65 protein-coding genes and 1 pseudogene are annotated in these 92,706 nt (G+C 43.5%); 23 read left to right on the top strand and 43 right to left on the bottom strand.

From position 1 onward, the window contains the following. Window positions 1-15 precede the first annotated feature (15 nt). Window positions 16-735 carry a hypothetical protein gene (locus HZC34_04810; GenBank protein MBI5701153.1) on the top strand — a complete coding sequence of 240 codons (720 nt, stop codon included), beginning with the start codon at window positions 16-18 and terminating at the stop codon, window positions 733-735. A gap of 221 nt (window positions 736-956) precedes the next feature. Further along, entirely contained in the window at window positions 957-1,358 is a 402-nt protein-coding gene (locus HZC34_04805; protein MBI5701152.1) for a four helix bundle protein, read from the top strand. 150 nt (window positions 1,359-1,508) lie between these two features. On the opposite strand, the gene HZC34_04800 is transcribed toward HZC34_04805, so the two are convergent. The 6 genes from HZC34_04800 to HZC34_04775 form a co-directional block, all read right to left on the bottom strand. Beyond that, the gene (locus HZC34_04800; protein ID MBI5701151.1) at window positions 1,509-2,618 is read right to left on the bottom strand and encodes a hypothetical protein; all 1,110 of its coding nucleotides are present in this window, start codon (window positions 2,616-2,618) and stop codon (window positions 1,509-1,511) included. Window positions 2,619-2,657: 39 nt separating this feature from the next. Next, a complete protein-coding gene (locus tag HZC34_04795; protein MBI5701150.1) occupies window positions 2,658-3,017 on the bottom strand; it encodes a DUF86 domain-containing protein in 360 nt (119 codons plus the stop codon). Further along, window positions 3,014-3,307, bottom strand: coding sequence for a nucleotidyltransferase family protein (locus tag HZC34_04790; protein ID MBI5701149.1), 294 nt, complete (start codon window positions 3,305-3,307; stop codon window positions 3,014-3,016). Before HZC34_04790 ends, HZC34_04795 begins: the two co-directional genes overlap by 4 nt. Before the next feature lie 240 nt (window positions 3,308-3,547). Beyond that, on the bottom strand, window positions 3,548-4,690 hold the full coding sequence (locus HZC34_04785) for an ATP-binding protein (GenBank protein MBI5701148.1): 1,143 nt from the start codon (window positions 4,688-4,690) through the stop codon (window positions 3,548-3,550). Between the two features lie 45 nt (window positions 4,691-4,735). Continuing rightward, the gene (locus HZC34_04780) at window positions 4,736-5,689 is read right to left on the bottom strand and encodes a PorV/PorQ family protein (protein MBI5701147.1); all 954 of its coding nucleotides are present in this window, start codon (window positions 5,687-5,689) and stop codon (window positions 4,736-4,738) included. Window positions 5,690-5,823: 134 nt separating this feature from the next. Further along, window positions 5,824-21,669 (bottom strand): hypothetical protein, encoded by a 15,846-nt coding sequence (locus HZC34_04775; protein MBI5701146.1) that lies wholly within the window; start codon window positions 21,667-21,669, stop codon window positions 5,824-5,826. Window positions 21,670-21,788: 119 nt separating this feature from the next. Here HZC34_04775 and HZC34_04770 point away from each other — a divergent pair, with 119 nt between their 5' ends. Beyond that, window positions 21,789-22,070, top strand: a complete 282-nt coding sequence (locus HZC34_04770) for a hypothetical protein (GenBank protein MBI5701145.1) — start codon at window positions 21,789-21,791, stop codon at window positions 22,068-22,070. Beyond that, the gene (locus HZC34_04765) at window positions 22,071-22,436 is read left to right on the top strand and encodes a hypothetical protein (protein ID MBI5701144.1); all 366 of its coding nucleotides are present in this window, start codon (window positions 22,071-22,073) and stop codon (window positions 22,434-22,436) included. Between the two features lie 76 nt (window positions 22,437-22,512). On the opposite strand, the gene HZC34_04760 is transcribed toward HZC34_04765, so the two are convergent. The 16 genes from HZC34_04760 to HZC34_04685 form a co-directional block, all read right to left on the bottom strand. Beyond that, window positions 22,513-24,453 carry a hypothetical protein gene (locus HZC34_04760; GenBank protein ID MBI5701143.1) on the bottom strand — a complete coding sequence of 647 codons (1,941 nt, stop codon included), beginning with the start codon at window positions 24,451-24,453 and terminating at the stop codon, window positions 22,513-22,515. Between the two features lie 34 nt (window positions 24,454-24,487). After that, entirely contained in the window at window positions 24,488-25,465 is a 978-nt protein-coding gene (locus HZC34_04755) for a hypothetical protein (protein ID MBI5701142.1), read from the bottom strand. A gap of 7 nt (window positions 25,466-25,472) precedes the next feature. Next, the gene (locus HZC34_04750; GenBank protein ID MBI5701141.1) at window positions 25,473-27,071 is read right to left on the bottom strand and encodes an immune inhibitor A; all 1,599 of its coding nucleotides are present in this window, start codon (window positions 27,069-27,071) and stop codon (window positions 25,473-25,475) included. 111 nt (window positions 27,072-27,182) lie between these two features. Next, the gene (locus tag HZC34_04745; GenBank protein ID MBI5701140.1) at window positions 27,183-27,488 is read right to left on the bottom strand and encodes a virulence protein; all 306 of its coding nucleotides are present in this window, start codon (window positions 27,486-27,488) and stop codon (window positions 27,183-27,185) included. Between the two features lie 28 nt (window positions 27,489-27,516). Continuing rightward, window positions 27,517-29,367 carry a hypothetical protein gene (locus tag HZC34_04740; protein ID MBI5701139.1) on the bottom strand — a complete coding sequence of 617 codons (1,851 nt, stop codon included), beginning with the start codon at window positions 29,365-29,367 and terminating at the stop codon, window positions 27,517-27,519. 75 nt (window positions 29,368-29,442) lie between these two features. Next, window positions 29,443-30,456: a DUF1016 domain-containing protein gene (locus HZC34_04735; GenBank protein MBI5701138.1), complete on the bottom strand. Its 1,014-nt coding sequence runs from the start codon at window positions 30,454-30,456 to the stop codon at window positions 29,443-29,445. A 222-nt stretch (window positions 30,457-30,678) separates the two neighbouring features. Then, a complete protein-coding gene (locus HZC34_04730; protein ID MBI5701137.1) occupies window positions 30,679-31,392 on the bottom strand; it encodes a hypothetical protein in 714 nt (237 codons plus the stop codon). Then, window positions 31,382-32,647, bottom strand: coding sequence for a carboxypeptidase regulatory-like domain-containing protein (locus HZC34_04725; GenBank protein ID MBI5701136.1), 1,266 nt, complete (start codon window positions 32,645-32,647; stop codon window positions 31,382-31,384). The genes HZC34_04730 and HZC34_04725 overlap by 11 nt, the downstream gene beginning before the upstream one ends. Continuing rightward, entirely contained in the window at window positions 32,647-33,555 is a 909-nt protein-coding gene (locus tag HZC34_04720) for a PorV/PorQ family protein (GenBank protein ID MBI5701135.1), read from the bottom strand. Before HZC34_04720 ends, HZC34_04725 begins: the two co-directional genes overlap by 1 nt. Next, entirely contained in the window at window positions 33,530-38,026 is a 4,497-nt protein-coding gene (locus HZC34_04715) for a hypothetical protein (protein ID MBI5701134.1), read from the bottom strand. The genes HZC34_04720 and HZC34_04715 overlap by 26 nt, the downstream gene beginning before the upstream one ends. 334 nt (window positions 38,027-38,360) lie before the next feature. Further along, complete coding sequence (locus HZC34_04710) at window positions 38,361-38,792, bottom strand: four helix bundle protein (protein MBI5701133.1); 432 nt, start codon at window positions 38,790-38,792, stop codon at window positions 38,361-38,363. 150 nt (window positions 38,793-38,942) lie between these two features. Continuing rightward, the gene (locus HZC34_04705; protein MBI5701132.1) at window positions 38,943-39,446 is read right to left on the bottom strand and encodes an ORF6N domain-containing protein; all 504 of its coding nucleotides are present in this window, start codon (window positions 39,444-39,446) and stop codon (window positions 38,943-38,945) included. A 131-nt stretch (window positions 39,447-39,577) separates the two neighbouring features. Further along, complete coding sequence (locus HZC34_04700; GenBank protein MBI5701131.1) at window positions 39,578-41,254, bottom strand: BamA/TamA family outer membrane protein; 1,677 nt, start codon at window positions 41,252-41,254, stop codon at window positions 39,578-39,580. A gap of 8 nt (window positions 41,255-41,262) precedes the next feature. Beyond that, window positions 41,263-45,897 (bottom strand): translocation/assembly module TamB domain-containing protein, encoded by a 4,635-nt coding sequence (locus HZC34_04695; protein ID MBI5701130.1) that lies wholly within the window; start codon window positions 45,895-45,897, stop codon window positions 41,263-41,265. A 136-nt stretch (window positions 45,898-46,033) separates the two neighbouring features. After that, the gene (xerC, locus tag HZC34_04690; GenBank protein MBI5701129.1) at window positions 46,034-46,924 is read right to left on the bottom strand and encodes a tyrosine recombinase XerC; all 891 of its coding nucleotides are present in this window, start codon (window positions 46,922-46,924) and stop codon (window positions 46,034-46,036) included. Continuing rightward, the gene (locus HZC34_04685; GenBank protein ID MBI5701128.1) at window positions 46,914-47,342 is read right to left on the bottom strand and encodes a DUF882 domain-containing protein; all 429 of its coding nucleotides are present in this window, start codon (window positions 47,340-47,342) and stop codon (window positions 46,914-46,916) included. The genes xerC and HZC34_04685 overlap by 11 nt, the downstream gene beginning before the upstream one ends. A 94-nt stretch (window positions 47,343-47,436) precedes the next feature. On the opposite strand from HZC34_04685, the gene HZC34_04680 reads away from it, so the two are divergent. Further along, entirely contained in the window at window positions 47,437-48,633 is a 1,197-nt protein-coding gene (locus tag HZC34_04680) for a methionine adenosyltransferase (GenBank protein ID MBI5701127.1), read from the top strand. On the opposite strand, the gene HZC34_04675 is transcribed toward HZC34_04680, so the two are convergent. Both HZC34_04675 and HZC34_04670 read right to left on the bottom strand, forming a co-directional pair. Beyond that, complete coding sequence (locus HZC34_04675; protein ID MBI5701126.1) at window positions 48,623-51,289, bottom strand: hypothetical protein; 2,667 nt, start codon at window positions 51,287-51,289, stop codon at window positions 48,623-48,625. The two genes, HZC34_04680 and HZC34_04675, sit on opposite strands and share 11 nt — an antisense overlap. 4 nt (window positions 51,290-51,293) lie before the next feature. Continuing rightward, window positions 51,294-53,624, bottom strand: a complete 2,331-nt coding sequence (locus tag HZC34_04670) for an AAA family ATPase (protein ID MBI5701125.1) — start codon at window positions 53,622-53,624, stop codon at window positions 51,294-51,296. Between the two features lie 64 nt (window positions 53,625-53,688). Between HZC34_04670 and HZC34_04665 the strand changes: the two genes are divergently transcribed. The 5 genes from HZC34_04665 (at window position 53,689) to HZC34_04645 (ending at window position 60,942) form a co-directional block, all read left to right on the top strand. Continuing rightward, window positions 53,689-54,906 carry an S-layer homology domain-containing protein gene (locus HZC34_04665; GenBank protein ID MBI5701124.1) on the top strand — a complete coding sequence of 406 codons (1,218 nt, stop codon included), beginning with the start codon at window positions 53,689-53,691 and terminating at the stop codon, window positions 54,904-54,906. Between the two features lie 224 nt (window positions 54,907-55,130). Next, window positions 55,131-56,693: an S-layer homology domain-containing protein gene (locus HZC34_04660; GenBank protein ID MBI5701123.1), complete on the top strand. Its 1,563-nt coding sequence runs from the start codon at window positions 55,131-55,133 to the stop codon at window positions 56,691-56,693. Further along, entirely contained in the window at window positions 56,693-57,232 is a 540-nt protein-coding gene (locus HZC34_04655; GenBank protein ID MBI5701122.1) for a hypothetical protein, read from the top strand. Before HZC34_04660 ends, HZC34_04655 begins: the two co-directional genes overlap by 1 nt. A gap of 3 nt (window positions 57,233-57,235) precedes the next feature. After that, window positions 57,236-59,425: a HAMP domain-containing protein gene (locus tag HZC34_04650; protein ID MBI5701121.1), complete on the top strand. Its 2,190-nt coding sequence runs from the start codon at window positions 57,236-57,238 to the stop codon at window positions 59,423-59,425. 176 nt (window positions 59,426-59,601) lie between these two features. Beyond that, window positions 59,602-60,942 carry an ATP-binding protein gene (locus HZC34_04645; GenBank protein ID MBI5701120.1) on the top strand — a complete coding sequence of 447 codons (1,341 nt, stop codon included), beginning with the start codon at window positions 59,602-59,604 and terminating at the stop codon, window positions 60,940-60,942. A 15-nt stretch (window positions 60,943-60,957) separates the two neighbouring features. On the opposite strand, the gene HZC34_04640 is transcribed toward HZC34_04645, so the two are convergent. Beyond that, on the bottom strand, window positions 60,958-61,152 hold the full coding sequence (locus tag HZC34_04640; GenBank protein ID MBI5701119.1) for a hypothetical protein: 195 nt from the start codon (window positions 61,150-61,152) through the stop codon (window positions 60,958-60,960). 65 nt (window positions 61,153-61,217) lie between these two features. Between HZC34_04640 and HZC34_04635 the strand changes: the two genes are divergently transcribed. Next, window positions 61,218-63,689, top strand: coding sequence for an ATP-dependent Clp protease ATP-binding subunit (locus HZC34_04635; GenBank protein MBI5701118.1), 2,472 nt, complete (start codon window positions 61,218-61,220; stop codon window positions 63,687-63,689). Then, window positions 63,686-65,032: a DNA repair protein RadA gene (gene radA / locus HZC34_04630; GenBank protein ID MBI5701117.1), complete on the top strand. Its 1,347-nt coding sequence runs from the start codon at window positions 63,686-63,688 to the stop codon at window positions 65,030-65,032. The genes HZC34_04635 and radA overlap by 4 nt, the downstream gene beginning before the upstream one ends. A 1-nt stretch (window position 65,033) precedes the next feature. Here the strand turns inward: radA and HZC34_04625 are convergent, their stop codons facing one another. Both HZC34_04625 and HZC34_04620 read right to left on the bottom strand, forming a co-directional pair. Next, window positions 65,034-68,840, bottom strand: coding sequence for a hypothetical protein (locus HZC34_04625; protein MBI5701116.1), 3,807 nt, complete (start codon window positions 68,838-68,840; stop codon window positions 65,034-65,036). 156 nt (window positions 68,841-68,996) lie between these two features. Further along, window positions 68,997-69,710, bottom strand: a complete 714-nt coding sequence (locus HZC34_04620) for a 1-acyl-sn-glycerol-3-phosphate acyltransferase (GenBank protein ID MBI5701115.1) — start codon at window positions 69,708-69,710, stop codon at window positions 68,997-68,999. Between the two features lie 419 nt (window positions 69,711-70,129). Between HZC34_04620 and HZC34_04615 the strand changes: the two genes are divergently transcribed. Next, a complete protein-coding gene (locus HZC34_04615; protein ID MBI5701114.1) occupies window positions 70,130-70,618 on the top strand; it encodes a hypothetical protein in 489 nt (162 codons plus the stop codon). A gap of 10 nt (window positions 70,619-70,628) precedes the next feature. Then, entirely contained in the window at window positions 70,629-70,958 is a 330-nt protein-coding gene (locus HZC34_04610) for a hypothetical protein (protein ID MBI5701113.1), read from the top strand. Here HZC34_04610 and HZC34_04605 read toward each other — a convergent pair. The 4 genes from HZC34_04605 to rnc form a co-directional block, all read right to left on the bottom strand. Further along, window positions 70,955-71,923, bottom strand: coding sequence for a type II/IV secretion system protein (locus HZC34_04605; protein ID MBI5701112.1), 969 nt, complete (start codon window positions 71,921-71,923; stop codon window positions 70,955-70,957). The two genes, HZC34_04610 and HZC34_04605, sit on opposite strands and share 4 nt — an antisense overlap. Before the next feature lie 55 nt (window positions 71,924-71,978). Further along, complete coding sequence (locus HZC34_04600) at window positions 71,979-72,764, bottom strand: carboxypeptidase regulatory-like domain-containing protein (protein ID MBI5701111.1); 786 nt, start codon at window positions 72,762-72,764, stop codon at window positions 71,979-71,981. A 79-nt stretch (window positions 72,765-72,843) separates the two neighbouring features. Next, window positions 72,844-74,127: a dihydroorotase gene (locus tag HZC34_04595; protein ID MBI5701110.1), complete on the bottom strand. Its 1,284-nt coding sequence runs from the start codon at window positions 74,125-74,127 to the stop codon at window positions 72,844-72,846. After that, window positions 74,118-74,810: a ribonuclease III gene (rnc, locus tag HZC34_04590; GenBank protein MBI5701109.1), complete on the bottom strand. Its 693-nt coding sequence runs from the start codon at window positions 74,808-74,810 to the stop codon at window positions 74,118-74,120. The genes HZC34_04595 and rnc overlap by 10 nt, the downstream gene beginning before the upstream one ends. 37 nt (window positions 74,811-74,847) lie before the next feature. Here rnc and HZC34_04585 point away from each other — a divergent pair, with 37 nt between their 5' ends. The 4 genes from HZC34_04585 (at window position 74,848) to HZC34_04570 (ending at window position 78,045) form a co-directional block, all read left to right on the top strand. Then, the gene (locus HZC34_04585) at window positions 74,848-75,771 is read left to right on the top strand and encodes a hypothetical protein (protein ID MBI5701108.1); all 924 of its coding nucleotides are present in this window, start codon (window positions 74,848-74,850) and stop codon (window positions 75,769-75,771) included. Between the two features lie 266 nt (window positions 75,772-76,037). Beyond that, window positions 76,038-76,442, top strand: coding sequence for a HEPN domain-containing protein (locus HZC34_04580; protein ID MBI5701107.1), 405 nt, complete (start codon window positions 76,038-76,040; stop codon window positions 76,440-76,442). Next, entirely contained in the window at window positions 76,409-76,759 is a 351-nt protein-coding gene (locus tag HZC34_04575; protein MBI5701106.1) for a nucleotidyltransferase domain-containing protein, read from the top strand. The genes HZC34_04580 and HZC34_04575 overlap by 34 nt, the downstream gene beginning before the upstream one ends. Window positions 76,760-76,788: 29 nt before the next feature. Beyond that, window positions 76,789-78,045 carry a 3-isopropylmalate dehydratase large subunit gene (locus HZC34_04570; GenBank protein ID MBI5701105.1) on the top strand — a complete coding sequence of 419 codons (1,257 nt, stop codon included), beginning with the start codon at window positions 76,789-76,791 and terminating at the stop codon, window positions 78,043-78,045. Between the two features lie 12 nt (window positions 78,046-78,057). Here HZC34_04570 and HZC34_04565 read toward each other — a convergent pair whose 3' ends face one another. Beyond that, window positions 78,058-78,966: a hypothetical protein gene (locus HZC34_04565; protein MBI5701104.1), complete on the bottom strand. Its 909-nt coding sequence runs from the start codon at window positions 78,964-78,966 to the stop codon at window positions 78,058-78,060. 489 nt (window positions 78,967-79,455) lie between these two features. Here HZC34_04565 and HZC34_04560 point away from each other — a divergent pair, with 489 nt between their 5' ends. The 5 genes from HZC34_04560 to miaA all read left to right on the top strand — a co-directional run bounded on the left by HZC34_04560 (window position 79,456) and on the right by miaA (window position 83,528). Further along, window positions 79,456-79,962 (top strand): 3-isopropylmalate dehydratase small subunit, encoded by a 507-nt coding sequence (locus HZC34_04560; protein MBI5701103.1) that lies wholly within the window; start codon window positions 79,456-79,458, stop codon window positions 79,960-79,962. Next, window positions 79,959-80,366, top strand: a complete 408-nt coding sequence (locus tag HZC34_04555) for an archease (GenBank protein MBI5701102.1) — start codon at window positions 79,959-79,961, stop codon at window positions 80,364-80,366. The genes HZC34_04560 and HZC34_04555 overlap by 4 nt, the downstream gene beginning before the upstream one ends. Before the next feature lie 34 nt (window positions 80,367-80,400). Further along, complete coding sequence (locus HZC34_04550; protein MBI5701101.1) at window positions 80,401-81,084, top strand: zinc metallopeptidase; 684 nt, start codon at window positions 80,401-80,403, stop codon at window positions 81,082-81,084. An 87-nt stretch (window positions 81,085-81,171) separates the two neighbouring features. After that, window positions 81,172-82,536, top strand: coding sequence for an ATP-binding protein (locus HZC34_04545; GenBank protein MBI5701100.1), 1,365 nt, complete (start codon window positions 81,172-81,174; stop codon window positions 82,534-82,536). Then, entirely contained in the window at window positions 82,536-83,528 is a 993-nt protein-coding gene (gene miaA, locus HZC34_04540; GenBank protein ID MBI5701099.1) for a tRNA (adenosine(37)-N6)-dimethylallyltransferase MiaA, read from the top strand. Before HZC34_04545 ends, miaA begins: the two co-directional genes overlap by 1 nt. 88 nt (window positions 83,529-83,616) lie before the next feature. On the opposite strand, the gene hisD is transcribed toward miaA, so the two are convergent. The 11 genes and pseudogenes from hisD to rpsF all read right to left on the bottom strand — a co-directional run bounded on the left by hisD (window position 83,617) and on the right by rpsF (window position 92,502). Then, window positions 83,617-84,882, bottom strand: a complete 1,266-nt coding sequence (gene hisD / locus HZC34_04535) for a histidinol dehydrogenase (protein MBI5701098.1) — start codon at window positions 84,880-84,882, stop codon at window positions 83,617-83,619. Next, window positions 84,875-85,945 carry an NDP-sugar synthase gene (locus HZC34_04530; GenBank protein ID MBI5701097.1) on the bottom strand — a complete coding sequence of 357 codons (1,071 nt, stop codon included), beginning with the start codon at window positions 85,943-85,945 and terminating at the stop codon, window positions 84,875-84,877. The genes hisD and HZC34_04530 overlap by 8 nt, the downstream gene beginning before the upstream one ends. Continuing rightward, a complete protein-coding gene (locus HZC34_04525; GenBank protein MBI5701096.1) occupies window positions 85,942-86,979 on the bottom strand; it encodes a bifunctional phosphoglucose/phosphomannose isomerase in 1,038 nt (345 codons plus the stop codon). The genes HZC34_04530 and HZC34_04525 overlap by 4 nt, the downstream gene beginning before the upstream one ends. Beyond that, the gene (locus HZC34_04520) at window positions 86,976-88,148 is read right to left on the bottom strand and encodes a S41 family peptidase (protein MBI5701095.1); all 1,173 of its coding nucleotides are present in this window, start codon (window positions 88,146-88,148) and stop codon (window positions 86,976-86,978) included. The genes HZC34_04525 and HZC34_04520 overlap by 4 nt, the downstream gene beginning before the upstream one ends. A gap of 13 nt (window positions 88,149-88,161) precedes the next feature. Continuing rightward, a complete protein-coding gene (locus HZC34_04515; GenBank protein ID MBI5701094.1) occupies window positions 88,162-89,316 on the bottom strand; it encodes a peptidoglycan DD-metalloendopeptidase family protein in 1,155 nt (384 codons plus the stop codon). Between the two features lie 30 nt (window positions 89,317-89,346). Next, window positions 89,347-90,615, bottom strand: a complete 1,269-nt coding sequence (locus HZC34_04510) for an excinuclease ABC subunit UvrC (GenBank protein ID MBI5701093.1) — start codon at window positions 90,613-90,615, stop codon at window positions 89,347-89,349. After that, window positions 90,602-91,027 carry a 50S ribosomal protein L9 gene (rplI, locus tag HZC34_04505; protein MBI5701092.1) on the bottom strand — a complete coding sequence of 142 codons (426 nt, stop codon included), beginning with the start codon at window positions 91,025-91,027 and terminating at the stop codon, window positions 90,602-90,604. Before rplI ends, HZC34_04510 begins: the two co-directional genes overlap by 14 nt. A gap of 10 nt (window positions 91,028-91,037) precedes the next feature. Next, window positions 91,038-91,307 (bottom strand): 30S ribosomal protein S18, encoded by a 270-nt coding sequence (locus HZC34_04500; protein ID MBI5701091.1) that lies wholly within the window; start codon window positions 91,305-91,307, stop codon window positions 91,038-91,040. A gap of 44 nt (window positions 91,308-91,351) precedes the next feature. Beyond that, window positions 91,352-91,717 carry a single-stranded DNA-binding protein gene (ssb, locus tag HZC34_04495; protein MBI5701090.1) on the bottom strand — a complete coding sequence of 122 codons (366 nt, stop codon included), beginning with the start codon at window positions 91,715-91,717 and terminating at the stop codon, window positions 91,352-91,354. Window positions 91,718-91,742: 25 nt separating this feature from the next. Beyond that, window positions 91,743-92,153 (bottom strand): single-stranded DNA-binding protein, encoded by a 411-nt coding sequence (gene ssb, locus HZC34_04490; protein ID MBI5701089.1) that lies wholly within the window; start codon window positions 92,151-92,153, stop codon window positions 91,743-91,745. Then, window positions 92,137-92,502 (bottom strand): annotated as a pseudogene (gene rpsF / locus HZC34_04485) (30S ribosomal protein S6). Before rpsF ends, ssb (HZC34_04490) begins: the two are co-directional and overlap by 17 nt. Between the last annotated feature and the right edge of the window lie 204 nt (window positions 92,503-92,706).

The raw sequence follows: 92,706 nt of genomic DNA, 5'->3' as shown, positions 1-92,706 counted from the left end.
TTACATGTTTCAACAATGGGAAAAGACGACAAAGGTTCCTTCGAAAGAAAAACAAACTTTTCCCATACTACTGGATGGGTCACTGAAGGAAGAGTTAAGGGCGGGGCAATAGAAGCTGATCCTTCCTGGAAAATAAGAAATCTTAATCCTTATGACGGTGTAAAGGAGCTCATATGCACAATTCGAAACGATAAAATCAGTGAATTCATTTCTAAATTAGAATATAAAATGGATACAACTGATGATTTTCATGTTTACAGGATAGCCGCTAAAGGTAACGATTTCAAAGTTTATATAGATGGGACTTTAAGGATAGATGGAACAGGTGTAATGCCTAAGATTCCATCCATAACAGAAAATTCTTTCAGGTGGAACGACATCGCTGGTACAGCAGACAGCGAATCGTCTTGGGATTATGTAAGATATTATGAAGGCGGCGACAAGCTCCCCAAAAAACCAAAAGGCGGTTATATTTCTCAAATGATCGATACAACCGGATCTAACAATGTTGGGACTGGCGCGACTATTAGCTGGAACGGTATTGGCGTCGCGACAGATCTTTATGCTTCCGCAAGTCCGATTAAGCCCGATGTCCCATGCGCGACAGGGCTTGCTAATAACGCGGGAGTTTCTATCCCAAATACCTGCTCCGGCCGCTATTTGTGGCTTGGAGCCAACTTGGGCAACTCCGACGCGACGCTCGCCGATATTACTGCTAATTATTGTTCTTATTAGCGGCTTTTACCCCCCCCCCCTCTATTTCTCCTTATGATCGCCTTTGGCATGCTTACCCGCCTTTGGCATGATAATTGCTGTATTCGGTTAGGGTAACGGTGACGATGCCCGTATCGTAAAACGGCAACGATAACGGTTATGGCCATAACCCAAAGCCATAACCGAAACGGGTAGCGTTACCCTCGCCGTAGCCATATATTTAATAAAAAGGAGTTTTTGCCATGGAATTGAAAAATAGGATCGTTAGTTTTAGAGATTTGGAGGTTTATCGAAATTCCTATTCAGCTATGTTGTCAGTCTTATGCGAAATCGCCTGCAAACTGCCTGGAGATGAGAGATATGATTTGAAAGATCAATTAAGCAGGGCTTGCAAGGCCATACCAAGATTGATCGCGGAGGGTTACGCGAAAAGACACCAAAATAGAGGTTTTCAAAAATATATTGACGATGCGATGGCAGAGTGCAATGAGATGGTAGTCAGCATCAGCCAAGCGAGGGATATTTATTCTTCGCATGTAAATATTGATTCTTGCGATAAATTAATAGATATTTACGACAAAACAGGAAGACAGCTCTATAAATTAGGAGTGGCTTGGAATAATTTCAAGAAACGACAACCGTAATCAAAGGCAAGTAACGACAACGATGCCCGTATCGTAAAACGGCAACGATAACGGTTATGGCCATAGCCGTACGGCAACGATAACGGTTATGGCCATAGCCGTAACCCCTCGCCGAAACGGGTAGCGTTACCCTAGCCGTTGCCCTTTTCTCTAATTGATGATCAAATAACTAAACGGTATCGCGGCCGAAGCGCCATTCCCATCCATTGTTGCCACCACAAAACTTGTCCCATTGGTTATAGTCGAAACGCGTATTCCGCCATTTGTGTTTAAGGCAGCTGTGGTTGCCCCATGCCCTACTGTCAACAAAATAACACTGCTTGTAGTTATAGCTGTGTTAGCAATGGATCCTGATGTAGCGTCACCCAATGCAATCGTCCCCGTCCCCGCACAAAATCCCGTCCCTGTCCTCGCTCTAATTTTCCCCACAATATCAAGCGCCACGCCGCTTGTGCTCTCCGCAGAAACTCCCGTCCCCGTATTGCTCTTCCCATAAACACCAGTTCCCGCTCCCGCATTCAAGCCCGTTACTATCGCGCTTGTGTTCGCCGTTGCTGATGCAGTAATGGTTCCTGTCGTCGAAATGTTTCCGGATATAGAATCGGCGGTCGATACCGTTATCGTTGTCGGTATCACGCTTGTTGCAAGTTTTCCTGTCGTCGCGTCAGTCGTTGGCACAATGCCGACACCGCTTACACCGGGTAAATATCCGCCGAGCTTCAAAGAATTCGCCGAAAGCGTTACCGATCCGGTGACCGGAATAACACTTGACGACAAAAGCCCTGTCGCGTCAGTCGTCGGCACTATGCCTGCGCCTGAAACTCCGACCCTATAATTACTAATGGTTTCAGCGGTAACCGCATTGCCGGACGTTATAGCGTACGCGCTTGACTGGACCTTAAGCCTCGGCGACAAAACTTCCGACCCAACCGTTACCTCAAGCCACCGGTCTGTCCCGTTAAAAACAGAGTTCGTCGCTTCGATCGACACATTATATATCCCGCTTGAGACCGAAACGCTCCTCGCCGCGCTGTCGCTGTTTAGTACCGTCCCCGTTCCGATAGCTGCCGCGCCATAGATCTTGAATGCCATGCTGTACGTCCCTGTCTGCAAATTGCCCGCGGCATCCTTCAAGACGCCCTGGTAGTTTATATACTGGGGAACGGCGGCCGCTGGGGCACAAATGACCAATGACCAAATCCCAATGACCAACAATGTATAAATTATATTTTTCGTATTACTTCTGATATTTTTTTTCATAAAAGGCCTCCTTTCTAAAATAGCGGACAGTTGCATAAACTATCCAGGATCAAATTGTTGATCCATTTTCTCTAATGCTTCTTTAACTGCAATTTTTACTTCGGGCAGGCGTTTTTTTATGGTTTCCCAAACAATGTCTAAATTAACGCCAAAATATTCATGTATCAGCTTATCGCGCATTCCTGCCATCTCTTTCCATGGGACATTGCCGTATTTTTCTCTAACTTCATCGGGGATATTCTTCGCAGCTTCTCCCATCACTTCAAAATTTCTTATCACGGAATCAATAGATTTGCTGTCGCGGAAAAACTCATCTAACGCAGCTCCATCCACATACTTTTCTATTTTAGAAATAGCATCAAGAATATCGTCAAGATATAATCTATGATCTCTTTTCATACAGGGATAGCTTCCTGCAGTATTCTATCTTTTATTCGAGGCTTCAATGCGTCCTTTGTGATTAAGTCGATCTTAATTCCGACAGCGCTGGACAAGAAATTTTCCAAGCGTATAAAGGCAAACAAGTCGATTGTTTCATAAAATTCAACAAGAATGTCAAGATCGCTTTGTTCTGTTTGTTCGCCTCTCGCAAACGACCCGAAAATTTCCATAGATTTAACTTTAAATTCTTCCGCCATAAATGGCTTGTGTTTATTTATCGCGAGTTCAATTTCTTTAAATTTTTTCATAAAAGGCCTCCTGGTTATCTGCGAGCATTATAGTCCTTCGACAAGCTCGGGACAAGCGGGTTGTTTTGGGAAAGCAACACCCGTGCGGCAGTTGTGGGTTTGGATTTTCTGGAAAAAAAACCAACAATCAAGCTTGAAAATATTAGCCCCATAATTGAAAAATCCCTGGCTAAAAATAATTGATCCAATCTCTTTTCATGCAGGAACATCAGGAAGCTCTCTCGGCCGCGGTTTGCGCATTTATCTTGAAGAGAGGATTTCCGGCAGGCCTTTTAAGGCATCTTCAATAGGAAGCAGCTCGATTGAGCCTTCTCTTATTTTGCGTTTGCCGCCATAAAGGAAATATGATTTAGCCATAGGATAATCTTGCGTAAAAGCTTTTAGCCCTTTCAGCATGGAGCCGGTTGGCTTGCCGGTTCTTTTGATCTCAAATGCCTTAATGCCCTTATTCCCGTATAGGACAAAATCAACCTCAAGATCAAGAGCCGTCCTCCAATAATAGATCTTATATCCTAGCCCCAAAGAATCGTTTAAAGCATTTAGCTCTTGGAATAATAATGTTTCTAAAGCTATGCCTTGGACATCTTCCGGCATATCCAGCGGCCCCATTGGGCGAAGAGTCCTGTATATACCGGTATCGAAAAAATAAAATTTTGGATGGGAGGCCATGCGTCTTTTGGCTTTTTTGGAAAAAACCGGCACTCGATGCGCGATCAACAGGTCTTCTAGAATATTAAAATAATTTTCGGCAACTTTGCGTTCAATCCCACTTTCGCGCGCGATATTTGAAATATTAAGCACGGAACCCTGCGAAAAACTAGCTATTTCAAGGAATCTTGAAAATGCCGAAAGATTCCGGGTCAATCCTTCCTGTTGTATTTCTTCTTCGAGATAAGTTTTAACATAGCTTTCAAGATATTTTTTGGGGTCGGATTCAATATATACCGATGGGAGTTGGCCGTATGCGAGGGAATGGGCCAGATCAAAATCCTTATCTAGCTCTCCTGCGGTCAGCTGATGCAAAAAATAGGTCAATGCGCGCCCTGCGAGCAGGTTTGGGACTTTTCTTTTTAATTTTCTCGCGCTTGAGCCGGTCAATATGAATTTGAATCCTGAACTTTCGATCAATCTATGGACTTCATTTAATAGTTCAGGTATCCTCTGGACTTCATCGATTATCACCCAATCTTTAAAATGAGCAGGGATCAAATTCTCGAGGCGTCCGGGATTTGCCAATAGGTCGTTAAACAGCTCCGCTTCCAGAAGGTCCAAATAGAGGGCTTTGGGGGAAAGGGATTTGACCCAGGTGGTCTTTCCTGTCCCTCTTGGGCCAAAAAGAAAGAAGCTTTTCTCTTTTGGAGGCTTTAGCAATCTGGAATACATAACTCCATTTTACATATAAATATGGAGTTGTCAAGTGAAATCTTATCACCATTTCCCGCTAAGCGAGATCCGGTGGACATTATTTCGCGAAACGGAACTTTGCTGGACATAAGCATAATCGAGCGAGGCTTTCCCGGATCTAAACCCCGCGCCTGCTGTAAGATTTGAATCAAGAAGTCCTGCTCTTAAGGCCAGATCGCCCTTTTTATACTCGTATCCGAAAGCGAATTCCGGCGAATAAGAACTTCTAAGCGTTTGGGCGACATCGATGGCCACCGTGGAACCTGCGGGTAAACCCCGCGGTTCCATAAATGAAATTCCAACCCTGGCTTTTGGAGGAACCTTTTCTGCTGTCCCTGTTTCCCATTTTTGTTCGTTTGCAAGTTCATCTACTTTTGCGCCAAATGACCATCCGCGCGCTTTAATCAAGAAAGCTGGCGAGAAACTGTATCCATAGGCTTGGCCGCCCGCGATGCCGAACATGTCCGATGTTAAGTATTTCGCGGTCATACCGAAAGATATATTTGGAGTAATAGGCAAACCGTATGCCAGAAGATATGCGTTGCTGAAATAACTGAAAACATTTGTTGTTATGACTTCGTTAAAAGCATCGGTTGTTGTGGTTTGAGTGATATTGCCCAGCGATACCTGGATCCAAGAGATGCCAAGAGTTCCTTTACCAAGTTTTGTCGCGTAGCTTATATAGTAATGGTCGGTATCGGTTGATAGTTTTGTCTGCATTGTTGTTATTTCCTGGCTTGTAATATTTGAAAGGCCTGCGGGATTCCAATATGGCGAATCCGCGTTATCGGCGATAGATGTAAAAGCACCGCCCATTCCCATAGGACGAGCGCCGACGCCGGCGTTGAGAACTGCGATGTCGACTCCAGCTTGAGAAGAAGCGAATGCGACTGAAGAAAATATTATTGCTGTGATAAATCCTAATATCGAATTCCGAATAAGCAACCTAAAACCCTCACCCAGTTTCTTTTCCCTCACCCGATTTTTCGAATTTTGAAATCTATATTCAATTAAACCCTCTCCCACTGGGAGAGGGGAAATAGCTTTAAGCTTCCAAAATTGAAAAATTTGGGTGAGGGCTTTCGGATTTCGGATTTTTGATTTAGTTTTTCTCATTTGAGCACCGCTATCTTTCCCTTGCCCATAACCGACTGCCCATTAAGGGTCGCAATCACATCAAACGGATAGATGCCGTTCATAACGATATCTCCGCGGCCGTTGCGGCCGTCCCACAAGACATCGTTATATTTATCCCAGATCGAAGAGCCTTCGGCATTTGTCGTTCCATCAAGTTCGCGCACAAGAGAACCTGTGATATCGTAGATCCTTATCTTTGCTTCATCGGCAGATTTTCCAAGTCGATAGCGTATCTTTGTTCTTTCTTTATTAGGGTTGAAGGGATTAGGATAATTTGCAACACCTGTCATTGAAAGTGGTGGATCGACTGTGAACGACCAGATATCAGATGATGCTTCAAGAGTAGTGCTTGGGTTGGAGGAGACTTTCCAGTACCAAGTTCCTTTTGACAAGCCTTCGTCGAATTCGTTTATAGAGTAAGCGATAGTAGGATCGGTAGCGTTTGAAGGCGTTGCTTCCGATTGAGTAATATTTTTTGAGAATGCCTTTGTCAACGGGCTAACAGGCAAACCGGCTAACGTCCCAACAGATAGTTTATAATTCGTTATTCCTCTGATACCTGTCCATTTGAATGTCGGGCGGATGGTTTTGACAGTAGAGCCGTCGGCGGGTTCGAGGAGGGTTGGTTTGGCGGTTGCTAGGGCAGAAACTTCTTTTGATGCAGTATTAACTGCATTAGTTTGTAATTTAGAAGTGGCGTTTGCACTTACAGGCGCAAAGTTTGAGGGGATTTTTTGGAAGTAGATTTCATAGTTGTCGCCCGGGACGGGATTCTTTCCATTTGCGGCAACATAATCTCTAAAATCTGTCCAAGCAACGTAGGTATTATTATTCGAATCAACAGTAATTGTTGGGTACATGATGCCGCCTCTATCCGAACACATATTAGTTGTTCCATTGATAGGGACAGCTGTTGACCAGCTTATCCCGCCATCTGCACTTCTTTGATAATATAGGTGGTATAAGTTGCTGCTATTAAGATAGATTTTATGCCAAGTGCTCCCATTCTTGGCAATTTGAGTTTGGGATTGATTTGGATTTGGATAATTATCAACTGAACTTGACTGTAAGGAATTCGTCCAAGTTTGACCCAAGTTATTGCTTTGGCTTAGATATTGATTATACCATCGATATTGATAAACTGCTGTTGCGCCAGCCCAACCATACCCCTGGGTGGAAGAGGTATGAGCATGCGAATGCAATCGATACCACCCTTGATTCAAAGATAAAGTACTTTGCCAAGTAATTTCGAGAGTACTTGTATCTACATTGGAATTTGCATAATATATATGCGAATCTTTATCCCCACCACCATCTCCTTGCGTTGATAATGTTACTTGTGATCCATTAAAATTAATATAAAACCATGCATCTTTATCTGCGTCCCCATTCCAGACATTGGCGGTGCTTTCCGAAATCGTCCTTGTTTCATCATTCCACCCCTCAATCCATTTTAAAGTAAGATTGGTGCCTTGATTCCAAACAAGATATGGGCTATTTGAATCCGCAGGATTATTTGTTATCCTTTGGTCATCTTGAATAGCCACAATACAACTTGCATCACTAGTTGAATTCCCTGCGCTATCGCTCGCCATAATTTTTAATTTATAATCCCCTTCATTAACATAATCGCCAGAATTATTTATTCCATTCCAATCCGCAGAATTATTCCCAGTAACTGTCAGATCTTCTACAGCTGTGCTGTCAGTTTTTAATATTTGCGCTGTAACCGTTAACCCGCCCGATGATGGCGCAGGGTCAGTTACTGAAAAACTAAGTGTTTTGCTCCCATCAACATAAGGATTAAATGGTTGGGGACTTGATGGAGGGGTGATTGATGGCTTAACCTTATCAATCTTGAATGAATATATTGCCGAAGAAGACATTAGTCCTACGCCATCGAATGCTTCAACTGAAAGAGTGTGCGCCCCTTCAGAAATCGTTGGTTTCCATGGAGAAGAAACATTGCCTTGAGAATTTCCATCAATATATCCCACATAATGATCAACTCCGCTTCCTGCATCTCCTGGATTTGACCAACTAATTGTCGGATTGTTTTGGTTGGTCCATGTTCCAGTTGGCGTTGATATCGAAAGCGATGGCGCATTTGGAGCTGTAGTATCAATTTTAAAAGTCATGGCATTGGAAGCCGAGCTTGTTAATCCCATCGCATCGACTGATTTAACATATACGGTATGCGTGCCATCAGTAATTGTCGGCTGCCATTTTGTTGCAACGGTCCCTTGATCGGCTCCATCAATATATCCTACATAATGATCCACTCCGCTTCCCGCATCTCCTGGATTACTCCATGTAATTACGGGCTTATTATTATTTATCCATGTCTCGGTTGAAACATTTGTCGAAATAGCTGGAGCATTCGGCGGGGTCGTATCAATTTTAAAATTAAAAGTCCCGGAATCGCCGCTCAATCCAACCGTGTCATAAACACGGAGTTTGATCGTATGTGTCCCATCTCCAATAGTTGGATGATATGGCGATGAAATATTTCCTTGGCTTATGCCATCAATAAATCCTTGGACATAACTAACCCCCGAAGCCGCATCAGACACAGAGAAAGCAATATATGGCGAATTGTGGCTGGACCAATTATCCGTAGGCGTATGGGACGGATCAACAGTAACCGAATTAAAATTTGGAGCAGTTGTATCAATATTAAAAACCGCTTCATCATATGCGCCCACGTTTCCTGTCTTATCAATCGCTTTTACCCTAATAATATGCATGCCGTCAGAAAGGACTCCAAGATGCCACGGGCTTGAAACCGCCTGCCATGCCCCTCCATCTAATTGTTGTTGATAAGAAATAACTCCGCTTCCCCCGCTATCGCCAGGATCGACCCATGATAAATAAGGAGTATTATGGGTGCTCCAAGCGTTTTTAGGAGTGTGCGAAGGATCTGCAATAATGCTTGGTTTATTGGGCGCAGTATTATCCACAACTACCGATCTCGTAAGATGATTATTAACCGCCTGATCATTCGCGTAATCTTTAACATCTACATCCAAATAATATGTCCCATCCGCGACAAACTGCCAGGCGTCATTCTTCCCATCCCAAACCGCCCACCCAAGAGATGAGGATTGGACGGTTGCGTCAGGCGTAACAATCCTAATAAGATTTGAAAGCCCGGCATCGCTGTAAACTTTTACGGAATATTTGCCGACAGCTTTCGTATTTGAAATAAACTCCTGCGCTTCGATCTTTTGAGGCTGGTCGGGCGCGACAGGATTTAGCGCATTATCTACAATAAAATATAATTTTGTAGTTTTTGTCGGGCTGTTGCCGTTCGGTGAAAAATAGTGCGGGTCTGGATTCCCCTCTGGCGTTGGCACTTTCGCTGTCGCAAAATCAAGCTGGTCCGGTCCCTTTAATGTCAAAACATTATTTTGCACCCAAACCGTTCCGCCCCATTTCTTTAATGTAAGATTGCCAGCCCTATCTTTTCCTTCGACAATAAAGGCATATTCGCCAACTGTGTCGACATATCCGTCATTGTTCAGGTCATAAAGATTCTTGTTTGAAGATATCTCCCCGTTCCACTGGACGCTTTGCAATCCCGCATCCTTCCAGACCCCGCTCACAAGCGTGTAAACATAATTACTCGAAGCAAAATCAGACGCTATGAAAGCCTTTTTCCCGTCAGGCACTTTATAGACCTTGACAGTAACATAGGACGGTTCGGATAACCCATATTTTAGAGTTGTAAATCTTGGGATGTCAGTTCCGTCTGGATTTGTATTTGTTGAAAATGGCGATGGGTTTGCGATCAGCGAGTAGGACGAATCAATATTTACCGTCGGATTTACAAGATCAATAATGAAGGTCTCGCTTGCCGATTGAGAATTGTAAGCGCCCTCATTGTTCGCATGATCAAAGCCATCGATCGACACGCTCGCCTGCCCGTTAACATCGCTGTTGCCAACCATGTATTGATGTGTGTATTCAAAAGAATTAGGGGCAAGGGTCAAGGGTCCAGAAGAATATGAGGCTGTGTTTCCATTTATTTTGACGCTTGGATTAAACTGAAGCTTTTCTGATGAATTAAAAGTTATTGTTGCGACTGAACCGGCTTTCGCATATTTTGAAAAATCGGGATTATTGACATCGCATTTGAGATTTGAAAACACCGGTGATTGAGTATCTACAATGAGATCTGTGTATTTCTGTAAATTGGAATTGCCCGCAAGATCTGTCGTTGAAACTTTTACTTCCGCAGTCCCGTCGTTCACTCCATTTGAGCTTGCAAACACAGTGTATTTTGCAGTGACCTGATCACCGACCTTCGACCAAAGGCCTCCGACCTCCGGAACAAATTGAGTAGAGGCACCATTCTGTGTCACTTCAACTGTCGGAGCAACCAGTAGAGGCTCTGAGACATTAAATGTTAGAGTCAGTTCGCCTGCTTTTGCAGGATTCTGCGAATATGAAAGATTTGAAATTTGAGGAATTACCCTATCGATAGTTGTCGATCCTGTGAATTGCGAAGCGTTTCCTGCCAAGTCGACGGCTTCGATGGTTACAAGGTTCAAGCCTTCTGATTCAACGGTTCCCACAATATAAGAATACGAATAATCTGTCCTGATATCAGAATATTTGATAGAGCTTTCTTTGGATGCGAGCCTCAAAGGATCGCCAATGCGGATGATAGGATCGTTCAATAGATCTTCCGAAACGCTGGGATCGATAGTTATCCTGCTTCCAAGCTTTGCGTATTTTGGCTTGATATCGACATTGCTAATTGTTGGATTAACAGTATCGATAATAAAGGACGATGATCCCGCCGCCTTAAATTCCGTCGTACTGATATTTGACGAAAGATCTTCGGCAATTACTTTTATCGTAAAACTTCCCTGCGCATCAGAAGAACTGACATTATAAATATAATCATAAACATTGTTGTTAATTATTAATTGTTCATTGTTAATTATTTTCGCCGCATTTCCATTAACCAAGACTTCGGGAGTACTTAACAATGTTTTTGAAGAACCAAAGCTGATCGAAAGTGGTCCTGCTTTTGCCGGATTCGGAGAAATTTGAATATTAGAAATTATCGGCGCATCGGTTTCATAAGTCGCTGTTTGCATTTTCGAATAATCAGAAATGTTCCCGGCAGGATCGATAGCTCGCGTTTTTATTTCGTTAATTCCAAGCAATAGGCTTATCGGGATATTGAATTCCCCATCAACAGCTTTGCTCGAAGCAACCAAACTTCCATTGTCGTAAACTTCAACAAGCGAACCTGTTTCCGCGGTCCCGATAAAGTTTTGTCCGGCGGCATTTGTATGACTTGGAAGAGCCGAGGCTTCCGGTGTTAGCGGTTTTGTATCGTCAACCGCAACATCTTGAGTAACTTCATAGGCGTTGCCTGCATCATCAAGTGCATCAATATAGAATTTATATATACCGTCAGGCACAATTCTACGAAGTCCGCTATCAGCGGACGAAGTAGAACCGTCCCAGACTATTGTCGGAACAGCCAAGGCTTTTAATTTCTTGGATTTTATAGACAGAGAAGCTGTTGGAGCATACGCATCTGTCCACTGGCTGCTTATTAATCTTTTAACAAGACTGCCGTCTTTCGCGCGGACCTCGACTGTTACGTTTGCGCCTTTGGAAAGCGAATAACTCAAGACCGTTTGATCGTTTCGCCCATTAACATCGGGGCTGAAGGGGCTTGGCGATAAGGAAATTATCGACATGATAGGATTTGAATTGTCGCACGCAAAACTAATTGTCTTTATATCTGAACTCGTAAGCAATGGATCGATCGCTGAAATTCTCGCAAAATAATTCCCTGGTGTTATTGTTGATCCGCTGTTGGGCTTGCCGTCCCAAACATATGTATAGCTTCCGGGAGTGTTTGAGAAATTCTTTGTAAGGATCGTTTGCAAATTAGGATCCAATATCTCGATTTTTATCTGTGCATTTCCCGTTTCATAAGCAACAGGATAATCTATAGAATAATTGAATGTTATCGTATCTTTTACACCGTCGTTATTTGGAGAGAATTTCGTTAGGTCCGATGATATCGAAATTGTGGGCTTTGTTGATATAAGAACAGTATCTACGGTGCCATCGGCAGAAGCTCCCATTGCATCCACGACATTTATGCTATATGAATATTTTCCATCAGTTAGAACAGTGTCCGGCTTGTATATGATAGAAACATTGCCGTCATCATGGCTCTCGTCAACGATGAGCTTTTTAATTGTCGCTCCGCCCGGGTTTAGGACGTTAACATTAATTTTATACGGCGGCTCGCCGCCAACGATCTTAAAATCGAGCTTTGAAGCATCGTCTTTTCCGTCGCCGTTCGGCGTAAATGGGCTTGGAGAGGCCTTTGCGTTTGCGATAGAAAGCGGCGTTTCGACATCAAGAGAAAATATTTCGGTTGTTTTTTTGTCAGTATTCTTTGCGCGATCAACAGCTGTTACGGTTATATATGTTTTGCCGATACTAGCTTGAGGGACTGTCCAGTAGATAAGATGCTCGCCTGCTTTCTCAAGCTCGCTTTCGACCAACTTCTTAATAAGAGTTCCGTTATCTTGATAAGCTAAAACTTCAACCGATGAATTTTCAGGAAGATAATATCTTAAAGTCGCTTTCCTGTTTATCCTATCAACTTTTACGGGATAAACCGTCACAAACGGCGGGGTGTTGTCGATCAAAACGGTGTTCGAAATATCCGCTTTTGTGCTGTTATACGGGTCGTTTGCGTAAATTTTGAATTGGTATGCGCCATCTGCAAGTTTATCGGGGTGTTCGTTGTCGATAGGGCCATCGTAGCCGGGAATATAGTCGCCGTACCATTTAACCGAATGTTCTCCTTTGTTTTTGGTTTCGCCGAACACAAGATTTTTGATCGGCTTCCCTTCTTTGCCCATTATGACGGCCTGGACTTCAACATTATCGCGGGAAATATAATATTTTATATTCGTATAATTCTGTGTGTCGGATATTGCGGAGAATGGATCAGGGTCTGCGTAAGCGTAAGGGATAAGCGTTGGCTCTCGGTCGACGACAACAGACTTAATTTCGGAAGTAGAAACGTTGCCGACATTATCTTCAACCGATATGAAATATTTGTATGTGCCGCCGAGAAGCTCATTGCGGGAGCCGCGTCCGTCCCATGCCCAACTACCCCCACTGTCCCTTCGGGACATCTCCCCCTTATCAAGGGGGAGAAAAGAGAGGGGGTCGGTTGGATAGGCAAATTTTCCTGTCGGCGCCATATAGCTTCTAAACAATCCACCATCTTCACGATAGATGCCGAGAGTTGCGTAAGCCGGCTCGGATAAGTTGTATTTGAAAGTCGTCGTATCTTTTACGCCGTCGCCGTTCGGTGTAAAAGGGTTTGGCAATGCCGTTAAGTCATTTATCTTTGGCGGAGTTGTATCGACCACCGTGCGGCCTGACACATTATTTGAAATATTCCCTGCTTCATCAATTGAATAGACTGTTGTCTGATAATCACCGTCTGATAAGCTAACGGCTATCGGCTGACGGCTTACAGCATCCCAAATTCCGGTTAGGGAATTTCTCTTATAAATATCAAAACCATCTTTACTCCATGTAAGTTTGATCTCTTTATTCGCTTCAGCGGAAAGCTCTTGGTTTAAGAGCTGTTTGCCGTCCGCTGCAAGCTGCAAGCGAATTTTCCCATTCTCATTCGTCTTTAATAGATAATCCACAGTATCATATTTCCCGTCCCCGTTTGGCGAGAAGGCATAAAGGTTTTGGGATGAGGAGGCGATTGGGGGGATGGTGTCTTTTGTAATTTCGACATCGCTAAATGTCATAACTTCAGGATTTCCCTGCGGAGACGACACTACATAGACATAATTTACACCGTCATCGGCAAGCAGATCAATATTTTCAAATCTAAATTCGCCTTTGTCGGGGCCGGCATTCTTTGTTGCTATGGCGACGGAACCTGCGAATGAACTTCGCGGTTCCTTGCTTACAAAAATGCGTAATTCCGATCCCGGTTCCGCCGTCCCATAGATCGTTGCATAATTTTTATTTGTTATATATCTATCGGCGAACACCATTGGGGCCGACAGATGGAATTTTCCCGGAAGCAAAGCATAGGTTGAAAAATGGTTAAGAGGTCCCGAAAAGACATACTGTTTTTCTCCGTTATTTTCTTCAACAGATTGATGGTTATTGTCAATGATCTGCAGATCGCCTGATGCGGTCACTTGATGGATATTCCAAGGCAAGTTATGCGGCACGCCGTCTTCCGGCTTCCAGAGTTTTAGTTCTGTAAGATCATTTAATGTGTAAACAAATCTTAATGTCGGCCGGCCTTCGACGCCATCAGTTGATGGAGTTTTGAATTTATAAGGCGATGGTTTTATTTCAACAATAGGCCCGGATGTTAATATGATCGGCCTATTTCTAACATATATCTCTTTCATAGACACAGGCGTTATCGTTACGAGCTCGTCTTTAGTAAATGCGTTCGCAGGGAATAATAATTGCGCCCTTCTATAAGTTGAATATACTTCGTGCGATGCGCCGTCGTTTTTGACAAGAGTTCCGATCGAAATATCAGTTGATGCGCTATTGCTATTCGATCGCAAAAGAACGGTATATTTTCCATTCAATCGAGAAACATTCCACCAAGCGAGAGTCCCGGATTTGGCTTCGCTTGATACAAAAATAGTTTTCCAAACGTTTCCGTCAAAATACATAAGATCGTAAGCCCCCGGAGTACTCCCTCTTATCTCAACATATCGCGATTCGGAAGCGGAGAGGTTTAATTTTAAGGATAGGGTGTCGTCCAATTGTGAGGCATTATTATATATATTTGTCGCTTCCAATGAAATATCCTTGTTAATGCCGCCCGTTTTATCTTTAACAATAGCGCTCCATTTGAAATCGGAAAGATTTGGATTATCGATAGGAGATGTCGTGTCGCTGTCGTTAAAAGGATTTCTATTTAAGAAAGTAAATTTAAGCGCATTTGGCGAAGTATGTTCCGAACTCAATTTATCTTTATACAGATCATAAATATTCAATATGCGCGTCCCAAGAAAAGTATTTTCATTGAAAACCAGCGGCCCGTTCTTAATTAAGCCATTTGATGAAGTTAGGTTTGTGTCATCCGAGGTAGACCAATTGACGCCGGCTTTATCGACTCCTTCGGCATGGATGAAATCTGACTTTGATAAATTAGGGTTTGTTATTGCCACCTCGGGATTATTGCTAACGGCCGCCAAAGCGGCCTTATCGACATAAGTTGGGATAATAAGCAGATTATCGGCTGTTTTCTCTGAATCCCAAAGGGTCTTGTTTTGAATTTTGTCATACTTGGCCAAATTCCCGCCGATTATCGTTGAATTATTTGCTTCGAATTTTTTGCTGTTCCATTCCGCATTATCTAAATCCCAGAAGGTGCCGTCTTTTGATGTTCCTGTGTATTTTTGCGGATCTTTGATCAATTCGTCTCTTTTGGCAGTCCCAAGGCTTGGATATTTGTCAGTTTTTTCGGAATCAACAAGAGGCCAGCTGAATTCAAAAGGAGAAAGTTTGTTTCCATCCCCTCTGCCGGCATACGTTAAATTCGTTGATATTTTTACGATCGGGGAAGCATTATTATATTCAAACGCCCCGCCTTCAGGCGCTGTGATCGGGATAAATTCAATATGCTCGTCGGACAAATACGAATTGTACCCGTCAGTTGCATTGAAGCCATATGTTTCTCCTGAATAATTTTTCAATGAAGAATCGTTTTTGATATTTTCAATTGCCTCTGCGACAGCTTGAAATGTCTTAGGTTCAGTCGCATTCCATTTTTTCTTTAAATCATCTGCCAACGAGGACGGGAAAGGATCAGAAAGCTTCGCAGTAGGATCGTTAAAGAATTTTCCACCTGGGAAGCCAAGCCCTTTCTGGACATCAAGCATAATTTCGGGCGATGAATAATCTTTTATCCTATCGCTTGCGGGAGATTTTGCATTGATAAATCCAACCCAAGGGACAAAGCGGTTGGTCAAACGAGAGTAAGCAATTGGGCTGTTGTCGGGCAATTTAACATAGACTTTTGCGTCATATCTTTGTGCGTGTCCGGCGCCATCTATTTCTTGTCTTGCCCCTTCTAATCTTACTTCAAAAATACCTTTATTTGTTTTAACAAAACCGTCAGAATCTTTAAACCATGCTTCGGTGCTATCCAGCAAAAATGAGCCGTCTTTTGAATAAATTTCAATTTTAGCCTCGCTATTTTCTAGTCCAGGGTATTCTTCGTTCCAGTTCCTCCATATTCCACCGGCTGTAAATGTATCATCTTCAATATAATATGGGTCTCCATTCTCACGGATCCCAAAGGTTTTTGAATTATTATGTATTTGATCCCTCCCGCCGCGCTTTTCATGATAGAACCCCTTGGTCAAACTCCATTCAATTGTATGAACATATCCATTTACTTTCATTTTTGCTTTTACTAGAACATCAACTTGCCTAAACCCCCTATGCATCAAGCCTGCAAATGGGACATAAGGATACGCTGTGATCAAAGTTTTTCCTGTTGCAGATAAAGTATATGAGAAATCTTTTGGAGCGTGATATTCGCCGGTAGCGCTTGTCTCAACGTAATACGGCGATTCGCCTTCTGCCAAATGGATCTTTTCGCGGCCGAGCATGGTTTCTTGTCCAATAGGATCTATTGCTAAGCCGCTTCCTGCCGAATTTGTGAACGAGGAAACATTTATATCATCAATAATTTCCTTCTTAGAAGCTGACCCATCTTTTGCAGTTGCGGTAATTTCTATCCTATATTTCCCGCCGCTTACAACCCGCCTGCTATCAGGATCGGGATAATTCCCTTTCCAATAAAAAGACAATGGATTATTCGGATTGGGCGAACCTAAAACCTCCTGACCATCTAATATTTTCGCTTTGAAATTGCCTGCACTGTCATAAACGCTGGCAGAAACGATCGAATCTTTTGAAACATTGTAGAAAACAGAAACTCTATCAGGCATGCCAAGCGTGCTGAACTTTTTATCGGTTGGCGAAACTTCTTTAATTGATAAATTATACGGCGTGACAATATTTATCGCCGCTTCATCGGTTGCGACTCCCACCCCGTCGGCTCCTTCGGCAACTATTCTTATAATATAGCTTCCACTGTCGACATAGGAGCCGGTGTCATATTTCCCATCCCAGCTTACAGCTAACGGCATACCGCTTACGGCTCCGCTGTTTGCTGTTGGCTGTGAGCTGTTAGCCATCGAAGCAAGATTAACCAATCTCTGGCTTTGACCATCAATAACGATAGGCAAAAATTTTTGTGTGAATTTTGAAGCTCCAAGATAAGCTTTCTCTCCCGATGTTTCAGGATTTTTGGGATCAGCGTCGATAGCAGGAGATATAATTATTCTGCCGTCGGCCGAAAAATCGAAACCTGTTTCGCCTCTGGAAATTGTTTGATCCCATGAGATCATATTATTTTGGCTGACAACCCCCTGTTTTAGACTCGCAACAGAGAGATTCCCGCCCATTGAAACTATGCTTCCCGAAAATTTATGCTGTTTACCGTTTGTGGACATTCTTAGATGATATCCATCGGTATCGTTCCAAATAAAATATCCAAGATCGGATCCTGGTTTGTAATCACATCTGCCGGTAAATGGCGCCCCTGCGACATTTGGGAAATATTTATAAAAGACTACTCTATTTCCCTCACCCACCCCGATGCTCGCTTCGCTCGTTCGTCCCCCTCCTCTCTCTCCCTGTGGGAGAGGGCCTGCCTGCCGGACAGGCAGGGCCGGGGGTGAGGGCTTAAGTATCTCCACGTAAACATTCGCTGGTTTGACGCTGTTCAAAAAGCTGATGGGCAATTTTGTTGCCGGGTCGGTGAAGTCTACTGAATTTGGGATCGTATTTAATTTCGCGTATGGATTTTGGTTTGATTGCGCAGAAAATGCATCATTTTTAACTTCAATAACTCGGGCGGTAGAAATGGAATCGCCGCCATCTTCATCTACAATCACTAAGACAGTATAAGTCCCATTTTCTAAAACGTTTGTGTTTAAGTATGCGAGAGTCGAATCGTTCTGAAGAGGACGGATCGAAAGATTCTTTGCATCGGCTGGGTTCCTATTTACGAGCGGAACTTCTATTGCCAAAGTCTCCCACGCTCCTTCCCCTCGTCCTTGTTTTTGTCCTTTTTTATAAAAGACAGCATATTGTTTAAAAGATTTGTCATTCGTCCAATCGGGATCCATTGCTGTTCCGCGGATCGATATCATTCCTGATACTTGGGCATTATCTTCAGATGGATAGGAAATTGTCGGAGCGATTCCGTCTTTGACGCATGTTGCGTAGGAGATGCCGGTATTTCCGACATCATCGGTGGCAATTATTTGGAATTTGTAAGCGCCCTTTGCGTTTACCGGGTCGCTTCCATTCCAGGTAATATAATTCGTATCTGTAGTTGAGCTCGGCGCATCAGGCCAAGAATTTACAAGAACTCCGGTCGTTTGGTTGTAGAGTTTTATTTTCACCTCACCCACCATCGACTGCGTCGATGGCCCCCCCTCTCCACTTAGTGGAGAGGGCAGATTATTGGAAAGTCTGTAGCTTAGCGTTGTTTTATAAGCATTCACGCCCACATTGGAAAGGACATACGGACTTGTTATTTGTCCGTATATTTCTGGCGGTGTTCGGTCTATGCGGAAAGATTCAATTGTAGTAGGAGAGCTTTCGTTGCCTGCGTCATCGCGAGCAGTTACTTCTATTCTATAGATGCCGTCTTCGGGACCTTTTGAGAACATGTCGGCATATTGCCAACTGTAATTTGCAGAAAAAGAGTTAGCCTGTTGGCCTGTTAGCCCGTTAGCCTGAGCCAAATATGCAGTAGTTGCGTTATTTTTTGATTTGTTTATAAGTTTAATTATTACAGTTGAATGTTCGTTTGTTTTGGCTTCGAGGCTCATTGATTGCGAGTTTGAAGTCATAGGATTTGGGCTCATGGTTAGTTTTGAGATAACGGGAGGAGTTGAATCGATCGTTATAGGCTGTTCGGCGACTGTCATGTTGCCGGCGAGATCGAAAGCTTTGACTTTTACGATGTAGGAGCCGTCTACGACCCTCACCCCTATCCCCTCTCCCAGAGGTAGAGGGGTATAAGTCCCATCCCAGTTGAAATAATTATCTCCAAGAGAAAGCGAATCTGCTGTTGAAATGTTTGTTACAAAGTTATTGTTGGAATCATATAGATTGCAGGTGACTGATTTTATTAGGGGCGAGGCTTCATCGGAGACAGAGTATCTAATAGTTGCGGGCTTGCCCTCCGTAGCTTTAGCGGAGGAGGGGGCGCGCGGTGAATACGGCGCAATCGGCGTCATGGTAATTGTTGGAGATTGTGTATCGACGATGAAATTTGTTACCGCGCTTGAATTTCCTACATTGCTGGATACATTTACTATTAATGTATATTCTCCGTCGAGTAATGGAGTTTTTGGTTTATATTTATATATCAAGTATTTATTGTATGCTTCGCCGCCAATGGTCACTTCAGTCTCTGCCAATATATCTATTTCCACTTGACCCTTGCTCCCTGACCCTTGACCCATTGAAAGTATTTTCGCATTCAAAATAGCGATACTTTCCAAAGATGCCGCACTATACGACGACTTTGCAAACTTCCCGCTTATCGTCGGCATATTGTTTTTTAGGTAAGTTCCTGGTAATGGAGAAAATTCGGAGGCGACCATGGGGATAGTGTTTAGGGTTATTGTTAATATCTGATTCATCTTATTGCCAATCCAAGATTCTGCTTTGAAGGCTATTACATTCTGTCCTTCGGCGAGTTTTAGGTCTTTGACCGTAAAGTTCCCCCATTCGTCAACGGCGGGCACTGGCTTCCATGCGGCAAAGTTTTCTGAATATTCGAATGATTTTAGTTTTTTGGGGAGGAAAGTGTTGATAACTCCTTTTATTGCAGTAGGCGTCTCTTTGACCATGACACCGGATACCCATCTCTTCTGCCCATCTATCTCGATTGGCGCGGCTTGAAGATGATTGCTTGATTCGGTTACGGTTTCGATCGTGACAGTGTGATAATTACCGGCATCAGAACCGTCTTTGTTTTTGTTGGAGAGGAGAGCAAAGGCTTGCTGCGGGGCATCATAGCCTGATGTTGGAGAATCGATTGATGATGCAGGGATGGAAGATTTGGCTTCGGCAGTGGTTGCATTGCCGCCAAGTGCGACAAAATCTTCGAGTGCTTTATCGATGATATGTTCTTCGTAAACTTTTTTGAGAATGAGGCCGTGACCAGCAAGGTAAGTACTATACCTGTATTCAATTCCCTTGGTTACCGTTGTAGCGGCAGCTACAATGATAGCCCATTTAAGCGGCCATGCTCCTGGTCCGCCAGTTATTAGATTTGCGGCATTCGCCAGCCCTATCGCAGCACTAGCTCCAATTATTGCATCGGCTATAACATCAGAATCTTCCACAAATGTATATGTATATTTCTTCAAATCAATATTTGGCGCCTTTAAGCTTGATAACCCTTCGCCAAGCTGGCTGACATTTGTCCCATAAATGTCGCCATCCTGATTTATGATAGCCCCCAAAAGCACGCTCATATATATTGCCATCAATTTCCCGCCAAGAGGAAGATCGTTAAGATAGCTTGATGAAAATACGGTTTGAATTGCTTCTGCCCCCAATAAATATCTGTTTACTGGTAAATCCCCCGACGGAGTTGGAATCCCTCTGCCTGAAACCAATCTAACTCTTAGCGGATTTGAGCTATTAATAAATGGTTTTGAATTTAACTCCCGAAGATAATTACTATCAACAGCCATATCCTGAACACCCGGCTGGTCAGGGTACCAGCCCATGTTTCCTTTTGTATAGTTCTGGTCGATTACCGCCCTCCCGATTGGCATAGCTATTGCACAAAAACCTGTATAAATAGCTAGATCATCTTGATTCGCCATAAGCATTGCGATTGTCAAGCCTAACATTTGCCCATATTGGTCTATCCATTCTCTGCCATTATAAAATTCAAATATGCGTTTTAATGCCTTTGCGCCATTTGACCCAAGATGCTGTGAATCTATGGTTACCAAGGCCTCAACGCTTCCTTGATAATAATCCGATGACAAATATTCTCTTGCAACAAGCCCGCCCATCGAGTGGGCAATGATTATATATTTTGAGGGAATTTCGATATCTGTTGGGTATCTTTTTGGATTTTCTTTACTTCCTGGGCCAAAATCATAAAACCATTTTTTAAAATCTTCTCTTGCTTGTTTTATCCATGAGTTAGCCTTACCATCACTTCCAACATCCACAATTTTAGGGTCGCTATTATTTGTAAGAGGATATCTCAAATATTTTCTCAGCTCAAGAGGGCTTGATGATGTTATGTCCGGCTGATCTGTCAATCCCTTATGGTTCATTATACTGCCGCCTACAGCGGGGTTGCTGTAGTTTGGATCTCCCAACTCGCGGGCTTGATTGCTTATTTTCCCATCTCTTTGAGAAAAGGTGTAATAATAAACATAACCGTCTAAACCCAAATTATTCCTCAAGTATCCCAATAGATCTCCAAAGCCCCTATATTTATCATCTAACTGTGATACATCGCTGCCATTGTCTGCACTAGATTGCCCCTTTCCTCCCATCCACACAAAGCCGGGAGTGTTTACGCCGTGAACTAAGATAATTAGATAGTTAGGCGAGGTCTTTGTTTCAATTTTGCTATCGGCAAATACTTGCGACAACAAACAAAATGAAATAGATATTAATATTATTATTTTTTTAAAATACATTTATTTGCCTTCAATATTATTTTCTAATTCTAAATTCAATATCGATCTATTATTTTTCAGCCAGTACTCATTTGACTCCCCAAAGCCCGCTTGTTATACTTGCTTTTAGAGGTGGGGGGATGAATCCAAAACTCGACCAAATATCAAGAGACCTGAATATTTCTTCGGAAGAATTGCTCAACCGCAGTTTGCTTGCATACTTAGAGCATGAATTAAGGCTTGCAGAAGAAGATATCGCCGACTTGCGGGACAAATACCAGGTCGCAAGCAGGAAGGAACTTGAAGAAAAGATCAAAACAAAGGAAATTGCCAGCCACCCCGCATGGGAAGACCTAATTGCTTGGGAAAATACTGACAAATACATCGAAAAATTAAAAATTGAAATCAAGGGACTAAAATAATTGCTTGAGCTGTATAATCGCTTAAAGAAAATCGCCGAAACCGAATACAAAGAAATAATTGACCATGCGGAGTTTATCCACAAAAGGACAATTGGATCAGCTAAACTTCGCATTTTCATCAAAAACCACTCCTTTTTGGATATTTGGCTGTCCGAATCAGGCAAATATTCCTACCACTGGGAAGATAGGGCTCAAACCGGAAAAATTTATCGTTATGATAACGCTCCTGATTTCCCTAAGATTAAAACCTTTCCAAAGCACATCCATTACGGCGATGAGAAAACTATCAAACAAAGCTCTCTTTCTGATAACCCGCAAGAAGCAATCCGTGAAATCTTAAAATTCATCAAAGATAATATCGCTTGATCTCCTGTTATCCTGATATTCTTCCCACTGATGTCCTGCTGATCTCCTGCCACATCCTCATCTACTCATGATACCGCTAGAACTTCGCGCCCATCCCGAACTTCACACCAATTTCTTTATAACTGTCCAAAGAAGTCCTTTTAGTTGATCCTGGAGTAAGATCGGGATAAACAATTACCCCTGCTTCTTTAAGATACGCAGCCTCGATTGCAAGATCGGCATAAAATTTCTCCTGCGTGTACCCGACCCCCATTGTATAGACAGCCTGCTTTATATCATCATTTTTGGGATAATTCGGATCAGTTGCAAAGTTTGGCAATTTATCAAGGCGATTATAATTCCCGACCCTTAAGGCCCAATTCTTATTTAAAGAATATTCGAGCCCCATCCTTGCATCGTACCAACCATAGTCAAAATGATCGATAACATCGATATTTAACAAAAGAAAATCGGTCGGCTTATATGAAAGCCCCAGCCCTGCTTGAGAAGCCCCTGGGATAGAAAACGCCTTTGTTGTTCCATCATCAATTTTCAAAGTCCCGGAATAGCTAGTGGTCAAAGCTAAAATAGCACCAATGCTAATTTGGGGATGCGGCGCATATAAAACACCGCTCTTTGCCCCAATTCCAGTCCCTCTAAACTTGTAGCTATATTCCGTACCTGCAACCGTCCTTGTAACGGTAGCCTGCTTATCTATCATAAGCAGGCCAGATCCAGTCATAAAATTCGGAGCAAAGGCAGCTCCTCCAAATATTCCGAAATTTACAGCCCAATCATCCAAAGAAAAACCAGGGCTTGTTTTCCCATCAATAAAAAGATTGTCCGTACTTACATGCAGGCCATATGTCGCGCCTTGCACCTGGAGTATCCCGTTGAATTCGTTAGGATAAAATGGGCTTTCACGATACCCTCCGTACAATGTTTTGGCATTGCCCGCGCTGGTTCCGGCAGAATTGTAACGATATTTCCACCCTAGGCTTATTTGTGTTTCAGGAATTTGGGCCAACCCGGCCGGATTGTATTTAGCTACATCAGGGCCAGTTGCCTGCCCTATAAAAGCTTCGCCCATGCCGGTAGCGCGCGATGTGATCTTCGCTTTTCTTTTGACCATATCTGCCAGAGAAATAGTCTCCAGCGGCAATTGTTTTGCAACGTAGCCTGATTTTATATCCCCAAAAGTCAATTGCGGGATAATTTTTGCGATAGACGAATCCTTTGAAACACTAACAATTTCAACTTCGCCGACTTTTTCATCGGGAAGCTGGATTGCCCCAGATGCTCCTTCTTGAGAAATGCTTTCGGCTTTTTCGGATATCTCGAAAAAGTCGCCTAACTTTATACCCATATTTTTACCGGACCCGATCGCGACAAGAAGATCTTTGTTGTTGACTTTTAAGACTCTGGTTTCATTTGGATTATACTTCAGCAATTGAACATATAACTGTGAGGCAAGCCTCCCAACATCTGATAGATCAGATTCGAGGAGGTCCTCGCTTGCAATTATTTTTGCCGTATTTACATCAATTGCTTTGACATTCATGGACAATTCAGAAATAACTGTAGTAAATATTTCTTCCTGCTGAGGCAACATTAAAATAGGTGGGAAAACAAAGGCTAAAGGCAAAATTGTGGTTCCCAAAGATTTCTTGCGATATAAAGAGGCCATCCTTTGCCCGGTATAAACATTTCCCGTGATCACAACTTCTGCGCTTAACAGTTTCCCGATCTTCTTATAATCGTATTCGCCTCCGACGAGGATCTGCGGAAAATTTTGTTCTTTAAGTATCTTTTGTATTTGCGTCCTTTCCAAAACATCGAACCTATCTGTTTTAACTAGTTCCGAAGCGATCCTGTCTGCTATCACGCCGCTGTTGAGACTTTTCCCGCCTGTATCGCCAGACAGAAAATCGACTATGGCTATACGTAATTTTCCTTTGGCAAAAGAAGCTCCTTCCATTAACGGCAAAACAATAAGGACAAGAATTACTAAACATAAAATTCGTTTGACTATTTTCATTTTTGCTCCTTTAATTTTTTTTATTTTGCAACTTTTACTCCCTGATCACTGTTTTATTTAGAACGCCTCCTTTTGCATCTTCCTTCTCCTTCAGATATGCGTCATATTCTTTTTCAGTGTCTGATTTTTTATCATAATCGCCTCTTGCAAACATCATAATTGGCAGACCAATAATCGCGCCAGAACCGGTTGCAGTCAGAACCGCTCCAAAGGCCATAGCAAAATTATTAAAATTATGCCTGCTATTCTCAAGTCTTTCGGATTCTTTTGCAAGAGCGTCCTCTGCGGCCGTTAATCTTTTAAAGTGGTCTTGACTTGTCTGACCTATTAAATGAAGAACTTTTTCATAATTCAATTCAAAATCGCTTTTAATAGATTTTTCCCATATTCCAAGCCCGGCATAAAGCAGCCCTCCACTTAACAATCTTCCGCTAGAGTTGCTATTAGAAAACAATCCCGACAATGCCATCAAGCCTCCAAGTCCGATCATAACATTTGAGGTATGCTCTTTTCTATTTTTTTCTTTTTCAATCAATCTTTTAATTCTTGGCTCTGCCGAAATTATCATCAAGCTTTCAGATGTAGCCAATTGCAAAGCCTGGGTCTCTTTGGGCATAGTTTGCGGCGCAGAAAACTCGATCGTAGAGCTGTCGCCAATAGTACCCAATCCATGCATTAAAAATTGGGAATTATTATCAATTGCGGCATCTTCTTTAATTAATTTGATCCCTTTTTTAGGCTGGGAATAATTGATAGTTTTAGTAAATCTCTTATTCTTTTGGATTATTATTTCTCCCTCAAAAACAATATCGTACCCATTTTTAATTTGAAGCAGGTGCAATCCGGATTCGATCTTGTCAAGATAAAAAGGGGTTGCGCCGACAGACATATTATCAATATAAACATAGCTTTCAATTGATGGGATCGCAATTACGCTTATTTGGCCATAGTCGGCATTTGCCTTCGGCGAGAAGCAAACTGTTAAAATTAACAATAATAAAAGTTTTTTCATTATATAATTACCCTTCAATAGCGATATCATCTATATAGAATCCATCATAATAAATATATCCATCGGTCTTATATCGAAATCTTAAGTAAATTGTTTTGCCTGCATATGAAGAAAGATTAATGCTTTTTTGTATCCAGGATAATTGACTGCCGCTATAAAAATTCGCGATTGTCCAGCTTGACCCATTTTCGGATAATTCTATTATCAAATTATCGTAACTGACTTCCGAGCGATAGTATGTCCAAAAACTTAATGTTTCTGTTGTTGAGGCTATAACGATCGGGTTTTTAATAGTGAGTGTATTATTCAGATTGTTGCCCGCCCCAGAATAAAAACTCGAACTTCCGCTATGGACAGCAGCGTTCGAAACCGAAAATCCCGAAACATTCCATTTGTCTAAGCCACTTTCTGCATTATCAGTAAAATTCGGAATTGTCGTCGAAGTAGTGCTTGTGGTTGTTGTCGTGGTCGTAGAAGTAGATGTGGTAGTCGAAGCTGTACTGCTTTCAGTTGTGATGCAAATTTCGTTTGAATAATCACTTTCGGTATAAACATTATTAATAGCCTTTATCTTATAATAGTAGGTTTTGTCGTTGCCTAATCCAGCATCTACGGCCTCATTGGTTAGCCCAACGGTCCTTATTTTTGCAAAGCCACTCTCACTAGAAATGCTTCTATAAATTTGATATCCCATGAGATTAGGCTCATTATTTGATCCCCAGCTTATGGATGCGGTAGTATTTTCAACTGTACCAACCAATCCTAGAGGCGCAGACATAGAAGAATTAACCAGAGTGCTTGGCGCATAATCATAAAATCTTATTTCGTCCGGAGTTTTTTGGAAAGCATAATCAAAAACAATGTTCTCGGCATCAATGCTGATAATTTTAATCTTGCCAAAGAAATTGTTTGAATATTTCAATAAAATACAATAGACATCTCCGATTTTAAGCTTATATTCTCCTTCGTCGGCTCTGTTGTATCCTATCGAATAATATGACCCGCTATACTTTTCTACTACCTGGCTTAGGTCTTTTACTTCGGGATTGAAATAGGTTAAGTCGACTAACCCGCCATCAAAAACATATACTGTCGAGCCATTGCGATCCCCGTCAAAATATAAAGCGTGCGAAGAATAATTCATTAAATAATCCATATCCCCATAATATCGATCTACAACAGTTCCATTGAAAAAATCGAAGCTCTTTCCCAATGGCAACGTTGCTCTGCCATATTTTATTGTGCTCGAAGGCAGCCCGCTGTCAACACATATTTTTACTTTTTTATAAACATCTTCTCGCCCATTTGTAATTATAAAATCCATTTCCGACGTCCCCGCTTGGCTCGGAGCTTGAAAAACAATTTTCTTATTCTGCGCCAATGCCAAGGTTTCTCCTGTCCCGATCTTATAGAATAGTTTGTTTCCATCCGAATCTAGCGCATTTACCGAGAACAAAATAAAGCTATTTGGGGCTACGGCTTCGGGAGAAATAAGAACCGACTGCAAAATTGGCTTATTTGCTTGAGATGCCGGTGCCGTTGAGCATCCAGCAAAGAAGATAGCCATTCCCATTAGAACGAAACTAAAAAGTATTTCTTTCCTCATGTTACCTCTTTATTAGCAATCTTGTTGCCAATTAAAAATAATTTCACAAGCAAGGAATCATCGTCATTTTTTATCACTACAACGCCAAATATTCCAAGCATTCATCTCCAATCAGCCAAATAAATACCGTAGCCCAACTGACGACAATCCGTCGCCAACGGCCAAGATCACATCCAAAGAATACAAGGCGACTGGCTTGTCGGATTTTGCAATATGCATTTTTTGCATATTCCTTTTTTTGTCAACTTCCCCATATTTAAAAATATTATGAATATGCCTTGAAACAACCGATTGGTCAACATCATACAGCTGAACAATTTGGATTTGAGTCGCCCAAATTGTTTCACTCCCCGCATCAGCCCTCAATTCAAGAGCTCCAACGGGGCTTTGATAGATAATAAGTTGTTTATCGTTCATTTTATCGCACATTCACGCGGAATATAACTTATCTCGCCCCCAATACATTGACCATCCATCCTATCATCATCAAATCTTGATTCTTCCCATCAATCCCAAGCGCGCTTATCGAACTTGAGCTTATGCCTGATACTTTATAATTATGCGTAAGGTTATAAACATAATCATTCTTGTCGGTTAAGACAACGTTTGCGGAATAATCCCCTGCTTCGACGCTTCCATATCCGACCAAGCCGAAGTATCCGGAAGAAAAGGATATTGGGTTTCCCGACGGATCCTGCGCAAACACGGATTTCAGCTTATTGTAAAAATTATTGTTGTTGTCAAACCATAAGATCACAGCTTGATACATAATGTTATAGCCGGCCTTGGCCTTGGTTGGCAATGTCATAAAAGCCGCTTCTTTATCTGTTTTATCGCGAGTTATCTTCCATGTATCCCCTTCTCTTGCCATAGAAAAAGTCTTATCAAGCGAATATGTTAAATTCGAGCCGGTATAATCATAGCTTGCGGTTTTCTTGCCCGCCCCCGACATTTCAACCTTTGCAGCAACCGTAGCAGCTTTTTTATTTATTGTGACGCCTGTAGCCGAAAGCTTATAAGATGTAATGTTGTTTTGCCCAAAAGTGCTTGTCAAATTGTCCTGGTATCCGCTTTTATAATATTTATAGCTTGTCTCGTACCAGTCCAAATAATTGTCGGATATTGTCGACATGACTTGCGTAATATCCATATTTTTCATTCCAAGCTCGTAAGCTGTTAGTTGCGAATTGATCACGGCATTATCGTCAATTGTTGAGGAAGGCGTCGCGCTGATCTCTGCGGATTTCGCGCTTTCATTCCCGGATAAATCGACAGCCGTAATTTGATAATAATAAACCGTGCCGTTGGAAACATCCGCATCAAGATATGAATTAGATGCAATATTAAGTATTGCCGTATTTGAAGTTGTCGTACCATCGGATGATTTCGTCTTTCTGTAAACATTATAATGGTTTAGATCGCTCTCCTGATTGCTGTCCCATTTCAAACTAACCTGATATTCTCCGCCTGTTGCTGTAAAATTTGCCGGCGCGGCAGGCGCCGAAGTATCCACCGACGCTAGGGTTTTAATAGTAACAACAACAGAGGGGCCGCTCTCATTGCTGCTTGTGTCAACTGCGGTGACCTTATATTGATAAGTCTTGTTTGAGGCAAGAGATGTGTCGGAAAAATAATTAGAAACTATTGGTTTTTTATTGATCTTATTGAATAACGCTTCATCTTCGGTTTTTCGGTAAATATTGTACCCGGAGAGGTCTGCCTCCGAATTTTTCTGCCAATCCAAAGAAACGGTCGTGGTACCGGAAGAAACGGAAAGGCTTACTGGAGCCGCCGGCGCTATTTTGTCGACAAGTGTAAATATTATTACCGCGGCGATGGAAAGATCGCTATCTGATCCATCCCCAATCGATCTTACGGCATAAATATACGTTTGCCCGCTTTCAACCGAATGATCGCTGTATTTATTAACTTTGCCTTGGGTTGAGAGCAGGTTAAAATCGGAGCTTCCAGCGCTCATTCGATATATTTTATATCCTGTCACATGCGCATTTGGGCTATCTTTCCAAGTTAATTCGACATAGGTATCAGTTGCTTGGGCCGAAACGCTATCAGGAGGAAGGAGTATCTGCTTCGCAAGGGTGGTTGTAGTTGTTGATACAATAACCGTTGTGGTAGTCGAAGTTGTCGAGGAAGTTGAAGTAGTGCTGGTTGCGGTTGTCGTAGTACCTTTGTCTAATGCGCTTCCTACTAATTCTTCCGGCGGCTTATTGCATCCGGTTAAAACTATTCCCAAAATTCCAAAAACAATAACACCAACCAATATTTTACTTCTCATTTCTTCCTCCGGTTTATTCCAACTTCGCACTAGTTTATTATCGCCAATTCCCACCCCAAATTGCACGCTATTTTTTTAACTACCGACAACAAATTTCTCCATGGCGCCTTGCAAAAGCTTCTTATCCGGCAAAGATAATCGATATTTTGAAGCAAACAGTTTATTTGATATCCCGCCTAATGCATACTCAACAAGAACGTGATTCTTCTCTGCGCCCAAAACTATTCCGATCGGCCCATTGTCGCCCTCATGCATTTCTTCTTTCTTGAAATAATTGAGATACATATTCATCTGCCCTACATCCTGATGCGAAACCGCATTAAGCTTAAGGTCGATCAGCACATAGCATTTTAAGATCCGATGGTAAAACACCAGATCAACATAAAAATGCTTGTTGCCCAAAGTAATACGAAATTGACGCGCTACAAAAGAAAATCCTTTGCCTAATTCCATCAAAAATTCTTGCATATTATCAATAACTTTTTGCTCAAGTTCTTTTTCCGAGTACTTGTAATCCTTTGGGATCCCCAAGAATTCCAATACATATGGATTTTTGACCATGTCCTCCGGTTTTTCTATTTTATGCCCTTTGACGGCCAGCTCAAGAATCCCTTTTTTGTCTCTGCTTAAGGCTAATCTCTCGAAAAGCATTGAATCGATCTGTCGCCTAAGCTCTCTGACGCTCCATCGGTTAGACAAACACTCCTTCTCGTAAAAAGAACGGGCCAGGTCATCCTCTACGCCCAGCAATTCTACGAAATGACTCCAGCTCAATTGGTCAGACAGTGTCTGACTTATTGGATGCTTCTTGTATAACAGTCTCATATATATAACATTACTTCGACTGAATCCTTTTCCATTATTTTCCTTCAAATCATGAGCGATCTGATCTAGCAGTTTTGACCCATACTCGGCTCTGAGATTATTTTCTTGTTCATAAACGATTATGTGCCTTCCAATCTCCCAATATGTTTTTACCAATATACTATTTACTTGCTGAAAAGCTTTTTCACGAGCATTATTAAGCAATATTCCTATGGAATTTATTAATTTGTCGTAGCGATTTTGGTCTGTTTTTTTGCTTTTCATAATAAATATTTTTCCATCAGATGCCTTTTCGTCAATTAATACGATATCTCGCCTTGACTTCTCTCCTATTGCCCCCTATACACAAATACAAGCAATCTCCATGCCATTATGGAGCTTCCTTCTTGCTACTTGCCCCTCGATGTTTTTTTCATCTCACCCTCCGTTTTTCAGAGTATCAGAATATCAGGCTCGGGATCTGATACGCTGTTGTCCTCCCCAGCTCTATCTGGCCAACCGCAAATTATCAACGGCAAACTTAATGGGTGAGCCTTTAGTCGAAGCGAGACAGATCAGCTGTATCTGCAGAACGCCGCCTTTGCCATTTTTTGCCCCCAGATCAAACTTGTCATTCCCCGCTCCCGGATTATCGTCAATAAATGAATCAAACGGAACAGAAACTCTTTTCCATCCGCTCCAATTTATTGGGATAGCCGAGATAAACCTATCGTCAAATAATAGCTTGTTCTGGTCTTTTTTGTCTTTCTCAAACGTCCAACTATCATTATCGTCATCATAAATTTCAATTTTTAGCGTCCCATCTCCCGCCCCAAATCCGAAAATATCAAATTGGAGATCCTTATACTTTGACAAGTCTATTGGATATTTTTCGATAAATCCAAGCCCGCCCGCGTACCACTCGATATTCCCTTTGCTCTTTATTAATAGAGCTCTTTCTCCAACAGACCGCTCTACGCCCAGATCGCCTCCGTTTAGCCCACCGCTGCCTATGATTTCGCAGGATATATTATCAAAAACCCACCATGACGGGCTTTTTGCGATATCCCCATCTTCAAAGTCATCTATCCGGAGGATCTCTATTTGTTCACTTCGTGGAATAGGAGCTCCCATTGCCCCTGCGGGGATTGACAAATGACAAATCTCAAATGAAAAAATAAAACCCAAAACACACACAGCAAATATCAATTTATTTCGCATAAGTAAAGCTCCTCATTGACGATCCAATTATCCAATTATAAGATGATTGTGAAATTGACGGGATTATATCCGCAGGATCTAAGTTTGAGGCATTTAGGACTGCCACAGACCATTTGTACCCGCCACTGTTTAATATGACTGCTTCAGGAAGCGTTATGGAACTGCTTTTCGTCATTCCCCACCAAATTGTGCTATAAGAGTCGGTAGGATACAGATAAACTACATATAAAGTTTTATCATCGCTTATCGGCTCCCACGCGAAAGTCGGATGGCTTGATAGAGTTTCGCCGCTAGTTGGGCTATTGATCTTAAAATCAGGAATTGTCGATATGTCTAGATCAACACTTTGCCCTGCAGTCAGGCTGTTTTTATATAAATTTATCGAGGTTATATCGCCTGCGGCCGTTCCCGAGGCATATATATTTACCGAATAACTGTCCCCTGGTTCAAGCGCGGGGATCTTCGAAATATTAACAGTCCCTTCTTGCGTCTGGCTTTTATTGTAAAGCCCGGAAAGCAGGAGCCTATATCCATTATAAAGGTGCGCATACAATGTTCCCGGAACAAGTCCCTGCTTGTTTTTAATATTTACGACCAAGGATTTGTCGGAGGCCGCGAAATCCAGATCAACCTCGCGGCTCGCGGACGTCATGCTGACTTTTTTATACGAGTAAACTCTCCTATTTAACCCTGCTTCGTAAGTTGAATAATATGCAAAAACATAGGTTTCCCCATCATCAGGGGCGCCAGTGATCGTGTACTTGTATAATGAGGGGTCATAACTTGAGCTTGAAGAGCCTTTTGCAGCGGAAATCGCACTTCCATAAACACTGGAAATTCCCGAAGGCAAGCCATAAATTGTTCCGGTAATTGTTGCTGTTCCTTTTTCAGTTGACGATGATCCGCCTTGAAGATAGAAATTTATCACATTCCTGTTTGCTTTAATTGTATTAGCCGAAAACCCTTCAGCAGTTGCCGTTATTTGCATTTCCCCTGCCTGCACCCCTGAAATTTTATAAGACCCGTCCGCCGACGCAATAACTTCTATTGTCCCAACCGTGACCTTTGCCCCCGGGATTGGGACAAATTTATCGGCATAGTAATTTGAAGCAGAAAGGCTGTAAATTTTACCTGATATTTCGCCTTGGTTTGCAAGGCTTACTATATTTGGAGAGTTAGATAATTTCCCGCAACCGACCACTAACGTGGTAAATCCTAATATCAAAATCCAAAAAACCAATTTTCGATTTGTCATTAAAATTTGGCCTCCATTCCTATCCTATGTGTTGCCCCGAGGTCGGCATAAGGGACATATGCATAATCAATATTCAAAGCAGAAAGGTTAAGCCCCAACCCTAAACTGTAATTCCCGCCTGCTTCGTCGTTTGCTTTCGTGTTGATCCCTCCTCTTAAAGATAAAAGCGGAATTGGAGCATATTCGACTCCTAAATGTATGGTCGATAACGCATCTCTTGGAATTCGCATATCGGCTAATATATCCAAACCAAAGTTTGTTTCATAGGCAAGGCCCATCAAGATAGTATAAGGGAGGACTTTATCTCCGCTCCATCCCAAATTCAAGACAGATGCTCCAAATCTTAGGTACTCCATAGGTGTCGCGCTCAAAATACCGGCATCAACCCCGACGCCGTTTTCGCTGTATGAATCGATATTCTGCTGGAGGAGTTTTGCGCTTACCCCCAAATACCCCCATCTCATATTCCTCGCCCAAGATAATATCCCAAGATATGAAACAGGAGCAAAAGACCTCCCAGTCCCCGTCCGGGAAACTGCCGTTGTTTCTTGTATGCTTCCATAATTAAGATAAGAAACCGAGCCTCCAAACGTATCGGAGCCTCCCGACGGCTGGGCATAGCAAATAGTTGAATAATTCGAACCGACAAGCCAATTTGTGTTTGTAAAAGAAAGTTTTTTGTTTTTCAGCATCTGGAGCCCCGCGGGATTATAATAGATCGCCGAAGGGTCATTGGCCAAGGCGGCAAACGCTCCCCCGAGCCCCGCCGCCTTGACGCTTTGGTCAAGTTTTAAGAACGCACTGCCGGATGTCCCTGCCTGGTCGCTTTGCGCGAACGCCGGTGAAGCGCCTAAAGCGGCAGCGATTATTATTAAAAATATTTTATTTAATAACTGCAATTTTGCCAATTGATCTGCTCCCTTGGGAATCTTTTACAAGGTATAAATACACGCCCGGCACGGCTGCATTGCCGAAATTGTTTTTGCCGTCCCACGATATGCTCGCCGCTCCCGATGTAAATCCGTGCCACACCAGATCGCCAGATATTTCATATATATAGACATTGACGTCGGATGCCAGGCCGTCGAATTTAAGGGTTTGGCCGATATGGTACGGGTTCGGATAAACCATAAGCCCCGAAACGGACGAGCCGACGACATATAGCGTTTCAATAAAAGTTGTTGAATTGCCGACTTCGTCGGACGCAACAATTGTAAATGTATGCGGTCCGACCGGCAGGTCCGCGCTTAACGCGCCTTTGGTCCTGAACGTGCCGGCCTGAACGGGAAAAGCGTCCGATTTTGCCGAAATTCCATCCAATTGCAGTGATTTTGCTTCTTCATTATCTATTGAAAGAGACATGACTCCGATGTCGATCCCATAATCATCTTTAACATCGATTTGGATATCGGGGGAGCTTGGGATCGAGTCGTCTTTTGCGACTTTTCTCCCATTTACCTTAATTGAAAAAATCTCCGGAGGGTTGTTGTCGATTACGTCAAAAACAGCAAAGACGCCGAGCTTCCTGAATTTAAAGAGCATTTTATCGCCAAGTTTTACGGCAGCGACTTTTTGCCATTTATTTTCTTTTGGAGAAAACCAGAATACTTTCGGGTTTTTGATTTCGGAAGCGAATGGGAGCGAAAATTGGCCTTCCGCCTTAAGGTCGTCAACATCTCCTGATATTTTGAATGGGGCCTTTACGATCTTCGCCCCTCTTGGCGCAGTTTTGGGCGACGGTGTTTCTTCAAACTTCGCCCATTTCAAGCCGGATTCAACTCCATTCGGAAATTCGATTTTTGCCTCGCCGGATGCGTCGAAATATAAGTTTTTATCCGTGAATGGCGAATCAATCGAGAATTCCGCGCTGTAACCATTGGCATATTGCTTGCCGCTCGTGTTTACATATATTCTTGCGAATTTCGCGGCTTTGGTATTAGTTGGGATTTTCCAATTAAAATAATTTTGATCGCCCGGTTGATCTTTGGCAATAAAATCTACTCCGGATACATTCTTGTTATATGGATATTCATCATGGTCGCTGAAATAATAAACATAAATGGATATTTTATCTTTTTTACTAAGATATAGGTTGTCATTTGTTTCCCAAGCAATCTTATAAGTGCTGCCGGCAGTTAGAACCTCACCCGTTGATGGCGCCTTAATTAATATCGCGTTATTCACATTTGATGATGTGCCGCTATAAACCACAAAAACATCGTCGCTTTCATCCGACGAAGAAATTGTCCCATTTTTCACCATTTCAACTTTGATCTTAGCTTCATTGATATATGTTTTTGAGTCGGCGACGATTACCGATACCGGAATCGAATACGCGCCTGTATTCTTTATTGCTTGGGCAATCGTTTTCCAATCGCTTCCGCCATTTTTCTTGTAATAAAGATCGACTAAATAATCATTGGCAACAGCTTCTCCGCCGTCTTTTTTCCATTTTATGCCGACCGTATCCAAATAATAATAATTCTCTCCCCCGTTTGGCGACAGGACGGTCCCGACAGGCGGGATCATTATGCTGAAAGGCTTTGCGCTTTCGGCGGTTGAAATATTGCCTGCATTATCTATTGCTTCCAATTTCACCTTGGCGCTGCTTGTTGAAATATTGTCAGGAACAGTCCAAACAAAATTTCCATCTTTATAGCCGTCCCACCCATAAAAATATGCCGAAGAATCGCCTATTTTCGAATAGGCAGCTCCCTCATTTGTTGAATATGAAATAATGCAGTTAAGGGTGCTTCCATTTTGTCCGCTGTTTTTATCCGTCCATTTCCAAGTGATATTGTAATTTTGTCCGGAATTAATAGTTTCTCCGCTGTTTAATGAGGTTAGGATAATATCGGGAGCAGTACTGTCAATTCTAAATCCCATGTCTGATGATCCTATGGTCCCGTCTACGTCGACAGCTTCTATCCTTATCTTGCAATATTTCGCATCAATTGAAGGGACCTTCCATATATATTCGGAAGTATTCGGCTGGTTTGCCGCAATTGTTTCCCATGAAGCTCCATTGTCTGAAGAAAATTTTATCGTTATGGGATTTTGCGCTAAATTGCTAGCGGTGGCGCTTGCCTTCCATTTGATGTTATAGGTCGACCCGCCGGCAAATGAGTAAGGGATAGGATAAACAATTGAAACTTTCGGGATAAACATTATCTTATAGGATTTGCTCTCATCGGTGGCGGCATTATTTACATAATCAACAACTTCAACTTTAAACTTAACGTTTTTCCCATTTAGCGCTTGCGGGACATCCCATGTACAGCTCCCGCCATTATTCCAATAATTTATTGTTTGCTCAACTTTGCTATAGCTTGCGCCGCTATCTGTTGAATAATACAGCTCCGCTCCCTTGACGCTTCCTTTTTCGACTATATTCCAGGTTAAATTAATTTGCCCATCGGTTTTAATCATGTCTTCCGCCGGCAGATTTGTGAATTTTACCGTCGGCGCGGTCGAATCAATGCCCGCATATACTTCTTGGAACCCGACATTGCCATCGGAATCTAGCGCTTCGATCCTCAATTTCCCGTTATATTGATTAACATCGATGCTTGGCGCAGTCCAGTCATATTCGCCGTCATTGACCTCATTTGATGCAATTGTTTGCCATGACGTTCCATTGTTTGAAGAATATTTTATTGTAATTGGATTCGACAAAAGATTATTTTTTAAGTCGCTTGCCTGCCATTTGATCTTATAAGATGTTCCGCCTTTAATATACTCATTCCAACTTGGAGAGATAATTGAAACCAATGGGACAGATGCTACTTTGAACGCGGCACTTTCTAATGTTGCAATATTTCCCGCCTTATCTTTGACTTGAACCTTTATTTTTGCGATTTCCGTATCGTTTGGCTCTTCAATCCAAAAAGAACTATTTTCATTTATTTTTTGAGATGCGCCTATCCATTTATATAAGTTGCCTCCGTCATTTGAAAAATATAAATCTGCGCTTGAAAATCCAAAATTATCATTAGCATTATAAGAAATTGTTAAATCTGAACCGAACTTGCCTCCCCCATAGCCGTAACTATTATTCAAGGTCCATATGTACGTTGCTGTTGGCTTTAAAATAGTAACAGTCGGCGGGGTGCTGTCGATCGTAAAATCATTATCGCTTTGGTCGCTGCTTACAACTTCGCTTTTGCTGTTAATAACTTCAACTTTTATTTTGGTTTTGTTGCTGTCGATCTTGGGCAAAGTCCAGCCGTATAATCCGCTGTTGTCCAATCCGCTCGCAATATCCTGCCATGCGCTTCCGCCGTTTGTCGAGTATTTCAGATTAACCTTGCAATCTGATGGATTGATCCCCTCGCCGGAGGCGATCCACGTGATATTTGCCACATCTCCGCCTTTCAAGTTTTCTCCGCCGTTCGGAGAAAGGATCGTCCCTGCCGGCGGCATATATAATGTAAAGGCATTATCGCTTTCGTCGGAATATACTTTGCCAAATACATCCGCAGCTGTAATTTTTATTTTTGCCAGCGCGTTGTTTATTAATGGAGCCGCCCAATTGTATGAAGTGGCGCCTCTTTGAATGCCCTCGGCGATCTTTGTATAGCTGCTCCCGTTATCTAATGAATAAAAAAGTGAAAATGGATATGCCGGCAGGCTTTCGCTGTTTGCAACGGTCCATTTTAATGTATATTGCTTCCCGCCATCGATTTTTTCCCCTCCATTAGGGGCTGAAACCGCGATAGAAGGGGGCTTTGTGGTGATTGAAAAACCCCAAGAATCGCTTCCCGCATGCCCTGCTTTATCTTTTACATCAAATCTTATCGCTGCATTCGAGCTGTTTATCAATGGCACCGAAAAAATATACTTGCCGCTTAATGCCTGATTTGAGGCAAGGAGCACCCAGTCTGTATTAGAATTCTCTCGAAAATAGATGCTTACAGAATTCTCCAATAAGTCGCTGCCGGCATCATATGAATTCCAAGATATTTCTTGCGTTGTCCCCCCAATCAATATATATGGTATAGAAACTGCTAAATTTGTATAAGGCGATGAATAGATGCTAAAAACATTGCTTTCGGCGGTTGCTATTTCATTGTTCAGATTTTTTGCTTCTATTTTTATTTTAGCCGCTGCAGTGTCTGATATGCCCCAACTTCCCCACCAAGATTGTCCGTCATTTTCTGTCGCATTTGTAATTTTAGTGTAAGTTGCGCCGCCATCAACCGAATAATAAATTGAAATTGGGGTTAAAGAAAAACCAACAGAATCACTTGCTAACCAAGTTATATTTATGCTCCCGCCGATATTGTCTCCGCTTTTTGGAGAAAAGATCGTTATCGATGGTGCAGCAAACGCCATACTTGAAAATAGAAGAATAATGATTGCAAGTATTAACTTCTTCAAAATCCGCCGCTCCTTTTATCCAATTTCAAAAATCCCTTATATATATCGGCAAAACGCAACATTAATTTCACGTTATTTTCCCAAGCCTCGCCCAAGAAAATATGCATAAAATCGGTTTTGCGGGAATTTTTGGATAAAGTTGTGCCGTAAGGGGTAAATATAAACCTTTTTGATGGTAGAAACGATTTGCCATCGATGCTCCGAGTCGATTGGAACCTGATAGGGTCATTATAACACCATTCTAGGCAATTTCCAACTTCCAACTTCCAACTTCCAACTTCCAACTTCCAACACCCAAACAATATTCAAAATTCAAACAATCAAATACAAAATACTAGGATTGCAAGTTATTCAATCGTGATCTATAACCGGACTTGAACAGGATTGAGCTCAATATTTTAATTATTTGTTCGGATTCATCTAAATAATAATCAATTTCATTTAAATGGATCTCGCCCAATACTCTAAGCCAGTATTTTGTCTCTTTCGCTTCTTTTCTGGCGATGCTTAACTTATTGATAAAATCCTTTTTTGAAAGGGCGCCATCGGCTTCTTCAAAATTTGCGGCAATCGAAGTGACCGATTTAGATAGCTGCTTTTTGATGTTTTCAAATTCAGCAGAATTTGGCAATTTCTTGCATATAAATAATATATCCACCGAAAACCTAAAAAGCCTTTCCCTTAAATCCCTCGGCTTGGCTTCTTTTTGTTCGATATTTGGAATTTGGATATTATTATTTGTTTTGAAGTTGGAAGTTGCAAGCATCTTCGTACCCTAAAATTTTATCTATTTCATATGTATCCATTCCACCCTCCTATTGATTTGCATTTTCCATCGTGGCGGGGCGCCAACACCCCGAAGGCAACCCCGCCGTCTGGAACGAAAATTCGCCGAAATAGCTCAACTTCGCGTCTATTATTTCAAAAACCCAATTTTGCCCGTTTTGCTCGCTGGCTCATCCATCAGCGCTTTGATAGCGTCGAAAACTGCTTTAAATTGATAATCATATTTTGATTCCATTTCTTCGATCTTTCTCCGCAAGTCTTTATGTGAAGATAGAATTTCTCTCAATTTTGCGAAGGTTCTCATAATTTGGATATTGACAGCTATCGCTCTTTTGCTTCGCAGAACAGAAGAAAGCATGGAAATACCCAATTCCGTAAATGCATATGGCAGAAACTTTGAATGATGCCCTCTTTTTAGGATTCCAATTTGGAATCTTAAAGCTTTGTATTCTTCTTTTGAAAGTTGGGACATAAAATCCTCAGGGAACCTTTCTTTGTTCCTCTTAACAGCTTTATTAAGGTTATAAGTCTCAACTCCATAAAGTTCGGCTAGATCACGATCAAGCATGATCTTATGCCCTCTTATCAAATAGATCCTTCTTTCAATTATTTCTTCCGGCATTGTTTGTTTCATTTTGTTTCTAACAGTTAATAGCAATTTTTATGCCAGAAGCCCTCCAAAGGCGGGCAAACGGGTATTATTGGATATAGTGAGGCTGTAAAGTGGTTTTAAAAAATTATTTTGACGATAAAAACAACAGCGATTTAAAAGGCTTGACCAATGCTGAAGTGCAAGATACCATCGGAGGCGGTCTTTGCCGTGCCGATCCCGTAATCCAAACGAATAGGCCCTAGAGGCGTGTTAAGCCGCAATCCCGGCCCCCACCCCGCCATAAATTTTTCGGTCTCTGGCATGCCGACATCCCAAGCATTTCCCCAATCGTAGAAAAAGACACCTTGGAACATTTCGTTGAACGTCAACCTGTATTCGAGGTTTGCAATAATTTTCCTTGCTCCCCGGCGCAGCTCGGTTAACCCGTACCCTCGGACAGTATTCGGCCCCCCTGCCCAATAAAGTTCGCCAAGAGGAACCGCGCCAATGCCAAGCCCAACCCCAAAATGAGCCGCAAAGACCTGGGAATCGGCTGCCGGCCTGAAACCATTCAGGTCCAAACCGATCTTGAAGAAATTTGTCGATGACTTGGTAACATTCCAACCTTGTTTCAATGACAAAACGTCATAAACGCCTTTTTTGGGATTCATCCAGACATCTCGCGTATCATACGAGAAAGTGGCTCCGATATACGGCGCAGTATACGCCTCAAAAGACGCTCCGCTTCTGGGAGAGATGCTTTCGGATCCGAAGTTGATGCTGCCCCCAAAAAAATCCTTGTAAGTTTTACCGAAAGCCATATCCCAGCCGACATTGTACTGGTCCTGCTGGGTCAAGTAAATATCGTTCCCCTGGGTATTCCATGCTCGCAATGTATACGATGTCCTGTTCCCGAGTTTTTCGGGCAAAAACCAGGGATTTGAATATTTGAATTGGTAAGTCGTGAGCTGCTGGCCTGCTTGTCCGCGGACCATAAGCCCCTGGGCTGTACCCATTAAATTGTTGATCGCAAGGTCGGCAAACCCGAACCAGCCGTCGCGCTCCCCCCAGCCGCCTCCGAAATTCACAGTATTGGTCCTCGTTTCTTTTATTTTGATGACTAAGATCATCTTATCGCTTGACGAGCCCGGCTCAAAAGCCGGATTGATCTCGGAGAAAAATCCCAAGTTGAATATCCTTCTTAAATCTTTTGAAAGCACTTCTTCATTGAAGACTTTTCCCGCCTTCGTGTCCATCTCGCGCAAAACAACATAGTCTTTGGTCGATTCATTTCCTTCAAGGCTTATCCCCTCGACTACACCCTCGGCAAGCTTAACCGCAACTTTGTCCTTATCTGTTGAGATGTCAACTACCCTTGCCAAGGTATATCCGTCTTTTTTATATTTTTTATTTATCGAATCAATGCCGTTCCTGATATTTTTTAGATTGAGCACGCCGCCTCGGATAATGCCCATAGCGCTTATTATTTCACTTGTAGGATACGCCGTATTCCCATGGATGCTTATTTCGCGGAGGATGGGATTTTCCGAAACGTTGTATATTATCTTCGTGCCGTCCTTGAAAGCCTCAAATGAAGCATTAACATCCTTAAAATACCCAAGGGCATAAATGGCCTTAAGGTCGTTCTTGATCTTGTCCTGGTCGACATTTTCATTTACCTTGCTGAATACCGCCTCCAATATCTCCTTCGCGGGAACATGGGAATTCCCCAAAACTTCAAACGCGGTTATTTTCGCGGGGATATCGACCTCTTCCGCGAACACGATAAATGAGAGCGATAATAACGCCATTATCAACAAGATCGCCGAAACGCCAATTTTTTTCTTCATATAGCTCCTTAGAACGAATACCCCGCGCGCAACGACCCTTTTGCATAGCCGCTCACGAGATCGTTAATGCTTATAGGCTCTCTATAATACGAGATTGAAAGCACTGATGTCAACCTGTAGGTAACTTGGTAGTTAATATAAGTCTGGCTTGCCGCGCCAACTGTTGTTTCCATCGGCTGGGAATACTTGACGTCGATAAAGAATTTGTCGAAAAACCCTTTCACAAACTGCACGCCTAAGGTCTGCGCCGCCGCCTGGCTTGTATCTTTTGCTCCCAAAGCTTTTCTCAAGTCCCGCCCGAAGTTATATTGGAGCGTCAAGCTTTCGAGCCCCAAAGCTTTTTCGAGCCCGCGCTCAAGGCCGCGGAAAACGTACGCCTGAAGCCTGCTGTTCAAATAATCGGCCATCACTGCATTTGTATCTATGGAAGTTGCCCCGCTTTTATTTAATCCGACGGCCGATTTGATAAAATCAGGGAGCAGAAGGACGCGGATCTCGTCTTCGGTGTATGCGGAACTCTTGTATGTCGGGGGACTCGTCGATCTATCCGCTTCCAAGGCGCTAAACCCGATCTTTAGAACCTTGTCCTTTTCCGCGCTGAACGGTATTCCTGTAATTTTTGAAATGATGGTAATTTCTTTTTTTGGATTAGGGGCCGCTGTTTCGGCGTTTTTGCTGTTCTCCGCTTCTTCTAGCCTTGTCATGGCAGTAATATTCAACTTTGGCAATATTCCCCCAAAAAATTCGGCGTAATCTTTCGATTGCATGTCCAGGTCATAAGGGTATATCTCTTTTTTCTGCGATTCTGTAAGCAGCAAAAAATCCCGGTTCAATATGCTGACCGATCCCCGGTTGAACAAGACAAGCCCAGTCAACTTCGGGTCATTTTGCGTGCCGTTAACTTCAATGTTGTCCCCGGAAATTTCTAAATTGAGGAAAATATTGTTCAAGGCGCTGATATTCCCCGATGTCAGATAAATATTATTGCCGATATCAAGCTTGATATCGAGGCCGATAGGGTTTGCGGCCTGCGATCCTGCGCTATCGCCCGAAGCCTGCGGGATAGATACCGCCCCGTCTTCAAGCTTGGCTTCGCATGAAACAAGGGGCAGGGATAACGGCCCAAAAATCGACGCATTTTTTATTGAAAGCATGCCATCGTAAATATTTGAATAATTGATCCTATAATTCCCGTCGATCGATCTCAAATTGACATAGTTATTATCCAGGTCGAGATACCCGTAGATTGAAACTGGACTGGGCGCCGCATTGCCCCCCCCGTAAAAATAACCGTTCAACTTTTTCAAATAGACGACTTTATTCGACGCGCTTGCATTGACATCAAGGCCGCCGATATCCGTGCCGAGCTTGTTAATGCGCGCTATCCCTTTGCTTATTGATAGGTCGCCTGAAATAGCAAGCCCATTCTTGTTGGAAATGCTAACGTAGCCTGTAGATGCCCCTGAAAGCCATTTCACTTCATCGTTGAACAGGTTGATGAGGCCTAACGAATTCCCCTCGAGCGATGCAATGGCGCTAAATCCTCCGTCGCTAAATATCTCTGCATTGATAGAGGAAGTTTTTTGGCCTTCGCTTAAATTTATATCCTTAAGCTTGAGCCTCTCGCCTTTGTATGATATCTCCCCTCCGATCTTGCTAAAATCAATTCCCGCAAGGTTTATTTTTTTAGCCGCGATCCAGGCATCCGCTTCAGGGGTTAAGATCGTCCCATTGACGGCGCAACCGAATGAAAGTCGCCCGGAAAATTCCTTATCGACCCAAAGTTTCAGGAAATCAATAGGGAAATCAGTTCCTATTATCCTGAATTTCAAAGCCTGCGGCGAGAATAAATATCCGCCGGAAGCTTCGGCCCTGCCATCTTTATTTGCAAGGGAGGCCCTTGAAATTTGGATGCCTTCGCGGCTGACGTAAAAATGGGAGCTAAATTTATCAAATCTATATTTATTGTAATTGCCGTTCATAATGTTTACATCAGCCTCGATCTTTAGGTCATTGATCAAGCCTGAAATCCTGGCAGAGCCATCTATTTCCCCGTCCACTTTTTCGACAAAAGCAGGCTCAAGGGACTTTTTGTATCCCTTAATGTCTGAAACTAATTTATCCAACATTTTGTATAATGCCATACCTTCAACCGTCAGCGAAACGCTTTGCGGAAGCTCTATCTTCGCGCGGCTCTGCAGAACAGGCTTGAGCATCCTCTCTGATTCCCTGTAAGCATTCAGCGCAAATTTTGATCCGTCGAACAGGTCGCCTTTTTGGAGTTTTACGGCCAAGTCGACATTGCTTTCTAAAAGATCATCGGAGAGGCCCACGGCGCCGTCTACCTGCAGATTATTTTTAAGCGCTGTAATATTCAACTGCTTTGCGATCTTTAATTGTTTTCCCTTAAGCTCTAACCCGCCCGTGATCCTGTCAATTAAGGCGCTGTTCAATCGCGCCCTGGAAATGTCGAATGACATATTTACAACAGGATCGCCTACATTGCCTGCGGCCCACAGGTCGAATTTTGCAATGCCTGATATCGCGCCGTATCTTAGGATTATGAATTTCAAATCATCAAGGTCCGCAATGCCGATGAGCCTTGCCTGCAGATTATTGTTCCCGGCCCTCCGCAAATATCCCGAAAAATTAGACCTTTCCGTTTTGACATAAGCATTGTTTATGGTCAAGCTATTATCAATGAAGGACCCTTCAATCGAAGCAATAGACAAACTGGTGTCCCCGATCCTTATATCCCTGCCGGAAAGCTTGCCGGACAGGTTTAGGCGGGGGAGATCATTCGCTCCCTTTATTTCAAACAGTTTCCCGGCGGCATTCAGGACAAGTTTTATTTCGCCTTTGGGGTCAGAGGCTTCAAGCGGAAGGAACGAATTCAAAATTTTCAGGTCCTCAAGCCTGATCCTGTCGCTTCTAATAAGGATATCTGATGCTTCGAGGGTGGAAACCTTGCCCACAACTTCTATCGACGAATCGCCCTCAAAAAAATGCATATTTGCCGAGGCGATCTTCCCATGCGTAAAAGCCATATCTCCAAAACCGGATGTGATTTTTTGCGCTCCAATATTTGAGCTTCCGATCTCAATAGTGCCTGCAGCCGCAAGGTTTCTGACAGGGGCTCGGATAAATTTTTCGTCGAGCTTGAACCTGACGTCTCCAAGAAAATGCCCGACTTTAAGCCGGATCGGGCCGAGATCGCTCTTGCCGCTCAAAAGTATCTCGCGCGCATTGCAACTCAACGAGATATCCTTATCTTGCGACATTGCCCCGGATCCCTCAAACTCCGATTGGCCGGAAGCGATCTTGATCCCATTGATAATAAGCTTTCCATCTTCATATCCAAAAGATCCGCTCAAAGTTTTTACAGGCTGGTCCCATAAGGCCGCGCCGTCTAATACTCCCGAAATTTTTGCGGAAAACTTATTCAACGATCCAGCAACTGAATAATCTATATCTAATTTTCCTTCTATGCCGGGAGAACCGTACGAAAGCTTGTCTAGGGATATCCCCAATGCGCGGCCTGAAAAATTTATAATCGGGGAACCCCCAACAAAACCAATTGATCCGGAAGTATTAATTTCCCCTGAATATGCTTTTACGCTTGCCCGTTTAATTTCAAGCTTATTGCCCGCGTATCCAAGAAATGCGTCGCCCGTGATGCCGCTATTCAGGAATTTCCCGTTTTTTATGGATAATTTTGAGACAACATTTATGTTCTTTAAGGTGCCTGTTATTTTTAACCCTGCATCGATCTTGCCGCGCAGGCTAAGAGCCTTCAGGTCCGGAATAGAATCTTTAAGCTTGTCTAGGTCTGCATTTTTGATATCGACATTAAGATCAAGGCTCTTTCGCATGCTGCCGGAAGCTTTGATCTGCATATTATCCAGGATCGAATCGATCGCAATCACAGTATTCTCGGGCTTGACCTTGATATCCGCAGTGATTGATCCGCCGCTAAAATTCAAGACGGGCACAAGATAATTCCCGAATATTTTCCCATCAAGATTTTTAGCCGTAAGCCGCAAATCATAAGAATTATTCTCCGAATTTATCGATCCCTTGACCGCGATAACGCTTTTGTCCTGGAAAGCCGCAAGCGAGATGTCAATATTCGGGAATTTCTGGAGATTAATCGTCCCATTTGCGTTTTTAAAAGTGGCTTCGAGGGGGACTTTCTTGTACGGGAGCCCGGCAACATCTTTGAATTTAATTTCGATGTTCTTGAGCTGTAATTTAGCTTTAAGGGGAGGGCCGCCTTCTTTTCCAGTCTTTAAAATATCGACGATGCTTATTTTGCCTGAAGCGTCGCGCAGGATATCGGCTTTACCGTTAACCAAAATGATCTTTGAGATAGCTGGGTCGATGTTCCCGCGGTTCGCGGCATATTTTATTGGATCGAATTCGATGACAAACCTTTCAAAATTGAGGTCCCTGCCTATAGAAACGTCGTTCAAGATGATCTTGCCGATTATCCTGCCTCCGGTGCTTTTTATTTTTATCGGCCGATTGAAAGTTCCCTGCAGGCTAATGAGCGCCTGCTGCCTGATGTTCTCGTATATTGAATCAACAATTGGAACGGCTTTTGCGCTTGAAGAAAAACATAAAAAGAATAACAGGATGGGCAACAATTTGAAATTGTAACCTGCGAATAAATTCGCGGTTACAATTGTTTTTATGCAAATGCGAGGAACCGAGACTTCGGTCTCAGGTTCCGAGCACAAAGGGCGGCTTTTACTCCATCTCATCAAACCAATTATATCATTAACGTTTGGCCCTGGGATGCGAAGAATTATATACGGATTTCATCCGCTCCTTGGTGATATGCGTGTATACTTGAGTTGTTGAAAGCGAAGCGTGTCCCAAAAGCTCCTGGACGGACCGCAGATCGGCGCCGCTGTCCAATAAATGCGTCGCAAACGAATGACGCAAAGTATGGGGTGTAACATTTTTATCGATCTTCGCGCGCTTTATCCACTTTTTTATAAGCCTTTCAATGCTCCTTTGCGTCAATCGTCCCCCGCCCCGGCCTAAGAAAACAGCCCTTGTTTCACCGGCCATTAATTTCGGCCTAGCTTCTTTTATATATGCCCTCAAAGCTTCAATGGCTTTACTGCCGATCAATGTTATCCTTTCTTTGGATCCTTTTCCCATGACCCTTACTTCGCCGGAAAAAAGATCGATATCCGAAAGATTAAGTTTTACGGCTTCCGAAACGCGGATACCGCTCCCGTACAATAATTCAATGATCGCCTTATCGCGAACATCATGGAATTCGGGTCCCGAAAAGACATTAAACAATTTATCTGTTTCATTCCTGTAAAGAAAATTCGGCAGTTTCTTTTCGAGTTTTGGGGTCGAAAGAAGCTTGAATGGATTTTCATTGATATATTTTTCCCTCATAAGCCAAGTGTAAAAAGATCTGCAAGCGGATATTTTTCTCGCAAGAGAACTTCTTTTGAATTTATTTTCTTCAAGATAATAAAGAAACCTTCTGGCATCATCGCGCTTCAACAAAAAAACAGACCTATCTTTCAAGAAACCCAGAAGATCGATCAAATCAATATTATAATTTTTAATAGTATACAGGGAATAATTTCTTTCGGCTTTTAGAGATTTGAGGTATGCTTCGACAGGTTCGAGATTAGAGGCCATAAAGGCTTCGTTTGTCGGAAGTCGGCAGGCTGTAAGTTTCCCCTTCTTTGATCCAGGTTTCTTTTTTTTCGATCGGTCTCGTATCGATATGGACAAAATTCTCTTTTGGATAAAAGCCTATCCCGTTCAATCCCGGAATTGTCTCAACAAATTTAAAAAGATCCTTTAGTTCAACGCCGTCGATCCTTATATGCGCGGCTTTGCCGTTTGTATGGTAGCTTCTTCGGCTGCGGTTCAAGCTCTCATAATATTTATCGCACCAATAAGCCGAGCCGACAAGGACTCTTTTATTAAAATGCTCGGCTATCATCTCAAGCGCCCCAACAAGCCCCAAGTGAATGCGGAACTCTTCGCCCTTGCAAAGGTCGCACGTGCACTTAAAATCTTCGTTGCTGAAGTGTTCGGATAAGTTGCCCATGAAGTGATTATATCCCGTAGTAATTGACAAATCAAATTTAATATAATATGATTATTTCAATATCTTGTCCGCTCGTAAGAGGGAGGAGTTAAAAATGGAAAAAAGATATCTTTTCACGTCCGAGTCCGTGACCGAAGGCCACCCCGATAAAGTCTGCGACCAAGTGTCCGATGCGATCCTCGATGCGATCATTGCGAAAGACCCCGTTGCCCGAGTTGCCGTTGAGACTCTTGTAACAAATGGTTTATGCGTTGTAGCGGGTGAGGTTACAACAGGATCATATGTCGAGATTCCCCAGATAGTTAGAGATACAATTAAGGAGATCGGATATACCCGCGCGAAATACGGTTTCGACTATGAAACATGCGGTGTTTTGGTTTCTCTAAAAGAACAAAGTAAGGATATCGCTCGCGGAGTTGATAAAGCGCTAGAGATCCGCGGCGGCGAAGTTATAAAAGAAGACCTTGAATCAATAGGAGCCGGAGATCAAGGATTGATGTTTGGATATGCTAATGACGAAACACCAGAGCTTATGCCTCTCCCAATTACCCTGTCCCATAGATTGGCTAAGAAACTGGCCGATGTCAGAAAAACAGGCGAACTTTCATATTTAAGGCCTGATGGAAAATCACAGGTTACCGTTGAGTATGACAAAGGGAGGCCTGTTAGGATCGATACGGTTTTGATCGCGGCGCAGCATGCCCCGGAAGTTGATGTCAAAAAAATAAGAGAAGAGATCATCGAGAGGGTTATCATCCCGATACTTCCTCAAAATTTGGTTGACGACAAGATCAAGTACTATGTAAACCCAACCGGACGTTTTGTTATCGGCGGCCCGCAAGGCGATACTGGTGTTACAGGGCGAAAGATCATTGTTGATACATATGGCGGTTACGCAAGACACGGCGGCGGAGCATTTTCCGGAAAAGACCCGACCAAAGTTGATCGTTCAGGTACTTATGCGGCAAGGTATGTGGCAAAAAATGTCGTAGCGGCAGGGCTTGCCACAAAGTGCGAAGTTCAGCTTGCATACGCGATAGGCGTTGCCAAACCGCTTTCTATCATGGTTGATACATTTGGCACGGGAAAGATATCTGAAGATAAAATAGCCGAATTGATCGACGCACATTTTGACTTGCGTGCGGGATTATTGATCAAGAGCTTGGACTTAAGAAAACCCCATTATAAGCAAGTCGCGGCGTACGGGCATTTTGGAAGGCCGGAACTGAACTTGCCTTGGGAAAGAACTGACAAGGCCGAAGCATTGAAAAAAGCGGCAGCTAAAATCTAAATTTTTGGGCTGAAAGATCGTGCCGGCCGTCGGCGCGATCTTCCCAGACTAATACGAATTCTTTATCATTCAACGGGGCTAATTGGGGGGTTCTCCCTCCGTTTTGCGTCCCATCAATTAATATCCCGCCATCTTTTAATATCTTTTCTCCGGATAAACTGAATGCCTGCAGATATATATTATATTTATTTTGATTCCTGTAATCTTCCCAAGCTGTTAATATTTTATCCGAATATCGCGCGACATCGTGAGAGTACTGGGTGCCCGGGAGCCTGCAAACAGGAATGCCATCAGGATTGGCCCCTATCCTTCCCTGGCCATCCAATGACTGCGCGTAAATATCCCAATCGCTGAACCTAAAATCTTCCCATGCAATAAAACTTTCTCCGGGATTTGTCGGAACAATTTTTGGCTGTTGCTGAGCCCCACCTTCCTGGCAGACAGGAACCCCGTCTTTTATCCACAAAACTTGTCCATCTTTATTGACCCTTTGCGCGTAAATATCATAATTGCCGCCGCCCTTATCCGTCCATGTGATTATTGCTCCGCCTTTCCCATCGTCAATGATCGCGGGATCCCTTTGGGAATCTGGAGCTTGGCATATAGGAATGCCGTCTTCTTCCCATTTTGTATTTAACGACAGATCGATCTTTTGGGCGTAAATATCGGAATTCCTGTCGCCCGCCCTATAATCGGTCCAAGTTATGATCAATGATCTAGGGGAAATGCGCGGATCGCCTTGATTCCCATTCCCAGCAGAAACAAGTTTCCCGTTTTTTGAGAGCAAAGAATTATCTTTAAAGCTTATCCTTTGGGCATAAATATCGTCTTCGTTCAAATTGCTTCTATCATCAACAAATACAACAATTGCGCCATTTTTTTGATCGGTTATAATTCTTGGTTTTTTCTGCCCAAGTGTTATGGCCCACGGGGTAAGCCTTGCTCCATGGCTTATTTGCGCTTCTCCTTTTTCATTGAAATGTTGAAAATAGATCATAGGCTGTGCTTCCCTAAAATCTTCCCAGACAATATAAGCTCCGCCTTTATGGTCGGGAACAACATCGGGGTCAACCTGCATGGTTTTTAATGCTCCGACTGGGACCGCATTTTTTCCCCAAAGCAATTTCCCTGAAGGCCCTATCTTTTGGGCGTATACATTTAGCTGTCCGGACCTTTTGTCCTCAAAAACGGCAAAAATATTATTTTTATTGTCGGCTCTCGCCCGCATATTCTGCCTCATAACGGATCCTATCGCATTATTGACGATCATTCCGTGGTCGCCAAATTCTCTTCCTCCGGAATTGGTCAGTTTTTGGGCATATATATCAAAATTGCCGTGTTTATCGTCTTGATATAAAATGAGCGCGGACATATCGGATGAGAGATCAATATCCGCCGATCGCGCGTTATGCTGGCCCAATGATATCGGCATCCCATTGTCGCTAAATTGCGGGACAGTATCTTCATTATATTCCTGTATAAATAATTGGCGGCCGTTCCCCCGAAGGTCTTCCCAAACAACGGTTAATTTTGCGGTCCCGAATATTTTAGGATCCTCCTGCGCGCCGCCTATCCTCGCGACCGGCAGTCCCTCGTCGCCAAGCAATAGCGTCCCGTCGCTTGATATCTTTTGCATATAGATGTCCGGATCTCCCGCATTCGAATCGCTCCAGGCAAGGATCGCATTATTATTGTTGTCTTTTCCAATATCGAAAGCTCCGGGCTTCAAAAAGACTTTTGAGGCCTTGACCCCTAATTCGCCAAAGGTTTGACGGCCGAACGGATCCATATTTTGAACATATATTCCGACCTCATCAGCCCCATTTTCAGACCATGCGATGTACGCGCCGGAAAGGCCATTTTGGACTATTTTTGGATTTTCCTGGTTTCCCGGTTTTTTACAAACAGCAATGCCATTTATGGGCCAAAGGGCTTTTCCCGAAGGATCCAAATGCTGGGCGTAAATATCAAAATCTCCCGACCTCCTGTCGGCCCAAACTATGATAGCCCCGCCCGACCCGTCTTGAACGATCTTCTGCGACCATTGTGTCCCGCGCAGAGTACAAACAGGGGCTCCGTTTTCTCCCCAAAGTTTTTCACCGTTCGGGCTTACTTTTTGCGCATATATGTCTTCTTCTTTTGAACGATAGTCAACCCAAGAAATAATAACCCCGCCGTCTTGGGCCAAGATCATTTCAGGAAATACCTGATATTCGGTTGTTCCGCATATCCTTATCCCATTCTGGGGGAAAATGGAGTTCCCGTTAAGATCGATCTTTTGCAAATATACATTAAAAGTATTGCTTCTATTGTCTTGCCAAACGATATATGCTTCATTTGAATTATTGGATAAAATTTGCGGATAAAGATGCTCGCATTTAAGATTGGTTGCGGGCGACCCTTTTTTATCCCAGAGGAGATTGCCGCTTTCATTTATCTTTTGCAGGTATAGCCCCGAATTGCCCGACCGAAAATCCTCAAAAACAACGGCATATTCGGAACTTCCGATCTTAGCGACCTTTGGATGCTGTTGGACGGTATTACCTGGGGTACTGTTTATTGTGATCCCTTTTTCGCCCCATTGCGGCGCAGGCATATTTGCGGCAAGAGCTGGAGATAAAAAAATTAAAAATAATACGCCTAATGCAAAGCGCATTGGATCACGCTGCCTTTTCAAGCTTCATCGATAGGACTCTCGATACTCCGGGTTCTTCCATCGTTATCCCATAGATCGTATCTGCAACGGCCATTGTACGTTTATTGTGGGTAATAACAATGATCTGGGAAGCCTCGGCATATTTTTTTAGATATCCCGCAAACCGGCCGACATTCGCGTCATCTAACGCGGCATCCACTTCGTCAAGGATACATATTGGGGATGGGGATGTTTTCAATATCGCAAAGAGCAAAGCGATCGCCGTCAAAGATCTCTCCCCGCCAGAAAGCAGGGACAAATGCAGCCATTTGCGGTTCCTTGGCCTGACGGATATTTCGATCCCGGCATCAAGCGCGTCTTTATCTTTTTCGATCTCGATCTTTGCCTCGCCGCCTTCGAAAAGCTCGGAAAATACCTGCGAAAAATTCGCGGCCAAGGCCTCCATGCTTTTTATGAAATCCTCCCGCGCTTTTAGATCAAGCTCCGTGATCAAGGTTTTGAGGTTTTCGCGGGCTAAAACGATGTCTTGATGCTGCGATTCGACGAAAGAATTCCTTTCTTTGCATTTTTCAAATTCGTCGATCGCAAGCAGATTGACCGGCTCAAGCTCCCTTAAGCGATATTTCAAACTCTCGATCTCTTTTTTGCTTTTTGATACGTTCGGGCTTTCGTCTTGGAATTGGAGAAGCTCGTCATATGTTAGACCATATTCGACTCTTATGTGCGACTCGATCTGCGCAAGCTCCGAATCGATTTTCGCCAAAAATATCTCCTGCTTGATCAGGTCGGATGTCCCGTCATTGGAAACGGCCCCGCCATACGACGCCTTTTCCAATTCCTCAAGTTTTAGCGATGCCTGTTCCCGGGACAGCCTTAGCTCTTCCAGCTTCTTTAATCCATTGTTCCTTTTTTCTACAAGCTCGGCCGCTATTTGGCCCATTGGCGTTTTGATGAATTCTTCCGTCGCAAGCTCAAGTTCTTTTAGGCTTGCCTCGGCAAGCTTGATCGCGCCTTTGAGTTCCTCAAGCTTTTTGGCCTTGAAAATATTTTCTTTCTTTCGAGCTTCCATCTCTTCGTCTATATGGGATTTTTCGATGTTAAGCAATTTATTGAACTGTTCGGCTTGGCTGCTCGAATTCAGGTACTCATGAGTTTTTCCGAACGCGGATCTCAAGATCTCTTTCAATTTTTGCGAAATATCGATCGTAAGCCTGATCGTTTCCTTGAAATCCCCGAATTCTGACAGGCTGCCTTTAGCTAGGTCTTTGCTTTTTTCAATAAGATCGGTCTTCTTCAGTTCCAGAAGCCTGATATCTTCTGAAATTTTCCCTATTTCATAAACTAAAAACCGTTCTTCTTCTTTTATGTCCCTAAGCTTGCCTTTTTCCGAATAAAGATATCTTTCTTTTTCGAGGACCAAATTGCCGCGTTCTTCTTCGATCTGGTCTTTGGCCCTATCGGTTTCTAAAAGCGTTTGATCGATTAATCTTTCAATTTCGCGCAATTGCTGGGCCAATAAAGCCTTCTCTTCGAATATTTTTTTTCTCTGGTCTTCTTTTTCCTGGTTTGATCTTTTTATCTTTTCAAGTTCGGACGATACCTGGCCCTTTCTTTCCAAAAGCTGTTTAGCCTGCTTTTTAAAAGTTGCAAGCTCTAACGACTTAAGCTGTTCTTGTATGCCTTTATATTCGCTGGCGGTCTTTGCCTGGGACTCAAGTGAGATCAATTGTTCGGATATTTCAACTTTAAGGTCGGATATCCGCAGCAAATTCTGCTCGGACATGATAAGCTTTTTTTCGGCTTCTACTTTTCTTGTTTTATATTTGCTGATGCCCGCAACTTCTTCAAATATCGCGCGCCTATCCTCGGGTTTTGACGATAACACGGCGTCGACGTTGCCTTGGCTCATGATCGATATCGACTGGGTTGACAATCCCGAATCCAAGAAAAGATCGCGGATATCCTTGAGCCTGCAAATTTGGCTGTTGATCGAAAATTCGCTTTCTCCGTCGCGAAATGTCCGCCGTTTGATGGAAACTTCGGAATAATCTATTGGAAGGGCATGGTTTGAATTATCGAAAGAAAGAGAAACTTCGGCGAGTGAAAGAGGCTTTCTGGAGTCGGTCCCCGCAAAAACAACCTCTGGGAGCGCATGGACCCTAAGCTCTCGAATGTTGCCCTCGCCCAAGGCGAACCTGAACGCGTCAACAATATTGCTTTTTCCGCAGCCGTTCGGGCCCACGACAGCCGTAATGCCCGTTTGAGAATCAAAAACAAGTTCTTCCTTGTCCGCAAAAGTCTTGAATCCTTTCAAAGCCAAAGATTTTAAATACATTTTTTAGATTATATCACACATCGGGGCTTGCCTGCCCGCCTCTGGCGGGTTAAAATAAACTCAAATGCGAAAATCCCTGTCTATGCATGCCGCTTTTATTATTTTTTTGGCATTGGCATGCGCATCAAGCGCGCAAGTGCTCTCTTCCTTATCCCCAAAAGACAGAACGATCACATCCTTAAGCGTGCTTATATTAAAAGGCGAAGGACCAAAATTATCGGCGGCAAGAGTGAACGGCATATCGATCGGCGCAGAAAAAAATTCGTTCACCTGCGGGCTTGTCCTTGCGCCGGGCAAAAATTTTTCAAAAATTGAAGCATGGGACAAATGGGACAATTACCAAATATTTACCCGCAAAATACTGCGGATCATAACTTATCCGGACGTGGAGGTTTACTTCAATTATAAGACCCACTGGGCAAGGAATTCGATCGTCACGCTTTCAACACTTGGAATAATAGAGGGGTTTCCCGATGGTAACTTTTATTTGAACAAGAGCTTGACGCGAGGGGAACTTGCGTCTTGGATCTGCAGGGCTGAAGGGTATAAAACAAGCATCCCGCTAAAAGACGTCTCAAACGACGTCCCGAAAGAACATTGGAGGGCCCCGTTCATAAAAGAAATAATTGACCGGAAAATAATGCTTCCGGATGCAAGCGGGAATTTCGGAGTAGACCTTCCGATCGCTAGAAGCGAAGCCGCCATGGCCTCGCTAAATGCGGAGGGAGCAACCTTTGAAAAAGAGATCGTCTCGGTGTTCTACGATGTCCCAAAGGATTATCCTTATTATTCGCAAATTACAAACGCCAAGGAAAAAGGCCTCATCCGCGGGATATCTTGGAAGACCGCTATCTTTGAGCCGGAACGCGAGATCACAAGGGCGGAAGCGGCGGTCCTGCTCACAAGGTTCCCCAAGGTCAAGGGCCGGCAAAGATGGCTGCTAAATTTCAATGAAGGGTATTCAAATTATTGCAAAATTAATACTCCGCCAAAAATCAAAAATATAGCCGTTGTTCCGGATTCAATCGCGCTAAACGGCGGAACGCCTGTAATATTAGAGGTAAAGATCGAGGACAGGGAGGCAGATATATTGAATGTATTGGCCGATATTTCATCTTTTGGCGGGCCGCAGGACGCCGAAATGTCTTCTGACGGCGGGGTCTATACTTTGCAATTCGCCGGATCGCCTGAATCGACCGGGGAAAAAATGATCACCGTGACTGCAACCGATAAATTGGGCTGGCAGGGAAAGGAACATATAAAAGTTTTGGTGACAAAGTGAAAAACCCGAAATCCGAAACCATAAACACTAAACAATATCTAATAACCAAAATTCTAAATTTTAAACAGGTTTTGGGTTTTGATATTAGAATTTTAAATTTGTTTAAAATTTCGATATTAGGATTTAGCATTTGTTCCGTATTATTTTTCCCAGTAAGCGCCACCACCCTCTCTGATTTCAACTACCCTCCTTTTTATTTAAACATCGGATCACGGCCTCAGGCCATGGGAAATGCATTTGCTGGCCAATCAAATGACCAAAATTCAAGCTTTTACAATCCGGGAGGGTTGCCTTGGTCCAAGGGCGTCATGGTTTTTGGAAAAAGTTTGCCAAATAATATTGCCGCCGCCCAGGCATATCCTACCGGCTTTGGCGCAACTTATGGCATAGCGATCGTCCAAACAAGCATCCAAAGCATTGAGGCAGCAGCGTCAACAAAACGGGCGGATGTTTCAAACAGCATGCTTATCCTTTCCGCCTCGAGCAAGATTGCGGCGCTGCCGATACTGAATATGATCCCCGACTCGCAGAATATCGGCATTGGCGCAAACCTGAAATATATTTTCGGCGAAACATTGATGGTTAGCGGGGAATTCGATAAGACAGGTTCAGGAATCGAGATGGACCTTGGCGGAATGTATAAATTCTTGCCTTGGGCATCGGTCGGGCTTTCTGCATTAAACATCCTGCCTCAATCAAGCGCTATTGGGGCGATCCGCTGGAATACCGGCGAAATCGATGGCGCAGGGACAATAATAAATACAGGCATCAGCGCAAAACTGGTCGGCGACGCAAGGTCGCCGATCTATGTTGAAGGGAACGAAGCAACGATAAATATCGACTCCCGCAGTCAAAGGGGGACGTTAGGCACAAGTTCCATTGGTTTGGAATGGGGCTTCAGGGGATTTTTGTTTTTGCGCGCGGGCCTTGCGGAGCTTGGATCATCAAATGATACATCAAGCCTAGGCCTTGGAATGCGCGCCTTTGGATGGGGATTGGACCTATCGTCGTTTGTCGGACGCTTCGCGAATTCGAGAATCGTTTCGCTTTCAATAATATACGACCCGGAAGAATGGATATTTGAAAAGAAAACTGAAAAAACCGAAGAAAAAACAATTGAAATAAAAGACCCTGCGATAATTTCATTTCCATCCGATGAGGCGGAAACATATGATGACAGGATAAAAATTGCGGGGAACGCAAAGCCTGGAGTCGAGGTCAAGATCAATAATCAGCCGGCATTTATCGAAACCAATGGCAATTTCGAAGCCCAATTACCGTTAAACCCTGGGAAAAACCTGATATTAATAGATATCAAATACGGAAATACCATTTCAAAGATATCAAAAAAGGTATTAAGAAAAGCTAAGATCGTTATTTCTGAAGAAAAGAAGCTTGAAGAAGCCCTGAAAAAAGCTGCGACAGCCGATGAACAGGCAAAAATAAAAAAAGACATCAAGCTTGTCCTTGAAAGGAAGCGGAAAGTAGAGGCCTTGGCGACTTTGGGCGTGGTTGAGGTTGTCCCTGACTCCGAATTCAAGCTTGAAGCCCTTGTAACAAGAGGGGAGCTTTCAAGCTGGCTTGTGAAAGCGGCAGGGCTTCCGCTTCCGAGAGTTACAGCGCCTATTTTCATTGACGTCCCCGAAACCCATCCGTACGCCCCATACATCAAAGTATCGGTTCAATACGGCCTAATGGCCGCAATTGGCGACAAATTCATGCCTGACGCGGCGGTAAGCAAAACCGAAGCCGAAGAAATATTTAAAAAATTCGGCGCAATACGCTAATGAAAAAAATAATACTTATATTGATAATTTTCGGCTGGTGGGCGGCGCCTGCATTTGCCGATGAAGCGTTAACCAAAGGCGAGGCGATATCGCGCCTTTCTGCGACGGATTTTATCAAGAATAAAATTGGCGACCTATTTTCCTGGACGATCGGATATGACCTTAGCCGCGTAAACAGGATCAAGCTGGTCCCAAACATCAAATATATCAAGGCGATACCAAGAAGCATCCCTCCTGACGGGAGATCGGTGCTTGAAATTTCAGCCGGAGTGGAAGATCCGATGGGCCTGCCTAATCTTTCAGGCGTGCGAGCAGACCTAAGCTCCATCGGAAGGCTTTCAAACACAATCCTGGTCGACAACGGGCTTTGGGGCGACAGGGTCGCAAATGATGGGATATATTCGCTGCAATCAAATATCGACCCGTCCGTCCAAGTGGGGAACAAAGAAATCCCCGTCGCGGCCGCCAATAAGCAAGGGTGGCTTGCGGTCACGAAAACAACTATAATAGTTAGAAGCCCTTCCGAGGAGGCAAAATAATAAATGCTCTCGACCGTCGCGATAATAAGTATTTTCGCTGAAATATTTGCTTGCGGGATTTTATTGTCCGGCGCTTTTGCATTTATAAAAAGATTTTTGCGGGGCCGGCAGAATAAAGACCTAGTATTATCCCTCTTGTTCTTGTCGTTCTTTGCATTCGTGGGCCTAATGCTTGCGTCAGAACTCTTGTACAACCTGGGAAAACCCATTGAAAATATCATTTTCCTCCAAAAATTGATCGCTTTTGACCTTGTGACAGGGTCATTCCTCGTGTTCTTGTTCATCAAGACAAAATTCGAGGTCCCTTATATGGACTGGTTCATCTTGGCGTATGTTGCGGCATCGGCTGCGGCAATATACAGGCTCGGCACATCTTCAGTAAATCTAGTTTATAGTTTTTCAGTGGTCGAGCCGATTGTTACGTTCTCCAACCCCTCCCCTTACCGATCAATCTGGATGCTGTCCTGGGCCGTTCTTTTTGTTTTTTCCGCTTATCGCTACCTTAAGAACGCCGGACCAAGACCGCTGCTTTTTTGCGATGCTTTCGCGTCGCTGCTTTTTATAAGCTCGTATTTGAGCACCATTTCTTATTCGGTGTCAAGCAGCGGGAATTTTCTTCTTGCTTCTTGGGTTATGACATTGATCGGGGCGCTATTCTTAATACTAGCCGAAATAATCCCGGAAACATCAGACCTTGCAAAAAATCCTTTCAACTTTTTCAGGAGCAGGCTATTGTTTAAGTTAATTTTCATCTTCGTCCTTCTCATCGTCATTTTGTTCGAGGCAACAACGCTTGCAACGCTTACATTAAGCAAACAAGCCCTGCAGAGCTCGATTTTCTCAAGTTACAAAGAGGCGGCGCTTGGCATTTCGCAGAGGATACAGAACTCCCAAGAATTTAACATAGCAAGCGCTGATAAGATAATAAGAGAGACCCGCGTCGGCCGGGCAGGAATAGCATACGTCGTATCAAAAGACGGCATATTATTGGCGCATCCGGATCCTGCATACGCGGGGGCGCGCCCGGACCTTTCAAAATTGGAGCAAGTGCGCTTAGCCCTATCGGGCAAGACAGGCTTCGGGCAATTCAAGCCTGACGAATGGAACGAGATAAAAGTAGGAGCATATTCGCCTGTCAAAAAATTTGGAGGGGCGGTCATTGTTGAAGAACCCCTTGTAAGCGCATATTATGAAATGCGGCAGCTTGAAACAAACTCTCTCCTTTTTGTGATCGCAGGGATACTGCTTACGGTTTTAACGGGGCTTTTCTTGGCCCAAAGCATTGAAGTGCCGATACATAAATTAAATTTGGGAACGGAAGAGATTTCGCACGGGAATTTGAACCATCGGATAAATATCGATTCAATAGATGAGATCGGCAAGCTTGCCGCAGCCTTCAATAAGATGACCCATGACCTCAAAGAAAGCCAGGATCGCCTGATATTATCGGAAAAATTGGCGTCTCTTGGGACTATGGCCGCGGGAATGGCGCATGAAATAAAAAATCCTTTGGTATCATTGAGAATTTTTTCGCAGCTTCTGGAGCAGAAATGGGAGGATAAAGAATTCCGCGATAAATTCGCCCAGATCGTCCCGACCGAGATAGAGCGGATCAACAAGATCGCCGAAAGCCTACTTAAGTTCGGTCGCCCCATGAAGCCCGAGATGGGCAGGGTCGACGTCAACTCGATAATCGAAGAGATCTTGATCCTATTTGAAAGCGAAGCAAAAAAGAATGGGATAAGGATCACAAAAAAATTCGCGGGCATCCCCGAGGTCTCGGGAGATATGCAGCAATTATCCCAAGCTTTCGTGAACATTATTTTGAACGGCATCCAAGCGATGGAGAAAGGCGGGGAACTTATCATAAAAACTGATATCGGGGAAGTTGTCCACCTGGGACAGATAAAACAGGGGATTGTAAAAGAAGACGGGACAGTTGTATGGGGTGAAGAAGAAAAGGACAAAGAGCCGATAAAAGTTGTTTTCATTGAGATCACAGATACAGGCCCGGGAATTACCCGGGATCACTTAAAATCATTGTTTGACCCGTTTTTCACAACAAAGGCCAAAGGCACTGGGATGGGGCTTCCAATAACATTGAGAATAATCGAGGAGCATAAAGGATCGATAAAAGTTAAAAGCGAAGTGGGAAAAGGGACGACCTTTTTGATTACGTTGCCGCAGCAATGAATTCATTCTCGATGACAATAGATTGAGACCGGTTAGCAACTCAGAAACCAGCGAACCCGCCTGCCGGCAGGCAGGGTTCACTCGCAGGTTCCTAACCAGTCTCAGATTGATTGTTCTTGTGTTTTAACCATTTATGGTGTATAATTACCCCTGATTATATCCAATAGGCGTATATTATGAAAAGAAATATTGAAAAAGAGCTTATTAAATGGAAAAATCAAGCCGAAAGATACCCCCTCATTATCATGGGCGCCAGGCAGGTTGGAAAAAGTTACCTTATAGAACAATTTGGCAAAGAAAATTTTAAGCATCTTGTTACGGTAAATTTTGAGCTGCAGCCAAATTTAAAACAGTGTTTTAATGAATTGGAGCCCGGAGAAATACTCAATAAATTGAAAATGCAGCTTGGCGTTCCAATTGACGAAGAAAACACCCTTTTATTCTTTGATGAAATACAAGAATGCCCGCAAGCGATAATGTCTTTAAGGTATTTCAAAGAAAAGATGCCTAAGCTTGCGGTCATATCGGCTGGTTCACTGCTTGAATTTGCGTTAAACAGCAAAGATTTTAAAATGCCTGTCGGAAGGATACATTTTCTGTATCTTGATCCTTTGTCTTTTGGGGAATTTTTAGAGGCATTGGGAAATAGCCAACTATGCCAATATACGGCAAATCTGAATGTAACGGATCATACAGATGAAATCGCCCACGATAAACTTCTTGAACTTGTGCGCCGCTATATGCTGCTTGGCGGAATGCCCGCAGTGTTAAGGGAATATTTCAGCAATAAGGATATGGCGGAATGCCAGAACATACAAAGTTCTCTCATCCAGACTTATCGCTCTGACTTCGGGAAATATTCAAATCGCGCCCAGCATAAACACCTATTGAAAGTAATGGATATGGCACCGCGGCTGGCAGGAAAAAAAATTAAATATTCGGAGATCGATGCGGAAAGCAAGTCTAGAGAATTAAAAAATGCAATAGAATTGTTGGCCTTATCGGGAATAATCAAGCCGATCTACCGAACAAAAGCTTCAGGATTGCCTTTGGGCGCGGAAATAACAGAAAAAATATTCAGGCTTAATTTTCTTGATGTCGGATTGATGCAAAATATATGCGGCATATCCGCCCAATTGGCCATTGAGCAGGACATTATGCAGATAAACTCGGGTGCGATCGCCGAACAGTTTGTTGGGCAGGAATTAACCGCGTATGGGGACAAACATAAGCCAAGCCAATTGTTTTTTTGGATAAGAGATAAAAAAGGCAGCATGGCGGAGATCGATTATGTGATCGATGTTGACGCCAAGATACTGCCTGTTGAAGTAAAATCCGGCAAGGCAGGAAAATTAAAATCTTTGAGATTATTCATGAAGGAGAAAGGTTTGCGCTTTGGGATCCGCATCTCGCAGGAAAAGCTGTCATATTATGACGGCATACTTTCGATCCCGCTTTATTTGATCGAGCATTTGCCAAGACTTGCAAGAAGCATTATGCTGACGAAGGGCATATGAGGACGATCTTCTTTATTACACTACCTCTATAAACTTATTAAGAAGGATATTCGCAAAAGTTTCTGATTGTCCCGCTTGATCGATCTTCTTATCTACATCTGCAAGCCTGACTTTTGGATCAGGCGAAACATATTTGTCATTTGGGCCGATCGTAATATTCCCGCCGGTTTTATATAGAACTATTGGATTTTTTATGCCGCCTACTTCCATAACGCGCCTCAATTGATTTATCGCATTTCCTTGCGGAAAACTTGCATGAATGGTATACTTTCCTCATGTTTGAACGTTTTGCGGAGCGGGCGATCCGCGTTATCATGGCCGCGCAGGAAGAAGCAAGGCGGCTGTCATCCAATGAAGTTTATCCCGAACATCTGCTTCTCGGAATGCTTAGGGAAAGGGAACCCCTTGTAATCAAAATGCTTGAGCATCTTGCGGTATCGCCATCCCAGATCAAAGAAAGCCTCGAAAATTTGATCAAGCCCGAACCCGGACCTCATTTAGTCGAGATCCCATTCTCGCAAGCCGTTAAAAAAGTGATCGAACTGTCCTGGGAAGAAGCAAGGACCTTGGGCCACAGCTACATCGGGGTCGAACATTTATTTCTTGCTGTATTAAGGGAAGGAAAAAGCGGCGCTTCAAGGGTCTTGTCCGAGTTCAACATTACGCCAACTTCCGCTAAAAGCAAGATCGTTTCCCTGATGGCCGAAGAAACAGTGCAGTCGAAAAAAATCCACGCAAGGAGCAACACCCCGATACTCGACAGCTTCAGCCGCGACCTGACAAAGCTATCGCGCGAAAGAAAGCTTGATCCAGTGATCGGGAGGCAAAAAGAGATCGAGCGCGTGATACAGACCCTTTCGCGCCGTAAAAAAAATAATCCTGTGCTTTTAGGCGATGCGGGGGTCGGGAAAACCGCGATCGTCGAGGGATTGGCGCAAAGGATAATTTCATCAGATGTTCCCCCTCCCCTTCTTGACAAAAGGGTCATTACTCTTGATATGGGGCTTTTGATCTCTGGGACCAGGTACAGGGGCGAATTCGAGGAAAGGCTAAAAAAGATCATGGATGAGGTTTTGCGGTCGGGCAAAGTGATCCTTTTTATCGATGAAATACATACATTAATCGGCGCAGGCGCCGCCGAAGGCGCAATGGATGCGGCAAATATCCTAAAGCCCGCATTAGCCCGCGGAGAGCTCCAATGCATAGGAGCTACAACTCTTGACGAATACCGCAAAAAGATCGAATCCGACCCTGCTCTCGAGCGCAGGTTCCAATCTGTAATTGTCGAACAGCCGACGGTCCAAGAAACAATCGAGATATTAAAAGGCTTGAGAAGCCGCTATGAAGATTTCCACAAAGTAAGGATTACAGATGATGCTTTGGTCTCGGCGGCAAGGCTTTCTGACAGGTATATATCCGAAAGGCACCTCCCTGACAAAGCAATAGACCTGATCGATGAGGCCGCGTCAAAAATTATGCTCAAATCAACCATCGCGCCTCCTGAACTCTTGGAATTGAACAAACAGATCGAAGAACTGAAGTCAAAAAAAGATACTGCCGTTTCAAACCAGGAATTTGAAGCCGCGGCGCAATTTAGGGACAAAGAAGACGAGTTAAGGGTCAAATACGAGGAAACCGCGAAGAAAGTTGCTGGCATCCCGTACGACAGGTTCCCGATCGTTGACTCAAATACGATAGCGGAAATCGTATCCTCATGGACGCGCGTGCCCGTAACACAGCTTACGGCAGAAGAGACGGAACGCTTGCTTAAAATGGAAGAAACCCTAAAAACGCATCTTGTGGGCCAAGAAGAAGCGATAACTGCGGTTTCAAAATCGATCCGCAGGGCGAGGGCCGGCCTTAAAAACCCGAATCGTCCGATCGGCTCATTTATTTTCTTGGGCCCATCGGGTGTTGGAAAAACGGAACTCGCAAAGCGTTTGGCCGAATTTTTGTTCGGCGACGTTGATGCAATGATAAGGATCGATATGTCGGAATATCTTGAATCTCACACAGTTTCAAGGCTTTTAGGCTCGCCTCCGGGTTATGTCGGCTTTGGAGAAGGAGGGCAACTGACCGAGCCTGTCAGGCGCAAGCCCCATTCGGTAGTATTGTTCGATGAAATTGAAAAAGCGCACCAGGATGTAATGAACACGCTTCTGCAAATATTAGATGACGGGGCCGCAACCGATGCCCAAGGAAGAAAAGTTGATTTCAAAAATACTGTTATCATCATGACTTCCAACGTTGGCGCAGAATTATTCCGAAAAGAAACCTCAATTGGATTTATGACGCGTACTGATGCGCAAGCAAGCTATGAAAAAACAAAAAAACTTGTATTGGAACAGCTAACAAAACAATTTAAGCCCGAATTCTTGAACAGGGTCGATGAAACCGTTGTTTTCAAGCCGCTGTCAAAAGATGAGCTCACAACGATAATTGACATTATGATCAAAGACTTAAACGATAGGATAAAAGAAAAAGAAATGTCCATTACTATTTCAAAGAAAGCCAAAGATTTTCTAGTAGGCCGTGGTTTTGACCCGAAATATGGAGCAAGGCCGCTGCGCAGAACGATCGAAGATTTTATCGAAGATCCCCTATCAGAGGAAGTGTTGAGAGGAAAAATAAAATTCGGGTCGACGATCAAAGGCGACCTCAAAGAAGACAAATTAATATTTACGGCAAAAAAAACAGCCTCGCCGCAGAAATCTGCCCCTGTTGAATCTTTGATCGTTTCAAAATGAAAACCGAGACAAAGTTCTTCTGTAAAGAATGCGGAAATGATTTCCCGAAATGGTCCGGACAGTGCCCGTCATGTAATGCGTGGAATTCTTTTACGGAAGAAAGAACAATAAATTCTAAGCACGAAACACGAAACAATCTCAAAATACAAAATTCTAAACCCATTTCGATATCAGATATCGATTTCAAGAAAGAAGATAGGATAACTTCAGGTATAGAAGAATTTGATAGGGTTCTTGGAGGAGGAATCGTTCCTGGAGCGGCAATTCTTGTCGGCGGAGATCCCGGGATCGGAAAATCGACCCTCATGCTTCAAGTCGCGAATTCCGTTAAGAACACCCTCTATGTAACAGGGGAAGAATCCACGAAACAATTGAGGCTTAGGGCAGAAAGATTGAGAACATTATCTGAAACTCTCAAAGTCCTTGCCGAAACAAGCCTGCACGCAATTGAAAATATTATTACAGAAGTTAAGCCAAGTTTGGTCATCATCGATTCGATCCAAACAATGTTCCGTGAAGACATTGAATCCGCGGCAGGTTCCGTTTCACAAGTCAGGGAATGCGCGGCATATATTGTACAAATTGCCAAAACCACGCATATCCCGGTCTTCATCGTAGGCCATGTCACAAAAGAAGGGAATATCGCGGGCCCGAGATTGCTCGAACACATAGTTGATACCGTTTTATATTTTGAAGGCGAACAGCATAAGCAATTTAGAATCCTTCGCGCGGTAAAAAACCGTTTTGGATCGATCTCCGAGGTCGGGATTTTTGAAATGAAGGATAACGGATTAAAAGTCGTAACAAACCCGTCCGAGATATTCCTATCCGAGAGACCCAAAGGCCAAAGCGGGTCGGCTGTAACCGCTATAATTGAAGGAAGCCGCCCTCTTCTTGTTGAAATCCAGGCTCTAACCGCGTTTACAAAGATGGCAAACCCAAGGCGAACGGCATCGGGCATCGATTATAACCGTGCAATGCTCATATTGGCAATACTTGAAAAAAGAGCGAGCTTTAAACTTTCCGAACTTGATGTTTTTGTAAATATTGCTGGCGGGATACACGCTTCCGAGCCGGCGCTCGATCTCCCGATCGCTATGGCCGTTGCATCAAGTTATAAAAATAGGCCGCTGATCGATGAAACAATAATTATCGGCGAATTGGGGCTTGCGGGGGAAGTTCGCGCCGTAAATCATATTGATCAAAGGATAACAGAAGCCGAAAAGCTTGGATTTAAAAATATAATTCTCCCTAAAGGAAATTTAAAACAAATAAAAAAGTCAAAGATGAATATTATCGGGGTAGAAACTATTTCTGAAGCTCTAAAAGCATCGATTGGATGATTTACGGGATTTCTCTTATTACGGCCTGGTACCACGCTGAAAGAAGCTCTTTCGCCCTTACCGGATCGGAGGCCTCAAGTTTTCTGTAATAATCGCCATCCAACTTTCTTAGCCTTTCTGTCGGCAAAAGCTCGGCATCAATATGCAATAATGCGAAATCAGATATGGGAAATCCTATTTCTCTTCGAAGTTCTCTTATAAAATAATCTGCGGCGTTCTCTCTCGTCCAAAGTTTATCCTCTGAAAATTCGACGATCGCTCTTAATAGGTCGATAGCTCTTGCGATCAGAATCCTTTGTTCAAGCGTTCCTTCCCGCCATTTCTTATCCAATTCCGGCATGGCCAATTCCTTTTTCCCTATCTCTTCTCTTGCTCCCCCGATCATTTCTGCAAAAGAAGGGATAGCAAGCGTTGCGCCGATTCGTGATGCTTCAACAGGAATTCCGCACATTTTTCCATCGCCTAATGCGACAATAGCTTCTGGCCATCTATGCGGCATTATTTTAACTCTGCTTCCCGATGCTATCCAACCATGGGAAAGAGCTGTCGGTATTCCTGCCATACGCATTAAATTTAGCGCAAAAACAGACATTTCAGCGCAGACCCCGCCCCCAAGCTGGATAATAAGTTTTAGGTTATCGCATGCTTCGCATTCTCCCGCTTCCGCTTTCCTTTTCAATTCCGCAAACAAGATCTTTTCGACCTTCGTTTCCGCTCGATGGTATTTTATTCTTTTGTGACTTAGTACGTATCCTTGAATATGCTTGATCGCCTGCGCAACCTTCATGCTTTGGGTTTCCGCAACGACTTTTTTCCATTCTTCCGCAATTTCTGGAGCGATATTTTCTAATTGTTCGGCCGTTGGCGCCGATGTTAGTTTTGCGCCAAGCTCTTTGCCGTATAATTGCGTTATTTGCTTTCTGAATTCCGAGAGTTTCATTGATAAAACTTTTGAAGCTCCGGCAGGAAGTTTGTCTCCGTTTACGAAAAAAGAAATTTCTTTCTTATTTGCTTTTACGACTGATCCGCCTGCAGGGATTGGAATGAAATCCTCTTTTCTAAGTTTGTTCGCCAATTTTCCTTTAATTTCCATCTCTCCTGTTTCAACAAGTTGATCGATCGATAAGCTTTCGACCGCTTTATAAGATGCGTGGCCAGGATCATACGCAACAGCAAGTCCGCTCCTATAATATCGGCTCCTGCCGGATGGCGCGGGAGATAGGGTCATCCATACTCTTTCATCGTCATCTGATCTGTCTTCATCAAAAGCAGAGATTGGAGATAATATTCGTTCGTTTGCCAAATTAGGCATACTAGGGACGCGAGCGACCATTCTTTTTAAAGAAGAATCCAGTTTCCCTGCAAGGTGTTTTTTTTCTTGGGCTTTTTCGGCTTCTAGCTTTTGTACGATTGCATAAAGTCTTCTTGTGATTGAAAGAGATAGTCCGTTTTTACATAAATGCGTGACTACGGCAGAATATTGTTCGGCATCTCGCAACTCTTTGATTCTACTTCCTATTTCATCATGCAAAATCCTATACTTGCTAAATTCATCAATATAACCTTCGGCATTTTCATCATCCTTGATCAGCTCAAGCATTTTAATTGATGAGAATCGACCTCTCATGTCGCCATTCTGCATATAGTATTTTATTTCCATTAATTCTTCAGCCAGTTCCCAGTTTTTCGATCTGTTTGCAAGTGCAATAGATTCTGCAACAACAGAGTCAAAAATTACCAATATTTCTTCCCATCCATTGCACAAAGCCTGTTTATAACATACAAAGCTTTCCCATTTTGCAGTAAAAGTGCTTGATCTTAGTTTATCCAATACTTCTTGCGGAGCAGGGGTTGTAATGTCTATTTCCTTTTCCCCAGCAACCCTGCCTGCAATTTTAATTTCCCTCTTTTTTCTCCTGTCTTCTTGCATGGCGGCAATCACATGGACAATCATATCCGCCCCCTCTTTCCCTTCCGCGTCGATCACGACCCCCGCAGTTTTTAATAGAATGGTTTTCATCTGGTCTTGTTGCAAGAGCGCCATGCTGTTCGCTATCAATCTTGCGATATTATCTCTTGCTCTAAATTTGAATCTTCCAATTTTTACGGTCGGGTGAGGGACGACAAGTTCTGCTGCCGTGAAAACTGGGATAAGTTCGACCCCAAAGTTCCTAAATGTCCTGCAAAGTTTGGTCAACCCTTCTTGGCTTGCTTCGCTAAACGAAGTCAAGACAAATATTTCAGATCCTTTTGGCATATTTTTGCGGACAAGGTCTTGGTCTAATATCGATACTAATCCATCTGTTTGCCCATCCTCATGATACGAGTCGATCGCCCGTAAAATTCGTTCAATCTGCATGGCCTCATGGGATGGGCCGATGTATACTTTTTTCTTGCCTATGACTAACCCGACAGAGTCCCCTCTTTGAAAAGCCATTTGGCTTATTGTTCCGGCTATTAAACTTGCTTTTTCTTTCCTGTCAGCTCCTTCAACCGACCTCGGATCCACAACGATCATAACTTTGTTGCGCCCTTGCACCCTATAGAGGCGTTCGACAACCATCCCTTCGCCCGAAACTTCGGGAAGCCGCGCTGTTGCCCCCCAGTCAATCGCCCTTGAATTTGCTTGCGACATTTGGACTGTTCGCAAGTCGACAATGTCCCATCCCGCATTTGTGGATTTTTTCCCGCACCTGCTCCCGCGGTTCCCGTCCCCGCACTTGTTTTCCAATGCACCTTGATGGTATTTTTCTCTGCATACAGCCCTTATAAGCCCTGCTTTTTCTCTTATCGGATCTAGAGATGGGACAAAAGGCGGTTCATTTAAGTTTGTTCTAGTGGGATAATTATTTAAGAATTGATTTAGCATAATAATAAATTGTTTATGTTGAGTCTCTTGATGCTCCCAATAGTCCAAAGTATCCAGGTCCCCGGATTTCACATGCACTTCTATCATTTCTTTTAATTTTTGCTCTTTGCATTCTAAGAATGAATGGGGCGCGCACACTCTTAAGCTTGAACCCATAGAAATTAGATAACTGTCCATGATTCTTCTTACTTCATCGCTATGGCAAAGCGCCGACATATCATCTATTGATAATCCGTATTGCTTCCGGGGCAGGGATGCTTCTATATGTTTTAGTGCTTTTGTCCCGCCGATTTTTCCAAGGCTGTCGATTATATCGTAAGGTAAAACACCAAGCGTGAGGTCGTCCAACTTAATGATCAAGTCTACAACTCTTTCATCGCGAGTCCTTCCCAGTTCTTCTATAAGAAATCTGGCATTGTCGAAGTTTGATCGTTTTTCAAAAAGCTCGCGAAGGATGTCTAATCCCCTTATGTCTCCCATCCTTAGAAGTTCTGCGCCCGCAATAGCTTTTTCTCCAAACATTCTCCCTTGTGAATCCTTATTATTTGCGAAGCTTAATGCCGCTTCATGCGCTTCTCTTCCGCCAACATCGGCAAGCGTTCTAAGGACAGAAAGCCTCGTCTGATAATGGTCTGTCGCCGAGTTGAACACTCCAGAGGAGAACAGTACTGATGAAATATATCCAAAGGCTAAGTTTTTATCGTCTACATTCCCAAATCTTCCAATAATACGCGCAATAGGAGTACCATCCTCGTGATTTTTCCTCCAGTTAAAGAGATTCTTTGCATACCGTATGATGCTTGCTCTGGTTTGTTCGGGTATTGGGATCGGCGGCATAGTATATGGCTGTGCTTGAGAAGCAGTTTTTGCCCTGCTTTGCGAATGCAGTGAGGCAGGCATTGCGCTTAAAACTCTTTGCGGTCCGCTCGTAGTAACCATTATATATATATATCGTTAAAAACAGGGACGGATTTCAGCTATAAATAACTGCGTTACGTAGAATGGCTAAAAAGAACCCTTTGAGACTGGTTAGGAACCGCGAGCCGTGCCTACCGGCAGGCAGGGTTCACTCGCAGGTTCCTAACTAGTCTCCCTTTATCGCAAAAGCATCGATTGGATAACTTCACGCAATTCTTTATTCGCAAGATCATGGTTCCCTTCAAACTTTTTAAGAGATATCGGCTTACCGATCTTCATTTTGACGGGTGCCGGATTCAACAACAAGCTTTTTTTGGGGAGTATATTATAACTGCCATTAATTGCAATTGGAACAACTCGAACCTTGGCTTTAAACGCAAGTATAAGGCTTCCTCTTTTGAATTCCTGCAAATTCCCATCGGGGCTTCTTGTCCCCTCGGGGAATATCATAATATGGTCGCCGTTTTTTAGGTTTTCGCTGCCGTTTTTTATGAAATCCGCCGCCCCTTTTCTTGTTCCGCGGTCAACGCCGACATATTTGGCCTGCCTAAGGTACCATCCAAAAATTGGCACGGAAAAAAGTTCTTTTTTAATGATAAAAGCAAAGTTTACAGGAAGAAACGCAAGCAAAATAAGGATATCGGCAGCCCCTTGGTGGTTTGAAGCAAAGATCACTGCTTCATCTTTTGGAATATTCTCAAGCCCCGAAACTTCAGCCGGTATTCCGCTGACATATGCAAGAAAGCTAGCCCATATGCGGCCTGTTTTTTGGAATATTTTATATCTATCTTTTGGAGATGAGAACATCGCAAGAATAATTGCAAGAAAAGTCCCGACAAAAAACGATGCTACGAGCGCGAAATAGAAGATTATTGATCTAACCAATCTCATGATAAAAGGATAACATAAAATTTCATGCCCAAAAAGTGAAATTTTCAATTTATATGTCGGATAAACTAATACGGTGCATATATGCAATACCCTCTCAAAAAAGAGCTCGGGGGAAGACTTTTCAAACTCATCGGATTATCAGAAATTCTTGGAATATCTTGAACGATCAGGCCATACAGGCGCCTTAAAGAGAAAGCTTTTTAACGCAAGTTTACTGTCAAAAAGGAAAGATGAAATATAATGACGGCCTCATTTGCTCCTCGCATAATTAATAGATACGAAGTTGCAACAAAAGGCGGGACAAGGGCAACTTTCGAAATAAGGGCCGGGCGCGGATACGACCCAAGAGAACTTGCAAATCTATATAACGTCAGATTAAAAACTCAAAACCCGGGCTTAACTATACTTGGCTCTGTCCAATGGTTACTGTTGATCCCACATTCGGAGGATTCAAAGCGGTTATCGGAGGAAGAGAAAGAAGCCTCGGCCAATTGCATGCTCATACAGTTGGACTTGAAGCTGTTGCCCATCCTGCTGTAAGAAATCTTTTAACATTTACCCCGCCAATGGGCCTTAGAGCATATGTGGAAAAAATGCTTGGGACTAAACTGATTTTCACCCAGGATCCCGCATCTAGAACTGTTAGATTCGTAGCCGAATCGACCGGCAGACGGCTTGTAACCGACGCATTAGGCGTAAGATTTGAATTTGAAGGAGCACGTCTTCTCACGATAGCATCTTATTGGGGTGCAAGAGATGAAAGGCAAAGAAGGGTTGAACCTGCGTATCAATTCCATAGCGAGAACGGAGCAGGCATCCGTTTAGATCTTGTAATGGATAATGGGGATTGGCAAGACCCAGAAAGCCTTGCGTTCCGGACAGTTCTCGAATATCCTCTTAATAAATAGGAGACCATAAATGAGCTTTGAAGTAAATAAGATCGATTCCGCTAGAACCGAACAAGCGCAATTGAAGCGTCCTAAAAAAGATGAAGAACTGCAATGCATATTTTATAAAGGAAAAACTTGTTCTCCCCAAAAAGCCCAATTTAAGATCTGCCTCAAGTGCCATCGATGTGTCGCAATAACCGTTGAAACCGCTATACCCGCGGTATTCAATAGGATAGTAGCCCTCGCATCGCTTCTTATGGCAACATTCGGGGCCGTAGCTTCAGCACAAGCGGGACAAGGAGCGGGAGCTGGGACAGGCGGAGGCGCAGGATCAGGTGGAGGCGGCAGTCCGAACTAATCAATTTCCAACACTCTTAATATTTCATCCCTTGTTGTAAGCCCTTCATCCAATAATTTTTTCGCTTCGTCTTTTAGCGTCCTCATATTTTCTTGCGGTTCAAATCCAGTCATTAATTCAAATATGGCTCTCCTTCCTGACGGCTTTACTCTTACCAATCTTTGGGCGATTGTTCCGATCAAAACATCTCTCACAAGATAATCCTCGATCCCAAGTTCTACAAGCCTTGTTGCCGCGCCTTTGGCATCTTTTGTGTGAAGGGTTGAAAGCACCAGATGCCCTGTAAGCGCGGCTTGAACGGCGATCCTAGCGGTTTCCAGATCCCTTATCTCCCCGATCAAAATAATATCGGGATCCTGCCTAAGCACTGCCCTTAATATCTTAGGGAAGCTCAAACCGGACTTATTGTTGACCTGAACCTGGTTTATCCCCGGCAATTTATATTCGATCGGGTCCTCTACGGCAACAATATTATATTCTTTATTGTTTAATTCGTTTAGCGAAGCATAAAGGGTGGTTGTTTTTCCCGAACCCGTCGGCCCGATTATCAAGATCATCCCGCTCCTTTTTGAGATCATTTTCCTGTAAAGGATGAGGTCTTCATTGCAAAATCCTATATCGTCAAGGCCTATTTGTATAAATCCGCGCTCTAATATTCTTATTACGATCTTTTCTCCGTGGATCGTAGGCAGGGTTGATGCCCTTAAGTCATAATGTTTTTTCTTATGCCGAAAATTGTGCCTTCCGTCCTGGGGGACCCTGCTTTCTGCGACATCCAGGTTGACCATGACTTTGATAGCAGAAATAAGCGGCGACTGCTGGCTTTTTGGCATGGTTTCTTGCTCTTCCAATATTCCGTCGATCCTGAACCTTACCCTTACAAATTCTTCACGGGGTTCGATATGAATATCCGATGCTTTGGCCTCGATAGCATTTGAAACCAATTTGGATATCGTCTCTTTCATAAAATATAATACAGCAATTCGTATGCCTGGGAAGTTGATCGTTTTTCGTCAGAGTTCAGAATCCTGCAGCGGAAACCGTCTTTGCAACCCTTGAGTAAGCGCTGATTATCGGAGTGGGCGACAAATTAAATGAGCTTGAGCTTTGCGCCGAAATGTTTCCAAGGTTTCGTGTTGCCGAAGAAGACAGGTTCCCGTCAGCATCGTAAAAAGAATACATTATTGAAACACCGGCTGCCTCTGTTGTCCCGTTATTTTGCACTTTCCCTGAAATGGTTATGGGATTTCCGCTTATATTTTCATTTTTGACCGAAAAACGGTCATTAAGCGTGATATTTGCCGTGGTTGATTCACCGGTCAAAACAAAAGCTTCGGTTGTTGCTGAAAGGTATAATATGTTTTCCCGGGTCTTAACCTCGAATGTCCCATATGCGACGCCGTTTATGGAATAATCGCCGCTTGTATTTGATGTCGCCGAAAGCGATGATGCAGTAATTATGACGTCCGATATTCGATCGCCCGCTTGGTTTATTATTTTTCCTGTTATTGTCCCTTTTGTTGTGACTACGACAGTCGATTTGCCCGTCACCCCATCAACAGAAGCGGAAATAGAGCCTGACCCTGGCGAGGCCCCCGCGTAAAAAAATCCGGCTGCGTCTATTGTTCCTATCGACCCTTCAACTCCCCACGTGAAGGTCTTTGAAACCGTCGCGTTCGACGCATCAAAAGCATAAGCGTAAAATTGCTGCGTCTTATTTAAGCCGATAGTTTTTGACGAAGAGGAAACCGAGATTGTTTTGACGCCTTGATCTACGCCGCACCCTAAAAGAAAAAATCCCAACATCAAACTTCCAACAACCAAACAAATCCCAAAAATAATATGCCAAAAACCAAATTGGAAGTTGGATGTTGGAAGTTTGGATTTACTGCACAAGTCGACCATCTCTGACCACTATTCTACCAGAGACGATAGTGTGAAGGACTTTGCCTCGGACGAATCTTTTATCGAATGGGGAATTTTTTGATCTCGAGACAAAAGCCTCAATATTAATTTCATATTCCGCGTTTGGGTCGATAATCGTTATGTCTGCATCGGCGCCAACTTTAATTTCACCTTTGTGAATGCCCAATATTATTGATGGGGCTAAAGTTAATTTTTCAATTATTTGATTTACGCTTAATAAAGGCTTTAATTCCGCTAGTGACAGTGAAAGGGCTGTCTCAAACCCGACCGATCCCTTGGCGGCGGAAGCGAATTCGACATTTTTCTTTTCAGCTTTGTGCGGGGCATGATCGGTCGCTATCGCGTCGATCGTCCCGTCTTTTAGTCCCTTTTTTATCGCCTCGACATCGTCTTGCGTCCTTAATGGGGGATTGACTTTGGCAAGTGTGTTGTATCCTTCAACAGCATTTTCTGTAAGCGAAAAGTAATGGGGGCAGGTATCGGCAGTGACCGGAATGCCTTTCTTTTTCGCTTCCCTGATAATATCTACTGACTTTGCGGTTGAAACATGGGTTATATGTATCGGGCCAAATTGGCTTGCCAGGTCGATATCTCTTGCAATGGCAGTCTCTTCAGCAAGAGCGGGGATCCCCTTCAGGCCAAGTATCGTTGAGAGGCCCCCTTCGTTCATCTGCCCTTCCGCGGACAGCTCTAGATCTTCGGAGTGTGAAATGATCGTGGTCCCGAATATTTTCGCGTATTCAAGAGCATGCCTCATTACTTGCGAATTTGAAACCGGCATTCCATCGTCAGAAAATGCTACGGCCCCTTCCTCGATCATCTTTCCCATTTCTGTTAGATGTCTTCCCAAAAGACCTTTTGTGACAGCGCCTACAGGAAGAACGTTTACAACTCCGACCTGTTTTGATTTTGAGGTAATATATTTGATCATGGCGGAATTATCGAGAGGTGGATTTGTATTTGGCATACAGGCGATCGTCGTAAATCCGCCAAGCGCCGCAGATCTTGTTCCCGATTCAATAGATTCGTCTTCCGGATCGCCTGGATCCCTTAAATGGCAATGCATATCAATAAGTCCCGGAGAGACCAATAGCCCTTCAGCATCGATTATGGTCGTATTTGCCGGGCCCTTAAGATTTTTTCCGATTTCTTTTATCTTTCCGTTTTCTATTAGAATATCCGCTTTAATCTCTTTTTGAGATCTTGCATCAAGTATCGTCCCATCTTTTATTATTACATGCATTGGAGAGCCTTCAGGGCTTCTTCGGCGGCTTTTTGTTCGGCTTCTTTCTTGTTCATGCCGCGGCCTTCGCCCATTATCTTCCCTTTGATTTTGACCCCGATCACGAATAATTTCTCATGCCTTGGCCCCAATTCTTTTAGAACCTTATATTGGGGAAGCAGCCATTTTTTCTTTTGGACAAATTCCTGCAGTGCGGATTTGTAGTCCTTGATATACCCCTCCCGGCTTACCTTGTCGATCTCTGCTCTTAGGAAATCAAGCAGAAAATCCCGGACTTTCCCGAGGCCCGCATCCAAATAGATCGCGCCAACAAGGGATTCGAACGCGTTTGCGACATTTGATTTTCTGCGGTCGCCGCCTGTTTTCTTTTCATTCTCAGATAGGAGCAAATATTCTCCAAGTTTAACGGTATTCGCTTCGCGGGCCAAAGTTTCGTCGGAAATGACTGTGGCTCGGATTTTCGTAAGATCGCCTTCCGGCCTTGATGGGAATTTATTGTAAATATATTCGGATATCACAAGTTTGATCACCGCGTCGCCCAAAAATTCCAATCTTTCGTTATCGGGTATTTTTTCTTCGTGTGCAAAAGACGCATGGGTGAGTGATTGGTTCAAAAGCTGTTTATTCAGGAAGGATATTCCAAGTTTTTTCTCAAGTTCTGCTAGCTCTTTATCGCGTTGCATTGATATGATATAATACATTAAATAAGGAGAAATATCAATGGCAATAGTATCGCCAATTACCGAATTCTCGATGCAGATGGAAACCGACTACCCCGCCCCGTCTGAAAAAGAAAAGCTCGACAAGCTGATCGAAAGGGATACAAAACTTATTAAGAGCTTTCCTTTCAGATCGGACATCGGGGAGATCAAATTCCGGCTGGCGGACTCCCTGGTCGGGCGCAACAATCCCGGAGATTATGCAAGGGCTGAAGGGATATATAGCGAGATACTGCAGAATTACGGGTCCGAATATTTGAGGGCCAGGGCCCAGATCGGTCGAGCCGAACTTTTAACTCCCGGGATCAAGCCGGATGCTATAAAAAGCGCCTTGGCCCTTTGCGAAACGGCAAGGAAAAACCTCAAAACCGACCTATCCGATTTTTTTATGGCAAAAACTTACGCGATCGAAGCCGATCTTAGGCTTGTTCGCGACGATAAAAAAGCAAAAGATCACACGATCGCCATGCGCCTTCATGAAAAATTAATAAAAGAAAGAAAGGCACATTGGTATTTCAGAGCCCGCGGAATGCTCGGCAAAGCAGAGCTTGTCCTCTACCACTTCCCGAAAAAACTTACCGAAGCGATAACTTTGTGCGACAGGGCGGAAAGATTATTAAGGGAAAGACCTGGAGATTACGTCGCGCTAAAAACCAAGCTGATCAGAGCCCAATTGCTAAGAAGAAGGGCGAAATTTTCGGATCTTAAGAAAGCTGAAAAAACGTTAACAGAAATCATTAAATTTCCGGGCGCTTATACCGACCTCGCAGCCCGCGCCAAGCTGGAGCTCGCCGAAATAAGCCGCCAGCCGAAAGCTATCGCTTTGTTAAGGGAACTAAACCAGATAGAAGGGCTCGATCCTTACATCGCACAAAAAGTCAAAATGGTTGAAGAAGAATTGAAATTAAAGAAAGAGAAGAAATAGTGCCCAGCTTTAGCTTTCAATCCCGTTATTAGATCGGGACTACTCACCAAAGCCGGGTAATTTTTAATTCGTCCTCCGAAGCTCAAGGAGCGCAGGAGGAACAGGAATAAGCCCTGAACTTAATTATGCGCGCTCTTACGACACCTTCACCAATTGCCATTTTTGTTTCCTCCTATTATTGCGCTTACCCAAATTCTTGTAATCTGGTACAATATATTATCGTTTAGTGATTTTAGAAATTTCATCTGGGAGGGAAGTGTTTTTTTATGAAATATTTAGTTCAAAAATGGCTTGAATACGCAAAGGCAGATTTAGAAGCGGCAGAAGTTCTAGTTTTACATCCAAAATCACATTATTCTTATCAATTAGCTGTTCTTCATTGCCAACAAGCCATCGAGAAAATATTAAAAACAATACTTGTTGATATGGGCAAAGAACCCAAAAGAGTCCACAATTTAATATTTCTTCTTGAGGAAAGCGGGCTGGACCCGCCCATTGAATTCAAAAATTATATCGAACAATTAAATCCGCATTATCAGCCGGCTCGTTATCCGGATATTTCCCATAAAGGCCCTGTATTGCGATACGACAAAAAAACAGCTGATTATCATTTTGCAAAAACAAAAGAGGTGTTTTCATGGATAGAGAAAAAATTAAGCCACAAAGAGTAATAGATGCTTTTTTAAAGCATATTCCTAGTAATATTAGGGTGAATGGCGTATTTTTATTTGGCAGTTTTGCCACAGGTAAAACGCATAAGGATAGCGATATTGATTTTATTGTTATTTCTCCAGATTTTAAGAAAATGCAATTTATGAAGCGCTTGGAACTCTTGTCCCATATTCAAGGAGCTGATCCTGTTACGAGGTCTGTGCCTATGGATATTATAGGATATACTCCGGAAGAATTTAAAAATATTGACAAGAAATCCATAATAATGAAAAAAGCAAAAAAAGAAGGAAAATTTCTTTCTTTAAATCAAAATTAAAAATTTCACTCGGGAGGAAAGTATTTATTATGCCCAAAACTATCGCTGAAAAAATATTGTCGAACCATTCCAAAACTGATTCCCATGCAGGAGATATAGTAATCGCCGATTTGGATTTTATGATCGGGCAAGATGGGACTTCAGGCGTTGCGATCGATTCTTTCAACAAAATGGGGGCAAAAAAAGTTTTTGACCCGTCAAGGATCGCGATAATCATCGACCATAGCTCCCCCTCGCCAAATTCGGGCGTTTCAGCGATCCACCACAAGATCAGAAATTTCATAAAAGACCAAGGCATCAAGCTTTACGACATTGGATGCGGTGTTTGCCATCAGATAACCCCTGAACAGGGGCATGTCGTTCCAGGTGATTTAGTTATAGGCGCCGATTCTCACACTTGCACATATGGCGCGATCAATGTTTTTTCGACAGGCATTGGATCAACGGATCTCGCGGCCGGAATGATATCGGGAAAACTTTGGTTTAAAGTTCCCGACACAATGAAAGTTGTTTACAAAGGCGCATTGCCAAAAGGAATTTATTCAAAAGATCTAATATTAAGCTTAATCGGCCAGATCGGAGCTGATGGCGCGACTTATATGGTGCTCGAAATTTACGGAGAATCAATCGATGCCATGGAAGTTGACGAAAGATTTACTATTTCAAACATGGCTATCGAATGCGGGGCCAAAGCTGGCCTTATGAAGGCTGATAAAAAAGTCATGGAATGGGTTGCCGCTCATCATCCAAAAAGAAAACCAAACCCTGTCGAAGCCGACAAAGATGCGGTCTATGCCAAAGCAGTTGAGATAGATGTTACAAAACTTGTCCCACAGATCGCAAAACCGCATACGGTAGACAATGTTTGCCCGATTACCGAAGTCATTGGAACACCTATCCAGCAAGGGTTCATCGGAACTTGCACAAATGGAAGAATTGAAGATTTCCAAGTTGCGGCAAAGATCTTAAAAGGGAAAAAAGTCCATGCCGATTCCAGGCTTATAATCGCCCCATCATCAAAAGATATTTTGATGGCAATGATCAAAGATGGGACATATCAAACACTGCTTGATTCCGGGGCAGTCGCTGTAACACCTGGATGCGGACCATGTGTTGGTACCCACAATGGCGTGCCATCTGATGGGGAAAATGTTATTTCAACAGCAAACAGGAACTTTAAAGGCAGGATGGGGAACGTCAATTCATTTATTTACCTGGGATCCCCGGCAACAGTGGCAGCTTCGGTCATTGAAGGGAAGATAGCTGATCCGAGAAAGTATCTTTAAGAATAAGAAATATCACGAGGTTATTTCTTTTTCAAAATCATCTTCCATTGTCCTGCGTAAAAGCCAAGTTAATTGCGGCTTCTCAACCTCGAGCAGGGTAAGAATTTGTTCCCTAGCTACGATCGGTTTTGCCAGTAAACCGCCGCGGATATTGCGGATTACGTCGCACCACCTGACTTCTGGCGAACCTTCCTCGGTAAAATATAGATAATACCAGCCGCCGCGCAATAACACTGAAAGAGCAAGTATTGAAGAAGTCTCGCAGCGAAAAAAATCACCATCGCCGATTTGTTCGATGTGGTGTTCGATCTTGTCTGCCGTGAACCATAGGTCAGGTGTCCGCATACGGCGAACAATATAATCAACAATTAAGCGGGGCGCGACCTCGGATGGAAATAAGGGATGCCCTATGGCTTTTCCAATCCCGCGCCCCTTGCAGATGGTTGCGATCTTAACCAATTCGGTAGGCAATAAAAAGGGGCTTGCCAGCTTCCATACATCATCTATCTCCAGAAATCCTAATCTTCTCTGACGAATAGCTTGATGGACAGCGGGCAAATCCCCCGGGTCAACAACATAAGAAAATAACGGCGAAATATGAAATTCATCTAAATTGGCAGCAACTTCGTGAGGTCGGCGTACAATTGTTTTTAATATGGAAACTATCCATTCTTCAGATTTAGATTTGTCGCTGTATTCGATGGGATTAACGGCCAATCCAGCCACCCCGACATCGCGCAATTTATCGGCCAGCCGTTGAAATGGAAAGCTTGGGTTTTCTGCGGTCGATGATAGGTCAATCCTTGTTTGACTTCGAAACTGGCCCAAAAATCTAGCCGCTTCCCTTGCATTCGGAACAGACGCCAAGCGCCCATGGCCAGGGATTTTAATGCGGCTAATATTAATTTCAAAGGATAACATAATTTATATAAGGGCTCCTACCCATGCTTGTCCACTTTCTTGCTTCTGAGACCTCTGAAAAATCAACCCATTTTCCCATGGATTATCTTTTTCTTTTTGGCCCGCATATATATCGACAGCCCCCCCGAAAATTTCACTATGAGGCAAACTATTTTTTATGTCCGTAATCCCTTGGTGTGCAAGGAATACAGAGAGGTCCGCTTTTGACATATTCTCTTGAAGTAGTAAACTATTGATATAGGAGGAATCTAATGCTTAAAACGTCTGCTAAAGAAAAAACATTCTTTGACGATTTCATTCAAGCAGAAACATTTTGAGGAGCTGATTGCGGCTGCAGGGCTGGTCTACGACGCTGTCAAGCGCAGCTCTTCCCTCAACAACAATATCGAAGTGAAAAAGAAAATGGAAATCCTGGACAGGATATTGGAAGAATTGAAGTTTCTTCGCTTATTTACTCAATATTAGTTATATGCTAAAATTATCTCAATTATGGAACTCAAAGGTAGCGCCCGAACTCTAAAAGTTATGGATGATATAAACACCGACTATATCATCTCCGGCCGATATAAATTCAAGATCCAAGACCCTGTTGAACTCGCAAAGCATGTAATGGAAGATATCGACCCCGAATTTTTCTCAAAAGTAAAAAAAGGCGACTTTTTGGTCGCGGGCCGCAACTTCGGATGCGGATCATCCAGGGAACAGGCTCCAATGGCTATTAAATACGCGAATATTGCGGTCGTGCTCGCAAAATCATTCGCAAGGATATTTTATAGGAATTGCTTCAACCTTGGGCTTCCAGCGATCGAATGCGATACCGACAAAATAAGCGAAGGCGACGAGCTGACAATTGATTTCGATAACGGAAAGATCGTGAACAACACCAAGAAGATAGATATCAAGATAGCGCCTCTCCCAAAAACCATGCAAATATTGCTCTCTGAAGGCGGACTGGTAGAGCATTTCAAGAAGCATGGCGGCTTCAAAGTCATATGATCAACAAATTTGAAACTATTAAACATCCAACCGATATCGGGATCATTGCCCACGGCAAGAACATAAAAGAAGTTTTCGAAAATGCCGCATTTGCCATGTTCTCGCTTATGACAGAGCTCCAAGCTGTAAAAACCGCTGAATCATTTACGGTAAAAGTCAAAGGCGACGACCGCGAAGATCTCTTCATCAACTGGCTTAACGAACTCAATTATCTTGAGGACGCAAAACATATGCTATTCCGCGAATTCAATATTACAAGATTAAGCGACAACAGCCTTGAGGCTGTAGTAAACGGCGAACGCATCAACAAATCGCTTCACCTGATGCATAGGGCGATCAAAGAGGCGACTTTTAACGGGCTTGAACTTACACAAAATAAAGCGAGGGTCGTTTTTGATGTTTGAGAAAAGAATCTATTAGAAAAGGAGGGGAAGAATAATGTTTTTTTACTCCGATCCTACTTTTATATTATTAATTCCGGCAATGCTGCTAGCGGTTTACGCGCAATTCAAGGTCAAATCGACTTTCAGCAAATATTCCGAAGTTAAAGCCGCAAGCGGAAATACGGCGGCACAAGTCAGCCGTTCTCTCCTCGATGCTGCAGGGTTAAGATCGATCCCGGTCCAGCAAGTTGAAGGAGAGCTTACGGATCATTACGACCCGAGAGATAAAACGCTCCATTTATCAACTTCCGTTTATAACAGCAATTCGGTCGCGGCGATCGGGGTCGCGGCGCACGAAGTGGGCCATGCTATCCAAGACTCAAAAGCTTATGCGCCATTGGCCTTAAGGAACAATCTGGTCCCTGCCGCGATGCTTGGGTCAAACATGGCCATCCCGCTTTTTTTTATGGGCTTGATATTTAGCTTCCCGATGTTAATGGATATCGGCATCATTGTTTTTTCATTGGCTGTGGCTTTTCAAGTAATTACTCTGCCAGTTGAATTCAACGCATCGTCACGCGCGATCAAATTATTGTCCGATGGAAGCTATTTAACTGTAAACGAGATCCCCATGGCGCGATCGGTCCTAAATGCGGCCGCTTTAACCTACATCGCGGCAACTGCGATGGCAGTATTGAATTTAGTCAGGCTAATAGCACTTCGCAACGAACGTGATTGAGTCTATTAAGACAAAATTCGCAATAACAACCTATTCTCTTGGTAAACATATGTTGCAAACAACCTATTCTTTTGGTAGAATGCTTCTATGTTCAAAAGAAACATAGAAAAAGATCTGCTGCAATGGAAAACCAAGGAAAACAGAAAGCCACTGATCTTAAGAGGCGCGAGGCAAACAGGGAAAACCACTGTAATTAGGCAGTTTTCAAAAGAGTTTAAACATTTGGTGGAATTAAACCTTGAGATCGATGCCATAAATAAGATCTTTTCTGAAGTAAAAAATATTGACGAGATCATCCAAAGCATCGAAAGCTTGGCCAACCAAAGGATAATTCCCGGCGAAACGCTTCTCTTTATAGATGAGATACAAAATTCAATTCCAGCCATAAGATTATTGCGCTATTTTTATGAAAACATTCCCGAATTACACGTAATTGCGGCCGGATCCCTATTAGAAGTCAGGATGAAAAAAGAAGGATGGTCCTTTCCGGTGGGAAGAGTTGAATTCCTATATCTTTATCCGGTATCTTTTGTTGAATTTCTTAATGCTTTAAAAGAAGATATTATTTTGGAAAACATTAATAACTGCAAAATCAACAAGCCATTAGCAGCCCCTATCCATGAAAAGATACTGAAGCTTTTGGCTGATTATATGGTTATCGGCGGGATGCCGGAAGCAGTACAACTCTTCATGTCTAATAAAAGCATTAAGCTGGCCAGGGAATTCCATACGGCATTATCTTTGTCGTTTAAAGAGGATTTTGTGAAATACTCAAAAAGTTCAGAAGTAGAATATTTAAAGCTTGTTTGGGAGAGGGTCCCTTTTGAAATAGGCAATAGGATAAAATACTCAAAACTATCAGGGACAAATACAGCATCAAAAAACATTTCCGAGGCTTTTAATATTTTGCATGAAGCTATGCTTGTGGAAAGGATCCTCCCTACGGTAAACACTTCAGCCCCGCTAACCAGGAAATTAAAATCTGCCCCAAAAGCATTCTTTCTCGATATTGGGCTCTGCGCTCATATGCTCAATTTGTCCAAAGACCAGATTTACAACAAATTAATTAATCCTTTTTTTGAGGGGGCGCTATTTGAAGAATTTGTTGGGCAAGAATTGCTCGCCTTAGATCCCCGAGATAGGCGGCCTTTATTTTTTTGGACGCGGGAAGAGAAAGGGACATCTTCAGAACTAGATTATATCATCCAATTAAACGGACGTTTGTGCCCCATCGAGGTTAAGGCGGGAAGCCACGGTTCATTAAAGTCTCTCCATCAATTCCTGTACCGCAGCGGGCTAAATTTAGGGATAAGGATATACAACGGGCAATTAACGCTTGAGGAGCACAGCCTTTCGCTTTCTAACAGCCATGTAATTCAGTACAAATTATTGTCGATCCCTTTTTATCTTGTTTTCAATATAGAAAATATCATAAATCAGATCTCAAAATAATGCCAAATATAAACCCCATTATCCTCTTAGGCCAAACAGCCGTCGGTAAAACAAAGCTTTCCATCGAACTCGCCAAGAAAATAAATGGAGAGATCATTTCGGCCGATTCCATGCAGGTCTATCGCGGTATGGATATTGGAACAGCAAAGCCCGCGACCGAAGAAAGACAGGGAATTCTTCATCATCTTATAGATATTAGAAATCCGAACGAGGAATGGACGGTTTCCGATTTCGTCGGAGAGGTAAATAAGCTTATACCCCCCCTCTCATTCTCCCCCTTGATAAGGGGGAGATGTCCCGAGCTTGTCGAGGGACAGAGGGGGTATATAATCGTCGGAGGAACGGGGCTTTATCTCTGGTCGTTACTTGAAGGATTTCAATTCCCGATCGTCGAAACGAATAAAGAAGTTAGAGAGGAACTTGAATCCATCCCGACTCCTACGCTCTACTCACAACTATCTGAAATAGATCCTGCCGCCGCCGAAAAAATAAATCGGAATGATAAAAAAAGAATAATAAGAGCTTTGGAAGTATTTGAACTTACTGGGAAACCAATATCGGAATTGCAGAAGAAACACCCCCTCTCTTTCTCCCCCTTGGTAAGGGGGAGATGTCCCGAGCTTGTCGAGGGACAGAGGGGGTCAAGCTACACAATTATAGGATTAAGCCTCCCACGAGAGATATTATACGAACGCATAAATAAGCGCGTCGATAATATGATCGCAAAAGGCCTAATTGACGAAGTTAAAGGCTTATTGGCAAAAGGCTATCCAAAGGATATTAGGTCTTTCCAAGCTTTGGGTTATAAAGAAGTAATTGAATATTTAGACGGTAACTTTACTAAAGAACAAATGATCGAAGAGCTAAAAAAACGAACGCGTAACTTTGCTAGAAGACAAATGACCTGGTTTAAAAGATTCAAGGATGTAAATTGGATTGAATCAAGAGAAAATCCGATAGATGCCATTAAACCCCTCACCCATTTTTTTTAATTTTTGAAATTTTCTCCAATCAACCCCTCTCCCTGTGGGAGAGGGTAAATAGCAACAAGAATTCAAATTAGAAAAATATGGGTGAGGGTTAAGAAAATCTTATCTCTATAGCCCTTTTATGGGCGTCAAAGCCTTCAACTTCGGCCATTTTTGATGAAAATTTCCTTATTTTGTTCAGTGCGCCCTTTGTATATCCAAGAAAACTCTGTCTTTTCACAAAATCGTAAACTCCAAGCGGAGAAGAGAACCTTGCTGTCCCATTGGTCGGCAGCACATGATTCGGGCCTGCTCCGTAATCACCGATCGCGACAGGCGAATATGGCCCGAGAAAAACCGCTCCCGCGTTCGTTATTTTTTCAAATATCTTTTGAGGAGGCGATACCAATATCTCTAAATGCTCGGGGGCGATCCTGTTCGCGATATCTATTGCTTCTTTTAATTTGTGGACCAGGAATATCCTGCCGTTGTCATCAAGGGATCCCTTGATGATATCCTGCCTTTTTAATTTCTTGAACTGGCTTTCGATCTCCTTTAAGACTCTTGGTATCAAGGTCTCGGAATCAGTGACAAGAATTGCCCTGGATTGAGGATCGTGCTCACATTGCGACAATAGGTCGGCGGCGATATACTGCGGCTCCGCGTCGCAATCGGCGATTATTAAAATATCCGACGGCCCGGCCAAAGAATCGATGCCGACATCGTATGAAACAAGCTTTTTTGCGATTGTGACATATATATTCCCGGGACCGACTATTTTATCGACTTTTGCGACCGAACGCGTCCCGTAAGCAAGCGCGGCTATCGCCTGGGCGCCGCCGATCTTATAAACTTCCCTTACGCCTACCTCGGCCGCGGCAACCAATACATGCGGATCGATCGGCGGCGGGGTCGCCATCACGACTCTTGGCACACCGGCAACTTTTGCGGGTATCGCATTCATCAGGACCGACGAAGGGTACTTCGCGCGACCTCCCGGGACGTAGATGCCGGCGGATCCAAGCGGTATATTCCTTATGCCGACAACGGCGTCTTCGTCCTGTTGTTCAAACCATTCGGATCCTTTTTCTTTTTTATGGAACTCGGTTATATTTTTCCCCAATACCTCAAGCGATTCGATAAAGTCCCTGCCGACATTGGAATACGCATCCTTAAATTCCTGGTCAGTTACGCTGAACTCGTTGATTTCAATATTATCGAAAGCTTTTGTATATTCGAAAATAGCCCCGTCGCCCCTGTTTTTTACATTAAGTACGATCTCTGAAACTTTATTTTCTGTTGATCTGTCAAAAGCTTCTTTGCTGATTATCTTTAAGATCTCCGCCTCGATTTCTTTCCCGGATATAACATTAAGCATTGAAAATCGTCCCCTTTGCGACCAAGGAATTATCCGCGAGAACCACTCCCCTGATCGAACAATTGTCCTCGATCCTGCAGTTGTAGCCAACAATCGATTGGGACAGCTTTACGTGTTCGCCAATGCTTGAATTATCCCATATGATCGAGTTTTCAACCGTGGAATTTGCCCCGACTGCTACCTTGGAGCCGACAACCGAATAATCCTTAATAACTGCGCCGTCCATTATTGCCGCTTCCTCGCCTACCAATACGGGACTGATTAATTTTGCGGATTTTGCGACTTTTGCTCCTCGCCCAATAAAGCACGCCCCATCTTCGCGCATGCCAAGCACCCTGACGGCGACCTCTCCCCTAAGTATCGCCTCATGGGCGTGCTTATATTTTGCAATATTACCGATATCAAGCCAAAAGCTCGCGGAAGAATATCCAAAAACCCGCTCGCGGTCCATTAATAATTTGGGGAAAAGGTCATGCTCGAACATGTATCGGGTATTTTTGGGAACATCCTTGAAAACCTTAGGATCGATAACATATGTTCCCGCGTTTATTTCGAACTTTGCGATCCCCTCAAGCCTCTCCCAGTTCGGTTTTTCCAAAAATTCTTTTACGCGGCTATCCTCGCCTGTCAGCACAAGCCCATATGCGGTCGGGTCTTCAACGGGGGTCAATGCGATAGTGGCTTTCGCCTTTTTTTGCCTGTGGAAATCGACCATTTTCGAGATATTCAGGTCGGTCAGCACGTCCCCGTTGAAAACGATCAAAAGATCAGATCCAAAATATTCTTCAGCATTTTTTACGGCTCCGGCCGTGCCCAGAGGGTCGCTTTCTATCGAATAGAAAAGTTTGACCCCGAATTGCGACCCATCGCCCAAAACTTGCTTAATGGCGTCCGGAAGATAATGGAGGTTCAAAATTATTTCAGAAACCCCATGCCGTTTTAGATGTTCTATCTGGTGGATCACAAACGCCCTGTTCGCGACAGGAACGATCGGTTTCGGGGTATTATATGTAAGAGGGCGGAGCCTGGTGCCAAGCCCTCCGGCTATAATTACTGCCTTCACCTGTTCAATTCCTTCTTAAGTTTTTCTATGATATCAACTGGCGTGGGATCCATCCCGCGCGCAAACGCCGTGTAGACGCTTAAGACGTCGCCGTAAAATATCAATGAAAGGATCCTGGCAAGCCTGCTTTTGCCTCGGGACCTGATCTCGTTTATACCGCCGAGATTGCTTCCGATAAGAGACTTGGTAATTTCGATCCGCTTGTTTATCCTGATATGCTCATCTTCATCGCGCAGGACGATCATTGAATAAGGGCTTGATTGTTTCTTGAGGCCGGCATATCCTACGATCTCGTTATGGTTGACCTCCGGAAAAACCGTCATAAAGGCCGATAGCTTGCTATTTTCATTAAGCTGGGTTTTCATCCTCCGGCCGGCAGCCTCTGTCACGCCGGCGCTCGTGAAAATAAGCGGTACCTTGTCTTTTATTTTTTGGGCAAGCTGTTTTATTTCATTTGTCCTATCCGGTCTTTGCATTTCCGGTCTCATATTTTCCAAAACTTTTGCCGCTTCGATGACATCTGTTCCCTGCGAAGGAATGATCTTTAAGCCCTCAAGCGCTTTAAGGAGGGATGTCAATATAATATAGAACGCGGCTCTCGGCTGGAGTTCCTTTTTAATCTCGATCAGCTGGTACTTTTTGTCCTGGGCGATATCCCGAAGCTTGCCGCCTGAAGTGATGCAAAGGATCTGCATCCCCCGCGACTCCGCGTCCTTCATGGCTGAAAGCGTTTCTTCAGTATTGCCGGAATAGCTTATGGCAATGAACAGGGATTTGTCCGTAAAATTCGCAGGAAGGACGTACCTTCGGCATACATAGATAGATATTTTTAAAGATTGTGAAAATAGGTCCGAGATGACATTTCCGGCGATCGCCGACCCTCCCATCCCGCCGATAACAATCCCATCAAACTTTTTTTGCGGTCCGGGGCCATGCTCGATCTTATATGTTTCGATAAGGTCAGCGGGCGCACGCAAGACAACATCAAGCATGCCTGACGCGTCTAACCTTATATTATTGTCCTGATGGCTCATAGTTTGCTTTTTAATACTTCCACTGCCTTGTCAAGCTGGGTATCATGCCCTATTTGGTCAAGCCTCACAGCTTCCGCTTCACTTGTCGGCTCAACAACCGCGATGTCGGGTTGAATGCCTTTTTTTGAAATATCTGTACCGTTCGGCGTCAAATACTTTGCAATCGTCAAAAGCACCGCCGACTCGTCTTCAAGGACGCGCACAGTTTGAACTGACGCCTTCCCGAACGACCTAGTCCCGACAATGGTCGCGATCTTATGGTCTTGCAGCGCGCCGGCCAAAATTTCTGATGCGGATGCTGATGATTCATCTATTAACACAATAGTTGGGAGTTTCCAGATAACCGCCCCCGTTGAATACTTGATATCCTTATTCCCTTCGCGGTCGACAGTTTGGACAATCGCGCCTGACGGGACGAACATGCTCCCTATTTGGATGGCATTATCGAGAAGCCCTCCCCCGTTGCCGCGCAAGTCAATTATTAATCCCCTGGCTCTCTTGTTCTTAGCCTTATCAATTGTGTCTTTGAATTCGGAAGGCGCGCTTTGCTTTTCAAAAGTATTCAATTTGATATATGCGATATTATCCGGCAATAATTTGAATGCTGCGCTCTTGATCTCTATCTTATCCCTGGCAACACTAAAATCTTTTGGCTCTTTAAAGCCGAACCTTTGTATGCTAAGTTTGACTTTTGTGCCCTTTTGTCCTCGGATGAGCGAGACTGCTTGCTCAAGGGCCATATCCTTGGTTGCCTTGTCGTCAATGGCCATAATCTTGTCTTTTGCCTTTAATCCCTCTTTGTCGGCAGGGGTTCCCGGGATGGGGGAAATAACGGTGATCTGGTTGTCTTTTATCCCGATATAGATCCCGATCCCGCTGTACGTCCCTTTGAGCCTGACGCGCATTTCGGAATATCCTTGAGGATCGAGGAATCTGCTGTAAGGATCATCCAGAGAATTCAACAGGCCGCGGATAGATCCGTACACAAGCTTCGAATTATCAAGATTTTTTTCGACATACTGGCTTTTGATCAGACTTAATACCTGCAGGAAGACCTCTAATTTGTTCTCAAGTTCTTCCGCGGCTTTGAGCTTCCCGATAAAAAACCCGACCGAAAAAATAAAACAGACCACAATTACTCCAGCAACAAATCTTTTATTGATCTTCATTTATTAATGCTCCTTATGGCAAATATTTCCTCGGATCCTGCGGTTTGCCTTTTACGCGGATCTCAAAATGCAGGTGCGGGCCGGTCGAATATCCGGTGCTGCCGCAAAGCCCGACCATCTGGCCTTTTTTAACTGCATTCCCGGCTTGTAAGTATATCCGTGACATATGCGCATACAATGTTGAAATATTGCTCCCGTGATCGATGACAACAGCTTTTCCGTACCCGTCCCACCATCCGGCAAAGATGACGACCCCGCCATCCGCCGCCCGAATTATATCACCAAAAGGGGCCGCAATGTCCATGCCAGTATGCATATGCCTTCCGCCGCCAAAGTAAGGGTGCCTTCTATAGCCGAAATTGGAGGTTATCCTTCCGCGCATGGGCCAATCGAGCGCGCCTGTATTGCCAGAAATGGAAAGGTTCTGCTTTTTCCTCTCGGAGATCTTTGCGAGGATTATTTTTTCCATTTCAGCCGAGCTCTTTTCGAGCTCCGCGACCTGCTTTTCGTAGTTTTCGCGCCTGCCTTTGAGCTCGCCATAAGTTTCGTTTATCTCCGTCGCCTCGTGCGCGATCACTTCTTTTTCGGCCGAGATCTCCTCCGCAAGCTGTTTTATTTCATTTGTTTTTTTTGTCAAATGCTCTTTGTCGGTCTTAAGCTCGTTAAAATCCTCCGCAATGCCGGAGATCAACCCGCCGTCCTTTTCGATGATCTTCGTGAAGAAATACGACCTGTTGATGAAATCGGACATGGAGGCCGAAGAAAAAAGGAGTTCGAGATAATTCACGCTGCTGTTCTTGTAAATTTCGCGCAGCCGGTTCTTGAGCTGGGCAGATTTTACAAGCAAATGGTCGTTGGTCGTTTTAAGGTCCACTGCCAGCTTTTGTATCTGTTCCTGGTTCAGCGTGATCTTTGTGTTCGCTTTTTTCAGACTTTTCTCGGCAATGTTCAGCTTCTTTTTTGTGACGACAAGCTTGAAGAGCGCCTGTTCTTCTTTCTTTTTTGTTTCAACAAGCTTCTGCTTGCTCAATTCCAATTTCTTCTGTATTTCCTCGAGCTTTTCCTGTTCGGATAAAGCCACCCCTGGAACGCCGCCTGTTTTTGAAAATGCCGCTGTTGATATCGCTAAAACAAAAATCAGGGACAGTATATAAATGCGGGATTTCATTTTAAAATCTTAACATAATCGGCATGTTCATTACAAGTTTCCATAAAATGCTTTATTCCGCCGATTTCGATGGAAAGCGACAGCGAACCTATGCGCCTCATCCCGAATCCGCTCAAGGAGCAGAAGGGCTTTCGAATCGCACGGAAGTTTTAATGGCGGACGGCTGTCCGGGAAATAAATGACCTCTTCTCTTTTTGCCAATGAAATCAAAGGGACCTTTGTCCGTGCCCTCGCAAGCGCGCTTTTTGCGGCGCCAATTTGCGGGATCCCGCCGTCGATAAGCACGAGATCGGGTATCGGCAGTTTCCCCTTCAGGGTTTTAGCATATCGCCTGTACACCGCTTCATTGATCGATGCAAAATCGTTCTGGTCCGAAACGCTTCGAATAATAAATTTGCGATAATCTGATTTTAATGGTTCCCCGCCTTCAAAAACAACCATCGAAGCGACAACCTGTTTTCCTGAAGTATTTGAAACATCAAATGCCTCGATGCGGTCGGGGCTATGCTTGAGGCCTATTGCCAGCGCGAGTTCGGACGCGGCCCGGTTCCCCCTGTTAACCCTTGCTTTAGGCATCCAGGATTTCCTGACTTTTTTTATCCGCTCCAGACCTGATATCTGATTGCGCAATTTTGTGGCCTGCTCGAACTTATGCATAAGCGCCGCCTGCAGCATTTCCTTCTTAAGCGCGCTAATCGAGGCCGCAAGATTCCCTTTTAATATTTCTATCGCGGCGGCGCAAAGGTTCCGGTATTGCTCGTTCGATATCCCTTTGATGCACGGCGCCCAGCATTTTTTTATGTGATATTGGAGGCACGGCTGCACCCTCATCTTGAGCGGGGATTCTTTGCACGTCCTTAAAAAAAACAGCCTGGCCAATAATTTGATCGTTTCTTTTACGCTCTTTCCCTCGTATGGGCCGAAGTAGAAAGCGCCGTCGTTTTCTTTTTTCCTGACCATCAGTATGCGCGGCCAATCCTCGCCCATCGTGATCTTAATATACGGGTAATTCTTGTCGTCCTTCAAAAGAACGTTGTATTTGGGCTTATACTGCTTGATGAGCTTGTTCTCGAGAAGAAGCGCTTCAAGCTCGGACGCAGCAACGATATAATCCAGCGCCTTGTAGTTCTTGATTATGGCTTCGGTTTTTGGCGACGTTATGGGTCTGCGAAAATAAGAAGAGACCCTGTTCTTTAATGACTTTGCCTTGCCGATATATATCGGCCGGCCATTCTCGTCTTTGAACAGGTAAACTCCCGGAAGATGGGGGAAGTCGGATGCCTTTCTATTTTTTCTCAACTTTTATCTTAAGATGCGCGGTAACTTCGTGATGGAGCTTAACGGACGCGACATATTCGCCTATCATCTTTATATGTTCGTTCAAATTGACATTGCGCCGGTCAAGCTCGACGCCGAACTGGTCCTTTACGGCATTAATGACATCCTGGTTTGTAACCGACCCAAAAAGTTTTCCTTCCTCAGATGCATCAACTTTGATCATGACTTCTGCCGCCATGATCTTGTCGGATATTTCCTGCGCAGCTTTTTTCTGCGCGGCTATCTCTTCGGTTTTCCCTTGCATCTTTTTTTCGAATTTTGATAAATTTACAGTTGTCGCAAGGATTGCGAGTTTTCTCGGAAAAAGAAAATTTCTCGCGAACCCGTCGGCAACGTCCGCGACCCTGTTCTCTTCAATAAGTATGACTTTCATGTTCCCTCCGTTAATCCAGCGTGTAAGGAATAAGCGAAATCTGTCTTGCCCGCTTAATTGTTTTTGCGACCATCCTTTGGTGGAGAGCGCAGCATCCGGTCGTCCTTCGAGCCAATATTTTTGCGCGGTCGGACAAGAACTTCCTAACCGACGGGATATCTTTATAGTCCAAATTCGGTTTTCCTTCGCAGAATATGCAAGGTTTTTTTCTTCTGCGCTTTACAGGCTTTCCAGTCCCGCTGTCATTGGCGCTTCCTCTTGATTTTGCTTTTGATCTCATTCCCATCGAAACACTCTCCTAATTTTATATTTCCTAAATTTCTACTAGAACGGGGCCTCTTCTGATTTATTTTCGGAGCTTCCTTCCCGTTTCTTCGATCCTAGCATTTGCATATTGTCGATCACTACTTCGGCCATCGTCCTATCTTGCCCGTCCCGGCCTTTAAATGACCTAACCTGCAAATTCCCTTCAACGGCGATTGGCATTCCCTTTTTTAAATATTCGCCGCAAATCTCCGCAAGCTTTCTCCAGGCTACAAGCGGTATAAAATCCGCTTCGGACACGCTTCCATCTTTCTTCTTTTGCCTGTTGACGGCCAACGTAAGCTTCGCGACAGGAAGTCCCGCCGGAGTATATCTTACTTCAGCGTCACGGGCTAAATTGCCTACTAAAAATACTTTGTTATACATATTTATGCTGAGCCTTGTCGAAGCATTAAAATGGGAGATCGTCCGGCGGAAGTTCTTCGACTTCTTCTTCGCCAAACGCTTCTTCAACAGCCTGAACGGCAAGTTTTGCCGGTTGTTCGGGCTTGCCTTGGGCTCCCAATATCTTTAACGATGTTGCAACAACTTCAGTCACCCATTTTTTTGTGCCGCCCTGGTCGTCAAAAGATCTTATTTGTATCCGGCCTTCGACCAGAACATTCAAATTCTTTCTAACTAATTGGCTATTTGTTTCCGCAAGCTTGCCAAAACATACGACTTCGATCTGATTATTCGCTTGATTAAATCCGCTGCTAATCGGCATAGCGAACTTGACCATAGGAACCCCTTCAACTGAAAATCTTGTTTCCGGATCGGAAAGAATATCTCCTAGAATAATGATCCTATTGAGGCTGGCCACTTATCCCTTCTTCTGCTGGCTGCAACGCAATTTCTTCGGCTATCACTTTTTCGGCTTCAGGAACAACTGTAATCATGTGCCTGATTATATCTTCTTGAATGCGAAAATCTTCGCCAAGAACGCTAACGAGGCTTCCTCCGCCTTTGAATTTTATCAAAGTATATAGCCCTTCTTTGTCATTTTTATGTTTCTTTAGGCGGAAAGGCAAGCGCCTTTGGCCCAACTTTTCGATTTTAACCAATTCTCCGCCATTATCTGCGATTTTTTTCTCAAATCTTGCTAAAAGCGCATTCACCTTATCGTCGGTCAATATCGCCCTAATTACAATTAATGCCTCATAATCTTTCAATTAAACATCCTCCTTTTTAAGGAGCGTTAAGTATACCATAAATATGATGTAATGGCAATAAGACGAATCAAATCATCTAAAATCTAACCATAAGGCCTTTCGTTAAATCATCAAAAACCTAACCCAAATTCCAATGAAAAGGTCATGGGAAGAACAGGGTTTAAGGCTACGCGATCTGGTTAAACGAGAAAGAGTAAAAATCAT

The sequence above is a fragment of the Candidatus Saganbacteria bacterium genome, from assembly GCA_016223245.1.
Taxonomy (GTDB): domain Bacteria; phylum Margulisbacteria; class WOR-1; order XYC2-FULL-46-14; family XYC2-FULL-37-10; genus JACRPL01.
The sequence above is the reverse complement of the archived record's forward strand: the minus strand, read 5'-3'. Positions and strand labels throughout refer to the sequence as shown.

Bases quoted from the DNA above. Each gene is read 5' to 3' on its own strand.
- HZC34_04760 (MBI5701143.1), bottom strand. From the start codon at position 24,453: ATGAAAATAGTCAAACGAATTTTATGTTTAGTAATTCTTGTCCTTATT.
- HZC34_04800 (MBI5701151.1), bottom strand. From the start codon at position 2,618: ATGAAAAAAAATATCAGAAGTAATACGAAAAATATAATTTATACATTG.
- HZC34_04710 (MBI5701133.1), bottom strand. From the start codon at position 38,792: ATGCTTGCAACTTCCAACTTCAAAACAAATAATAATATCCAAATTCCA.
- HZC34_04640 (MBI5701119.1), bottom strand. From the start codon at position 61,152: ATGGAAGTAGGCGGCATAAAAAATCCAATAGTTCTATATAAAACCGGC.
- rnc (MBI5701109.1), bottom strand. From the start codon at position 74,810: ATGCAACGCGATAAAGAGCTAGCAGAACTTGAGAAAAAACTTGGAATA.
- HZC34_04810 (MBI5701153.1), top strand. From the start codon at position 16: ATGGGAAAAGACGACAAAGGTTCCTTCGAAAGAAAAACAAACTTTTCC.
- HZC34_04735 (MBI5701138.1), bottom strand. From the start codon at position 30,456: ATGAAAAGCAAAAAAACAGACCAAAATCGCTACGACAAATTAATAAAT.
- HZC34_04610 (MBI5701113.1), top strand. From the start codon at position 70,629: ATGAGCTTTGAAGTAAATAAGATCGATTCCGCTAGAACCGAACAAGCG.
- HZC34_04580 (MBI5701107.1), top strand. From the start codon at position 76,038: ATGAAATATTTAGTTCAAAAATGGCTTGAATACGCAAAGGCAGATTTA.
- HZC34_04565 (MBI5701104.1), bottom strand. From the start codon at position 78,966: ATGTTATCCTTTGAAATTAATATTAGCCGCATTAAAATCCCTGGCCAT.
- ssb (MBI5701090.1), bottom strand. From the start codon at position 91,717: ATGTATAACAAAGTATTTTTAGTAGGCAATTTAGCCCGTGACGCTGAA.
- HZC34_04790 (MBI5701149.1), bottom strand. From the start codon at position 3,307: ATGAAAAAATTTAAAGAAATTGAACTCGCGATAAATAAACACAAGCCA.
- miaA (MBI5701099.1), top strand. From the start codon at position 82,536: ATGCCAAATATAAACCCCATTATCCTCTTAGGCCAAACAGCCGTCGGT.
- HZC34_04705 (MBI5701132.1), bottom strand. From the start codon at position 39,446: ATGAAACAAACAATGCCGGAAGAAATAATTGAAAGAAGGATCTATTTG.
- HZC34_04500 (MBI5701091.1), bottom strand. From the start codon at position 91,307: ATGAGATCAAAAGCAAAATCAAGAGGAAGCGCCAATGACAGCGGGACT.
- HZC34_04615 (MBI5701114.1), top strand. From the start codon at position 70,130: ATGGTTACTGTTGATCCCACATTCGGAGGATTCAAAGCGGTTATCGGA.
- radA (MBI5701117.1), top strand. From the start codon at position 63,686: ATGAAAACCGAGACAAAGTTCTTCTGTAAAGAATGCGGAAATGATTTC.
- HZC34_04685 (MBI5701128.1), bottom strand. From the start codon at position 47,342: ATGGGCAACTTATCCGAACACTTCAGCAACGAAGATTTTAAGTGCACG.
- HZC34_04625 (MBI5701116.1), bottom strand. From the start codon at position 68,840: ATGGTTACTACGAGCGGACCGCAAAGAGTTTTAAGCGCAATGCCTGCC.
- HZC34_04700 (MBI5701131.1), bottom strand. From the start codon at position 41,254: ATGAAGAAAAAAATTGGCGTTTCGGCGATCTTGTTGATAATGGCGTTA.
- HZC34_04725 (MBI5701136.1), bottom strand. From the start codon at position 32,647: ATGACAAATCGAAAATTGGTTTTTTGGATTTTGATATTAGGATTTACC.
- HZC34_04620 (MBI5701115.1), bottom strand. From the start codon at position 69,710: ATGAGATTGGTTAGATCAATAATCTTCTATTTCGCGCTCGTAGCATCG.
- HZC34_04755 (MBI5701142.1), bottom strand. From the start codon at position 25,465: ATGAAAAAACTTTTATTATTGTTAATTTTAACAGTTTGCTTCTCGCCG.
- HZC34_04520 (MBI5701095.1), bottom strand. From the start codon at position 88,148: ATGAAGATCAATAAAAGATTTGTTGCTGGAGTAATTGTGGTCTGTTTT.
- HZC34_04555 (MBI5701102.1), top strand. From the start codon at position 79,959: ATGATCAACAAATTTGAAACTATTAAACATCCAACCGATATCGGGATC.
- HZC34_04650 (MBI5701121.1), top strand. From the start codon at position 57,236: ATGCTCTCGACCGTCGCGATAATAAGTATTTTCGCTGAAATATTTGCT.
- HZC34_04560 (MBI5701103.1), top strand. From the start codon at position 79,456: ATGGAACTCAAAGGTAGCGCCCGAACTCTAAAAGTTATGGATGATATA.
- HZC34_04575 (MBI5701106.1), top strand. From the start codon at position 76,409: ATGGATAGAGAAAAAATTAAGCCACAAAGAGTAATAGATGCTTTTTTA.
- HZC34_04680 (MBI5701127.1), top strand. From the start codon at position 47,437: ATGGAAAAAAGATATCTTTTCACGTCCGAGTCCGTGACCGAAGGCCAC.
- HZC34_04660 (MBI5701123.1), top strand. From the start codon at position 55,131: ATGGGAAATGCATTTGCTGGCCAATCAAATGACCAAAATTCAAGCTTT.
- HZC34_04605 (MBI5701112.1), bottom strand. From the start codon at position 71,923: ATGAAAGAGACGATATCCAAATTGGTTTCAAATGCTATCGAGGCCAAA.
- HZC34_04770 (MBI5701145.1), top strand. From the start codon at position 21,789: ATGAATCCAAAACTCGACCAAATATCAAGAGACCTGAATATTTCTTCG.
- HZC34_04570 (MBI5701105.1), top strand. From the start codon at position 76,789: ATGCCCAAAACTATCGCTGAAAAAATATTGTCGAACCATTCCAAAACT.
- HZC34_04525 (MBI5701096.1), bottom strand. From the start codon at position 86,979: ATGAGCCATCAGGACAATAATATAAGGTTAGACGCGTCAGGCATGCTT.
- HZC34_04645 (MBI5701120.1), top strand. From the start codon at position 59,602: ATGAAAAGAAATATTGAAAAAGAGCTTATTAAATGGAAAAATCAAGCC.
- HZC34_04795 (MBI5701150.1), bottom strand. From the start codon at position 3,017: ATGAAAAGAGATCATAGATTATATCTTGACGATATTCTTGATGCTATT.
- HZC34_04655 (MBI5701122.1), top strand. From the start codon at position 56,693: ATGAAAAAAATAATACTTATATTGATAATTTTCGGCTGGTGGGCGGCG.
- HZC34_04805 (MBI5701152.1), top strand. From the start codon at position 957: ATGGAATTGAAAAATAGGATCGTTAGTTTTAGAGATTTGGAGGTTTAT.
- HZC34_04550 (MBI5701101.1), top strand. From the start codon at position 80,401: ATGTTTTTTTACTCCGATCCTACTTTTATATTATTAATTCCGGCAATG.
- HZC34_04515 (MBI5701094.1), bottom strand. From the start codon at position 89,316: ATGAAATCCCGCATTTATATACTGTCCCTGATTTTTGTTTTAGCGATA.
- HZC34_04785 (MBI5701148.1), bottom strand. From the start codon at position 4,690: ATGTATTCCAGATTGCTAAAGCCTCCAAAAGAGAAAAGCTTCTTTCTT.
- HZC34_04750 (MBI5701141.1), bottom strand. From the start codon at position 27,071: ATGAGGAAAGAAATACTTTTTAGTTTCGTTCTAATGGGAATGGCTATC.
- HZC34_04670 (MBI5701125.1), bottom strand. From the start codon at position 53,624: ATGTATTTAAAATCTTTGGCTTTGAAAGGATTCAAGACTTTTGCGGAC.
- HZC34_04600 (MBI5701111.1), bottom strand. From the start codon at position 72,764: ATGTTGGGATTTTTTCTTTTAGGGTGCGGCGTAGATCAAGGCGTCAAA.
- HZC34_04545 (MBI5701100.1), top strand. From the start codon at position 81,172: ATGTTCAAAAGAAACATAGAAAAAGATCTGCTGCAATGGAAAACCAAG.
- HZC34_04740 (MBI5701139.1), bottom strand. From the start codon at position 29,367: ATGAGAAGTAAAATATTGGTTGGTGTTATTGTTTTTGGAATTTTGGGA.
- HZC34_04585 (MBI5701108.1), top strand. From the start codon at position 74,848: ATGGCAATAGTATCGCCAATTACCGAATTCTCGATGCAGATGGAAACC.
- HZC34_04745 (MBI5701140.1), bottom strand. From the start codon at position 27,488: ATGAACGATAAACAACTTATTATCTATCAAAGCCCCGTTGGAGCTCTT.
- HZC34_04730 (MBI5701137.1), bottom strand. From the start codon at position 31,392: ATGCGAAATAAATTGATATTTGCTGTGTGTGTTTTGGGTTTTATTTTT.
- xerC (MBI5701129.1), bottom strand. From the start codon at position 46,924: ATGGCCTCTAATCTCGAACCTGTCGAAGCATACCTCAAATCTCTAAAA.
- rplI (MBI5701092.1), bottom strand. From the start codon at position 91,027: ATGAAAGTCATACTTATTGAAGAGAACAGGGTCGCGGACGTTGCCGAC.
- hisD (MBI5701098.1), bottom strand. From the start codon at position 84,882: ATGCTTAATGTTATATCCGGGAAAGAAATCGAGGCGGAGATCTTAAAG.
- HZC34_04665 (MBI5701124.1), top strand. From the start codon at position 53,689: ATGCGAAAATCCCTGTCTATGCATGCCGCTTTTATTATTTTTTTGGCA.
- HZC34_04595 (MBI5701110.1), bottom strand. From the start codon at position 74,127: ATGCATGTAATAATAAAAGATGGGACGATACTTGATGCAAGATCTCAA.
- HZC34_04675 (MBI5701126.1), bottom strand. From the start codon at position 51,289: ATGCGCTTTGCATTAGGCGTATTATTTTTAATTTTTTTATCTCCAGCT.
- HZC34_04775 (MBI5701146.1), bottom strand. From the start codon at position 21,669: ATGTATTTTAAAAAAATAATAATATTAATATCTATTTCATTTTGTTTG.
- HZC34_04635 (MBI5701118.1), top strand. From the start codon at position 61,218: ATGTTTGAACGTTTTGCGGAGCGGGCGATCCGCGTTATCATGGCCGCG.